Source organism: Nocardioides sp. Z22_16 (assembly GCF_058134365.1).
The window spans coordinates 337,377-449,080 of sequence record NZ_JBYTTI010000005.1 but is presented as its reverse complement, the minus strand read 5'-3'; the positions used below and the strand labels follow the sequence as shown (position 1 = coordinate 449,080).

At 72.5% G+C, this 111,704-nt stretch carries 114 protein-coding genes and 2 tRNA genes (2 of these 116 cut by a window edge); 89 read left to right on the top strand and 27 right to left on the bottom strand.

The window, feature by feature from the left end:
• Positions 1-240, top strand: partial view of an ECF transporter S component gene (locus AC3X7R_RS17335; protein ID WP_489966927.1) — the end only. It extends 615 nt beyond the left edge of the window; only the last 240 of its 855 coding nucleotides appear in the window; its start codon lies beyond the left edge, outside the window; it ends in the stop codon at positions 238-240.
• On the opposite strand, the gene AC3X7R_RS17330 is transcribed toward AC3X7R_RS17335, so the two are convergent.
• The 3 genes from AC3X7R_RS17330 to AC3X7R_RS17320 all read right to left on the bottom strand — a co-directional run bounded on the left by AC3X7R_RS17330 (position 224) and on the right by AC3X7R_RS17320 (position 2,978).
• Entirely contained in the window at positions 224-1,426 is a 1,203-nt protein-coding gene (locus tag AC3X7R_RS17330; RefSeq protein WP_489966926.1) for a PQQ-dependent sugar dehydrogenase, read from the bottom strand. The two genes, AC3X7R_RS17335 and AC3X7R_RS17330, sit on opposite strands and share 17 nt — an antisense overlap.
• Positions 1,427-1,506: 80 nt before the next feature.
• On the bottom strand, positions 1,507-2,367 hold the full coding sequence (locus AC3X7R_RS17325) for an EamA family transporter (RefSeq protein ID WP_489966925.1): 861 nt from the start codon (positions 2,365-2,367) through the stop codon (positions 1,507-1,509).
• Positions 2,364-2,978: a PadR family transcriptional regulator gene (locus tag AC3X7R_RS17320; RefSeq protein ID WP_489966924.1), complete on the bottom strand. Its 615-nt coding sequence runs from the start codon at positions 2,976-2,978 to the stop codon at positions 2,364-2,366. The genes AC3X7R_RS17325 and AC3X7R_RS17320 overlap by 4 nt, the downstream gene beginning before the upstream one ends.
• A 79-nt stretch (positions 2,979-3,057) precedes the next feature.
• Here AC3X7R_RS17320 and AC3X7R_RS17315 point away from each other — a divergent pair, with 79 nt between their 5' ends.
• From AC3X7R_RS17315 to AC3X7R_RS17305, 3 genes are read left to right on the top strand one after another with little or no spacing between them, the layout of a single operon-like run.
• A complete protein-coding gene (locus AC3X7R_RS17315) occupies positions 3,058-4,050 on the top strand; it encodes an ATP-binding cassette domain-containing protein (RefSeq protein WP_489966923.1) in 993 nt (330 codons plus the stop codon).
• Positions 4,047-4,901: an ABC transporter permease gene (locus AC3X7R_RS17310; RefSeq protein ID WP_489966922.1), complete on the top strand. Its 855-nt coding sequence runs from the start codon at positions 4,047-4,049 to the stop codon at positions 4,899-4,901. Before AC3X7R_RS17315 ends, AC3X7R_RS17310 begins: the two co-directional genes overlap by 4 nt.
• A gap of 30 nt (positions 4,902-4,931) precedes the next feature.
• Positions 4,932-6,035: a WD40/YVTN/BNR-like repeat-containing protein gene (locus AC3X7R_RS17305; protein ID WP_489966921.1), complete on the top strand. Its 1,104-nt coding sequence runs from the start codon at positions 4,932-4,934 to the stop codon at positions 6,033-6,035.
• A 37-nt stretch (positions 6,036-6,072) separates the two neighbouring features.
• Here AC3X7R_RS17305 and AC3X7R_RS17300 read toward each other — a convergent pair whose 3' ends face one another.
• Complete coding sequence (locus tag AC3X7R_RS17300) at positions 6,073-6,294, bottom strand: PLDc N-terminal domain-containing protein (protein ID WP_489966920.1); 222 nt, start codon at positions 6,292-6,294, stop codon at positions 6,073-6,075.
• A gap of 111 nt (positions 6,295-6,405) precedes the next feature.
• Here AC3X7R_RS17300 and ilvD point away from each other — a divergent pair, with 111 nt between their 5' ends.
• Entirely contained in the window at positions 6,406-8,097 is a 1,692-nt protein-coding gene (ilvD, locus tag AC3X7R_RS17295; RefSeq protein WP_489966919.1) for a dihydroxy-acid dehydratase, read from the top strand.
• A gap of 13 nt (positions 8,098-8,110) precedes the next feature.
• Positions 8,111-8,671 carry a pyridoxamine 5'-phosphate oxidase family protein gene (locus tag AC3X7R_RS17290; RefSeq protein WP_489966918.1) on the top strand — a complete coding sequence of 187 codons (561 nt, stop codon included), beginning with the start codon at positions 8,111-8,113 and terminating at the stop codon, positions 8,669-8,671.
• Positions 8,672-8,687: 16 nt separating this feature from the next.
• Here the strand turns inward: AC3X7R_RS17290 and AC3X7R_RS17285 are convergent, their stop codons facing one another.
• Positions 8,688-9,434 carry a hypothetical protein gene (locus AC3X7R_RS17285; protein WP_489966917.1) on the bottom strand — a complete coding sequence of 249 codons (747 nt, stop codon included), beginning with the start codon at positions 9,432-9,434 and terminating at the stop codon, positions 8,688-8,690.
• 161 nt (positions 9,435-9,595) lie between these two features.
• On the opposite strand from AC3X7R_RS17285, the gene AC3X7R_RS17280 reads away from it, so the two are divergent.
• The 4 genes from AC3X7R_RS17280 to AC3X7R_RS17265 are packed head-to-tail and all read left to right on the top strand — an operon-like array spanning position 9,596 to position 13,800.
• Positions 9,596-10,588 (top strand): hypothetical protein, encoded by a 993-nt coding sequence (locus tag AC3X7R_RS17280; RefSeq protein WP_489966916.1) that lies wholly within the window; start codon positions 9,596-9,598, stop codon positions 10,586-10,588.
• Positions 10,589-10,603: 15 nt separating this feature from the next.
• Positions 10,604-11,497 carry an amidohydrolase family protein gene (locus tag AC3X7R_RS17275; RefSeq protein ID WP_489966915.1) on the top strand — a complete coding sequence of 298 codons (894 nt, stop codon included), beginning with the start codon at positions 10,604-10,606 and terminating at the stop codon, positions 11,495-11,497.
• Positions 11,498-11,520: 23 nt separating this feature from the next.
• Positions 11,521-12,738, top strand: coding sequence for a kynureninase (locus tag AC3X7R_RS17270; RefSeq protein WP_489966914.1), 1,218 nt, complete (start codon positions 11,521-11,523; stop codon positions 12,736-12,738).
• Positions 12,739-12,780: 42 nt separating this feature from the next.
• Complete coding sequence (locus AC3X7R_RS17265) at positions 12,781-13,800, top strand: S66 family peptidase (RefSeq protein ID WP_489966913.1); 1,020 nt, start codon at positions 12,781-12,783, stop codon at positions 13,798-13,800.
• Positions 13,801-13,834: 34 nt separating this feature from the next.
• Here AC3X7R_RS17265 and AC3X7R_RS17260 read toward each other — a convergent pair whose 3' ends face one another.
• Positions 13,835-14,305 (bottom strand): DUF6973 domain-containing protein, encoded by a 471-nt coding sequence (locus tag AC3X7R_RS17260; protein WP_489966912.1) that lies wholly within the window; start codon positions 14,303-14,305, stop codon positions 13,835-13,837.
• 26 nt (positions 14,306-14,331) lie between these two features.
• Here AC3X7R_RS17260 and AC3X7R_RS17255 point away from each other — a divergent pair, with 26 nt between their 5' ends.
• From AC3X7R_RS17255 to ilvC, 4 genes are all read left to right on the top strand, one after another.
• Positions 14,332-14,748 (top strand): VOC family protein, encoded by a 417-nt coding sequence (locus AC3X7R_RS17255; RefSeq protein WP_489966911.1) that lies wholly within the window; start codon positions 14,332-14,334, stop codon positions 14,746-14,748.
• 245 nt (positions 14,749-14,993) lie between these two features.
• The gene (locus AC3X7R_RS17250) at positions 14,994-16,748 is read left to right on the top strand and encodes an acetolactate synthase large subunit (RefSeq protein ID WP_489966910.1); all 1,755 of its coding nucleotides are present in this window, start codon (positions 14,994-14,996) and stop codon (positions 16,746-16,748) included.
• Positions 16,745-17,287 carry an acetolactate synthase small subunit gene (gene ilvN, locus AC3X7R_RS17245; RefSeq protein ID WP_489966909.1) on the top strand — a complete coding sequence of 181 codons (543 nt, stop codon included), beginning with the start codon at positions 16,745-16,747 and terminating at the stop codon, positions 17,285-17,287. Before AC3X7R_RS17250 ends, ilvN begins: the two co-directional genes overlap by 4 nt.
• A gap of 61 nt (positions 17,288-17,348) precedes the next feature.
• Positions 17,349-18,374: a ketol-acid reductoisomerase gene (gene ilvC / locus AC3X7R_RS17240; RefSeq protein ID WP_489966908.1), complete on the top strand. Its 1,026-nt coding sequence runs from the start codon at positions 17,349-17,351 to the stop codon at positions 18,372-18,374.
• Between the two features lie 98 nt (positions 18,375-18,472).
• On the opposite strand, the gene AC3X7R_RS17235 is transcribed toward ilvC, so the two are convergent.
• Positions 18,473-19,315 carry an ABC-2 transporter permease gene (locus tag AC3X7R_RS17235; protein WP_489966907.1) on the bottom strand — a complete coding sequence of 281 codons (843 nt, stop codon included), beginning with the start codon at positions 19,313-19,315 and terminating at the stop codon, positions 18,473-18,475.
• On the bottom strand, positions 19,312-20,232 hold the full coding sequence (locus AC3X7R_RS17230) for an ABC transporter ATP-binding protein (protein ID WP_489966906.1): 921 nt from the start codon (positions 20,230-20,232) through the stop codon (positions 19,312-19,314). Before AC3X7R_RS17230 ends, AC3X7R_RS17235 begins: the two co-directional genes overlap by 4 nt.
• Before the next feature lie 112 nt (positions 20,233-20,344).
• Between AC3X7R_RS17230 and AC3X7R_RS17225 the strand changes: the two genes are divergently transcribed.
• The 3 genes from AC3X7R_RS17225 to yczE all read left to right on the top strand — a co-directional run bounded on the left by AC3X7R_RS17225 (position 20,345) and on the right by yczE (position 23,567).
• Positions 20,345-21,055, top strand: a complete 711-nt coding sequence (locus tag AC3X7R_RS17225; RefSeq protein ID WP_489966905.1) for a DsbA family oxidoreductase — start codon at positions 20,345-20,347, stop codon at positions 21,053-21,055.
• 180 nt (positions 21,056-21,235) lie between these two features.
• Positions 21,236-22,825: a phosphoglycerate dehydrogenase gene (serA, locus tag AC3X7R_RS17220; RefSeq protein WP_489966904.1), complete on the top strand. Its 1,590-nt coding sequence runs from the start codon at positions 21,236-21,238 to the stop codon at positions 22,823-22,825.
• Positions 22,826-22,850: 25 nt separating this feature from the next.
• Positions 22,851-23,567: a membrane protein YczE gene (gene yczE, locus AC3X7R_RS17215; protein WP_489966903.1), complete on the top strand. Its 717-nt coding sequence runs from the start codon at positions 22,851-22,853 to the stop codon at positions 23,565-23,567.
• Here yczE and AC3X7R_RS17210 read toward each other — a convergent pair.
• The gene (locus AC3X7R_RS17210) at positions 23,541-24,107 is read right to left on the bottom strand and encodes an O-methyltransferase (protein ID WP_489966902.1); all 567 of its coding nucleotides are present in this window, start codon (positions 24,105-24,107) and stop codon (positions 23,541-23,543) included. The genes yczE and AC3X7R_RS17210 overlap by 27 nt on opposite strands.
• Before the next feature lie 371 nt (positions 24,108-24,478).
• Between AC3X7R_RS17210 and AC3X7R_RS17205 the strand changes: the two genes are divergently transcribed.
• The 7 genes from AC3X7R_RS17205 (at position 24,479) to AC3X7R_RS17175 (ending at position 33,767) form a co-directional block, all read left to right on the top strand.
• Positions 24,479-24,607, top strand: coding sequence for a hypothetical protein (locus AC3X7R_RS17205; protein ID WP_489966901.1), 129 nt, complete (start codon positions 24,479-24,481; stop codon positions 24,605-24,607).
• Positions 24,608-24,616: 9 nt separating this feature from the next.
• Positions 24,617-25,675, top strand: coding sequence for a 3-isopropylmalate dehydrogenase (locus tag AC3X7R_RS17200; protein ID WP_489966900.1), 1,059 nt, complete (start codon positions 24,617-24,619; stop codon positions 25,673-25,675).
• 95 nt (positions 25,676-25,770) lie between these two features.
• Positions 25,771-26,844, top strand: coding sequence for a branched-chain amino acid aminotransferase (locus AC3X7R_RS17195; RefSeq protein ID WP_489966899.1), 1,074 nt, complete (start codon positions 25,771-25,773; stop codon positions 26,842-26,844).
• Positions 26,845-26,902: 58 nt separating this feature from the next.
• A complete protein-coding gene (locus AC3X7R_RS17190) occupies positions 26,903-28,594 on the top strand; it encodes a serine/threonine-protein kinase (RefSeq protein WP_489966898.1) in 1,692 nt (563 codons plus the stop codon).
• A gap of 149 nt (positions 28,595-28,743) precedes the next feature.
• Positions 28,744-30,339: a citramalate synthase gene (cimA, locus tag AC3X7R_RS17185; RefSeq protein WP_489966897.1), complete on the top strand. Its 1,596-nt coding sequence runs from the start codon at positions 28,744-28,746 to the stop codon at positions 30,337-30,339.
• 61 nt (positions 30,340-30,400) lie between these two features.
• On the top strand, positions 30,401-32,392 hold the full coding sequence (locus AC3X7R_RS17180) for a vWA domain-containing protein (RefSeq protein WP_489966896.1): 1,992 nt from the start codon (positions 30,401-30,403) through the stop codon (positions 32,390-32,392).
• On the top strand, positions 32,385-33,767 hold the full coding sequence (locus AC3X7R_RS17175; RefSeq protein WP_489966895.1) for an amidase: 1,383 nt from the start codon (positions 32,385-32,387) through the stop codon (positions 33,765-33,767). The genes AC3X7R_RS17180 and AC3X7R_RS17175 overlap by 8 nt, the downstream gene beginning before the upstream one ends.
• 27 nt (positions 33,768-33,794) lie before the next feature.
• Here the strand turns inward: AC3X7R_RS17175 and AC3X7R_RS17170 are convergent, their stop codons facing one another.
• The 4 genes from AC3X7R_RS17170 to AC3X7R_RS17155 are packed head-to-tail and all read right to left on the bottom strand — an operon-like array spanning position 33,795 to position 36,379.
• Complete coding sequence (locus AC3X7R_RS17170) at positions 33,795-34,427, bottom strand: sulfotransferase family 2 domain-containing protein (RefSeq protein WP_489966894.1); 633 nt, start codon at positions 34,425-34,427, stop codon at positions 33,795-33,797.
• Between the two features lie 46 nt (positions 34,428-34,473).
• Positions 34,474-35,085, bottom strand: a complete 612-nt coding sequence (locus AC3X7R_RS17165; RefSeq protein ID WP_489966893.1) for an energy-coupling factor transporter transmembrane component T family protein — start codon at positions 35,083-35,085, stop codon at positions 34,474-34,476.
• The gene (locus AC3X7R_RS17160) at positions 35,082-35,771 is read right to left on the bottom strand and encodes an energy-coupling factor ABC transporter ATP-binding protein (protein ID WP_489966892.1); all 690 of its coding nucleotides are present in this window, start codon (positions 35,769-35,771) and stop codon (positions 35,082-35,084) included. Before AC3X7R_RS17160 ends, AC3X7R_RS17165 begins: the two co-directional genes overlap by 4 nt.
• Entirely contained in the window at positions 35,768-36,379 is a 612-nt protein-coding gene (locus tag AC3X7R_RS17155) for a biotin transporter BioY (RefSeq protein ID WP_489966891.1), read from the bottom strand. The genes AC3X7R_RS17160 and AC3X7R_RS17155 overlap by 4 nt, the downstream gene beginning before the upstream one ends.
• Positions 36,380-36,536: 157 nt before the next feature.
• Between AC3X7R_RS17155 and AC3X7R_RS17150 the strand changes: the two genes are divergently transcribed.
• Complete coding sequence (locus AC3X7R_RS17150) at positions 36,537-37,106, top strand: TetR/AcrR family transcriptional regulator C-terminal domain-containing protein (RefSeq protein ID WP_489966890.1); 570 nt, start codon at positions 36,537-36,539, stop codon at positions 37,104-37,106.
• Between the two features lie 18 nt (positions 37,107-37,124).
• Here AC3X7R_RS17150 and AC3X7R_RS17145 read toward each other — a convergent pair whose 3' ends face one another.
• Positions 37,125-37,727: a pentapeptide repeat-containing protein gene (locus AC3X7R_RS17145; protein WP_489966889.1), complete on the bottom strand. Its 603-nt coding sequence runs from the start codon at positions 37,725-37,727 to the stop codon at positions 37,125-37,127.
• Between the two features lie 61 nt (positions 37,728-37,788).
• Between AC3X7R_RS17145 and AC3X7R_RS17140 the strand changes: the two genes are divergently transcribed.
• Positions 37,789-38,439: a sulfotransferase family 2 domain-containing protein gene (locus AC3X7R_RS17140; RefSeq protein ID WP_489966888.1), complete on the top strand. Its 651-nt coding sequence runs from the start codon at positions 37,789-37,791 to the stop codon at positions 38,437-38,439.
• Here AC3X7R_RS17140 and AC3X7R_RS17135 read toward each other — a convergent pair.
• Both AC3X7R_RS17135 and AC3X7R_RS17130 read right to left on the bottom strand, forming a co-directional pair.
• Entirely contained in the window at positions 38,427-38,978 is a 552-nt protein-coding gene (locus tag AC3X7R_RS17135) for a 2'-5' RNA ligase family protein (protein ID WP_489966887.1), read from the bottom strand. The genes AC3X7R_RS17140 and AC3X7R_RS17135 overlap by 13 nt on opposite strands.
• Positions 38,975-39,880, bottom strand: coding sequence for a 3-methyladenine DNA glycosylase (locus AC3X7R_RS17130; RefSeq protein WP_489966886.1), 906 nt, complete (start codon positions 39,878-39,880; stop codon positions 38,975-38,977). Before AC3X7R_RS17130 ends, AC3X7R_RS17135 begins: the two co-directional genes overlap by 4 nt.
• Before the next feature lie 30 nt (positions 39,881-39,910).
• On the opposite strand from AC3X7R_RS17130, the gene AC3X7R_RS17125 reads away from it, so the two are divergent.
• The 8 genes from AC3X7R_RS17125 (at position 39,911) to AC3X7R_RS17090 (ending at position 46,171) form a co-directional block, all read left to right on the top strand.
• On the top strand, positions 39,911-40,720 hold the full coding sequence (locus AC3X7R_RS17125; protein ID WP_489966885.1) for a fumarylacetoacetate hydrolase family protein: 810 nt from the start codon (positions 39,911-39,913) through the stop codon (positions 40,718-40,720).
• A complete protein-coding gene (gene gltX / locus AC3X7R_RS17120) occupies positions 40,717-42,186 on the top strand; it encodes a glutamate--tRNA ligase (protein ID WP_489966884.1) in 1,470 nt (489 codons plus the stop codon). Before AC3X7R_RS17125 ends, gltX begins: the two co-directional genes overlap by 4 nt.
• A gap of 4 nt (positions 42,187-42,190) precedes the next feature.
• Positions 42,191-43,207, top strand: coding sequence for a CPBP family intramembrane glutamic endopeptidase (locus AC3X7R_RS17115; RefSeq protein WP_489966883.1), 1,017 nt, complete (start codon positions 42,191-42,193; stop codon positions 43,205-43,207).
• A gap of 23 nt (positions 43,208-43,230) precedes the next feature.
• Positions 43,231-43,302, top strand: a tRNA-Gln gene (locus AC3X7R_RS17110).
• A gap of 98 nt (positions 43,303-43,400) precedes the next feature.
• Positions 43,401-43,473: transfer RNA gene (locus AC3X7R_RS17105), tRNA-Glu, on the top strand.
• Positions 43,474-43,616: 143 nt separating this feature from the next.
• The gene (locus AC3X7R_RS17100) at positions 43,617-44,123 is read left to right on the top strand and encodes a GNAT family N-acetyltransferase (RefSeq protein WP_489966882.1); all 507 of its coding nucleotides are present in this window, start codon (positions 43,617-43,619) and stop codon (positions 44,121-44,123) included.
• A 75-nt stretch (positions 44,124-44,198) separates the two neighbouring features.
• Positions 44,199-45,701, top strand: coding sequence for an AlkA N-terminal domain-containing protein (locus tag AC3X7R_RS17095; protein ID WP_489966881.1), 1,503 nt, complete (start codon positions 44,199-44,201; stop codon positions 45,699-45,701).
• On the top strand, positions 45,689-46,171 hold the full coding sequence (locus tag AC3X7R_RS17090; protein WP_489966880.1) for a methylated-DNA--[protein]-cysteine S-methyltransferase: 483 nt from the start codon (positions 45,689-45,691) through the stop codon (positions 46,169-46,171). Before AC3X7R_RS17095 ends, AC3X7R_RS17090 begins: the two co-directional genes overlap by 13 nt.
• Positions 46,172-46,241: 70 nt before the next feature.
• Here the strand turns inward: AC3X7R_RS17090 and AC3X7R_RS17085 are convergent, their stop codons facing one another.
• Positions 46,242-46,964: an IclR family transcriptional regulator gene (locus AC3X7R_RS17085; RefSeq protein WP_101524018.1), complete on the bottom strand. Its 723-nt coding sequence runs from the start codon at positions 46,962-46,964 to the stop codon at positions 46,242-46,244.
• A gap of 105 nt (positions 46,965-47,069) precedes the next feature.
• Between AC3X7R_RS17085 and leuC the strand changes: the two genes are divergently transcribed.
• The 3 genes from leuC (at position 47,070) to AC3X7R_RS17070 (ending at position 49,910) form a co-directional block, all read left to right on the top strand.
• Positions 47,070-48,497: a 3-isopropylmalate dehydratase large subunit gene (leuC, locus tag AC3X7R_RS17080; protein ID WP_489966879.1), complete on the top strand. Its 1,428-nt coding sequence runs from the start codon at positions 47,070-47,072 to the stop codon at positions 48,495-48,497.
• Position 48,498: 1 nt separating this feature from the next.
• A complete protein-coding gene (gene leuD, locus AC3X7R_RS17075; protein ID WP_489966878.1) occupies positions 48,499-49,098 on the top strand; it encodes a 3-isopropylmalate dehydratase small subunit in 600 nt (199 codons plus the stop codon).
• A 116-nt stretch (positions 49,099-49,214) separates the two neighbouring features.
• A complete protein-coding gene (locus AC3X7R_RS17070; RefSeq protein ID WP_489966877.1) occupies positions 49,215-49,910 on the top strand; it encodes an HU family DNA-binding protein in 696 nt (231 codons plus the stop codon).
• A 78-nt stretch (positions 49,911-49,988) separates the two neighbouring features.
• Here AC3X7R_RS17070 and cofC read toward each other — a convergent pair whose 3' ends face one another.
• Positions 49,989-50,627 carry a 2-phospho-L-lactate guanylyltransferase gene (cofC, locus tag AC3X7R_RS17065; protein WP_489966876.1) on the bottom strand — a complete coding sequence of 213 codons (639 nt, stop codon included), beginning with the start codon at positions 50,625-50,627 and terminating at the stop codon, positions 49,989-49,991.
• A 122-nt stretch (positions 50,628-50,749) separates the two neighbouring features.
• On the opposite strand from cofC, the gene AC3X7R_RS17060 reads away from it, so the two are divergent.
• On the top strand, positions 50,750-51,544 hold the full coding sequence (locus tag AC3X7R_RS17060; RefSeq protein ID WP_489966875.1) for a lysophospholipid acyltransferase family protein: 795 nt from the start codon (positions 50,750-50,752) through the stop codon (positions 51,542-51,544).
• On the top strand, positions 51,541-52,542 hold the full coding sequence (locus AC3X7R_RS17055) for an NAD(P)H-dependent glycerol-3-phosphate dehydrogenase (protein ID WP_489966874.1): 1,002 nt from the start codon (positions 51,541-51,543) through the stop codon (positions 52,540-52,542). Before AC3X7R_RS17060 ends, AC3X7R_RS17055 begins: the two co-directional genes overlap by 4 nt.
• Positions 52,543-52,597: 55 nt before the next feature.
• Here AC3X7R_RS17055 and AC3X7R_RS17050 read toward each other — a convergent pair whose 3' ends face one another.
• Complete coding sequence (locus AC3X7R_RS17050; RefSeq protein WP_489966873.1) at positions 52,598-53,722, bottom strand: trans-sulfuration enzyme family protein; 1,125 nt, start codon at positions 53,720-53,722, stop codon at positions 52,598-52,600.
• A gap of 33 nt (positions 53,723-53,755) precedes the next feature.
• On the opposite strand from AC3X7R_RS17050, the gene AC3X7R_RS17045 reads away from it, so the two are divergent.
• A complete protein-coding gene (locus AC3X7R_RS17045; RefSeq protein WP_489966872.1) occupies positions 53,756-54,880 on the top strand; it encodes a D-alanine--D-alanine ligase family protein in 1,125 nt (374 codons plus the stop codon).
• A gap of 9 nt (positions 54,881-54,889) precedes the next feature.
• Here the strand turns inward: AC3X7R_RS17045 and AC3X7R_RS17040 are convergent, their stop codons facing one another.
• Positions 54,890-55,357, bottom strand: coding sequence for a DUF3515 domain-containing protein (locus AC3X7R_RS17040; RefSeq protein WP_489966871.1), 468 nt, complete (start codon positions 55,355-55,357; stop codon positions 54,890-54,892).
• An 83-nt stretch (positions 55,358-55,440) separates the two neighbouring features.
• Positions 55,441-55,677 carry an Lrp/AsnC ligand binding domain-containing protein gene (locus AC3X7R_RS17035; protein WP_489966870.1) on the bottom strand — a complete coding sequence of 79 codons (237 nt, stop codon included), beginning with the start codon at positions 55,675-55,677 and terminating at the stop codon, positions 55,441-55,443.
• A 121-nt stretch (positions 55,678-55,798) separates the two neighbouring features.
• On the opposite strand from AC3X7R_RS17035, the gene AC3X7R_RS17030 reads away from it, so the two are divergent.
• The 17 genes from AC3X7R_RS17030 (at position 55,799) to AC3X7R_RS16950 (ending at position 75,025) form a co-directional block, all read left to right on the top strand.
• On the top strand, positions 55,799-56,749 hold the full coding sequence (locus tag AC3X7R_RS17030) for a thiamine-phosphate kinase (RefSeq protein ID WP_489966869.1): 951 nt from the start codon (positions 55,799-55,801) through the stop codon (positions 56,747-56,749).
• Positions 56,750-56,869: 120 nt separating this feature from the next.
• On the top strand, positions 56,870-57,055 hold the full coding sequence (rpmB, locus tag AC3X7R_RS17025) for a 50S ribosomal protein L28 (protein WP_056602600.1): 186 nt from the start codon (positions 56,870-56,872) through the stop codon (positions 57,053-57,055).
• Positions 57,056-57,191: 136 nt separating this feature from the next.
• On the top strand, positions 57,192-58,844 hold the full coding sequence (locus AC3X7R_RS17020) for a DAK2 domain-containing protein (protein ID WP_489966868.1): 1,653 nt from the start codon (positions 57,192-57,194) through the stop codon (positions 58,842-58,844).
• 4 nt (positions 58,845-58,848) lie between these two features.
• Positions 58,849-61,110 (top strand): ATP-dependent DNA helicase RecG, encoded by a 2,262-nt coding sequence (locus tag AC3X7R_RS17015; protein WP_489966867.1) that lies wholly within the window; start codon positions 58,849-58,851, stop codon positions 61,108-61,110.
• Positions 61,107-61,721 (top strand): 16S rRNA (guanine(966)-N(2))-methyltransferase RsmD, encoded by a 615-nt coding sequence (rsmD, locus tag AC3X7R_RS17010; RefSeq protein WP_489966866.1) that lies wholly within the window; start codon positions 61,107-61,109, stop codon positions 61,719-61,721. The genes AC3X7R_RS17015 and rsmD overlap by 4 nt, the downstream gene beginning before the upstream one ends.
• Positions 61,721-62,215, top strand: coding sequence for a pantetheine-phosphate adenylyltransferase (gene coaD, locus AC3X7R_RS17005; protein ID WP_489966865.1), 495 nt, complete (start codon positions 61,721-61,723; stop codon positions 62,213-62,215). Before rsmD ends, coaD begins: the two co-directional genes overlap by 1 nt.
• Before the next feature lie 105 nt (positions 62,216-62,320).
• Positions 62,321-62,845, top strand: coding sequence for a YceD family protein (locus AC3X7R_RS17000; protein ID WP_489966864.1), 525 nt, complete (start codon positions 62,321-62,323; stop codon positions 62,843-62,845).
• Positions 62,846-62,909: 64 nt separating this feature from the next.
• Positions 62,910-63,095 (top strand): 50S ribosomal protein L32, encoded by a 186-nt coding sequence (gene rpmF, locus AC3X7R_RS16995; RefSeq protein ID WP_489966863.1) that lies wholly within the window; start codon positions 62,910-62,912, stop codon positions 63,093-63,095.
• Positions 63,050-63,820: a ribonuclease III gene (gene rnc / locus AC3X7R_RS16990; protein WP_489966862.1), complete on the top strand. Its 771-nt coding sequence runs from the start codon at positions 63,050-63,052 to the stop codon at positions 63,818-63,820. Before rpmF ends, rnc begins: the two co-directional genes overlap by 46 nt.
• Positions 63,821-63,823: 3 nt before the next feature.
• A complete protein-coding gene (gene mutM, locus AC3X7R_RS16985; protein WP_489966861.1) occupies positions 63,824-64,678 on the top strand; it encodes a bifunctional DNA-formamidopyrimidine glycosylase/DNA-(apurinic or apyrimidinic site) lyase in 855 nt (284 codons plus the stop codon).
• Between the two features lie 101 nt (positions 64,679-64,779).
• Positions 64,780-64,983 carry a hypothetical protein gene (locus AC3X7R_RS16980; protein ID WP_489966860.1) on the top strand — a complete coding sequence of 68 codons (204 nt, stop codon included), beginning with the start codon at positions 64,780-64,782 and terminating at the stop codon, positions 64,981-64,983.
• Complete coding sequence (locus AC3X7R_RS16975; protein WP_489967095.1) at positions 64,980-66,272, top strand: MFS transporter; 1,293 nt, start codon at positions 64,980-64,982, stop codon at positions 66,270-66,272. The genes AC3X7R_RS16980 and AC3X7R_RS16975 overlap by 4 nt, the downstream gene beginning before the upstream one ends.
• A 34-nt stretch (positions 66,273-66,306) precedes the next feature.
• Positions 66,307-69,858, top strand: coding sequence for a chromosome segregation protein SMC (gene smc, locus AC3X7R_RS16970; protein WP_489966859.1), 3,552 nt, complete (start codon positions 66,307-66,309; stop codon positions 69,856-69,858).
• On the top strand, positions 69,855-70,313 hold the full coding sequence (locus AC3X7R_RS16965) for an acyl-CoA thioesterase (RefSeq protein WP_489966858.1): 459 nt from the start codon (positions 69,855-69,857) through the stop codon (positions 70,311-70,313). The genes smc and AC3X7R_RS16965 overlap by 4 nt, the downstream gene beginning before the upstream one ends.
• Positions 70,314-70,425: 112 nt before the next feature.
• Complete coding sequence (locus AC3X7R_RS16960) at positions 70,426-70,620, top strand: hypothetical protein (RefSeq protein WP_489966857.1); 195 nt, start codon at positions 70,426-70,428, stop codon at positions 70,618-70,620.
• Positions 70,621-70,646: 26 nt separating this feature from the next.
• Complete coding sequence (gene ftsY / locus AC3X7R_RS16955; protein ID WP_489966856.1) at positions 70,647-71,813, top strand: signal recognition particle-docking protein FtsY; 1,167 nt, start codon at positions 70,647-70,649, stop codon at positions 71,811-71,813.
• 32 nt (positions 71,814-71,845) lie between these two features.
• Complete coding sequence (locus AC3X7R_RS16950; protein WP_489966855.1) at positions 71,846-75,025, top strand: glycosyltransferase; 3,180 nt, start codon at positions 71,846-71,848, stop codon at positions 75,023-75,025.
• On the opposite strand, the gene AC3X7R_RS16945 is transcribed toward AC3X7R_RS16950, so the two are convergent.
• Complete coding sequence (locus tag AC3X7R_RS16945) at positions 75,026-76,021, bottom strand: glycosyltransferase family 2 protein (RefSeq protein ID WP_489966854.1); 996 nt, start codon at positions 76,019-76,021, stop codon at positions 75,026-75,028.
• A 159-nt stretch (positions 76,022-76,180) separates the two neighbouring features.
• On the opposite strand from AC3X7R_RS16945, the gene AC3X7R_RS16940 reads away from it, so the two are divergent.
• The 5 genes from AC3X7R_RS16940 to AC3X7R_RS16920 all read left to right on the top strand — a co-directional run bounded on the left by AC3X7R_RS16940 (position 76,181) and on the right by AC3X7R_RS16920 (position 82,264).
• The gene (locus AC3X7R_RS16940) at positions 76,181-77,521 is read left to right on the top strand and encodes an ammonium transporter (RefSeq protein ID WP_489966853.1); all 1,341 of its coding nucleotides are present in this window, start codon (positions 76,181-76,183) and stop codon (positions 77,519-77,521) included.
• Positions 77,518-77,856 carry a P-II family nitrogen regulator gene (locus AC3X7R_RS16935; protein WP_489966852.1) on the top strand — a complete coding sequence of 113 codons (339 nt, stop codon included), beginning with the start codon at positions 77,518-77,520 and terminating at the stop codon, positions 77,854-77,856. The genes AC3X7R_RS16940 and AC3X7R_RS16935 overlap by 4 nt, the downstream gene beginning before the upstream one ends.
• Positions 77,857-77,950: 94 nt before the next feature.
• A complete protein-coding gene (locus tag AC3X7R_RS16930) occupies positions 77,951-80,173 on the top strand; it encodes a [protein-PII] uridylyltransferase (RefSeq protein WP_489966851.1) in 2,223 nt (740 codons plus the stop codon).
• A 136-nt stretch (positions 80,174-80,309) separates the two neighbouring features.
• Positions 80,310-81,872 carry a signal recognition particle protein gene (gene ffh / locus AC3X7R_RS16925; protein WP_489966850.1) on the top strand — a complete coding sequence of 521 codons (1,563 nt, stop codon included), beginning with the start codon at positions 80,310-80,312 and terminating at the stop codon, positions 81,870-81,872.
• A gap of 20 nt (positions 81,873-81,892) precedes the next feature.
• A complete protein-coding gene (locus AC3X7R_RS16920; protein ID WP_489966849.1) occupies positions 81,893-82,264 on the top strand; it encodes a hypothetical protein in 372 nt (123 codons plus the stop codon).
• Here the strand turns inward: AC3X7R_RS16920 and AC3X7R_RS16915 are convergent.
• A complete protein-coding gene (locus AC3X7R_RS16915; RefSeq protein ID WP_489966848.1) occupies positions 82,259-82,798 on the bottom strand; it encodes a GtrA family protein in 540 nt (179 codons plus the stop codon). The two genes, AC3X7R_RS16920 and AC3X7R_RS16915, sit on opposite strands and share 6 nt — an antisense overlap.
• A 49-nt stretch (positions 82,799-82,847) precedes the next feature.
• On the opposite strand from AC3X7R_RS16915, the gene AC3X7R_RS16910 reads away from it, so the two are divergent.
• The 13 genes from AC3X7R_RS16910 (at position 82,848) to AC3X7R_RS16850 (ending at position 93,288) form a co-directional block, all read left to right on the top strand.
• Complete coding sequence (locus AC3X7R_RS16910; protein ID WP_489966847.1) at positions 82,848-83,921, top strand: amidohydrolase family protein; 1,074 nt, start codon at positions 82,848-82,850, stop codon at positions 83,919-83,921.
• A 206-nt stretch (positions 83,922-84,127) separates the two neighbouring features.
• Positions 84,128-84,646 (top strand): 30S ribosomal protein S16, encoded by a 519-nt coding sequence (rpsP, locus tag AC3X7R_RS16905; protein ID WP_489966846.1) that lies wholly within the window; start codon positions 84,128-84,130, stop codon positions 84,644-84,646.
• Between the two features lie 2 nt (positions 84,647-84,648).
• Positions 84,649-84,891 (top strand): RNA-binding protein, encoded by a 243-nt coding sequence (locus AC3X7R_RS16900; protein ID WP_489966845.1) that lies wholly within the window; start codon positions 84,649-84,651, stop codon positions 84,889-84,891.
• Positions 84,892-84,974: 83 nt separating this feature from the next.
• A complete protein-coding gene (gene rimM, locus AC3X7R_RS16895) occupies positions 84,975-85,523 on the top strand; it encodes a ribosome maturation factor RimM (protein ID WP_489966844.1) in 549 nt (182 codons plus the stop codon).
• A gap of 3 nt (positions 85,524-85,526) precedes the next feature.
• A complete protein-coding gene (gene trmD / locus AC3X7R_RS16890) occupies positions 85,527-86,684 on the top strand; it encodes a tRNA (guanosine(37)-N1)-methyltransferase TrmD (RefSeq protein ID WP_489966843.1) in 1,158 nt (385 codons plus the stop codon).
• 184 nt (positions 86,685-86,868) lie between these two features.
• On the top strand, positions 86,869-87,219 hold the full coding sequence (gene rplS, locus AC3X7R_RS16885) for a 50S ribosomal protein L19 (protein WP_489966842.1): 351 nt from the start codon (positions 86,869-86,871) through the stop codon (positions 87,217-87,219).
• Between the two features lie 36 nt (positions 87,220-87,255).
• Positions 87,256-88,047 carry a signal peptidase I gene (lepB, locus tag AC3X7R_RS16880; RefSeq protein ID WP_489966841.1) on the top strand — a complete coding sequence of 264 codons (792 nt, stop codon included), beginning with the start codon at positions 87,256-87,258 and terminating at the stop codon, positions 88,045-88,047.
• Positions 88,044-88,796 carry a ribonuclease HII gene (locus AC3X7R_RS16875; RefSeq protein WP_489966840.1) on the top strand — a complete coding sequence of 251 codons (753 nt, stop codon included), beginning with the start codon at positions 88,044-88,046 and terminating at the stop codon, positions 88,794-88,796. The genes lepB and AC3X7R_RS16875 overlap by 4 nt, the downstream gene beginning before the upstream one ends.
• Positions 88,793-89,101, top strand: coding sequence for a DUF2469 domain-containing protein (locus AC3X7R_RS16870; RefSeq protein ID WP_489966839.1), 309 nt, complete (start codon positions 88,793-88,795; stop codon positions 89,099-89,101). The genes AC3X7R_RS16875 and AC3X7R_RS16870 overlap by 4 nt, the downstream gene beginning before the upstream one ends.
• A gap of 122 nt (positions 89,102-89,223) precedes the next feature.
• Positions 89,224-89,601, top strand: coding sequence for a YraN family protein (locus AC3X7R_RS16865; RefSeq protein WP_489966838.1), 378 nt, complete (start codon positions 89,224-89,226; stop codon positions 89,599-89,601).
• Positions 89,601-91,181: a YifB family Mg chelatase-like AAA ATPase gene (locus AC3X7R_RS16860; protein WP_489966837.1), complete on the top strand. Its 1,581-nt coding sequence runs from the start codon at positions 89,601-89,603 to the stop codon at positions 91,179-91,181. Before AC3X7R_RS16865 ends, AC3X7R_RS16860 begins: the two co-directional genes overlap by 1 nt.
• Complete coding sequence (gene dprA, locus AC3X7R_RS16855) at positions 91,178-92,314, top strand: DNA-processing protein DprA (protein WP_489966836.1); 1,137 nt, start codon at positions 91,178-91,180, stop codon at positions 92,312-92,314. The genes AC3X7R_RS16860 and dprA overlap by 4 nt, the downstream gene beginning before the upstream one ends.
• Positions 92,315-92,349: 35 nt before the next feature.
• Positions 92,350-93,288, top strand: coding sequence for a tyrosine recombinase XerC (locus tag AC3X7R_RS16850; RefSeq protein WP_489966835.1), 939 nt, complete (start codon positions 92,350-92,352; stop codon positions 93,286-93,288).
• Here AC3X7R_RS16850 and AC3X7R_RS16845 read toward each other — a convergent pair.
• Positions 93,261-93,830 (bottom strand): murein hydrolase activator EnvC family protein, encoded by a 570-nt coding sequence (locus tag AC3X7R_RS16845; RefSeq protein WP_489966834.1) that lies wholly within the window; start codon positions 93,828-93,830, stop codon positions 93,261-93,263. The genes AC3X7R_RS16850 and AC3X7R_RS16845 overlap by 28 nt on opposite strands.
• 386 nt (positions 93,831-94,216) lie before the next feature.
• Here AC3X7R_RS16845 and rpsB point away from each other — a divergent pair, with 386 nt between their 5' ends.
• The 7 genes from rpsB (at position 94,217) to rlmN (ending at position 100,072) form a co-directional block, all read left to right on the top strand.
• Positions 94,217-95,224: a 30S ribosomal protein S2 gene (gene rpsB, locus AC3X7R_RS16840; protein WP_489966833.1), complete on the top strand. Its 1,008-nt coding sequence runs from the start codon at positions 94,217-94,219 to the stop codon at positions 95,222-95,224.
• Between the two features lie 49 nt (positions 95,225-95,273).
• Positions 95,274-96,089, top strand: a complete 816-nt coding sequence (tsf, locus tag AC3X7R_RS16835) for a translation elongation factor Ts (RefSeq protein WP_489966832.1) — start codon at positions 95,274-95,276, stop codon at positions 96,087-96,089.
• 119 nt (positions 96,090-96,208) lie between these two features.
• The gene (pyrH, locus tag AC3X7R_RS16830) at positions 96,209-96,925 is read left to right on the top strand and encodes a UMP kinase (protein ID WP_489966831.1); all 717 of its coding nucleotides are present in this window, start codon (positions 96,209-96,211) and stop codon (positions 96,923-96,925) included.
• Positions 96,926-96,989: 64 nt separating this feature from the next.
• Positions 96,990-97,544 carry a ribosome recycling factor gene (gene frr / locus AC3X7R_RS16825; RefSeq protein ID WP_489967094.1) on the top strand — a complete coding sequence of 185 codons (555 nt, stop codon included), beginning with the start codon at positions 96,990-96,992 and terminating at the stop codon, positions 97,542-97,544.
• A 9-nt stretch (positions 97,545-97,553) separates the two neighbouring features.
• A complete protein-coding gene (locus AC3X7R_RS16820) occupies positions 97,554-98,429 on the top strand; it encodes a phosphatidate cytidylyltransferase (RefSeq protein WP_489966830.1) in 876 nt (291 codons plus the stop codon).
• Positions 98,430-98,532: 103 nt separating this feature from the next.
• Complete coding sequence (locus tag AC3X7R_RS16815; protein WP_489966829.1) at positions 98,533-98,910, top strand: hypothetical protein; 378 nt, start codon at positions 98,533-98,535, stop codon at positions 98,908-98,910.
• A gap of 37 nt (positions 98,911-98,947) precedes the next feature.
• The gene (rlmN, locus tag AC3X7R_RS16810) at positions 98,948-100,072 is read left to right on the top strand and encodes a dual-specificity RNA methyltransferase RlmN (RefSeq protein ID WP_489966828.1); all 1,125 of its coding nucleotides are present in this window, start codon (positions 98,948-98,950) and stop codon (positions 100,070-100,072) included.
• 40 nt (positions 100,073-100,112) lie between these two features.
• Here rlmN and AC3X7R_RS16805 read toward each other — a convergent pair whose 3' ends face one another.
• A complete protein-coding gene (locus tag AC3X7R_RS16805) occupies positions 100,113-100,976 on the bottom strand; it encodes a serine protein kinase RIO (RefSeq protein WP_489966827.1) in 864 nt (287 codons plus the stop codon).
• 165 nt (positions 100,977-101,141) lie between these two features.
• On the opposite strand from AC3X7R_RS16805, the gene AC3X7R_RS16800 reads away from it, so the two are divergent.
• From AC3X7R_RS16800 to AC3X7R_RS16770, 7 genes are all read left to right on the top strand, one after another.
• A complete protein-coding gene (locus tag AC3X7R_RS16800) occupies positions 101,142-102,581 on the top strand; it encodes a M1 family metallopeptidase (RefSeq protein ID WP_489966826.1) in 1,440 nt (479 codons plus the stop codon).
• A 1-nt stretch (position 102,582) separates the two neighbouring features.
• A complete protein-coding gene (locus tag AC3X7R_RS16795; protein WP_489966825.1) occupies positions 102,583-104,466 on the top strand; it encodes a propionyl-CoA synthetase in 1,884 nt (627 codons plus the stop codon).
• 19 nt (positions 104,467-104,485) lie between these two features.
• Positions 104,486-105,592, top strand: a complete 1,107-nt coding sequence (gene dxr, locus AC3X7R_RS16790; protein WP_489966824.1) for a 1-deoxy-D-xylulose-5-phosphate reductoisomerase — start codon at positions 104,486-104,488, stop codon at positions 105,590-105,592.
• Complete coding sequence (locus AC3X7R_RS16785; RefSeq protein WP_489966823.1) at positions 105,589-106,938, top strand: M50 family metallopeptidase; 1,350 nt, start codon at positions 105,589-105,591, stop codon at positions 106,936-106,938. The genes dxr and AC3X7R_RS16785 overlap by 4 nt, the downstream gene beginning before the upstream one ends.
• Before the next feature lie 48 nt (positions 106,939-106,986).
• Complete coding sequence (ispG, locus tag AC3X7R_RS16780; protein WP_489966822.1) at positions 106,987-108,138, top strand: flavodoxin-dependent (E)-4-hydroxy-3-methylbut-2-enyl-diphosphate synthase; 1,152 nt, start codon at positions 106,987-106,989, stop codon at positions 108,136-108,138.
• Positions 108,139-108,187: 49 nt separating this feature from the next.
• Positions 108,188-109,027, top strand: a complete 840-nt coding sequence (locus AC3X7R_RS16775; protein ID WP_489966821.1) for a GNAT family N-acetyltransferase — start codon at positions 108,188-108,190, stop codon at positions 109,025-109,027.
• Between the two features lie 139 nt (positions 109,028-109,166).
• Positions 109,167-110,936 (top strand): proline--tRNA ligase, encoded by a 1,770-nt coding sequence (locus AC3X7R_RS16770; RefSeq protein WP_489966820.1) that lies wholly within the window; start codon positions 109,167-109,169, stop codon positions 110,934-110,936.
• 290 nt (positions 110,937-111,226) lie between these two features.
• On the opposite strand, the gene AC3X7R_RS16765 is transcribed toward AC3X7R_RS16770, so the two are convergent.
• A complete protein-coding gene (locus AC3X7R_RS16765; RefSeq protein WP_489966819.1) occupies positions 111,227-111,649 on the bottom strand; it encodes a DUF4439 domain-containing protein in 423 nt (140 codons plus the stop codon).
• Positions 111,646-111,704, bottom strand: the 3' portion of a protein-coding gene (locus tag AC3X7R_RS16760) for a hypothetical protein (protein WP_489966818.1). 493 nt of this gene lie beyond the right edge of the window; the window shows 59 of its 552 coding nt (coding positions 494-552); its start codon lies off the right edge, out of view — the gene reads right to left on this strand; its stop codon occupies positions 111,646-111,648. Before AC3X7R_RS16760 ends, AC3X7R_RS16765 begins: the two co-directional genes overlap by 4 nt.

The window sequence follows — 111,704 nt, the reverse complement described above, 5'->3', positions numbered from 1 at the left end:
CTCGGCATCGAGGTCCCCGGCCACGAGGCGACCGAGCTCTCCTACGCGACCGGGGCTCCGTTGACGGAGAACCTGCAGCGGTTCGGCCTCTACACCCTGGTGACCTCGACCGGCGGCTGGGACACCGGGAGGGCGCTCACCAACGCGGTGGCGCTGGTGGTGCTCGGCCCGTCCGTCCTGGCGACCCTGCGGCGGGTCGCCCGGCGCGCGGTGGTGGTCCGGGTCAGCGCGACAGCGTGACCCGGAGGATCCGGTCGTCCTGGGCGGCCGGGGTGCCGCGGCCGTCCCGGTTCGAGGTGGTCATCCAGAGGCTGCCGTCGGGGGCGGTGACCACGGTGCGCACCCGCCCGTAGTCGCCGACGAAGTGGGCGCGCGGCTTCCCCGTCCCGCCCTCGGTCACCGGGATCTGCCACAGCCTGGCGCCGCGCAGGGCGCCGAGCCACAGGGAGCCCTCGGCGAACGCCAGCCCGGAGGGGGAGGCCTCGTCGGTGGACCACACGGCCAGCGGGTCGGTGAGCCCCTCGGCGTCGGCGCCGGGGTTGTCGGCGCTGCGTCCCTCGATCCTCGGCCAGCCGTAGTTGTCGTCCGGCTCGATCCGGTTGAGCTCGTCCCAGGTGCTCGCGCCGAACTCGCTGGCCCACATCGTCTCGCGGTCGTCCCAGGCGATCCCCTGGACGTTGCGGTGGCCCAGGGTCCAGACCGGCGACGTCGGGTCCGGGTTGCCTGGTGCCGGGTCTCCCGCGGGGGTGATCCGCAGGATCTTGCCGGCCAGCGACTCCGGGTCCTGGGCCAGCTCGGCCTCGCCGATCTCGCCGGTCGAGGCGTAGAGGTGGCCGTCCGGGCCGAAGGCGAGCCGCCCTCCGTCGTGGATCGCACCGGTGGGGATGCCGGTCAGCACCGGCTCGGTCGTGCCGAGCCTCCCGTCGCGGAAGGTGCTCCGCACGATCCGGTTGTCGTCGGCGGTGCTCACGTAGAGGAAGACGGTGTCGTCGTCCTCGAACTCCGGGGAGGCGGCGATCCCGAGGAGGCCCCCCTCCGAACCGGCGGTCGCCTCGGTGATCGTGCCCGCCTCGCGGCTCCGCCACCCGTTCGGCTCCTCGCTCAGGTGGAGCACCCGGGCGGTGTCGCGCTCGGTCACCAGGGCCGACCCGTCGGGGAGGAAGGTGATGCCCCACGGCACCTCGAGACCTTCCGCGACGGTGCCGGTGACCTCCGGCGTCGCCCGTCCGGCGCTGCTGGTGGTCGGCTCCGACGGCTCCGACGGCTCCGGGGAGGGTGATCCCGTGGTCGCGGCGGGCGGCGACGGCGAGGGGGCGGCGTCGGGGGTGCCGGCGTCGTCGCTGCCGCACCCGGCCAGCGCGAGCACCGCGACGAGGCAGGCGGCCACGGCTGCGCGCGGGGCGGTGGCAGGGGCGGTGACGTGCATGCGTCCTCCTCAGCGGGCGGAACGCCAGGGTACTGAGCGGGGCGAGCTCGGCGGATCACCCGCGGGTCGACGAGTGCCCGTCACGGGTGCTGCACCGGCTCGACGTCCACCCTCGGCGCGACCTGGGCGGACCTGGTCGCCCCCGCGCTGGCGGCCACCACGCAGAGGATGGCGAGCCACTGCAGGAGGGTCAGGCGCTCGCCGAGGACGAGGAGCGCGGCCAGCGCGGCGGCGGCGGGCTCGACGCTCATCAGGATGCCGAACAGCGAGGGGCGCATCGTGCGCAGGGCGATCAGCTCCAGGCTGTAGGGGATCACCGAGCTCAGCAGACCGATGAGGGCGCCCAGCGCGACCACCCGCGGGTCGAGGAGTCCGGAGAGGTCGACGGCCAGGGCGAACGGGCTCAGCAGCAGGGCCGCCCCCGCGCTCGCCACCGAGAGCCCGTCGAGCCCCTGCCAGCGCCGGCCGGTCTGGGCGCTGAGCAGGATGTAGGTGGCCCAGCAGGCGCCGGCCAGCAGCGCGAAGGCGACACCGAGAGGGTCCAGGTCGGAGCGCTCCCACCCCAGGGCCGCCACGCCCAGGGCGGCCAGCGCCACCCAGGCGAGGTCGCGGACGCGGCGGGATCCCAGCAGCGCGACGCTGAGCGGCCCGATCAGCTCGATGGTCACCGCCACGCCCAGCGGCAGCCGGGCGAAGGACTGGTAGAACGCCCAGTTCATCAGCGCCAGCGTGAGCGCGAAGCCGGCCACCACCTGCCAGTCCTGCCGGGTGCGACCGCGGAGCCGGGGCCGCGCGATCAGCAGGAGCATCACGGCGCTGCTGGCCAGGCGCAGCCACACCAGGGCGGTGGGGTCCACCCGGTCGAAGAGCTCCTTGGCCACCGCCGCGCCGAGCTGCACCGAGGCGATCCCGCCCAGCACCAGCCAGACTGCGCGCCTCAACGCCGGCCCTGCTCGCCCGAGGGCAGCTCGAGCACGTCCCCCCGGCATGCCGCCTCGTCCGGCGACGGGGCAGGAGCGGCGAGCCCGTGCTCGCGCCGCAGGCGGTCGAGGGTGCGACGGGCGATCGCCAGCTCGCTCTCGAAGTGCGAGAGTCCCCACTCGGCGACGAGTGCCGGGTTGTGGAAGACCGCTCCCACCTCGTCGCTGCCCACCAGCGAGCGCCGTACCTCCTGGAGATCGGCCCGGGCCTCCTGCACCTGGACGACGTACTCCTCCAGCATCGCCACCAGGGTCGCCGGCTCGGTGAGGTGCCCGATCATCAGGCGCAGCGCCTGGGGGTGCTTGAAGATGGGCATCCCCACCGGCGCCTCGCGCATCCACCGCTCCATCGCACGACGGCCCTCGTCGGTGACGGCGTAGGTGGAGCCCCGCCCCTCGCCGGACTTGCGGACCAGTCCGGCCTCGGTGAGCCGGGCCAGCTCGGAATAGACCTGGCTCATCGCCGGGGAGGTCCAGTAGAACCTCATGGTGCTGTCGGCGCGCTGCTTGAGCTCGTAGCCGGTGAGCTCGTCCCCGAACGTCAGCAGCCCGAGCAGTGCATAGGAAGTCACTGGAAAAAGGTCTTGCGCTGGAGGCATGAGGTGAGCGTACTCTTCCTAATTGGAATAACTCGAGGGTGAGGGGCGGAACGTGAGCGAGAAGGCGATCGAGGCGATCGACCTGGTCAAGCACTTCGACGAGACCGTAGCCGTGGACGGCGTGAGCTTCTCCGTCCCGACCGGAAGCGTCCTGGGGCTTCTGGGTCCCAACGGGGCGGGGAAGACGACCACGGTCCGGATGATGACGACCCTGACGAGGCCGACCAGTGGCACCGCCCGGGTGGCCGGCCACGACGTGGTGAGCGACCCGGCCGCGGTCCGTCGCTCGATGGGGCTGACCGGGCAGTCGGCGACCGTCGACGAGCTGCTGACCGGGCGGGAGAACCTGCGCCTGGTGGGCCAGCTCTACGGTCTGGACCGCAGGACCGTCAAACGCATCTCCGACGACCTCCTGGAGCGGTTCTCCCTGTCGGAGGCGGGCAACAGGGTGGTGAAGACCTACTCGGGCGGCATGCGGCGCCGGCTCGACCTGGCGGTGAGCCTCGTCGCCACGCCTCCGGTGCTCTTCCTCGACGAGCCGACCACCGGGCTGGACCCGCGGAGCCGGGTCGAGCTGTGGGACGTGCTCCGGGAGCTGGTGAGCGACGGCACGACGCTGCTGCTCACCACGCAGTACCTGGAGGAGGCCGACCAGCTGGCCGACAACATCGTGGTCATCGACCGTGGCGGGATCATCGCCGAGGGCACGCCGCTGCAGCTCAAGGACGCCTCGGGCAAGGCGGCCCTGGTGGTCACCGTCTCGGGCTCGGCAGACCTCGCCCGGGCGGCGGCGCTGATGCGTCGCGTGGTCAACGAGGTGCACCTGGACGAGCCCGCCCGTCGGCTCACCGCCCCCGCCCAGGGGCTGGGTGACATCACCGCGGTGGCGGAGATCTTCGCCAGCAGTGGGATCGAGCTCGACGACCTGGGGCTGCAGCGTCCCAGTCTGGACGACGTCTTCCTCCACCTGACCGGTAGACGGGCCGAGGAGCAGGACGACGAGGGCGCCGACAGCGCCTCCCACCTGGAAGGGGCACCCGCATGACCACCGAGACGGTCCGGCCCGTGCGCGGCGCGCTGGAGCGCCCGCGCATCCGGCAGACCAACCTGCTCCAGCAGTCGCTGGCGATCACCCGCCGCAACCTGATCCACATCAAGCGCATGCCCGAGATGCTGATGGACGTCACCGTGCAGCCGGTGATGTTCGTCCTGCTCTTCGCCTACGTCTTCGGCGGGGCGATCGCGGTGCAGGGGGCGGCGTCCGGCTACCGCGAGTGGCTGCTCGGCGGGATCATGGCGCAGACCATCGCGTTCGCCTCGTTCATCGTCGCGGTCGGCCTGACTGCGGACATCGACAAGGGCATCGTCGACCGGATGCGGTCCCTGCCGATCCACCCCTCGGCGGTACTGGTCGGGCGCAGCTTCTCCAGCCTCATCCACTCCGGCATCGGCATCGCGGTGATGTCGCTGACCGGCCTCATCGTGGGCTGGCGGATCCGCGGCTCGTTCCTGGACGCGGTCCTGGCCTACGCCCTGCTGCTGCTGTGGGGCTTCGCGATGATCTGGCTCGGCATCCTGGTCGGCTCCGCGATGCGCTCCGTGGAGGCGGTCAACGGGGTCATGTTCACCACGATGTTCCCGATCACCTTCCTCTCCAACGCCTTCGCGCCGACCGAGCCCATGGGCGACGTCCTGCGGACCATCGCGGAGTGGAACCCCATCTCGTCGCTGGTGCAGGCGGTGCGCGAGCTGTGGGGCAACGCCGGACCGGCACCCGCCGAGGCGGCGCTGCCACTGCAGCACCCGGTGCTGGCGACGCTGCTGTGGACGCTGGCGATGACAGCCGTCCTCGCGCCGCTCTCGCTGCGTGCCTTCCGGCGCCGCACCCAGGACTGACGGCACGCACGCACGAGGATGGGAGAGGACATGGCGGGGACGAGGACGCTGCTCCTGGTGGGCACGCGCAAGGGGCTGTGGATCGGCAGCTCCGACGAGGAGCGGCGCGACTGGGCATGGACGGGGCCGCACTTCCAGATGGAGGAGGTCTACTCGGTGATGCTCGACGCCCGGGGCGAGGTGCCACGGGTGCTGGCGGGCTGCTCGTCGAGCTGGTTCGGACCCCAGGTGCGGTGGAGCGAGGACCTGGGTGAGACCTGGCAGGAGACCCCCAACGGCGCCATCCGCTTCCCGGAGGAGACCGGGGCCGCCCTCGCGCGGGTCTGGCAGCTGGTGCCCGGGGTCGAGGACGGCGTGGTGTGGGCCGGCACCGAGCCGGGGGCGATCTTCCGCTCCGAGGACAGAGGCGAGCACTTCGAGCTGGTGCGCGGACTCTGGGACCACCCGCACCGGCCCGAGTGGGACGAGGGCTTCGGGGGACAGGCGTTCCACACCATCCTCCCGCACCCCGCGGACCCTGCCTCGGTGCTGGCCGCCCTCTCCACCGGCGGCGCCTACCGGACGTCGGACGGCGGCGCGACCTGGCAGCCGGTGAACAAGGGGATCAAGGCCGAGTTCATGCCGGGGGAGCGGTACTACCCCGAGTTCGGTCAGTGCGTGCACAAGGTGGCCCGCGACCCGGTCGACCCCGACCGCCTCTTCCTGCAGAACCACGGTGGCGTCTACCGGTCGGACGACGGAGGCGACAGCTGGCAGGACATCGCCGCGGGACTCCCCTCGGAGTTCGGCTTCGCCATGGTCACCCACCCCAGGAAGCCGTCGACGGCCTTCACCTTCCCGATCGCGGACGCCAGTGCCCGCTGGCCGGTGGACGGCAAGGCGCGGGTCTGCCGGACCGACGACGGCGGCGGCACCTGGCAGGAGCTGGGGGAGGGCAACCTCCCGGACGCGTACTACGCCGCGGTCATGCGGGACGCGATGTGCGCCGACACCCTCGACCCCGTCGGCCTCTACTTCGGTGGCCGCAACGGCGCCGTCTGGGCCTCGGCCGACGAGGGCCAGACGTGGGCGGAGGTCCACAAGGACCTGCCCGACGTGCTGGTGGTGCGGGCCGCGGTGCTGCCTCCGGGCTGATGGACCCTCGGGCGCCGCGGCGCCGTGGGGGAGAGGCTCAGGCCCGTGCGCGTCGGGCGATCGCCAGGTAGGCGAGCGGGCCGACCGGCTGCACGAGGAGTGCGGGGAACCAGAGGGCCTTCGGGCCGCGGAGATCGGCGCCCGACCGTCCCTTCAGGTCCCGCAGCGCCCAGAGGGTCAGGGCCACCTCGGCCGTGCCCACGAGGGCGACCATGGTCTGCTGCGACGGGCTGAGGCCGGACCAGGACTTCTTCGTCATGCGGCCACCCTAGTCGCGGGCCGTGACCGGTACGGGACGCGGGCGCGGGCGGCGGAGCGCGCGCCTGAGACTGCCGCCGGGCCGAGTGGCGTCGAGTCGTAGCCTTGCGTCATGACCGCGCCCGACCAGAGCCAGCAGCCCGACATCAAGCCCCGCTCGCGCGACGTCACCGACGGCTTGGAGCGCGCCGCAGCCCGGGGCATGCTCCGGGCGGTCGGGATGGGCGACGACGACTTCGCCAAGCCGCAGATCGGGGTGGCGAGCAGCTGGAACGAGATCACCCCCTGCAACCTCTCCCTCGACCGGCTGGCCAAGGCGGTCAAGAACGGGGTGCACGCAGCGGGCGGCTTCCCGTTGGAGTTCGGCACCATCTCCGTCTCCGACGGCATCTCGATGGGTCACGAGGGCATGCACTTCTCCCTGGTCAGCCGCGAGGTCATCGCCGACTCGGTGGAGACGGTGATGATGGCCGAGCGGCTCGACGGGTCGGTGCTGCTCGCCGGCTGCGACAAGTCGCTGCCGGGCATGCTGATGGCTGCGGCGCGGCTCGACCTCGCGAGCGTCTTCCTCTACGCGGGCTCCACGATGCCCGGCCAGGTCGACGGCAACGACGTGACCATCATCGACGCCTTCGAGGCCGTCGGCGCCTGCCTGGCCGGCAAGATCACCCGCGACGAGGTCGACCGGATCGAGCGGGCCATCTGTCCCGGCGAGGGCGCCTGCGGTGGCATGTACACCGCCAACACCATGGCGAGCGTCGCCGAGGCGCTGGGCATGAGCCTCCCCGGCAGCGCCGCGCCGCCGGCCGTCGACCGACGGCGTGACGGCTTCGCCCACCGGTCCGGCCAGGCCGTGGTGGAGATGCTGCGCCACGGCATCACCGCGCGCCAGATCATGACCAAGCCCGCCTTCGAGAACGCGATCGCGGTCGTGATGGCGCTGGGCGGCTCGACCAACGCGGTGCTCCACCTGCTCGCGATCGCCCGCGAGGCCGACGTCGACCTGACCCTCGACGACTTCAACCGGATCGGCTCCAAGGTCCCGCACATCGGCGACCTCAAGCCGTTCGGCCGCTTCGTGATGACCGACGTCGACAAGATCGGCGGCATCCCGGTCGTGATGAAGGCGCTGCTCGACGCCGGCCTGATGCACGGCGACACCCTGACCGTCACCGGTCGCACGATGGCCGAGAACCTGGAGGCGCTGGCGCCCCAGGCGCTGGACGGCGAGGTGCTGCGGGCGTTCGAGAGGCCGATGCACGCCACCGGCGGCATCACGGTCCTCAAGGGCTCGCTCGCCCCCGAGGGCGCGGTGGTCAAGAGTGCGGGCTTCGACGACACCACCTTCACCGGCACCGCTCGGGTCTTCGACGGCGAGCGGGCCGCGCTCGACGCGCTGGCCGAGGGCCGGATCCGGCCGCGCGACGTCGTGGTGATCCGCTACGAGGGACCCAAGGGCGGCCCCGGCATGCGGGAGATGCTGGCCATCACCGGAGCGATCAAGGGCGCCGGGCTGGGCAAGGACGTCCTGCTCATCACCGACGGCCGCTTCTCCGGCGGCACGACCGGTCTCTGCGTCGGTCACATCGCCCCCGAGGCGGCGGACGGCGGCCCGATCGCCTTCGTCCGCGACGGCGACCCGATCACCCTCGACGTGGCCAACGCGCTGCTCGAGGTGGAGATCGACGACCTCGAGGCCCGCAAGGTCGGCTGGGAGCCCAACCCCCCGAAGTACACCCGCGGCGTGCTCGGCAAGTACGCCAAGGTCGTGCAGTCGGCCGCGCACGGCGCGGTCACCAGCTGAGGAGGCGACCGGCGTGGGCAAGGTCTACCCCGGGATCGACGGGCGCCTGCGGGCGTTCGTCGAGGCCCAGCCGGTCTTCTTCGTGGCCACCGCTCCCTCGGGGGACGCCGGGCACGTCAACGTCTCGCCGAAGGGCCTGGCCGGCACGTTCGCGGTCGTCGACGAGCACACCGTCGCCTACCTGGACCTGACCGCGAGCGGCGCGGAGACCATCGCCCACGTCCGCCAGAACGGACGGATCACCCTGATGTTCTGCTCGTTCGAGCGGGCACCCAACGTGGTCCGGCTGCACGGCCGGGGCCGGGTCGTCAGCTCCTACGACGCCGACTTCGCGGCGTGGGCGGCGCGTTTCGACCCGAACCCGCACGCGCGGGCGGTGATCGTGGTGGACGTCGAGCGGGTCAGCGACTCCTGCGGCTACGCACTGCCGCTGATGAGCCTGGACGAGGAGCGGGACCTCCTCACCCCGAACATGGACCGCCGCGGGGCGGAGGGGGTCGTCGCCTACCGGCGAGGCAAGAACACCGTCAGCATCGACGGTCTCCCTGCCTTCGACGACGACCCCGCGCCGTAGGGAGCTGTGCCCGGGATCAGCGGAGCTTGGCGGCCTTCGAGGTGGCACCGGGGATCGGCAGCCCGGCACCGAACGAGAAGACACCGCCGCCGGCGAACGCCACCCTGACCTTCGAGCCACGCTTGGCCTTCAGCTTGAAGGTTGCGGTGCCGTCCGCGCCGGTGGTCGCCGACTTGACGTTCTTCCACTTCTTGCCGGCCTGGCGCTGGAGGGTCACCTTGCCGCCGCTCACCGGGCTCCACTCGCCACCGGCGCTGGCCGAGACCGCGGTGGTGACGGCGGACTTGCCCTTCTTGGCCTTCTTCACCTTGATCGTGGCCCGGGTGGTGACCTCCTGGACGAGGTCGAAGCCGAAGCCGGTCACGGGGAGGTACCCGCTGATGCTGCCGTCGGTGTCGACGGCGCGCACCTCGGCGGTGACGGTGTAGCGCCCGGTCGGGATCCCGATGTCGCAGAACTGGAAGGTGGCGGTGCCCGTGAGCGGGTCGCCGAGGACGCTGTCGACCAGCTTGTAGGCGCCTCGGCCGCCCTGGGGGTCGGTGGCCGTGATGCCCAGTGACCACGACTTGTTGGTCGCGGGCACCGTGACCGTGTAGGGGATCTGGTAGTCCACGCACTGGCCCTTGGGCATCACCGCGATCTGGTCGCCGGTGATGGTCGCGACCGGGTCGACGGCCGCGGAGGCCGGGGCGGCGGGGCTGACCAGGGTGCCGAGCAGGGCGGTGGCGGCGGTCAGCGCCGCGAGCCGGGCGATCTTCTTCACGTGGAGGTCTCCAAGTTCTGTGTGACCCCGGGCGGTGACACCGCACCGTGGGCGTGGCGCGGGGTCTGGACAGCGCCCCCGCACCCGACAAGGTGCCAGAGCGCGGCACGTCGTCGCTGTCTGTCCCACCTCCTGGTCGGAGACCCCGCTACGTTCGCCCCATGAGCCGCTATGTTCGCCCCATGATCTGGGGGAGACGTACGACGGGGTCCGTGCTCGCGCTCGCGCTGTCGGGAGGTCTGCTCGCGCTCCTGCCCGCCGGGCTCTCGGCTGCCTCGGGGGAGCCGGCCGATCCTGTCGTGGGGGCGACCGGGGTGTCCCAGGCGGCGGCGACCCAGGCAGCGGACGAGCGGGCGCACCGGGCCGTGGCGTCGCTGCCGGGGGGCGGCAGGAAGATCTTCTCGCGCAACCGCTTCCTGGTCGCCTACTACGGCACGGCCGGCACCGGCGTCCTCGGGGTGCTGGGGGAGACGGAGCCCGACACCGCGCACCGGCGCCTGGTGCGCGCCGCCCGCCCGTTCAAGCTCAAGGGCGAGCGGGTGCAGCCCGTCTACGAGCTGATCGTGACGGTGGCCGACGCGGTCCCCGGCTCCGACGGCGACTACAACCACGACATCCCCCACGAGCGGGTCCAGACCTACATCGACGCCGCCGAGCGGAACAAGGCGCTGCTCGTCCTCGACATCCAGCCCGGACAGGCCGACTTCCTCACGGTGGCGAAGCGGTGGCAGTGGGCGCTCGAGCACCCCTGGGTCGGTCTCGCGCTCGACCCCGAGTGGCGGATGGAGGCGGGACAGGTGCCCGGCCAGGTCATCGGCTCGGTCCGCGCCAAGGAGGTCAACGAGGTCTCCGCCTGGCTCGACACCCTCGCGGCCGAGAACGGGCTGCCGCAGAAGGTCTTCATGCTCCACCAGTTCCGCGACTCGATGGTCTCGCGGATCAAGAAGGTCCGGGACCGCCCCCACCTGGCCCTCGTGCAGCACATCGACGGGTTCGGCACCCCGGCGCAGAAGCTGGCGACCTACCGCGCGGTGGCCCGGCCCCAGCAGTTCCAGATGGGCTTCAAGCTCTTCTACGACGAGGACGTGCCGCGGATGAAGGCGCGCGCCGTCCGCCGGATCCGTCCCGAGGTCCGGTTCGTCAGCTTCCAGTAGGAGTACGGTGCCCGGATGAGCACGGCGCGACTGCGCGGCACCGACCTGAGCGGGACGGTCCACCCCGTCCTGCGCGACCACCACGTGCACCTCGGGCTGCTCGAGCCCTCCGGCCTGGAGCCGGGGGCGATCGGCGCCGTGGTCGACCTGGGCTGGTCCCCGCAGATCGTCGCCCTGGCCCGGGCCTGCCCGGTGCGGGTGCACCACGCGGGCCAGTTCCTCGCCGCGCCCGACGGCTACCCCAGCGACCGGCCCTGGGCGCCCCGGGGCAGCGTCCGCGTCGTGGCCCACCCCCGCGAGGCCGGGGCCGCGGTCGCGGAGCAGCGGGCGCTGGGCGCCAGTGTGCTCAAGGTGACGCTCAACCGGCTCGCCGGGCCCGTGCTCGACCTGGCCACCTGCGAGGCGGTGGTGGCGGCGGCGGGTGAGACGCCGGTGGTCGCCCACGTCGAGGGTCCCGGGATGGTCGAGCTGGCCCTGGCGGCTGGGATCGACGTGCTGGCGCACACCCCGTGGACCGAGCTGCTGGACCCCGCCGTGGTCGAGGAGTGCGTGGCGGCCGACATGGCCTGGATCAGCACCCTCGACATCCACGGGCGCGGGAGCCCCACCGCGGAGCAGCGCACCGCGTGCGCCAACCTGGCGGCCTTCCACGCCGCGGGTGGACGGGTCCTCTACGGCACCGACCTCGGCAACGGACCGCTTCCGGTGGGCCTCAACCTGCGCGAGGTGGCGCTGCTGCGCGAGGTCGGCCTCGACGACGAGGCGCTGCTCGCCGCCCTGACCGACGGGTGGCCCGGCCCCCTCGGTCGCGACCTGGTCACCTTCCTCCCAGGCTCCCCGGGCGACGACCTCCTCACCCGGCTGCCGGGGGCGCTCGCCGTACCCTCCTCGGAGACCGAGTCGCTCTGACGCCCGTCCCCAGGAGCCCCGCCGTGCCCGACCTCGACCCGCGCCCGCGGGACGCCGCCGACCCCCTCGCCGCGCTCCGGTCCCGCTTCGTGGGGGCCGGGTCCCCGCTGGTCTACTTCGACGGCAACTCCCTCGGGCGACCCCTGGAGGCGACCGCCGACCGCCTGGCCGCCTTCGTCCGCGAGGAGTGGGGTGGCCGCCTCATCCGGGGCTGGGACGAGGGCTGGCTGGCGCTCCCCACCGAGCTGGGGGACCGCCTCGGCAGGGTCGTGCTCGGTGCGGCGCCGGGGCAGATCGCGGTGGGCGACTCCACGACCGTCTGGCTCTACAAGCTGCTCCGCGCCGCCGTGGACGCCCAGCTGCGCCGTGACCCGGCCCGCACCGAGATCGTGGTGGACAGCGACAACTTTCCCACCGACCGCTACGTAGCCGAGGGGATCGCTGCCGAGCGCGGCTGCACGGTGCGCTGGGTCGAGGTCGACCCCTCCGCCGGGGTCACCGCCGAGCTGCTCGGGGCGGCGTTGGGGGAGCGGACCAACACGGTGGTCCTCAGTCACGTGGCCTACCGCTCCGCGCACCTGGCTGACGTCGAGCAGCTGACGCGCCGGGTCCACGCCGTCGGCGCCTTGGTGCTCGTCGACCTCTGCCACTCGGCGGGGGCGGTGCCGGTGGAGCTCGACGCCTGGCAGGTGGACCTGGCCGTGGGGTGCACCTACAAGTACCTCGACGGGGGGCCGGGGTCGCCGGCCTTCGGCTACGTCGCAGCTCGCCACCACGGCGCGCTCCGCCAGCCGATCCAGGGGTGGATGGGTCACGCCGACCCGTTCGCGATGGGACCGGGCTACCGCCCGGCCGAGGGGATCCGCGGCTTCGTCTCCGGCACCCCGCCCATCCTCGGGATGCTGGCGGTCCAGGACATGGTCGACCTGCTCGAGGAGACCGGGATCGAGGCGGTCCGGCGCAAGTCGGTGGCCCTGACCGAGTACGCCGTGGCGCTGGCCGACGCGTGGCTGGACCCGCTCGGCGTCCGGCTGGGCTCGCCCCGCGACCCCGGACAGCGCGGCGGGCACGTCACGCTGCTGCACCCCGCCATGCGCGAGGTCACGGCACGGCTGTGGCAGCAGGACGTGCTCCCCGACTACCGCGACCCCGATGGGCTGCGGATCGGGCTCTCCCCGCTCTCCACCAGCTTCGAGGAGGTCCACCGCGGGATCGCCGAGGTGCGCTCCCTCCTGGGCTGAACCCGTTTGCGGGACTGCCGCGCCGACCGCTTGGATGGGGCGATGATCCGCTTCCCCGCCCCGCTCCGCCCCGGTGACCGCATCGGCGTCACCAGTCCCTCCAGCGGGGTGCCGACCCCGTTGCGCCCGCGCCTGGATGTCGCGCTCGGCTGGCTCCGCGACCGCGGCTACGAGGTCGAGGTGGGGGCCTGCCTGGACGGGGACGCCGGTCACGTGAGCGCCCGGGTGGAGAGGCGCGCCGACGAGCTCAACCGGATGCTGCTTGACCCGGCGATCAGGGCGATCGTGCCGCCGTGGGGCGGCGAGACCGCGATCGACCTCGTCGACCGGCTCGACTGGACCGCGCTCGCCGACGCCGAGCCGACCTGGGTGGTCGGCTTCAGCGACATCTCCACCCTCCTGGTGCCGCTCACCACCCGCCTCGGCTGGGCGACCCTGCACGGGTCGAACCTGATGGACACCCCCTACGAGCCGCCGGCCGGGCTCGCGCACTGGACCGCGCTGGCCTCGGCCACCGGCCCGGTGACCCAGCGGGCGTCCGGGATCTACCGGACCGCCGGCTTCGACGACTGGGAGGCCGACCCCACGCCCACGGCGTACCAGCTCGACGGGGCCGGGACCTGGGAGGTCGTCGGCGGGGGCGGGCTCGACGTCACCGGGCGCTTGATCGGCGGCTGCATCGAGACCGTCGCCAACCTGGCCGGGACGCCGTACGGCGACGTGGCCGACTTCGCCCGGCAGCACGCCGACGAGGGACTGGTCGTCTACGTCGAGGCCTCCGACGACCCGGCGCTGGAGATCTGCCGCAACCTGCACGGGCTGCGCCTCGCCGGCTGGTTCGACCACGCCAACGCGATCCTGGTCGGGCGGACCGGGGCGCCGGCCTCCGGCGACTTCACCCAGCGTGACGCCGTCCTCGATGCCCTGGGCGGGCTCGACCTGCCGATCGTGCTCGACGTGGAGTGCGGCCACGTGCCGCCGTACCTCCCGCTGGTCAACGGGGCGCTCGCCCACGTCACCCTGGCGGGGGAGCAGCGCGAGATCACCCAGGAGCTGGCCTGAGGCCTCGCCGTCGGTCTCGGCCGTCGGGTCGTGCCTAGCGGCGGGCGTCCCGCGGGTCGCTCCCGTCGCTGAGCGGCTGGGCGACGAGCTCGCGTCGCCGCCACTTCCGCTCGGCCACCTCCACCAGCGCGGTGAGGGTGGCCAGGCGGCCGCCGACGAGCTCCTGGGCGCGGGAGCTCCCGTAGTCGCGCCCGGCCCGGTTGTTGGCCTCGTCGACATCGGAGTCCGCGGGGTCGGCCGACCCGTGCTCCTGCGCGTCGCCGACCGCGCGGGCGAGGGGCTCGCCGTGGCGGGCGGCCAGGTAGGCCTGCCAGCTGAAGTGGCGGACGGCGTTCTGCCGGCGCCACCCGGCCCCCCGGGTGGCGAGGAGGAAGGCGAGCAGGGAGGCCACCACCACGTCGAGGGCGGCCGCGGGACCCGCTCCCGCGGAGCGGGCCGTCCGCCAGAGCCGCGGCACCCCGGTGGCGAGGAGTCGCAGGGCGTTGCGGAGCTGGGGCAGCGGCATGCGCCGAGTCTGGCAGAGTGGCTCCGGTGGACCAGCGCCTCAGCTTCGTCACCCTCGCCGTCGCCGATGTCTCGGCGAGCCGGCGCTTCTACGCCGACGGGCTCGGCTGGGAGGCCGCCGTCGACGTGCCGGGGGAGGTGGTGATGTTCACGGTGGCCGACAAGGTCGTCCTCTCCCTGTGGGCCGCCGCCGCCTTCGAGGCGGAGACCGGGTCGAGACCGGCCACCGGGGTGGTGCCCCCGATCACGCTGGCGCACAACGTGGCGACCCGGGCCGGGGTGGACCGGGTGCTGGAGCAGGCGAGGGCCGCCGGCGCGTCGCTGGTGGCCGAGGCCCAGGAGCGGGAGTGGGGTGGCTACTCCGGCTACTTCGCCGACCCCGACGGGTTCCGCTGGGAGGTCGCGTTCAACCCCGGGCCCCTCGGCCTCGCGGTCCTCCCCTGACGGCTGCGGCCATATCCTGGGACGCGCGTACCAAATAGTGGGACGCGTGGCAGACTGGCTTGACGCCGGTCGCCGGCGACGGAGACGGTGGTGCCATGCGCACCGAGAACCTTCTTGTACGCACGCGACGCGTGGACTGAGTCTGACCCCTCAGCACACGCGTCACCCCTCGTCGCCGACAATCGGCCGAGGGGTTTTTTGTTTGGCCGAACCGGCAGTGCCAGCGCAGTGAGGAAGAGAATTCGATGAGTGAGCAGGACGGCAGGATCACCGGGGCGCAGAGCCTCGTGCGTTCGCTGGAGAACGCGGGTGTCACCGACATCTTCGGGATCCCGGGCGGCGCGATCCTCCCCGCCTACGACCCGTTGATGGACTCCACCCGGATCAGGCACATCCTGGTGCGCCACGAGCAGGGCGCCGGGCACGCCGCCCAGGGGTACGCCGCCGCCACCGGGCGCGTGGGCGTCTGCATGGCCACCTCCGGCCCGGGTGCCACCAACCTGGTCACCCCGATCGCCGACGCCCACATGGACTCGGTGCCGATGGTGGCGATCACCGGGCAGGTGGGCGCGTCGATGATCGGGACCGACGCCTTCCAGGAGGCCGACATCCGCGGCATCACGATGCCGATCACCAAGCACAACTTCCTGGTCACCGACCCCGCCGAGATCCCGCGGACCGTGGCCGAGGCGTTCCACATCGCCTCCACCGGGCGGCCCGGCCCGGTGCTGGTCGACGTGGCCAAGTCCGCGCTGCAGGCGATGACCGACTTCGTGTGGCCCACCGAGCTCCACCTGCCCGGCTACCGCCCCATCACCCGACCGCACAGCAAGCAGATCCGCGAGGCCGCCCGGTTGATCCTGGCGGCCAGCCGCCCGGTCCTCTACGTGGGCGGGGGCGTGATCCGCTCCGGCGCCCACCGGGAGCTGCGGCGCCTGGCCGAGTTCACCGGGATCCCGGTGGTCACCACCCTGATGGCCCGGGGGGCGTTCCCCGACAGCCACGCGCAGCACCTGGGCATGCCCGGGATGCACGGCACGGTCGCCGCGGTGGCCGGCCTCCAGCGCTCGGACCTGATCATCTCGCTCGGCGCCCGCTTCGACGACCGGGTGACCGGCAACCTCGACTCGTTCGCGCCGAACGCCCTGGTCGTGCACGCCGACATCGACCCGGCGGAGATCGGCAAGAACCGGCACGCCGACGTGCCCATCGTCGGGGACGCCAAGGAGGTCCTGGTCGACCTGCTGGCGCTGCTGCAGGCCGAGGCCGACGCGGGCACCACCGGCGACTACGAGCAGTGGGTCGACTTCCTGATCGGGGTGAAGAGGCGCTACCCGCTCGGCTACGACCGGCCGAGCGACGGCAGCCTCGCCCCGCAGTACGTGATCGAGCGGCTGGGCGCGATCGCCGGGCCGGAGGCGATCTACGCCTCCGGCGTCGGGCAGCACCAGATGTGGGCGGCCCAGTTCGTCTCCTACGAGAACCCCAACACCTGGATCAACTCCGGTGGCCTGGGCACGATGGGCTACTCGGTCCCGGCCGCGATGGGGGCCAAGGTCGGCATGCCCGACTCCACCGTCTGGGCTATCGACGGTGACGGCTGCTTCCAGATGACCAACCAGGAGCTGGCCACCTGCGCGATCAACGACATCCCGATCAAGGTCGCGGTGATCAACAACGAGTCGCTCGGGATGGTGCGCCAGTGGCAGACCCTCTTCTACAACGAGCGCTACTCCAACACCGATCTGCACTCCAAGCGGATCCCCGACTTCGTCAAGCTCGCCGAGGCCTACGGCTGCGTCGGCCTGGCGTGCGAGAGCGAGTCGGAGGTCGACGCGACGATCGAGAAGGCGATGGCGATCGACGACCGCCCCGTGGTGGTCGACTTCCGGGTCAACCGCGACGCCATGGTCTGGCCGATGGTCGCCTCCGGCACCAGCAACGACGACATCAAGTACGCCCGGGACATGGCTCCCCAGTTCGACGAGGATGACCTGTGAGCACGCACACCCTGTCCGTCCTGGTGGAGAACAAGCCCGGCGTGCTGACGCGCGTCGCCGGCCTCTTCAGCCGCCGCGGCTTCAACATCGACAGCCTCGCGGTGGGTCCCACCGAGCACCCCGAGATCTCCCGGATGACCATCGTGGTCAGCGTCGAGGGCCTGCCGCTCGAGCAGGTGACCAAGCAGCTCAACAAGCTGGTCGAGGTCATCAAGATCGTCGAGCTCGAGGGGCGCGCCTCGGTCCGCCGCGAGCTGCTCCTGGTCAAGGTCAAGGCCGACGCGGAGACCCGCGGCCAGGTGCTCGACGCCGTCCAGCTCTTCAAGGCCAAGGTCGTCGACGTCGCTCCCGACGCGGTGACCATCGAGGTCACCGGCAACTCCGAGAAGCTCGCCGACTTCCTCAGGATCATCGAGCCCTTCGGGATCCGCGAGCTGGTGCAGTCCGGCCTGGTCGCGATCGGCCGAGGCCCACGCTCCATCACCGAGCGCTCCTCGCGCCCGGCCACCGTCCCGGTCCCCGTCGCGAGCGTCGGCTGACCCGCAGCACCCGCTGTCCACCCCGTTCCAACGAATCACACCCCCCCAAAGGAGAGCCCCTGTGGCTGAGATGTTCTACGACGACGACGCCGACCTGTCCCTGATCCAGGGCAAGAACGTCGCGGTGATCGGCTACGGAAGCCAGGGCCACGCCCACGCGCTCAACCTGCGCGACTCGGGCGTCGACGTCCGCGTCGGCCTGCCCGAGGGGTCGAAGAGCCGAGCGAAGGCTGAGGACGAGGGCCTGCGGGTGCTGACTCCCGCCGAGGCCGTCGAGGAGGCCGACGTCATCGTCGTGCTCACCCCCGACCAGGTCCAGCGCCACGTCTACAAGGAGGCGATCGAGCCCAACCTCACCGCCGGCGACACCCTGGTCTTCGGCCACGGCTTCAACATCCGCTTCGGCTACATCACCCCGCCCGAGGGCGTCGACGTCGTGCTGGTCGCCCCCAAGGCCCCCGGCCACACGGTGCGCCGCGAGTACGTCGCCGGCCGCGGCATCCCGGACATCATCGCCGTCGAGCAGGACGCCTCGGGCACCGCCTGGGACCTGGCGAAGTCCTACGCCAAGGCCATCGGCGGCACCCGCGCCGGGGTCATCAAGACCACCTTCACCGAGGAGACCGAGACCGACCTCTTCGGCGAGCAGGCCGTGCTCTGCGGCGGCGTCTCCCACCTGGTGCAGGCGGGCTTCGAGACCCTCACCGAGGCGGGCTACCAGCCGGAGATCGCGTACTTCGAGGTGCTCCACGAGCTCAAGCTGATCGTCGACCTCATGTGGGAGGGCGGCATCGCCAAGCAGCGCTGGTCGATCTCCGACACCGCCGAGTACGGCGACTACGTCTCCGGGCCGCGGGTGATCACCCCGGCGGTCAAGGAGAGCATGAAGGCGATCCTGGCCGACATCCAGGACGGCAGCTTCGCCCAGCGCTTCATCGACGACCAGGACAACGGCGGCGTCGAGTTCCTCAAGCTCCGCGAGGAGGAGGCCGGGCACTCGATCGAGGCGACCGGCAAGCTGCTGCGCTCGCACTTCTCCTGGAAGCAGGAGGACAGCGACTACACCGAGGGCTCCGCCGCTCGCTGACCGCGGACCGCTCGGCACGAACGCAAGGGCCCGACCCGCCGTGACACCGGCGGGTCGGGCCCTGCTGCTGCTCGGCGGACCTGGCTCCTGCGCCGGGGTCACTTGACCTCGGCCCGCTGCACCCGCCACACCCCGAAGGCCAGCGGGACCACCAGCCACAGCAGGGCGGCGGTGCCGAGCTGTGCCCACTGCTCGCCGGTCGGTGCCCCGTCGTAGAGCGCCATGCTCGCGTAGTAGAGGTCGATCCAGGGCTGCGCGTCGGCGAACCACTCCTGGACCGTGCCGAGGGCGAAGAGGACGTTGGGGAGCGCCAGGGACCACACGAAGTACCCCACCAGGGCGGCTGCCGAGCTGCGCAGCACGACCCCGAGGGTGAACCCCATGAGCAGACCGATGACGTTGGCCGCGATGATCTGGAGCAGCTCGGTGACGCCGACGTCCCAGGTGGTCGGGGCGCCCGAGATCGCGGTGCCGACGACGTTGCCCACCGCGCCGACGCCGAGCGCGACGAGCATGGAGGCCACCCCCACGCCGACCGCCACGACGGCCTTGGCGAGCAGCACCCGGCCTCTCCTGGGGACCAGGGTGAACGTCGTCAGCGCGCTGCGCTGCGACCACTCCCCGGTCACTGCGAGGATCGCCATCACCGGCAGCATCACCGTCATCGGCATGCCGATGGCCGAGCCGTAGCTCTCGAAGGTCTGCGCCTCCTCCGGTGCGAAGAGGATCACCGCGCCGGTGGCCACCAGTGCCAGCAGGCCGGTGGCGGTGAGCAGCCAGAAGCCGGAGCGGGTGTCGAACATCTTGGTCAGCTCCACCCAGAGGATCCTCGACATCGGGATCGACGGGTGGGGCGAGTGGGTCGTGGGCGTGGCGCGGGGGGCGCCGGTGGCCTGGCCCCCGTGGGGCGTCGGGGTCGAGTGGTCGGTCAGGGTGCTCATGCTGCTGCTCCTGTGGTGGGGGCGACGACCTGGTCGCGTTGGGTCTCTGCGGTGAGCTGGAGGAACATCTCCTCCAGCCCGTGGCTGTCGGCGGTGCGCAGCTCCAGCAGGGGGACCCCTGCGGCGAGCGCGGCCTGGCCCACCTCCTCGGCACCGGCCTCGCAGGTCACCCGGCCGTCCGGCGCGACCGCGCAGGTCAGTCCGTCGGCCGCCAGCGCGGACCGGAGCGCCTCGGTGTCGCGTGCCCGGACCACGGTGCCGGCGGACTCCAGCAGCTGGGCCTTGCTGCCGCGGGCCACGATGCGCCCGTTGCCGATGACCACCAGGTCGTCGGCGATGACCTCGATCTCGTGGAGCAGGTGGGAGGAGAGGAGCACGGTGCCCCCGTCGTCGGCGTAGTCGCGCAGCAGGTCGCGCATCCAGCGGATGCCGGCCGGGTCCAGCCCGTTGGCCGGCTCGTCGAGGATCAGCACGCCGGGGGAGCCGATCAGGGCCAGTCCGATGCCGAGCCGCTGGCGCATGCCGAGCGAGTAGTGACGCACGCGGCGCTCGGCCTCGGTGGGGGTCAGCCCCACCACCTCGAGCATCTCCTCCACCCGGGTCCGGGGCAGTCCCATGGTCCGCTGGGCGATGGCGAGGATCTCGCGGCCGGTCCGGCCGGCGTGCTGTGCCGAGGCGTCGAGCAGCACGCCCACCTCGCGTCCGGGGTTGGGGAGGTCGACGAACCGGCGGCCGTTGACCAGCGCGGTCCCGTGGGTGGGCGGCGTGAGCCCGGTCATCATCCGCATGGTGGTGGACTTGCCGGCCCCGTTGGGTCCGAGGAAGCCGGTGACGCGCCCGGGGGCGGCCGTGAAGGTGACGTCGTCGACGGCCAGCTGGGCGCCGTACCTCTTGGTGAGGGAGTCGAGGGTGATCATGGGTCCCACCCTCCGGGCGGTGGAGGGCGCGGCGCATCGGTGAGACCCCTGAGCGTCCCCCCGGGCCACCCCCGACGGGAACAGGACCGGGGGGCCGGGGGTTGGCCCCGTCATGCGCATCGAGATCTGGAGCGACGTCGTCTGTCCGTGGTGCTACATCGGGAAGCGACGCCTGGAGACGGCCCTCGCCTCCTTCGACCACGCCGACGAGGTGGAGGTGGTGTGGCGCTCCTACCAGCTCGACCCCGCCGCACCCCGCGAGGGCGGTGAGCTGGCGATCGACTCCCTCGCCCGCAAGTACGGCCAGAGCCCCGAGGGTGCCCGGCAGATGATGGACCAGGTCGAGGCCGTGGCGGCCCAGGAGGGCCTCGTCTTCCGGCTGGGGGAGACGCCGCACGTCAACACCGTGGACGCGCACCGGGTCATCCACCTGGCGCTGGCCGAGGGTGGGCCCGCGCTGCAGGGTGCGGTCAAGGAGGCGCTGCTCGCGGCCTACTTCACCCAGGCGCGCCACGTGGGCGACCACGACGTGCTCCGCGACGTGGCGGTGGCCGCCGGTCTGCCGGCCGAGCGCGTGGCCGCTCTGCTGGCCTCCGACGAGCTCACCGCCGAGGTCCGGGCCGACGTCGAGCAGGCCCGGCGCTACGGCGCCACCGGCGTCCCCTTCTTCGTCGTCGACGGCAGGTACGGCGTCTCCGGGGCGCAGCCCGCCGACACGCTGATCCGGCTGCTCGACCAGGCCTGGCGTGAGTCGCACGCTGCACCGGTGCTCGTCGACGGCGGGGACGGGCCCGTCTGCGGACCGGACGGGTGCCCCGTCTGAGGCGTCCCACGGACAGTGCCGGAGAGCCCCCGAAGGCTGCCCGGCGAGGCTCCGCGGAGGTCCCCCGGAGGGCCTCGGACGCTCAGGTCCGCGGTGGGGGCACTGGGTTAGGCTGCCTCCGGCACAGCGTCGTGCACCGCGGCCCCAGGTCGCCCCGTCCCTCCTCCGCAAGGACCCGCTGTGACCCACCGACCCGTCGTCCTGATCGCCGAAGAGCTGAGCCCGGCCACCGTCGCCGAGCTCGGCCCGGACTTCGAGATCCGCAGCTGCTGCGGTGACGACCGGGCCCGGCTGCTGGCGGAGGTCCGGGCGGCCGACGCGCTGCTGGTCCGCTCCGCGACCCGGGTCGACGCGGAGCTGCTGGACGCGGCGGTCCGGCTCAAGGTGGTGGCGCGCGCGGGCGCGGGGCTCGACAACGTCGACGTGCGCGCCGCGACCCAGCACGGGGTGATGGTGGTCAACGCCCCGACCTCCAACATCGTCAGCGCGGCCGAGCTCGCCGTGGCGCTGATGCTGGCCGCGGCCCGTCACGTCAGCCAGGCGCACGCCGCCCTGCGGCGCGGGGAGTGGGAGCGGTCGAGGTTCACCGGGACCGAGCTCTTCGAGAAGACGCTGGGCATCGTGGGCCTGGGCCGGATCGGGGTGCTGGTGGCCCAGCGGCTGAGCGCCTTCGGCATGCGGGTCATCGCCTACGACCCCTATGTCCAGGCGGGCCGAGCCGCGCAGATGGGGGTGCGGCTGGTCGACCTCGACACCCTGCTCGCCGACTCCGACTTCATGTCGGTGCACCTGCCCAAGACCCCGGAGACCGTGGGCCTGATCGGGGCCGGCGAGCTGGCCCGGGCCAAGCCGGGCCTGGTGCTGGTCAACGCCGCGCGCGGAGGTGTCGTCGACGAGACCGCGCTCCACGACGCGCTCAAGACCGGCGTGATCGCGGCGGCCGGCCTCGACGTGTTCACCGTGGAGCCGAGCACCGGCTCGCCGCTGCTCGAGCTGGACAACGTGGTGGCGACCCCGCACCTCGGCGCCTCCACCCTCGAGGCCCAGGAGAAGGCGGGGATCTCGGTCGCCCGGTCGGTGCGCCTCGCGCTCGCCGGCGAGCTGGTCCCCGACGCGGTCAACGTCCAGGGTGGGGTGATCGCCGAGGACGTCCGCCCCGGCATCCCCCTGACCGAGAAGCTGGGGCGGGTCTTCACCGCCCTGGCCGGCGAGGTGGCGCAGCAGATCGACGTGGAGGTGCGCGGCGAGATCACGGAGTACGACGTCCGGGTGCTCGAGCTGGCCGCGCTCAAGGGGGCCTTCTCCGACATCGTCGAGGAGCAGGTCTCCTACGTGAACGCACCCCTGCTGGCCGCGGAGCGGGGCACGGAGGTGCGGCTCGTGGTCGAGCCGGAGAGTCCCGACCACCGCAGCCTGGTCACGGTGCGCGGCACGCTCGCCAACGGCTCGCAGGTCTCCGTCGCCGGCACCCTGGTCGGGATCGGGCAGCGGGAGCGGCTGGTGGAGGTGAACGGCTTCGCCGTCGATCTCGAGCCCACCGACCACCTGGCGTTCTTCGTCTACGAGGACCGCCCCGGCATGGTCGGGACGGTCGGCGGCATCCTGGGGGACGCCGGCGTCAACATCGCCGGCATGCAGGTCGCCCGGCGCGACAAGGGAGGCAGCGCCCTGGTCGCGCTCTCGGTCGACTCCGCGATCCCCGTCGAGGTGCTGGCCGAGATCAAGGCCGCCATCGACGCCCACTCGGTCCGCGCGGTCGACCTGGTCTGACACCGCCCTCTGGGAGGATGGGCCGGTGAACCGCCCCCGCAGCATCCTGTCCGCGCCCCGGCCCCCCAGGGTCGACCTGGCGGTGCTCGGACCGCTGGAACAGCTGAGGGCCGGCAGGCTCGGCCGCCGCGTGGTGCAGCTGGCGGTGGGGCTGGTGCTCTACGGCGCCTCGCTGGCGCTGATGGTGCGCGGTGCGCTCGGCCTGGCGCCGTGGGACGTGCTCCACTCCGGCCTGGTCCGCTACGTCCCGCTGACACTGGGGCAGATGGTGGTCGCGGTGAGCTTCCTCGTGCTCCTGCTCTGGATCCCCCTGCGGGAGCAGCCCGGCGTCGGCACCGTCGCCAACGCGTTCGTCGTGGGGCTGGCCGCAGACGCCACCTTGTCGGTGCTGGTCGAGCCCGAGGCGCCGGCCGCGCGGGTCGCCCTGATGGCGCTCGGGGTGCTGCTCAACGCGCTGGCCACCGCCCTCTACATCGGCGCCCAGCTCGGCCGCGGGCCGCGGGACGGGCTGATGACCGGCCTGGCCCGCCGGACGGGGGCCTCGATCCGGTTGGTGCGGACGGGGCTCGAGGTCGCGGTCGTGCTGGTCGGCGTGACGCTCGGCGGCGTCCTCGGGCTCGGGACGGTGCTCTACGCGCTGGGGATCGGACCGCTGACCCAGCTGGTGCTGCCCTGGGTCACGGTGCGGCTGCCGGACGCGCGGCCCGGCACCGGCTCAGCGTCGGGTGGCGATCAGCGCTGAGGCGTCCGGGGCGATCATGACCTCGACGGCGGTGAAGCGCTCGTCGGTGAGCCACTGCTCGCGCAGCGTGTCGACCCGGCCCAGGTAGATCGGCGGCCAGGACTCGCACGGGGTGAAGTCGTCCAGCACGACCAGGCCACCGGGCTCGACCAGGTCGGCCACCGCGTCGACCCGCACGCTCTCGGGGTCGCCGGAGTCGAGGAAGAGGAGCGAGAAGGGCCCCTTGCTGCTGAGCGTCGACCAGTCCGCCTGGAAGACCTCCACGGAGGGGTCGTCGGTGAAGATCGTGGCGGCCGCGGCGGCCAGCGAAGGGTTGAGCTCCGCGGTCAGGATGCGGGCATCGGTGCGCACGCCGGAGCGCAGCCAGGCGGTGCCCACCCCGCAGCCGGTGCCGAACTCGGCCATCACCCCGCCGCGGGTGGCGGCGAGGGTGGCCAGCAGGCGCCCGGTCTCGTTGCGGCAGAACGAGACGTATCCCGCCTTGCGGGAGACGTCGAAGGCACGCGCGACGATCTCGGGGAGTTCCGGGGGAGCGCTCATGATCCGAGTCTCTCATCCTGGGAAAGTCGTCTCGCAAATTGGACAGGTGGCGGAACGTGCTTCCGGCCGCCGGCGACGCGGCGTACTCTCGTCGCCATCATGCGGAGCGTCTTCGTACTCATCGACTGCCGCGGCGAGGCCTGACAGAGGGCCACCTCGCCGCGGTGTTCGGCGTTGACGTGGCCCTCGACCAGCAGCCCACCTGCGTCGCGGCGCTCCGCTTCTCCGGCCGACGTGATCCGCTCTCGGCGATGCCGACGGCTCCTCCTCCCACGTGATCCGTGGTCGAGCTCGGGACCCGTCCGCCGCGGCGCAGGGGTGCTGCCCCTCAGCACCCACCCCTGACCGTCCCGATCACCGAGGAGCACGCCATGTACGACATGTACCCGTCCGACTGGGGCCCGGCCCGTCACGACCCCGACAGCCCGCAGAGCCGCGAGGCCCTGCAGACCGCGCTTGACCTGCGAGACAACGGCGGCCAGCGCCCGGACGACAACTAACCTCACGCCATGACCCAGACCCCTGCAGACACACCGGTCACTCTCGCCGTCATCCCCGGCGACGGAATCGGTCCGGAGGTCACCGCCGAGGCACTCAAGGTGCTCGACGCGGTCTCCCCGGGAGCCTTCGCCACCACCCGCTACGACCTCGGCGCGGAGCGTTACCTCGCGACCGGCGAGGTGCTGCCCGACTCCGTCCTGGCCGAGATCCGCGAGCAGGACGCGATCCTGCTCGGCGCGGTCGGCGGCAAGCCCAACGACCCGGGCCTGCCTCCGGGGCTGCTGGAGCGTGGCCTGCTGCTGCGCCTGCGCTTCGAGCTCGACCACTACGTCAACCTGCGGCCCTCCCGGATCTTCCCGGGGGTCTCCTCGCCGCTGGCGGCGCCGGGCGAGGTCGACTTCGTGGTCGTGCGGGAGGGGACCGAGGGTCCCTACACGGGCAACGGCGGCGCCCTGCGCGTAGGCACCCCCGCCGAGGTGGCGACCGAGGTCAGCGTCAACACGGCGTTCGGCGTGGAGCGCGTGCTGCGCGACGCCTTCGCCCGGGCGCAGAGGCGGCCCCGCAAGAAGCTCACCCTGCTCCACAAGACCAACGTCCTCGTCCACGCCGGCTCGGTCTGGTGGCGCCTCTTCGAGGAGGTGGGCGCGGAGTTCCCCGACGTCACCCGGGACTACATGCACATCGACGCGGCGATGATCTTCATGACCACCGACCCGTCGCGCTTCGACGTGATCGTCACCGACAACCTCTTCGGCGACATCGTCACCGACCTCGCCGCCGCCATCACCGGCGGCATCGGTCTCGCGGCCTCGGGCAACGTGAACCCCGACCGGACCGCTCCGTCGATGTTCGAGCCCGTGCACGGCTCCGCGCCCGACATCGCCGGACAGCAGAAGGCCGACCCCACCGCGGCCATCCTCTCCGCCGCGCTGCTCCTGGACCACCTCGGTCACGCCGACGCGGCCGCCCGGGTGGAGAAGGCGGTCATCGACGACCTCACCGGTCGCTCCGCAGGTCAGGTACGCCGCACGTCGGAGGTGGGCGACGCGATCGCCGCCCGCCTGTGACGTGGCCCTCGCGCGGCATCCACCGGATGGCCGCAGAGACCCTTGCCGGGCAGCCGCGCCGACGGCTGCCCGGCCCGAGCAGATAGCCTGAGACCATGGAGATCAGCACCACCCTCTCGACCCGCCCCGTCGAGGACCAGCGGCTCTCGGAGGTGCTGGCGGACCCCGGGTTCGGCCAGCACTTCACCGACCACATGCTCACCGTGGAGTGGACGCCGGACCAGGGGTGGCACGACGCCCGGATCACCCCGTACGGACCGATCTCGCTCGACCCCGCGACGGCCGTCCTGCACTACGCGCAGGAGATCTTCGAGGGCATGAAGGCCTACCGCCACGACGACGGCAGCATCTGGACCTTCCGCCCGGAGGAGAACGCCAAGCGGATGGTGCGCTCCTCCCGGCGACTGGCGCTGCCGGAGCTGCCTCCGGCCGACTTCGTGCAGGCCGTCGACGCGCTGGTCGCCACCGACCAGCGCTGGGTGCCCGACAGCGACGGCGAGAAGAGCCTCTACCTGCGGCCGTTCATGTTCGCCTCGGAGAAGTTCCTCGGCGTCCGGCCCTCCCAGCACGTGACCTTCATGGTCATCGCCAGCCCCGCCGGCTCCTACTTCAAGGGCGGGATCAGGCCGGTGAGCCTCTGGCTCACCGAGGAGTACACCCGCGCCGCGCGCGGCGGCATGGGTGCTGCCAAGACGGGGGGCAACTACGCCTCGTCCCTGGTCGCCCAGCAGGAGGCGAGCCGGCACGACTGCGACCAGGTGGTCTTCCTCGACGCCCAGGAGCAGCGGTACGTCGAGGAGCTCGGCGGGATGAACCTGTACTTCGTCCACGCCGACGGCCGCATCGTCACCCCGGAGACCGGCACCATCCTGGAGGGGATCACCCGCGACTCGGTGATCGAGCTGGCGGGCAAGATGGGCCACGAGGTCACCGAGCGCCGGTTCGGCATCGACGAGTGGCGCGACGGCGTGGCCTCGGGCGACATCGTGGAGATCTTCGCCTGCGGGACCGCCGCGGTGATCACGCCGGTCGGCGAGCTCCGCTCCGCGCAGGGCGCCGTCCCGGCGCCGGCGAGCACCGAGCTCACGATGCGCATCCGCCAGGCCCTGGTCGACGTGCAGGGCGGGCGGGCCGAGGACACCTTCGGCTGGATGCACCGGGTCTGCTGAGCCACGACCCGGTCGTCACCTCCCGGGCTCCGGGCAGCCCGCTGGGTACGCTCGTCGGGTGACCGCCTCCCGACAGCACGAGCCCGAGGGGCTCCGCGTCGGCGAGTACCAGCTCTTCACCCGGCTGGGCGAGGGCGGGATGGGCGTCGTGCACCTCGCGGCGCGTCCCGGTGGCCCGCGGGTGGCGCTGAAGGTGCTGCGCCCCCAGGTGGTCGGTGACGACGAGGCACGCGCCCGGCTCGCCCGGGAGGTCGACACGCTCTCGCGGATCCGGAGCCCCCGGGTGGCCGAGATCCTCGACGCCGACCCGTGGGCGCCCGTGCCCTTCGTGGTCACCCGCTACGTGCCCGGCCTCTCGCTGCAGGACCACGTCCAGCAGGAGGGCCCCGTGCCGGGCGCCGACCTGGTCCACCTGGCCGCCGGTCTGGCCGAGGCGCTGGAGGCGGTGCACCGGGTGGGGGTCCTGCACCGAGACGTGAAGCCCTCCAACGTGCTGATGGAGGGACGCAACCCCGTCCTCATCGACTTCGGTCTGGCGCGGCTCGCCGACGACCCGCGACTGACCCGGGTGGGCTGGCTGCTCGGTACCCCGGGATACCTGGCGCCCGAGATCCTCTTCGGCCACGACGCGGTCCCGGCCTCCGACGTGCACTCCTGGGGAGCGACGGTCGCCTACGCCGGCACCGGCCGTCGTCCCTTCGGCTCCGGACCGGACGTCGCGGTGATGGACCGGGTCCGGCGTGGTGAGCACGACCTGCGGGGGCTCTCGGGCCTGGTCCGCGAGGTGGTGCTCGCCGCCCTCGACCCGGAGCCGACCGCGCGTCCCACCGTGGGCGAGCTGCGGGAGTGGCTCGGCCGCGGGGAGGTGCCCTGGCGGCCGAGGTCTCGGCCGGAGCCGCTCGACGACCCGCCCACGGTGCCGCTGCCCCTGCCCGCCTCCGCCACCCGTCGACTGACGCAGCCGCCGTGGCGGCCGCGAGCGGAGCACGAGGAACACCTGGAGCAGTGGGACGAGCCCCGGGCGCAGTGGGACGAGCCCCGGGCGCAGTGGGACGAGCAGCCGCGGTGGGAGCCGGAGGACCGGTGGGACGAGGACCACCGGGAGTGGGACGACTGGCACGACGCCGACGCCGACGCCGGCCCGGAGCCGGCCCAGGTGCCCGGGGGGGCGACGCCGCTGCTGGAGCGCCTGCGCCGCGCGGTGCTGCTGCTCGGCGCCGCCACGGCGGGCGCCGCGGCGTTCGCCTGGGCGCCGTACCTGGCCGCCGTGGCGCTGGTGGTCCTGGTGTGGCTGCTCCGGACCGGGTCCCGGGCCGGGTCGGCGGCCCGGGACCGGCGGCTGGCGCGCGGCAGCCGGTGGTACGACGGGGTGATGACCACGCTGGCGAGCCCCTACCACCTGCTCGCCTCGGTGCCGGGGACCCTGATCCTCGCCGGCTGGGCGACGGGCGTCGGCCTTGCCATGGCCCTGCTCTGCTTCGCCTTCGCCACCGGCGAGACCGCCTCCCTCGGCCTGGTGGGCGCGGGCTTCGTGATGGGGCTGTGGCTCGGACCGGGGAGCGGCCGGGTCCGCCGACCGGTGCGACGGGTCGTCCGGCCGCTCGCGGCCCGTCCGGTCGCCTGGTTGGTCGCCGCGGCGGTAGTGCTGGCCGTCGCCTCCGGGTTCGTCTCGCTGGCACAGGCGGAGACCCACTGGGACCCGGCCTCGGACGCCCCGTGGCGCGCGGTCCCGCTCTCCGGACTCTGGTGAGGGCCGCCGTCAGTCCGTGGCACGATGGCGCGCATGCATGAGCAGGGGATCATTCGCTAGCGCGTCGGGAGACCTCGACGCGCAACCTTCCGCACCGCGGGAGGTTTTTTTGTTGCCCCGACCCCGACCCCAACCCGAGAGATGACGAGATGGACCTGCAGGGCTCGTTCCACGTCTACGACACCACGCTGCGCGACGGCGCCCAGCAGGAGGGACTCAACCTCTCGGTCGCCGACAAGCTGACGATCGCCCGCCAGCTCGACGACCTCGGGGTCGGCTTCATCGAGGGCGGCTGGCCCGGTGCCAACCCCAAGGACACCGAGTTCTTCCGCCGCGCCGCGGTCGAGCTGGACCTGCACCACGCCAGGCTCACCGCCTTCGGCTCGACGCGCCGGGCGGGCGTCGCGGCCGCCGACGACCCGCAGGTCGCCGCCCTGCGTGACTCGGGCGCCTCCGTCATCACCCTGGTCGCCAAGTCCCACGACCGGCACGTCGAGCTGGCGCTGCGGACCACCCTGGCGGAGAACCTCGCGATGGTCCGCGACACCGTCGCGCACCTGCGCGCCGAGGGGCGGACGGTCTTCCTCGACGCCGAGCACTTCTTCGACGGCTACCGTGCCGACCGCGACTACGCCCTCGAGGTGCTGCGGACCGCCTTCGAGGCGGGCGCCGAGGTGGCCGCGCTGTGCGACACCAACGGCGGGATGCTGCCGCCGTGGGTCGCCGACGTGGTCCACGACGTGCTCGAGACGACCGGGGGCCGGGTCGGCATCCACTGCCACAACGACACCGGCTGTGCGGTGGCCAACACGCTCGCCGCGGTCGAGGCCGGGGCGACGCACGTCCAGGGGACCCTCAACGGCTACGGCGAGCGGACCGGCAACGCCGACCTGATCTCGGTGGTCGCCAACCTCGAGCTCAAGCTGGACCGGCGGGTGCTCCCCGCCGGCCTGCTGCGCGAGGCGACACGGATCGCCCACGCGGTGGCCGAGGTGACCAACTTCCCGCCCGCCAGCCGACAGCCCTACGTCGGCACGTCGGCGTTCGCCCACAAGGCAGGTCTCCACGCGTCGGCGATCAAGGTCGACCCGGACCTCTACCAGCACCTCGACCCGGTCGAGGTCGGCAACGACATGCGCCTGCTGGTCTCCGACATGGCCGGACGCGCCTCGATCCAGCTCAAGAGCCGCGAGCTCGGCTTCGACCTCGGCGACTCCGCGGGCGACCGCGCGGTGATCGCCCGGGTCACCGACCGGGTCAAGGAGATGGAGGGCCGGGGCTACACCTTCGAGGCGGCCGACGCCTCCTTCGAGCTGCTCCTGGTCGAGGCGGTCGAGGGGGGCCGGCCGGCCTACTTCGACGTGGAGTCGTGGCGGGTGATCACCGAGACGGCCGCCGCGGGGGAGGAGGCGGTCTCAGAGGCCACCGTCAAGCTGGTCTCCTCCGGCGTGCGCTACGTCGTCGCGGGGGAGGGGAACGGCCCGGTCAACGCCCTCGACGCAGCCCTGCGGCAGGCGATCTCCCAGGCCTACCCGGAGGTCGCGAAGTTCGAGCTCATCGACTACAAGGTGCGGATCCTGGACGCCGGCCACGGTACCGACGCGGTGACCCGGGTGCTGATCGAGACCTCGGACGGAGCCTCCTCCTGGGTGACCGTCGGGGTGGGCCACAACGTCGTCGAGGCCTCCTGGGAGGCGCTGGTCGACGGGCTCACCTACGGCCTGCGCCGCCACCACGTGGCGTGAGCCGGGCAAGGGGCACCGGCTGACAGGGTTGAGACGCCGCCGAGTGGGAAGCATGGGGCCCATGCGCCCTCGCCAGATGATCCCGCGGCTGCTGCCGCTCCTCCTCGTCCCCGTGCTCGCCAGCCTGATCGGCGTCGTTCTGCTGGGCCCGGCGGCTCCGGCCCGCGCCGGCGAGGAGCCCGAGGCGACCGAGTCGACCGAGGAGGGCCCCGGCCGGCTGGTGCTGGTGCTGGACTCCTCGGGGTCGATGGCGGGGCCTGCCGCGGGTGGCGGCACCAAGATCCAGGCGGCGAAGGACGCGCTGGGCCGCGTGGTCGAGGAGCTCCCCGACGACGCCGAGGTCGGGATCCGGGTCTTCGGCGCGAAGGTCTTCGACCGCAGCGAGCCGGGCGCCTGCACCGACACCCAGGCCGTCGTGCCCGTCGGCCCACTGGACCGCCAGGCCCTGACCGACGCGGTGGCGGCCTACGAGCCCTACGGGGAGACGCCCATCGGCCACGCGCTGCGCGAGGCGGGCAAGGACCTCGCGTCGGGGGCGGAGGAGTCGCGCACCATCGTGCTGCTCTCCGACGGGGAGCCGACGTGCCAGCCGGACCCCTGCAAGGTCGCCGCCCAGCTCGCCGAGAGCGGGATCGACCTGACGATCAACGTGGTCGGTCTCGATGTCTCCGGCAAGGCCCGCGAGTCGCTGCGCTGCATCGCCCGCGCCGGCAACGGCGACTACTACGACGCGTCGTCCGCCGAGGACCTCGCCAGCAGCCTGGTCAAGGTCAGCGTGCGCGAGCTGCGCGGCTTCCAGCTGAACGGCGAGCGGATCGAGGGCGGGACCACGGCGGAGACCGCGCTGCCCCTCGAGCCCGGTGCCTACCTCGACACCTCCCTCCCCGACGAGGCCGCGCGCTACTACCTGGTGGACAACCCGGCAGGGGGCGGGGTCTCGGTCTCGGCGCTGGTGCGTCCGCCGAAGGGGCAGGAGAGCTGGCACACCGTGGTGCACGTCAAGCTCACCACCCTGGACGGCGAGGCCTGCTCGCGGGGCTTCGCCCAGTCGTTCCAGATCCTGGGGATGACCCCGCTGGTCTCGACGGCGGCGGCATTCAACCAGTTCGGCCCCACCCGTTTCGCCGACGGCTGCGACAGCGACGACCAGCTGTTGGCCACCGTCATCAGCGAGGCGGGGGTCTCCGACTATCGCCTCCAGGTCAGCAACCACCCGCCGATCGCCGACACCGGGACGCTGCCCGGGCCCGTCGAGTCCGACGGGGACTGGGTCGGCAAGGTCGAGATCCCCACCTCGGGACCCGCGGAGCCGGTGATCGGCGGGGTCTCCTTCGACGACGCGCCGGAGCTGCAGCCCGGCACGACCTACACCGACACCGTGCGTCCCTCCGAGGTGCTGGTCTACAAGGTGCGCACCGGCTACGGCCAGGCGCTGCGGGTCAGCGCGCGCCTCGGCACCGACCCGAGGGCCGCGAGCCTGCTGGGGGCCCAGGGCCCGCACGTGGAGATGCTCTCCTACTCCGCCCTCGGCCAGGAGCAGAGCCGGGCCTGGGACTCCGACCGGGGCATCACCGGCCAAGGGTTCTACAACGGCGAGCAGCCGACTGTCGTCACCGCGGTCGTGCCGCCGGTGCGGGTGCGGAACGTGGAGTCGCCCCACCCCCACGTGCGGACCGTGGTCCAGGACGGCTACCAGTACGTGGCACTGGGCCTGGGACGCGAGAGCTCCGAGGAGGCGAACGGGTTCGCCGCCCCCGTGCGGCTGCGTGCCGAGCTGGTGGGGGAGGTCGAGGGCGAGCCCCAGTTCGAGGGCGAGGTCGAGGGCCCGGCGGCCGAGGAGGGCGAGCCGACCGACGAGCCGACCGAGGAGACCGCGGGGGCGGACCCCGCGCGGGAGGACGACGCCGCGGCCGAGGACGGCGACTCCGGGACGGTGCTCTGGTGGGTCGTGGGGGCGGTGGCGCTGGTGGCTCTGGTGGGTCTCGCCTTCGTGCTGGGCCGCCGGGGACGCAGGACCCCGGGGACGGACACGTCGGGTCGGTCCGTTGGCTGAGCTCCACGAGCTGACCGCGCTGGCCCAGGGTGCCGCCGTCCGCCGCGGGGAGGTCTCTCCCCTCGAGCTGGTCGAGCACTACCTGGCCCGCACCGACGACGTCGGCGCGTTCGTCACCCTGGTCCCGGAGCTGGCCCGCGAGCGGGCCGCGGCGCTGCCGCGCGAGGGCGCCTCGCCCCTGCACGGCGTCCCCACCGCCATCAAGGACCTGCATCCGACCGCGGGCGTGCGCACCACCTTCGGCTCCGCGGCGTACGCCGACCACGTGCCCGAGAGATCCGACTACCTGGTGGAGTCGGTCGAGGCCGCCGGGATGGTCTGGCTGGGCAAGACCAGCACCCCCGAGTTCGGGTCCCCTTGCTACACCGAGCCCGAGGGACTGCCGCCGGCCGTCACGCCGTGGGACCGCACCCGGATGGCGGGAGGGTCGTCGGGGGGAGCGGCGGCCGCGGTGGCTGCCGGCCTCGTCCCGGTGGCGCCCGGCTCGGACGGTGGAGGCTCCATCCGCATCCCCGCCTCGTGCTGCGGGCTCGTCGGGGTCAAGCCGTCCCGCGGACGGATCAGCGGCGGGCCGGGGTACGGCGACCCGGTGGGCCTGGCCACCGCCGGTCCGATCGCCCGTGACGTGCGGGACGCGGCGGCCCTGCTGGACGTCCTCGCCGGCCCGCGGACGGGTGACCCGTCCTGGGCGCCCGAGCCGTCCACCTCCTTCCTGGCGGCATGCGACCGCGAGCCGGGCAGGCTGCGGGTGGCGAGGTTCGTGGCGCCCGTGCTCACCGAGACCGTCGTGGACCCGGAGTGCGTCACCGCCTGGGAGGACGCCTCCGCACTCCTGGAGTCGCTGGGTCACCAGGTGGAGGACATCGAGGTACCGCTACCGCGCGAGGCGGTGCCGGTCTTCGAGACCTGCTGGTCGGTGCTGACCGCGCTCTCCCCGGCGCCGGGCCGCGAGCACCTGCTGCGTCCGCTGACTCGGTGGCTGACTGCGCGGGGGCACGAGGTGAGCGGTCCGCAGTTCGGGCTGGCCATCGGCGAGCTGCGCCGGCTCGCCGCCGGCGCGCTCTCGACGCTCGCCCCCTACAACCTGGTGCTGACCCCCACGCTGGCCGCGCCGCCGCTACCCGTCGGCGCCCTGCGCGACGACGCCGACCCCGCCGCGGACTTCGAGAACCAGATGCGCTTCACCCCCTGGACCTCGGTCTGGAACGTCACCGGGATGCCCGCGGTCTCGTTGCCCCTGCACTGGACCCCCGAGGGGCTCCCGGTGGGGGTGATGCTGGCCGCCCGCCCCGCCCAGGAGGAGCTGCTGCTCTCGGTCTCGGCCCAGATCGAGGCGGCCGCGCCGTGGGCGCACCGCAGGCCGCCCGGCTGGTGAAGGGGCCGGCCGGCGGCAGCGCAGGGGTCAGAACCGGTAGCCGAACGCCTCGATGTCGTCGGCGAAGGCCTCGGCGACCCGGTCCCGCATCTCGGCGCTGTACGCGCCGCGGTAGTCGGTCGGCGGGCCGGCGTTGCGTCGTTCGATCGCCCCCGCGGGCACCCGGACCCCGGCCCGCTCCAGGGCGGTGGTGAGGTCGTCGGCGAACGACTCGGTCCGGCCGATGAAGTCCGCCTCCCGGCCCGGTGCCCGGAGCCAGTCGATCTGGGGGGTGCCGAGGCGGGGGATCTCGCGGGTGCCACGGAGCACGAACGCCTCGAAGTCGGCGTACTCCTCGCCGACCTTGCGCCAGAAGCTGTTGGCCTCCAGCCGGTGGGCGACGAAGTCGTTGCCCTGGGCGGCGGAGGCGTTGCGCCGCAGCACCATGGCGTGCCAGGAGAGCAGCCGCGCCCACGGGTTGCGGACGAAGCCGAAGACGAAGTAGTCGGCGTAGTCCGGGTGCTCGCGCAGCGCCGCGCGGAGCTTGGCGTGCCGGGTCCCGGGCAGTCCCTGGACGCGCTCCGCGTCGGGCAGCAGCGACTCCAGCAGGGTGTCGGTGGAGAGCCCTCCGGTCTTCTGCACGTGCACGAAGAGGAGACGCTGCCGGTGGGAGACGATCACGCGGGCGAGGATAGTCGCCCTCCGCCGTCGCCCTCCGCCGTCGCCCTCAGTCGTCGCCCAGGCCGCGCGCGTGCAGCGCCTCGCCGGTCTGCCGGGCGTGCGCGACGGTGCGGATCACCATCGGGGTGAGCAGAGCGCGTGGACTGCGTCCCAGCCCGCGGGCCCGCGCGGCGTCCACCGTCTCGCTCGCGATCGCCAGGGTGAGGGGGACCGACCTGAGCACCAGGCTGAACGCCAGGGCGACGCGCTCGGGCACCAGACCCACCCGCCGCAGCGGGCCCAGGCCCCGGACGATCGCGTCCAGCATCGAGTCCACCGGCGTGGTGGCGGTGACCACCGTCGCCAGCAGGATCAGCGCCACCAGGTCGGTCACCTGCTCGGCCGCCAGCGCCCAGTTGCGCTGCAGCAGGTGGTAGAGACCGAGCAGCAGGCCGAGCAGCAGCAGCGACCTCAGCGCTCGCAGCGTGCCGGAGAGCCCCAGGCCGGACCAGGCGACCAGCCCGAGGGCGACGCCGAGCGCCGCCGCCCCGCTCGCCGGGCCGCGGAGCACGATGACCACGATGCTCGCCGCCATCATCCCCAGCAGCTTGGCGCCGGCCGGCAGCCGGTGCAGCGCGCTGTCGCCCGGGCGGTAGCCGTCCAGCAGGGGGTGGTTCACGCGGTCGCCCGGTAGTGGGCCACGGCCGCGTCGGCCGCGCCGTCGAAGACGACCTCGCCCTCGGAGACCACCAGGGCGCGGTCGCAGCGGGCGGCCAGGTCGAGGTCGTGGGTGACCAGCACCAGCTGCTGGGGCAGGCCGAGGAGCAGGTCGCCGATCATTCGGCTGTTGGCCAGGTCGAGCAGGGTGGTGGGCTCGTCGGCGACCAGCACGGCCGGGTCGGTGGCCAGGACCCCGGCGATCGCGAGGAGCTGACGCTGACCACCGGAGAGCGTGTGGACGCTGCGGTCGGCCAGCTCCTGGAGGCCGAACCGGGCGAGCACCGCGTGGGCGGCGGCCGCCCGTTCCCCCTGGTCCCGGTGGGTACGCCGCAGCGACAGCGCGACGTCCTCGACCACGGTCGGCATCACCAGCTGGGCCGAGGGGTCGGTGAAGACGAAGCCCACCCGGCGGCGGACCTCCTTGCCGTGCTTGGTCACGTCGAGGCCGTCGACCCGCACCCGTCCGGAGGCCGGCTCCACGAGGCCGTTGAGGAGCCGTGCGAGGGTCGACTTGCCCGAGCCGTTGGGACCGATCAGCGCGATCCGCGGCTCGGTGAGGGTCAGCGTCGTCTCCTGGAGGATGACCACGTCGCCGCTGGTCGTCGGTGCGGAGACGACGACCCGGTCGAGCTCGAGACTGGTCACGCCCTGATGGTCTCGTGCTCCGGCTGCGGCGCCCGGCGCGGGGTGTCGAGGAGGTCGGGGAAGGCGCGGTGCACCGAGGTGGCGACCAGCGCCATCACGACGTTCTTGACCACGTCGCCGGCCCAGAAGAACTTGTCGATGTCCCAGGCGCCCTCCCACGTGGTGGGCAGGCGCCAGACCAGGCCCGCCATGCCCCCGGTGTGGATGAGCAGCGCGCTGGAGAGGAGGCCGGCCGCGAAGACCAGCGGGACCGAGGTGGCGATCTTGTGGCGGGGGAGCCGTTCCACCAGGAAGCCGCAGAGGGCGGCGGCGAACGGGAAGGCGACCAGGTAGCCCATCGTCGGACCCTGGAAGACACCCAGCCCGGCCGCGCCGCCGGAGAAGACCGGGAGGCCCGCTGCCCCCACGGCCAGGTAGAGGGCCACGGCCAGGAAGCCGCGCCGGGCACCCAGCACGGCGCCGGCGAGCAGCACCCCGAAGGTCTGGAGGGTGATGGGCACCGGGAGGCCGATCTTGATCGGGGCGATGATCGCGCACGCGGCGATGAGCGCGGCGAACGCCGCGATCAGGGCGAGGTCGGTTCCGGTGCGGTGGGGGCGCAGGCTCACGGTCGGGTACTTTCGGCGAGTGCGTCCTCGAGCTGAACGCTGGTCAGGTGAACGGCGTTCAGGTTAGGGTCGGGCCCGCACGGCGTCAACCGGTGCCGTGATCGTCTCAGGGACGTGGCCGCCGCAGAGGGTGATCGCCTCAGGAAGGAGCGCCGGGGTGCGCTATCGCCGTGCCGACGTGGTGCAACGGGCCGTCGAGGTGCTCGACGAGTACGGCCTGGCCGATCTCACGATGCGACGGCTGGGCGCCGAGCTCGGGATCCAGCCGAGCGCGCTCTACCACCACTTCGCCAACAAGCAGACGCTCCTCGCGGCGGTCGCCGACGAGCTGCTGGCCCGCGGTCTCCGCCCGGTGCCGGACGGCCCGTGGGACGAGCGCGTCGCCACCGCCTGCCGGCAGCTGCGCGACGCGATGCTCGCCTGGCGTGACGGGGCCGAGGTGGTGGCCACCGTGCACGCCTTCGGGCTGGGCGCCGGCGCCGCGCAGTCCGCGGTCGAGGGGGCGCTCGCCGACAGCGGCCTGGACGCCGAGCTCCGCGCCACCGCGACCCGGACCCTGCTCCACATCGTCTTCGGCCACACCGCCGAGGAGCAGACCCGGCTCCAGGCCGGCAGTGCCGGCGCGATCGAGGCCGAGCCCGCTCAGAGCTCCGACTTCGACGCCGGGCTGGCGCTGGTCATCGACGGGATCCGGGTGCGTCTCGCCCGGGCGGCCGCCTCCGGCTGACCACGGGCGCCTCCCGGGTCAGGGGTCCAGCTGGACCAGGGCGCCGTTCAGCTCGGCGAGCAGCACCGCGCCGGCGAGGTCGAGCCGGGTGTCGCGCAGCTCCGCCGCCGCGAGGTCCACCCGGTCCAGGGAGGCGCCGACCAGGTCGGCTCCGGCGAGCTTGGCTGCGCGCAGGTCCGCCCCGTCCAGCACCGTTCCGCGCAGGGTCGCTCCGGTCAGGTCGGCCATCGCCAGGTCGGAGTCGCGCAGGTCGAGTCCCGAGAGGTCCAGCTTGCGCAGGTCGGCGCCACGCAGGGTGACACCGCGCCACTGGCCGCCGCGCACCTTCATCGGTCGCATCGTGCACCCGGAGAACGTCGTGCCGGAGACCTTGCACCCCTCGAGGGTGGCGTCGAAGAGGTTGCAGCCCCGCAGGGTGCAGACGACCAGGGCCGTGGAGACCAGGACGGCGGCGTTGAACCGGACCCCGTCGAAGACGCACTCCTCGAAGTAGGCGCCCGACATCCGTGCCTCGGTGAGGTCGACCCGGTTGAACGAGCAGCGGACGAACCTGGCGCCGTCGAGGTCCTCGCCGTACCAGTCCTCGTCGACGAAGCTGCGGCTCTCCTCGGTGCGTGGCATGGCGGCACGGTACCGGTCGGTCGTGGGGCCGAGGTCGCGCCGGGTGGCTAGAGTGACGGCCGTGATCGTCTCGCACCAGCACCGTTTCGTCTTCCTCAAGACGCGCAAGACCGCTGGCACCAGCGTCGAGATCGCGCTGTCCAAGATCTGTGGGCCCGAGGACATCATCACCCGGATCAGCCCCGACGACGAGGAGCTGCGCGCCGCCGCCGGAGGGCGCCCGGCCCAGAACTACGAGGCCCCGCCGCTGGTGCGCAAGGCGTTCAACCACATGCCGGCCCAGATGGTGCGCAAGGTCGTGGGCCCGGCGACCTGGGACGACTACTTCCGCTTCGCGATCGAGCGCAATCCGTGGGACACGGTGGTCTCCCTCTACTTCTGGAAGTTCCGCGAGCGCCCCGGGGCGCGGGTCGCGCCGCCCTTCTCGGAGTTCGTCGAGGAGGACTCCGTCGAGCAGCTCGCCGGCAACCAGCGCATCTACCGGATCCGCGGCGAGATCGCCGTCGACCGGGTGCTGCGCTACGAGCGGCTCGCCGATGAGCTGGCGGAGGTCTGGCAGCACCTCGGCCTGCCCGGCGAGCCCGACCTGCCGCGGGCCAAGGGATCGGCCCGTCCGGCGCGCGACTACCGCGAGTTCTACGACGACCGGTCGCGCGCGAAGGTCGCCAGGCTCTTCGCCTCCTCGATCGAGGAGTTCGGCTACGAGTTCTGACCCGGCTGGTCGCCGCCCAGGCGCCACCGGTGCAGCACCCGGCAGGCCCCCTGCTCGTACCAGACCAGGTCGAGGAGGTCGGCCCGGCTGCGCACGGGCAGCAACGGGCCCAGGGCCCGGCGCGTGGACTCCTCGCTGACCTGCTCGGAGAGGGCGTCCAGGGTCAGGTGCGGCACCGGGTCGGGGAACTGGCCGCCGTACGGCGGGCACTGCGGGAACGCCGCGACCAGACGGCTGGTCATGGCGCGGAACGGCTCCGCGGGCTCCGGGAGCAGGTGCACGATCCCGTTGGGGAAGGTGCCGGTGCGGGCCAGCAGGAAGTCGAAGGGCGGGGTGGTCGCCGCGACCGTCGCGACGGCCGCCAGGTCGTCGGGCCCTGGGGAGTCGAGGAAGGGGCCCAGTGCGGTCACGTGGGCATGACCGAAGCGCGGGTCCTCGGAGAGATAGGCGGGGTCGTAGTGGGCGGTGCGTGCGCGCACCCAGGACTCGAGGGCGGGCACGGGCACCTGGAGCACGCTGTGGCCGGGGAAGGTGCTCACCGCTGCTCGTCGGCAACGACCAGCAGCCGCTCGCACTCGGCGAGCAGCCTTTCGCGCAGCGGCGCGGCCCGCTCGGCGAAGCCGCGCTGGGCCGCGGCGTACTCCTGCTTCCCGGCGCTGGTCTCGACCCGGACCGGGACGAACGGCTGGCCGTCGACCTCGAGGCCGGTCAGGTCGTAGGGGGCGGCGCGCATGTCGAGGATGCGGACCTCGCGCGCCAGCTCGAAGCAGTCGGCGACCAGCTCCGAGGAGATCATCGGGGTCAGCCGGAAGGCGTGCTTGTAGAGGTCCATGGTGGCGTGCAGGCAGCCCGGCTGCTCGAAGTCGCTGCGGTCGTCCCGGCCGGGCCGCAGGGTGTTGAGCGGACGGGCCGGGGCGGTGAAGAAGCGGTAGGCGTCGAAGTGCGAGCACGCGACCCGGTGGGACTCCACGACCTCGTCGGTGCCGTCGGGCCCCAGGCGCAGGGGCCAGTCGGCGTGCCGGGTCTCGTCCTCGGCGAGCCGGTAGACCATCGCCCACTCGTGCAGGCCGAAGCAGCCGAAGGAGGCCGGCCTGCGTGCGGTCGCCGCCAGCAGGCGCCGCAGCGCCTCCAGCAGCGGCCGCTGGGAGGCGACGTACGCCGGAGCCACCGTGGCGGCGTCCCCGACCGGCTCGTAGCCCTTGAGCGCGGCGTACTCCGCGGCGCCGGCGAGGGCGACGCCGAAGCCGGGGTGCCAGCGGCGCAGCTGCGCGGGTCGCTGGGAGTAGTAGGTGAAGAGGAAGTCGTGGACCGGATGCCTGGCTCCCGTGCCACGGCGGGCCAGGTGCTCGGCCACGAAGGGCTCGACCCGTGCGGCGTGGTCGCTCGCCGCACGACGCCAGGTGGCCTCGTCGAGGAGCCGGGGGGAGAGAGCCGTGGGCACGGGCCAAGGGTAGGCGGATAGGCTCGGGGCGTGCGTATCGCCAGATTCACCACCGGGGAAGAGCCGATGTACGGCGTCGTGACGGGCGAGGTCGACGAGTTCGGCCAGCCCGACGAGGAGAGCGTGGTGGTGGCCCTGGCCGGCGACCCGCTCTACGTCGGGATCAAGCTGCTGCAGGTCGAGCACAAGCTGGCCGACGTCCGGCTCCTCGCGCCGGTGCTGCCCCGGAGCAAGGTGGTGGGCATCGGCCGCAACTACGCCGACCACGCCGCCGAGCTGGGCAACGAGGTGCCGGCGGAGCCGATGATGTTCATCAAGCCCAACACCTCCGTGGTCGGTCCCGGCGACCCGGTCTTCTACCCGCCGCAGACCTCCGACCTGCACTACGAGGGCGAGCTGGCGGTGGTGATCGGGCGGATCTGCCGTGACGTCCCGGCCGAGCAGGCCACCGACGTCATCCACGGCTACACGATCGGCAACGACGTCACCGCGCGCGACCTCCAGCGCAGGGACGGGCAGTTCACCCGGGCGAAGGGCTTCGACTCCTTCTGCCCGCTGGGGCCCTGGATCGAGACCGACCTGGACCCCCAGACCTTCGCCGACGGCGTGCGGATCCAGACCCACCTCAACGGCGACCTCGTCCAGGACGGCTCCACCGCCGACCTCATCTTCGACATCCCCACCCTCGTCGCTCACGTCTCGAGCGTGATGACGCTGCTGCCCGGCGACGTCATCCTCACCGGCACCCCCGCGGGCGTCGGACCCATGCAGGTCGGCGACGAGGTCGAGGTCTCGATCGCCGGCATCGGAACCCTCACGAACAAGGTGGCCAAGCGTTGAGCACCCAGAGCACCCCCGAACGGCCCGTCCGGGTCAGGATCGCGCCCAGCCCGACGGGGAGCCCCCACGTGGGGCTGGCCCGCACGGCCCTCTTCAACTGGGCGTTCGCCCGCCACCACGGCGGCACCTTCGTCTTCCGCATCGAGGACACCGACAAGGAGCGCAACAGCGTCGAGTCCTACGAGTCCCTGGTCGACCTGCTCCAGTGGCTGGGGCTGGACTGGGACGAGGGCCCGCTCAAGGGCGGTCCCTTCGGTCCCTACCGGCAGTCCGAGCGCGGCGAGTTCTACACCGACGTGCTCGCCCGCCTCAAGGAGAGCCGCTACACCTACGACTGCTACTGCACCGGCGACGAGCCCACCGCCCGGCGCAAGGCGGCCGGCTCGAAGGTGATGGGCTACGACGGCTTCTGCCGCGACCTCAGCGACGAGCAGGTGGCGGCCTTCCGGGCCGAGGGCCGTGAGCCCGTGGTGCGGTTCCGGATGCCCGACGGCGAGATCGGCTTCGACGACCTCGTCCGCGGCCGGATCACCTTCCAGACCGAGTTCGTCCCCGACTTCGCGCTCTGCCGGGCCAACGGCGACCCGCTCTACACCCTGGTCGCGCCGGTCGACGACGCCCTGATGGAGATCACCCACGTGCTGCGCGGCGAGGACCTGCTCTCCAGCACGCCCCGCCAGATCGCGCTCTTCGACGCCCTCAAGGCCGTCGGGGTGGCGAAGGAGACCCCGCGCTTCGGCCACCTCCCCTACGTGATGGGGGAGGGCAACAAGAAGCTCTCCAAGCGCGACCCCGAGGCCCACATGGGGCTCTACCGCGAGCAGGGGTTCCTGCCCGAGGGGCTGCTCAACTACCTGGCGCTGCTCGGCTGGGCGATCGCCCCGGACCGGGACGTCTTCACCCTCGAGGAGATGGTGGAGAAGTTCGACCTGGCCGACGTCAACCCCAACCCCGCGCGGTTCGACCTCAAGAAGGCGGAGGCGATCAACGCCGACCACATGCGGATGCTGCCGCTGGACGAGCTGACCCACCGGGTCATCCCGTTCCTCAAGGACGCGGGGGTGCTGAGCGACCCGGTCAGCGACGCCGACGCCGAGCTCCTCGAGCTGGCGATGCCGCTGGTGGCCGAGCGGATGAACAAGCTCACCGAGGCGGCCCCGATGCTCTCCTTCCTCTTCGTGCCCGAGGCCGAGTTCACCCGGTCCGAGGAGCTCGACGAGGCCGCGAAGGAGGTCGTCCAGGCGGCGTACGACGCGCTCACCGGCCTGACCACCTGGTCGACGGCGGAGATCGAGCAGGCGCTGCGCGCCAAGCTGGTCGAGGAGCGTGGCCTCAAGCCGCGCCTCGCCTTCGGCCCGGTCCGCATCGCGATCAGCGGTCGCAAGGTCTCGCCCCCGCTCTTCGAGTCGATGGAGCTGTTGGGCCGGGAGCGGAGCATCGCGCGGCTCCACGACGCGCTCGCCTGACCCCATGGCCGACCCCAGGGCCGACGTGAGGGCCGACGTGCGGGCCGGGGAGCCGCTCGGCTACCACCGGCTCCACCGAGCCGGGCCGCGGGGCGTCTGGCGGCCGTTGCTCGGCATCGTGGTGGTGGTGGTGGGAGCCTTCCTGCTGGCGCCGCTGGTCTGGCAGCTGCTCTTCGCCCTCGGGTTCGTCGCCGCCGGGCAGCCGCTCGCGGAGTCGCTCGACCAGCTCGTCGACACCCGCGACCCCACGCCGCTGACGCTCGCCTTCCTCAACGTCGTCCTGGCCAGCGCCATCGGGCTGGTCTGGGTGGTGAGCAGGCTCCTCCACAAGCTGCCGCTGCGCTGGGTCACCTCGGTGGGGCCGCGGATGCGGTGGCGCTACTTCACGGCGTGCCTCGGGCTCTCCGTGCTCGCCCTGATCGCCACGCTCGTCGTCTCGGCGCTGGTGCCGCAGGGGGCGGGGGAGCCGGTGGCGGTGGAGGTCAACGCCTTCACCTCCACGACCCGGGACTTCCTCCTCGTCGTGCTCTTGCTGACGCCGTGGCAGGCGGCGGGGGAGGAGTACCTCTTCCGCGGCTACCTGACCCAGGCGATCGGGGGGATGGTCGGCGGGGTCGTGGCCGCCAGGGTCCTGGCGGTGCTGGTGCCGGCCCTCCTCTTCGGCCTGGCCCACGGCGCCCAGGACCTCCCGGTCTTCGTCGACCGCTTCGCCTTCGGCGTCGTCGCCGGGGTCCTGGTCCTCGCGACCGGGGGGCTGGAGGCCGCGATCGCGATGCACGTGCTCAACAACTTCGTGGCCTTCGGCCTCGCCCTGGCCTTCACCGATCTCGGGGAGGCGCTCAATCCCACAGGGGGGAGCTGGTGGAGCCTGCCCGGCACGCTGACGCAGTCCCTGGTCTACCTCGGCCTCGCCTGGTGGACGGCCCGTCGGATGGGCCTGAGGAACACTGTCGAGGGGGCCGTTTTGGCCGCTCAGGAGGGCCCCGTGTATCGTTCTGGCTCGGCTCCCCCGGGGGCTTGAGGCGCCTCAGGGTGCCCCAGCAGTGGGATATGGTGTAATTGGCAGCACGACTGATTCTGGTTCAGTTAGTCAAGGTTCGAGTCCTTGTATCCCAGCGAAATCCCAGCACCATCCGGGATTTGTGTGAGAAGCGGCAGTTCGACTAAGGTTTCTCACCGTTGCCAGCAGAACATCGCAGGTGACACACGTGCAAGCCCCCGTTGTGTAGCGGCCTAGCACGCCGCCCTCTCACGGCGGTAGCGCCGGTTCGAATCCGGTCGGGGGTACAGCATCCGAAGGGGTCCTGAGCAGCAGAGATGCTGAGCGGGGCCCCTTCGGCATTTCCCTCCGTCTGGTCCGCTTGTTCACGTGCGCCGGTCCTCGGATGACCTGGGCGGACGAAACCTGCTCACCGTGGCAGACTCTCGCTGTGCTCGAGATCCGAGAGGCCCGACCGGAGGACGCGGGGAGGCTGCGGGAGATCGACCTGATCACCTGGAGTCCGGTGGGTTCCCCGATGCCCCGCAAGGCGCCCGAGGAGCCCTTCTTCGGCGAGGGGGTGGCCCCCTCCGACGTCCTCGTCGCCACCGACGACGGCACTGTCTGCGGCTTCGCGCAGCTCCAGCACCGGAGCTCACCGCCCTCGCACGCCCACGTGGTGCTCATCAACGGCCTGGCCGTCGACCCGCGTCACCAGGGCCGCGGCGTGGGTCGCCTCCTCCTCGCGGCCGCCTGGGACGAGGTGGCGAGGCGCGGTGCCCGGAAGCTGTCGTTGCGGGTGCTGTCGACCAACGCCTCCGCCCGGCGCCTCTACGAGTCGTGCGGCTTCGAGGTCGAAGGGGTGCTGCGCGGGGAGTACCTGCTCGAGGGGCAGCAGGTCGACGACGTCCTGATGGCACGCCAGCGAGTGCCTCCGGCCCCCCGCGACGACCGGTAGCGCGGCCACGGCACGCCGGACCGTGGTGTCCGATACCCGCCAGCCCCGTGCCCGGCGCCGGGGGAGGATGGGCCCATGACGACCACCTCCGCCCGGTTCGCAGGACTCGACCACGAGTCCTGCTACCGCGCCGTCCGGAGCAGGGACCGGCGCTTCGACGGGGTCTTCTACACCGCGGTCCGCACCACCGGCATCTACTGCCGGCCCTCCTGCCCCGCGCGCACGCCGGCGCCGGGCAACGTCACCTTCCACCCCACGGCGGCGGCCGCCCAGACGGCGGGCTACCGCGCCTGCAAGCGGTGCGTGCCCGACGCCACCCCCGGCTCCCCGGAGTGGGACGCGGCCGCGGACGTGGCGGGCCGGGCGATGCGACTGATCGCCGACGGGGTCGTCGACCGCGACGGCGTGGCGGGGCTCGCCACCCGGCTGGGCTACTCGACCCGGCACCTGGGCCGGGTGCTGGTCTCGGAGCTGGGGGCCGGCCCGCTGGCGCTCGCCCGGGCCCGCCGGGCGCAGACCGCACGGATCCTCATCGAGAGCACCGGCATGGGCCTGGCAGACGTGGCCTTCGCCGCGGGCTTCGCCAGCGTCCGGCAGTTCAACGAGACCGTCCGGGAGGTCTACGACGCGACCCCGTCCCAGCTGAGGCACCGCCCGGTGGCGGCCGGGGCCGCCCCGGGGACGATGCCGCTGCGGCTGGCAGTCCGGACGCCCTTCGATGCGTCGGCGCTCCTGGAGTTCCTGGCGCGACGGACCGTGGCGGGCGTCGAGGTCGTGACGGGGACGACGTACGCCCGCACACTGCGCCTGCCGCACGGCCACGGCTGGGTCTCGCTGGAGCTGGCCGACCACGAGGGCGCCGGCACCGCGTTCGTGCCGGCCACCTTCGTCCTGACCGACCTCCGTGACACCGGTGCCGCGGTCGAGCGGGTCCGGCGCCTGCTCGACGCGGACTGCGACCCGGTGGCGGTCTCGGAGGCGCTCTCCGGCGATCCGGTGCTGGGCCCGCTGGTCGACCGCCGTCCGGGGTTGCGGGTGCCCGGCCACGTGGACGGTCACGAGGTCGCCGTCCGGGCGGTCCTGGGCCAGCAGGTCACCGTGGCGGCCGCCCGCACCATGGCGGCGCGGCTCACCGAGGAGCTGGGGGAGGAGGTTGACACCACGGTGCCCGGCCTGACCCGGCTCTTCCCCACCGCGGAGGCGGTGGGCGCCCTCGACCCGACCACGCTGCCGATGCCGCGCGCGCGGGGGGCCGCGCTCGTCGGCCTGAGCGGGGCGCTGGCCCGGGGCCGGGTCCGTCTGGACCGGGGAGCGGACCGCGACGAGGTACGTGAGGCGCTGCTGAGCCTCTCGGGCATCGGGCCCTGGACGGCCGACTACCTCGGGATGCGGGCGCTCGGCCATCCCGACCTGTTCCTGCCCACCGACACCGGTACGAGACAGGCGCTGCGCGGTCTCGGCCAGGATCCTGGCCGGGCGCCCTCGCTGGGCGAGGCGTGGCGGCCGTGGCGCTCCTACGCGCAGCTTCACCTGTGGCAGAGCCTGGCGGACGAGGAGAGACGACGATGTGGACAGTGATGGACTCTCCGGTGGGGGAGCTGCGGATCACCGAGCACGACGGTGCGATCACCGCGATCGAGTTCGCGCCGTTCCGCCCGCCCGGCGACGGCGCGCCGCGCGGGGAGCGTGACGACGCCCGCCCCGTGCTGGTCGAGGCGGTGCGTCAGCTCCGGGCCTACTTCGCCCGGGAGCTGACCGACTTCGACCTGCCGCTGGCGCCGGCCGGCAGCGACTTCCAGCAGCGGGTCTGGAAGGAGCTGCGGACCATCGGCTACGGCGAGACGGCGTCGTACGGGCAGATCGCGGTGCGGCTCGGCGCCACGAACGCCGCGTCCCGGGCGGTGGGGCTGGCCAACGGGCGCAACCCGATACCCGTCGTCATCCCGTGCCACCGCGTCATCGGCGCCGACGGCACCCTGACCGGCTACGCCGGCGGCCTGGACCGCAAGCGGCTGCTGCTCGGCCTGGAGGCGGACGCGCTCTTCTGACCGCCCGCCGTGCCTCGCCGAGCCCGCCCGGCCGGGCGGGCCGGCGCAGACGCACCGGCCCCGAGCCAGCTCACTCAGCGGCGGCGCGGCGCAGCGACTCCGAGAGTCGCTCGGCGGCCGCCAGCACCGCGGGGGCGTGCATCCGGCCGGGCTGCCGGGAGAGCCGCTCGAGCGGTCCCGAGACGGAGACCGCGGCGATGATCTTGCCGCCCGGTGAGCGGACGGGCGCGGAGACCGACGCGACGCCCTGCTCACGCTCGCCGACGCTCTGGGCCCAGCCCCGGCGGCGGATGCCGGAGAGGGCGGTCGCCGAGTAGGCGGCGTTCTGCAGACCGCGGTGCATCCGCTCGGGGTCCTCCCAGGCCAGCAGCACCTGGGCGGCCGAGCCCGCCCGCATGGTGAGCTGGGAGCCGACGGGGATGGTGTCGCGCAGTCCGCTGGGGCGCTCGGCCGCCGCGACGCAGACCCGGTGCTCACCCTGCCGGCGCCACAGCTGGGCAGACTCCCCGGTGATGTCGCGGAGCCGGGCCAGCACCGGGCCGGCGGCGGCCAGCAGCCGGTCCTCACCCGCGGCCGCCGAGAGCTCGGCCAGCCGCGGGCCGAGCACGAAGCGGCCCTGCATGTCGCGTGCCACGAGCCGGTGGTGCTCGAGGGCCACGGCGAGGCGGTGGGCCGTCGGCCGGGCCAGGCCGGTGCCGGCGACCAGTCCTGCCAGGGTGGCGGGACCCGCCTCCAGGGCGGCGAGCACGAGAGCGGCCTTGTCGAGGACTCCGACCCCGCTTGAGTTGTCCATATGGCAATATTGCCGTCTCAGAAGTTGGGATGCAAGAGTAACGTCGCGACATGACCCAGATCGGGTATGCCCCTTCCGGCATGCCCTCACGAGAGGAGCAGGTCCATGGGGAAGACCCTGGCCGAGAAGGTGTGGGACGAGCACGTCGTCCGGAGTGCTGAGGGTGAGCCGGACCTGCTCTACATCGATCTGCACCTCATCCACGAGGTCACCAGCCCCCAGGCGTTCGACGGGCTCCGGCTCGCCGGGCGACCGGTGCGGCGCCCCGACCTGACCCTCGCCACCGAGGACCACAACGTCCCCACCCTCGACTGGGACAAGCCCATCGCCGACCCGGTGAGCCGTGTCCAGGTCGAGACCCTGCGCAAGAACGCCGCCGAGTTCGGCGTCCGGCTCCACCCCCTCGGCGACATCGAGCAGGGCATCGTCCACGTGGTCGGACCCCAGCTCGGGCTCACCCAGCCGGGGATGACGATCGTGTGCGGCGACAGCCACACCTCCACCCACGGCGCCTTCGGGGCGATCGCCTTCGGCATCGGCACCTCCGAGGTCGAGCACGTGCTGGCGACCCAGACGCTCATGCAGGCCAAGCCCAGGACGATGGCGGTCACCGTCAACGGAAGCCTGCCCCCCGGCGTCACCGCCAAGGACCTGGTCCTCACGCTGATCACCCACACCGGGACCGGCGGAGGACAGGGCTACATCGTGGAGTACCGCGGTCAGGCCATCGAGGAGCTCTCCATGGAGGGCCGGATGACGGTCTGCAACATGTCGATCGAGTGGGGCGCCAAGGCCGGGATGATCGCTCCCGACCAGACGACCTTCGACTACATCCAGGGCAAGCCGGAGGCGCCGAAGGGCGCCGACTGGGAGGCGGCCGTCGAGCACTGGCGGACGCTGGTGACCGACGACGACGCGGTCTTCGACGAGGAGATCGTGCTCGACGCCTCGACCATGACCCCGTTCGTCACCTGGGGCACCAACCCGGGCCAGGGCGTGCCGCTGGGTGGCAACGTCCCCAGCCCCGACGACTTCGAGGACGAGAACGACCGGCTCACGACGCAGAGGGCCCTGGAGTACATGGGTCTCGAGGCCGGCACCCCGATGCGCGAGGTGAAGGTCGACACCGTCTTCGTCGGTTCGTGCACCAACGGCCGGCTCGAGGACCTGCGGCTGGCCGCCTCGATCGTGGAGGGCCACACCGTCGCCGAGAACACCCGGATGCTCGTGGTTCCGGGCTCCGCGCGCGTCCGGCTCGAGGCCGAGGCGGAGGGGCTGGACAAGGTCTTCATCGCCGCCGGCGCCGAGTGGCGCGGCGCGGGGTGCTCGATGTGCCTGGGCATGAACCCCGACCAGCTCGCCCCCCAGGAGCGGAGCGCCTCGACGTCGAACCGCAACTTCGAGGGCCGCCAGGGCAAGGGCGGTCGCACCCACCTGGTCTCGGTGCCCGTGGCGGCCGCCACCGCGGTCCGCGGCACCCTGTCCTCCCCTGCCGACCTGGAGCTGGTCGGCGTCTCGAGCAAGGAGATCTGACGTGGAGCAGTTCACCACCCACACCGGGATCGGCGTCCCCCTGCGCCGCACCAACGTCGACACCGACCAGATCATCCCGGCGGTCTACCTCAAGCGCGTGACGCGCAGCGGCTTCGAGGACGGCCTCTTCGCGGCCTGGCGCAACGACCCGGAGTTCGTGCTCAACCGTGCGGCCTATGCCGGCGGCTCCGTGCTGGTCGCGGGCCCCGACTTCGGCACCGGCTCGTCGCGGGAGCACGCCGTGTGGGCGTTGCAGAACTACGGCTTCAAGGTCGTCATCTCCCCGCGCTTCGCCGACATCTTCCGTGGCAACTCGGGCAAGGCCGGGCTGCTCGCCGCACAGGTGGACGACAAGGTCGTCCAGCGCCTCTGGGAGTACCTGGAGGCAGACCCCGGTGCGCAGGTGACGGTCGACCTCGTCTCGCGCACCGTCCGGGCCGGCGAGGGCGAGGACGCGATCGTCGACAGCTTCGACATCGACGACTACACCAGGTGGCGGCTGCTCGAGGGGCTCGACGACGTGGGCATCACCCTGAGCCACGAGAGCGACATCACCGCCTTCGAGCAGAGCCGCCCGAGCTGGAAACCCGCCACCCTGTAGGGAAAAGTTCCCTCCAACACGGCTGCGGTGATTGTGGCGCCCGCCACAAGTACTTAGCGTGACGTGCAGATAGTCGAGCACGGGCTCGGCCGCACAGTTCGTTGGAAGGGAAGCTAGTGAACAAGTCACAGCTCATCGACACGCTGGCAGTTCGTTTCGAAGGGAACCGCAAGGCCGCGGCGCACGCGCTCGAGTCCGTCCTGGACACCATCACCCGGGAGGTCGCCCGGGGCGAGAAGGTCGCGATCACAGGTTTCGGCTCCTTCGAGAAGCGTGTCCGCAACGCCCGGTGGGTCCGCAACCCGCAGACCGGTGAGCGGATGAAGTCGAAGAAGACCTCGGTCCCCGCCTTCAAGGCGGGCCAGGACCTGAAGAACATCGTCTCCGGGGCCAAGAAGCTCCCGAAGCTCACGGTCGCCAAGGCCACCGCCCCCGCGAAGAAGGCCGCCTCGATGGCCGGCGCGGCCACCAAGACGGTCACCCCGGCCAAGAAGACGACCACCGCCACCAAGAAGACGGCGACCAAGTCCGCGGCCGCGAAGTCGGCCGCCAAGAAGGCACCCGCGAAGAAGGCGCCCGCGAAGAAGGCCACCAAGAAGGCCAGCGCGAGCACCGCCACGGCGACGAAGAGCACGGCCACCACGAGCACGGCCAAGAAGACGGCGACCACCAAGAGCGCTGCCTCGAAGAGCACGGCCTCGAAGAGCACGGCGAAGAAGACCGCCGCCAAGTCGGCGCCCGCCAAGAAGACCAGCGCCAGCAGTGCCGCGACCAAGAAGGCCACGGCCAAGAAGACGGCCAAGAAGAGCTGACCTCGGATCCAGCACGAGGACCCGTCCGGCACGCCGGGCGGGTCCTCGTGCGTCGCAGGCCGGTGGTCGTGTGCCGGGTCAGCGCCCGCCGGGCGTCATGAGCGCCGCCGTGTGGCGGCCGACTCCGGCACGCAGCGCCCGGGCGAGGTCGTCCGGGTCGTCCACGTCCAGGCGCACCCGCAAGGGCGCGTCGCCGAGCCGGCGTCCCCCGAGCGCCTCGTGGGCCGCGGCCGAGCCCGGCCCGAAGCGGGGCTCGAAGACGGCGTGCGGCGCGGTGTAGAGGGTCGTGCCCGTCGCGGTGGCGTCCGGGACGAAGGCCGGGTCCTCCGGCGCCTCGCGGAGCACGGCTGCCAGCACCTGCTCGAGGTCGTCGGGGCGCAGTGAGGGCAGGTCGGCGCAGAGAGCGACCGGGCGAGTCCCGGGCCAGCGGCGGGCAGCCTCGGCGGCGGCCTGGCGCAACGTGGTGTTGAGGTCCCCGGTCACGGCGTCCGGGATCACCGCGCAGCCGGTTCCGCGGAGCGTGCGCGCCAGTCGGTGGTCGTCGGTGATGGCGAGCACCGCCGTCACCGAGGGGCACGCGAGTGCGGCGGCCACCGTGTCGCGGGCGAAGGCCTCCGCGAGCGCCTGCCGTCGACCGTGGTCCAGCCCGGTGAGCCGGGACTTCCCGTGGGCCGGCGGCTTCGCCGGCACCAGGACGGAGAAGGTCTGCTGGCACACGCTCACGATCCTGTCACCCAGCGGGGGCACGGTCTGGCCCCGGGTAGGCAGTAACCTCTGTCACACAACATGCGAGCAGGTGCGTGCGGGTCGGTGCGCAGTCGAGAGGAGGTCGGTCGTCGGTGCCCCTGGGCAAGTTCACGAGGCGGCACGGCTGGGGCTTCCTGGCCGGGAACATGATCCTCCGCCCCTCGCTGGGTGCCACCACCACCCACCGCTGGATCGGCGGCGACAACATCCCCCGCGAGGGCGGGTGCATCCTGGTCTTCAACCATCTCTCGCACGTCGACCCCCTGGTGACCGCGCACTTCGTCTACGACCACGGGAGACTCCCGCGCTACCTCGCCAAGGCCGCGCTCTTCCGCAGCAACCGTTTCGTGGTCGGGGTGCTGCGCTCCACGGGGCAGATCCCGGTGGAGCGGCTGACCGCCGGGGCGATCGGGGCCTACGACGCGGCGGTCGCCGCGGTCCAGGCCGGGGAGTGCCTGGTGATCTACCCCGAGGGAACGCTGACCCGCGACCCGGACCTCTGGCCCATGCGCGGCAAGTCCGGCGCCGCCCGGATCGCCCTGGCCACCGGCGCCCCGGTCGTCCCCGTGGCGCACTGGGGGGCTCACGAGCTGCTGCCGCCGTACTCGAGAAGGCCGAAGCTACTGCCCCGCACCCGCACGACCGTCCGGGCGGGGAGCCCCGTCCCGCTGGACGACCTCCGAGGACTGCAGGACGACCCGTCGGTGGTGCAGCGGGCCACGGACAGGATCATGGCCGCCCTGGTCGCCGAGCTCGAGCAGATCCGCGGTGAGAAGGCGCCCGAGGAGCGGTTCGACCCTCGCCGCGCGGGCGTCCGGCTGGTAGGCAATCCTCACCAGCGCGCTCCCCGCAACAAGCCCCCCCGCAGCAGGAAGAGGACGAGATGACCAAGGTGGCAGTGCTCAGTGCCGGCTCGTGGGGCACCGCCTTCGCCCTCGTGCTCGCCGATGCGGGCAACGACGTGGTGCTCTGGGCCCGGCGGGAGGCGCTGGCGACCACGATCAGCTCCACCCACGAGAACCCCGACTACCTTCCGGGGATCCAGCTCCCCGCCTCCGTCACCGCCACGTGTGACGCCGCGCAGGCGCTGGCCGGAGCCGAGGTGGTCGTCTTCGCCACCCCCTCGCAGACCTTCCGGGAGAACCTCTCCGTGTGGGCTCCGCTGATCGAGGACGACGCGGTGCTGGTGAGCCTGATGAAGGGGGTCGAGCTGGGCACCCTCAAGCGGATGAGCGAGGTCATCGCCGAGGTGACCGGTGCCGGTCCCGAGCGGATCGCGGTGATCAGCGGGCCCAACCTGGCCAAGGAGATCGCCAAGCGCGAGCCCGCCGCCTCCGTCGTGGCCTGTGCCGACGAGGCCGTCGCGCGTCGCCTGCAGAAGATGTGTCACTCGCCGGCGTTCCGTCCCTACACCTCCACCGACGTGCTGGGCTGCGAGCTGGGTGGCGCCTACAAGAACGTCGTGGGTCTCGCGGTGGGGATGGCGGTGGGTCTGGGCTTCGGTGACAACACCACCGCGTCGGTGATCACCCGCGGCCTCGCCGAGACGGCCCGCCTGGCGGTGGCGCTCGGCGCCAACCCGATGACCCTGATGGGACTGGCCGGGCTCGGCGACCTGGTGGCGACCTGCTCCTCGCCCCTCTCACGCAACCGCAGCTTCGGTGAGCGGCTCGGCCAGGGCATGACCACCGAGGAGATCTATGCCTCGACCTCCCAGGTGGCCGAGGGAGCGAAGTCGTGCGCGTCCCTGCGCGCGCTGGCCGAGGCCCACGGCGTGGACGCCCCCATCGCGGCCCACGTCGACGACGTCGTCGCGGGCCGGGCGACCGCCTACGACATGATGAACGCCTTCATCGCCCGCGACACCAAGGCCGAGACCGACTGAGCCCCGTCGGGGCTCGGGTGGGAGCCCGTGCCCCCCGTGTCTCCGTGCTCCGGCCTCAGTCGCGGTCGGGCAGGACCAGGTCGTCCAGGGCGCCGCGCAGGTCGTCCCAGAGGTCCTCGACGTCCTCGATGCCCACCGAGAGCCGGACCAGCCCGTCAGGGATCGTCGCCGGCTCCGACCTCCAGCGCCGGCGCCGCTCGAACGTGGACTCCACGCCGCCCAGCGAGGTGGCGTGCACCCACAGGGAGGTCTTGCGGGTCAGCAGGTCGGCGGCCATCGCGCCTTCGGCGAGCACGATCGAGACGATCCCGCCGAAGCCGGGGTACCGGACCTCCCCGACGGCCGGGTGCTCGCGGAGCCGGCGTACCAGCTCCGTCGCGTTGGCCTGGGCGCGCTCGACCCGGAGGTGGAGGGTGCGCAGGCCCCGGAGAGTGAGCCAGGCCTCCAGGGTGCCCGGCACCGCGCCCACCAGGTCGCGCCGCCCCTTGAGCACCTTGAAGAGCTCCCCGTCCCGGGTGCAGATCGCTCCCATCAGGACGTCGCTGTGCCCGGAGAGGTACTTGGTGGCCGAGTGGACCACGAGGTCCACGTCGTCCTCCAGGGGGCGCTGGAGGAGCGGAGTGGCGAAGGTGTTGTCGACGACGACGTAGGCGCCGGCCGCATGGGCGGCTGCCCGGATGGTCGGGATGTCCGCGACCTCGAGCGCCGGGTTCGTCGGGGACTCCAGCCAGACCAGGGCGGCGCCCTCGCACGCGGCCACCATGGCGTCGGTGTCGGTGACGTCGACCAGCTCGGTGCGCAGGCGTCCGCGCGCCTCCAGGTCGGCGAGCTGCATGACCGTGCCGTTGTAGGCGTGGCGCGGTGCGACCACCTTGCCCCCGTTGCCGACCAGGTCGAGCACGGTGGCGACCGCGGCGAGGCCGGAGCCGAAGGTGAGGCAGCGGCCACCCTCCAGCGCCCCCAGCGCCTCCTCGAGCGCCAGCCAGGTCGGGTTGCCGTAGCGGCCGTACTCCAGGTCCCCGCCGGCGACGTAGGTGGAGGCCATGGTGAGGGGGGTGTTGAGCGGGGCGTCCGGCTCGTGCGGCGGGCGCCCGACCGTCACGGCCAGGGTGCCCGGACGCAGCGCCGGGGCGGCGGGAGTGGGGGTGGTCTCGGGGCTGCCGGTGGCGTCGGTGGGCATGGTGGCGACTCTAGAACGCTAGGGTCTTGGCCGATGAACTCGCCCGCCAGCCCCAAGCCCCGTGTCGCCGTCGTCTTCGGCGGGCGCTCCTCCGAGCACGCCATCTCGTGCGTGACCGCGGGCGCCGTGCTCGACGCCCTGGACCGTGACAAGTACGACGTGGTGCCGGTGGGCATCGCCCCCGACGGGCGCTGGGTGCTGGAGAGCGAGGACACCGAGCGGCTGCGGCTCACCTCCGCCGAGCGGCTGCCCCAGGTCGACGGCGACCGGGCCGGGGTCCAGCTGCTGCGCGCGGAGTCGCACACCGACCTGCTCGTCACCGAGCCGTCGCAGCCGCCCCGGGCGCTGGGGCAGGTCGACGTCGTCTTCCCGGTCCTCCACGGCCCGTGGGGCGAGGACGGCACCATCCAGGGCATGTTCGAGATGGCCGGGGTGCGCTACGTCGGCGCCGGCGTCCTGGCCTCGGCGGTGAGCATGGACAAGGCCTACATGAAGGTCGTCCTGCAGGCCGCCGGGCTTCCGGTCATGCCCGGAGTGGTGATCACCCGGCGGCGCTGGCAGCAGGATCCGCAGGCGTGCCGGGACGAGGTGGCCGAGCTGGGCTACCCGGTCTTCTGCAAGCCGGCCCGGGGCGGCTCCAGCATCGGCATCAGCAAGGTGCACGACGCCTCCGAGCTCGACGCTGCGCTCGCCGAGGCACAGCGCCACGACCCGAAGGTCGTCGTCGAGACCGCCGCGGAGGGGGCCCGCGAGGTGGAGTGCGGGGTGCTGGAGGCCCTCGACGGGACCGTCGAGACCTCGCTGCCCGCGGAGATCCGCATCGGGGGCGAGCACGAGTTCTACGACTTCGCCGCCAAGTACCTGCCCGCCGAGCACACCGAGCTGGACATCCCGGCCGACCTGCCCGACGAGGTGGCGACCCGGATGCGCGCGCTCTCGGTCCGGGCCTTCGAGGCCGTGGGCGGCGAGGGCCTGGCGCGCGTCGACTTCTTCGTGATGCCCGACGGGTCGTTGGTGGTCAACGAGCTCAACACGATGCCCGGCTTCACGCCCACCTCGATGTACCCGCAGATGTGGCGGGCCTCCGGCGTCGGCTACCGCGAGCTGGTGGACCGTCTGGTCCAGCTGGCGCTGCGCCGGGAGACCGGCCTGCGCTGAGGCTCCCGCTCAGTGGCAGGGGAGGGTCTCGACCAGGTGCTCGGCCACGAGCGGCCCCAGGGTCGCCAGCGCCGAGTCCGCCCCGCTGTCGCGGAGCTCGGGCGGCACCTCGAGCCGGACCCGAGGGGTGTGGCTCATGGCCGTGATCTCGATCGGACCGCGGAGGTCGCGCAGCTGCGACTCCGGCATGAACCAGCCGGCCCCGCCGATCGGGTTGCAGGAGGCGAACTGGTCGTACTCCTCGGGGATGTCGGCACCGCACTGCAGGACGACGGGCGGGTCCCCCCAGGCCGCGGCCGGGGCGTCCGCCGGCTCCACGTCCCGGCGCTCCTGCCCGAAGAGGGTCTCCGGCAGGTCCTCGATGAGGGCCTCGCAGCGCGCCGCCTCGTCGGGCGGCAAGGCGGGCGTCTCCACCTCGACGGCGTCGCCGCAGCCCGTCAGCGTGAGGAGGGCGAGGAGCAGCACCGAGCCCGCCACTCCCACCCTGGGCGCGACGACGCCCCGCGGTCCTGAGGACCCGGGGCGTCGAGGTGTCGTGGAGGGCACGTCGGTGCGTGTCCTCAGATGTGCACGACCGGGCAGGTGAGGGTGCGGGTGATCCCGTCGAGACTCTGCACCTTGGAGACGACGAGCTTGCCGAGCTCGTCCACGTTGCGCGCCTCGGCACGCACGATCACGTCGTAGGGGCCGGTGACGTCCTCGGCGAGCGTGACGCCGTTGACCTGGGCGATCGCGGCGGCCACCTCGGCAGCCTTGCCGACGTCGGTCTGGATCAGGATGTAGGCCTGGACGACCATCAGGGCTCCTCGGGTGCGGTCTTCGTGGGCGATGTCCTGCGTCAACCTACAGGTCGGCCCGGCCACGCCGGAAGGTCGGGCGATGCCGGTCGGAGCAGCCGTGATCTGGTGGGATGGCTCCATGCCACTTCCCCCGGACGCGACCCTGGCGGACGTCGGCGAGTTCGGCCTCGTCGCCGAGCTCGTCTCCCTCTTCGAGCAGGGTGACCACGTGCTGGTCGGCCCGGGCGACGACGCGGCCGTGCTGCGGATCCGGCAGGGTCACGTGGTCGTCTCCACCGACCTGGTGGTCGAGGGCCGTCACTTCCGCCGCGACTGGGCCGATGCCGAGGACGTGGGCCGCCGGGCAGCCGCGCAGAACCTCTCCGACGTCAACGCCATGGGCGGGCGCGCCCACTCCCTGACCGTCGGCCTCGCCGCGCCGGCCGACCTGCCCGCCGCCTGGGCGCTGGAGTTCGCCCGGGGCTTCGCTGCGGAATGCGCCGCCGTCGGCGCCAGCGTGGTCGGCGGGGACCTGACGCGGGCCGAGCAGGTCGTCGTCGCGGTCACCGTCATCGGCGCCTGCGCGCAGGCACCCGTGCTCCGCTCGGGAGCGGTCGCGGGGGAGGTGGTGGCGCTGCGCGGCCGGCAGGGCTGGGCGGCCGCCGGGCTGGCGGTGCTCGGGCGCGGGTTCCGCTCGCCCCGGGTGCTGGTGGAGGCCTACCGGCGTCCGGAGCCGCCGTACGACGCCGGCCCGGAGGCCGCCCGCGCCGGCGCCACCGCGATGATCGACGTCTCCGACGGCCTCGTTGCCGACGCCGCCCACCTGGCCAGCGCCTCGGGCGTGCGCCTTGACCTCCACCGGGACGCCTTCGAGGTGCCCGAGCCGCTCCGCGCGGTCGGCTCGGCGCTGGGGGCCGACCCGATGGCCTTCATCCTCGGGGGCGGCGACGACCACCCCCTGCTCGCCACCTTCCCCGACGAGTCCTCGGTGCCGGCGGGGTGGCAGGTGGTGGGCGCGGTCCTGGAGGGTGAGGGCGTCACGGTCGACGGGGCACCGCACGAGGGCGACGCCGGCTGGGTGCACTTCTGAGGCTCGATTTCTCCGGCCGGGGGATGGTCGGATACTCTTGTGCGGTTGCTCGCCGATCTGTTCCATCCGGGTCGTTGCGGGCATGTCGACGAAACCAAAACGAACTGATCGGAGTGCACGGTGGCTGCCGTCTGCGACATCTGCGCCAAGAAGCCGGGCTTCGGCAACAACCGTCCGTGGTCGCGCAAGATCACGAAGCGCCGCTTCAACCCCAACATCCAGCGCGTCCGCGCCACGGTGAACGGGACCCCCAAGCGTCTCAACGTCTGCACGGGCTGCTTGAAGGCCGGCAAGGTCTCCCGCTGACCTGACAGCGTCCAGTCGGCCCCGCGAGGAGAATGCTCGCGGGGCCTTCTGCGTCTCCGGCCACGGGCCCACTAACCTGTGGGACGCAGCCCGGACGGCGCCAGCCTGCCGACGGTCACCAGGGAGGGGCGAGGGCATGGAGCAGGTTCCCCACGGGATCGCACTCGACACCATCCTGCGGTTCGTGGACGTCGGGACCGACGCCCTCAGCGCGGCCCGCGAGGAGATCGACGCGCTCAACGTCTACCCGGTCCCGGACGGCGACACCGGGACCAACATGTTCCTCACCTTCTCCGCGGCCCGCGACGCCATCCGGGAGCGGGCCGGCACCGGCGCCGGGGTCCCGGAGTGCCTGGCCGTCCTCCGCCGTGCCGCGCTGATGGGAGCCCGCGGGAACTCGGGGGTGATTCTGAGCCAGATGCTGGGCGCGGTCGCCTCGCGGATCGAGCAGGCCGACCCCGCGGAGCCCTACGCCCGGGTGATGGCCGACGCGCTCAGGGTGGCCACCGACGCCAGCTACGCCGCCGTCGGCGACCCGGTGGAGGGGACCATCCTCACCGTGGCGCGGGCCGCCAGCGACGCCGCCCAGCAGGTCGCCGACGCCGACGTCGACGGCACGCTGCGAGCCAGCCACGTCTTCGCGGCCGCGGCCGCCGCGGCACGCGAGGCGCTCGCCCGCACCCCCGAGCAGCTCCAGGTGCTGGCCGACGCGGGGGTCGTCGACGCGGGCGGGCGGGGGCTCAGCGTCGTCCTGGACGCCGCCGAACGCGTCCTCACCGGCCGCGTGCCGGCGGAGGTGCGCACGAGGGTGCCCCGGATCCCGGTGCGGCTCCCCGCGGGTGACCTGACGGCGGAGGGACCCTCCTACGAGGTGATGTACCTGCTGGAGGCCACGGAGCACGAAATCGGGGCCCTGCGCGCCGACCTCGGCCGGCTGGGTGACTCCCTGGTGGTGGTCGGGGGAGAGGGGCTGTGGAACGTCCACGTCCACGTCGACGACGTCGGGGCGGCGATCGAGGCGGGGATGGCCGCGGGCCGTCCGTACCGGATCCGGGTGACCCACTTCGCCGAGCAGATCGCCCAGCAGGCCGCCCGGGTCGAGGTGGGGACGGGCTCGCGCCAGGGCCGGCGCATCGTCGCGGTGGCGGCGGGCGCCGGGCTCGGCAAGCTCTTCGAGGAGGCCGGGGCGGTCGTCGTCCCGGCCGGCCCTGGCCGGCGCCCCTCGACCGGGCTCGTCCTGGAGGCGATCGAGGAGTGCGGTGCCGCGGAGGTCGTGGTGCTGCCCAACGACCCCGACTCGGTGCGGGTCGCGGAGATCGCGGCCCGCACCGCCGAGGAGTCCGGGCACGTCCGGGTGGCGGTCATCCCCACCCACGCCCAGGTCCAGGGGCTCGCCGCCCTGGCGGTGCACGAGCCGGGTCGCTCCTTCGACCAGGACGTGCTGGAGATGACGGCCACCGCCCGGCACGCCCGTCACGGCGCCGTGACCGTGGCCGCCAAGCAGGCGATGACGATGGCCGGCCCGTGCGAGCCCGGTGACGTGCTCGGAGTGATCGAGGGCGACTTCGCCGTCGTCGGCAGCGACCTCGACGAGGTCGCGGCCGGGGTGCTGGACCGGCTGATGGGGGCCGGTGGCGAGCTGGTCACGATCGTCGCCGGCGCCGACCACGGCTCCCCGGAGCTGGCGGCCAGGTGCGCCGAGCTCGTCGAGACCCAGCACCCGCACGTCGACGTCGTGGTCTACGAGGGCGGTCAGGAGCGGTACCCCCTCCTGATCTCGGTGGAGTAGCGAGATGGTCGCGATCACTCCCGACTCGCCCGTTGCCAGCGTCTTCGGCCGGGCGGTCAAGAAGCGGAAGGCGGTCGAGGAGGGCCTCGGGCTGCGGAGCGTGGGGGACCTGCTCGGGTACTTCCCCCGTCGCTACGTCGCCACCACCGAGCTCACCGAGGTCGACCGACCGCGCGAGGGGGAGATGCTCAGCGTCGTCGGCCGGGTCCGCAGCAGCCAGGTGAAGTCGTTCACCAACCGGCGGACCAACCGGCTCAGTCACCGGCTCGAGGTGCGCGTCGAGACCGCGGGGCCCGAGTTCACCCTCACCTTCTTCATGCCCCACAAGGGCATGGCCGAGAGCGAGTGCCGGCGGATGGCCCCCGGCTCGCGCGGCATGTTCACCGGGAAGGTGCAGCTCTTCAACCGCACCTGGCAGCTGGCCTCACCCCACTCGGTGATGTTCACCTCCGCCGGCGAGGCGCCGGGCGAGGAGGTCGACCCCACCGCGGCCGACGCGGCGCTGGCCGCGAGCCTCAAGGGGCTGCTGCCGATCTACCCCGTGACGGCCGGGCTCTACTCGTGGGACCTGCAGAAGATCGTCCAGGTCGCCCTCGAGCTGGTCACCGGCGTCGAGGAGGTCCTGCCCCCGTTCCTCCTCGAGCGGCACGGGCTGCTCGACGTGATGACGGCGCTGCGCTGGATCCACGGGCCCGACGACCAACGGCAGCTGGGTGCCGCCCGCAAGCGCTTCCGGTTCCAGGAGGCACTGGTCCTGCAGCTGGTGCTGGCCCGTCGGCGGGCCGCCCTGCGTGCCCGGGGAGCCCAGGGGCGCGACGGCGGCGAGGGACGGCTCCTGGCCGCCTTCGACGCCCGTCTGCCGTTCGAGCTGACCGCCGGCCAGCGCGAGATCGGCGACCTGCTCGCCGCGGAGCTCGCGCGCCCGCACCCGATGAACCGCCTGCTCCAGGGCGAGGTCGGCTCGGGAAAGACGCTGGTGGCGCTGCGCGCGATGCTGCGGGTCGTCGACTCCGGGGGTCAGGCTGCCCTGCTCGCCCCGACCGAGGTGCTCGCCCAGCAGCACTACCGCAGCATCCTCGCGCTGATGGGCGACCTGGCCGCGGGAGGGATGCTCGGCGGCGCCGAGGAGGCCACCGGCGTGGCCCTGCTGACCGGCTCGATGCCCAAGGCGCAGCGCGCCGAGGCCATGCTCCGGATCGCCAGCGGCGAGGCCGGTCTGGTGATCGGCACCCATGCCCTGCTCGAGGAGCGCGTCTCCTTCGCCGACCTCGGCCTGGTGGTGGTCGACGAGCAGCACAGGTTCGGGGTCGAGCAGCGGGCGGCGCTCACCGACAAGGCGCGCACGCCGCCGCACGTGCTGGTGATGACGGCCACGCCCATCCCGCGGACGGTCGCGATGACCGTCTTCGGCGACCTCGAGACCTCGGTGCTGCGCGAGCTCCCGGCCGGCCGGGCGCCGATCCAGACCAACGTGGTGCCGCTGGCCGACCAGCCGCACTGGATGGACCGCGTCTGGCAGCGGGTCGCCGAGGAGGTGGCCAAGGGCCACCAGGTCTACGTGGTCTGTCCCCGGATCAGCGGCGACGAGCCCGAACAGGGCGAGAGCGACCAGCGCGAGGTCGACGAGGACGGTCACGACACCACCCCGCGCAAGCCGCTCGCCGCGGTGGAGGAGGTCGCCGAGCAGCTGGCCGCCGGCCCGCTGGCGCACGTGCGGGTCGGGCGCCTGCACGGCCGGATGCCGGCCGAGGAGAAGGAGGCCGCCATGCGCTCCTTCGCCGCCGGCGACATCGACGTCCTCGTCTCCACCACCGTGATCGAGGTGGGCGTCGACGTGGCCAACGCGACCACGATGGTGCTCCTCGACGCGGAGCGGTTCGGTGTCTCCCAGCTCCACCAGCTGCGGGGGCGCGTCGGTCGTGGTGGGCTGCCGGGCCTCTGTCTCCTGGTCTCCGGAGCCGAGGCCGGCAGCGAGGCGCGGGGCCGGCTGGACGCGGTGGCCGGCACCACGGACGGCTTCGAGCTGAGCCGGATCGACCTCGAGCAGCGGCGGGAGGGAGACGTGCTGGGCAAGAGCCAGAGCGGCTTCCGCTCGAGCCTGGAGAACCTGCGCGTGCTGCGGGACGAGAAGACGATCGTGGCCGCCCGCGAGGCCGCGGAGCGGCTGCTGGAGGAGGACCCCGAGCTCGACGGCGCCCCGCTCCTGGCGCGCGCGGTCCGCGAGATCGAGGAGTCCGTCAAGTCCGACTTCATGGAGAAGGCATGACCAGGATCATCGCGGGCGAGGCGAAGGGACGCCGTCTCGCGACCCCCTCCGGGGACGCCACCCGGCCCACCAGCGACCGGGTCCGCGAGGCGCTCTTCTCGGCGCTCGAGGCCTGGTGCGGATCCTGGCAGGGACTCCGGGTGCTCGACCTCTACGCGGGCTCGGGGGCGGTCGGACTGGAGGCCTGGTCCCGGGGGGCCGCCTCGGTCACCCTGGTGGAGCACGACCGGCGGACGGCGGCCCTGGTGAGCGCCAACGCCAGGACCATCGGCGCGGGCACCGGGGAGAGGGGGGTGGAGGTCGTGGCCGCCACGGTCGCCACCACCCTGCGCCGACCCCCCGCGGCGCCGTACGACGTGGTCTTCAGCGATCCGCCCTACCCGCTGGAGAGCGCCAGGGTCGAGGAGGACCTCGCGCTGCTCGTCGCCGGCGGGTGGCTCGCCGAGGACGCGCTGGTGGTGGTGGAACGCTCCTCGCGTGGCCCCGCACTCCAGTGGCCCCCGGGGCTGGAGGGCGAACGGCAGCGTCGCTACGGGGAGACGGTGCTTTGGTACGGTCACGCCGTCGGACCCGCTCCCGGGGCCGACCAGGGCCAGCAGGAGGAGAACTAGTGCGCCGCGCCGTCTGTCCGGGGTCGTTCGACCCGGTCCACCTCGGGCACCTCGACGTCGTCGGACGGGCCTCACGGCTCTTCGACGAGGTGGTCGTCGCGGTGGGGGTCAACGCCTCGAAGAGCCGGCTCTTCACCGCGGAGGAGCGGATGGAGATGCTGACCGAGGCGTGCGCGGTCTTCGGGAACGTCCGGGTGGCCGGCTTCACCGGTCTGCTCACCGAGTTCTGCACCGCGCAGGACGCCGTCGCGATCGTCAAGGGGCTGCGTGGCGCGAGCGACTTCGACTACGAGCTGCAGATGGCGCAGATGAACGCCGGCCTGGCCCCGGTCGAGACCGTCTTCGTCACGACCAGCCCCCAGTACTCCTTCCTTGCCTCGAGCCTGGTCAAGGAGGTGGCCAGCCTCGGCGGCGACGTCTCGGCTCTGGTGCCCGCCTTCGTGCTGGAGCGGTTGACCGCCCGGCTCGCGGAGCGCGCCTCCGCGGCCTCCTGACCCGTTTTGCCGCCTGCCCGGGCGGCCGGTTAGACTCACCAAGTTCTGCCTTGCCCCAGCACTGAAAGTGGACCACTGAACAGCTTGGACCCGAGAGCGCCGCTCGTGCTCGATACTCGCGAGCTCGGCCGCCGCCCGGGGTCCCAGCGTGAGGTGGTCCGTTCGGTGCCGGCACCGGCAGAGCTTGGCATCGAAGTCCTTCGTGTCCCCGAGGGGTCGCCGGTCGAGCTCGACCTGCGCCTCGAGGCGGTCATGGAGGGTGTGCTGGTCACCGGTGCGGCGCGAGCCGCTCTGGAAGGCGAATGCGTGCGGTGCCTGGAGAGGATCGACGACGAGATCGCGGTCAACTTCCAGGAGCTGTTCGTGTACGACGACGTCCGGCACGACCACTCCGACGAGGAGCTGGACGACGAGGCCAGCAAGCTCGAGGGCGACCTGCTCGACCTCGAGCCCCTGCTGCGGGATGCGGTGGTGCTCGCACTGCCGTTCCAGCCGCTGTGCCAGGACGACTGTCCCGGTCTGTGCGTCGAGTGCGGCGCGCGGCTCGCGGACGACCCGGACCACGGGCACGAGGAAGCGGTCGACCCGCGCTGGGCGGGCCTCGCGGCCCTGAAGCAGGATGAGGACTGAGAAGGTCGGGACCCCGACCGGACGAGAGCACGAGGCCGTCAGGCCCTGGCACAAGGAGATCACAGTGGCTGTCCCCAAGCGGAAGATGTCGCGCAGCAACACGCGCCACCGTCGCTCGCAGTGGAAGGCTGTCGCCCCGACGCTGGTGACCTGCGCCAACCCGGCCTGCGACGCCAAGCACCTGCCGCACCGCGCCTGTGGCGAGTGCGGTCAGTACGGCGCTCGCGCCGCCCGCCGCCAGGTCCTCTGACCCAGGCCCGGCAACTGAGCACGGAGCAGCTACGGGCAGCACTCGGCGATCCGATCCTGGATCCCGAGCTGCTGGACCGTGCGCTGACGCACCGCTCGTACGCGTACGAGAACGGCGGACTGCCGACCAACGAGCGCCTGGAGTTCCTGGGTGACTCGGTGCTCGGCGTCGTGGTCACCGAGACCCTCTACCTGACCCACCCCGACCTCTCCGAGGGCCGCCTGGCCAAGCTGAGGGCGGCCGTGGTCAACGCCCGGGCGCTCGCCGACGTCGCGCGCACCATCGGGCTGGGGGAGCACATCAAGCTCGGCCGGGGCGAGGAGACGACCGGCGGCCGGGAGAAGGCCTCGATCCTCTCCGACACCGTCGAGGCGGTGATCGGTGCCATCCACCTCTCCGGCGGGCTGGCGGTGGCGGCCGAGGTCGTCCATCGGCTCTTCGACCCGCTGATGGAGGCGGCCGCCGCGATGGGTGCCGGCCTGGACTGGAAGACCTCCCTGCAGGAGCTGGCCGCTGAGCACCAGCTCGGTGTGCCCGACTACGTCATCCAGGACGACGGGCCCGACCACGCGAAGACGTTCACCGCCCAGGTCCGCGTCGGCGACTCCCTCTACGGCCACGGTGCCGGCCGGTCGAAGAAGGAGGCCGAGCAGGCGGCCGCCCAGACCGCCTACGGCGAGATCGTGGAGGCTCGTCGGGTCGACGGGATCCCGAGCGGGTCCTGAGCAGTGCCGGAGCTCCCTGAGGTCGAGGTCGTCCGCCGGGGCCTCGAGCGCCACGTCACCGGACGCCGGGTGCTCGCGGTCGAGGTCCTCCACCCCAGGGCCGTGCGGCGCGACCCCCTCGGGGCCGAGGCCTTCGCGGGGGCGATCGTCGGACGCACCGTCACGGGCGTCCGCCGCCGCGGGAAGTACTTCTGGCTCGTCCTCGACGACGGCGACGCCCTCCTCGGGCATCTCGGCATGAGCGGCCAGATGCTGGTGCAGTCCCCGGACGCGCCGGCCGAACGCCACCTGCGGGTGCGCTTCGCGCTGACCGGCGACCTGGAGCTTAGGTTCGTCGACCAGCGGATGTTCGGCGGGCTGATGCTCTCGGCCGGCGGCGCCGACCTGCCGAGGGAGATCGCCCACATCGGGCGGGACCCCCTCGATCCCGACTTCGACCTCGAGGCGGTGGCCCGCCGGATCCGGCAGCGCCCCAGCGCCGTCAAGCGCCAGCTGCTCGACCAGGGGCTGGTCTCGGGGATCGGCAACATCTATGCGGACGAGGCGCTGTGGCGGGCCCGGGTGCACGGGGAGCGTCCCGGAGACCGGCTGGCGCGACGCCAGGTGGTCGAGCTGCTGGGTCACGCGACCGGGGTCATGGAGGCAGCGCTCGACCAGGGCGGCACGTCGTTCGACGCCCTGTATGTCAACGTCAACGGCGAGTCCGGCTACTTCGACCGGAGCCTGCACGCCTACGGACGGGAGGGGGAGCCCTGCGACCGCTGCGGGACCCCGATCCGGCGTGTGGCCTTCATGAACCGCTCCTCCTACTTCTGCCCGGCCTGCCAGCCCGCGCCGCGACGTCGTACCGCCCGGTAACTTGAGACGTGTGCGGAGTTGACCCCGGCCCCGGCCGGTGGGACTCTTGACAGAGGCTGTAAAAGCCTCGCTGACTCGCACGGACTCTTGAAAGGTTCACGATGGCCAAGGCGCTCCTGGGACATCTCGGCATCGACCAGCGCGGCAGCGCGCAGCTCTCCTTGGAGAACGCCCGGCTGCGCACGCGGGTGGCTGACCTGGAGTCGCTCGTGCGGCGCCTCCAGCTGGAGAACGACCGCCTGACCGACCTGCAGGCCGCGGCGCTCCTGGACGACCAGTCGCTCCAGGAGATGCTGCCCGCCTGAGCCGGCGGCGCTCCCGGCTGGGCGAGACGCTCGCGCCCTCCCGGCTGGGAGTCGACTACCGGCGCCTGCTGACGTCGGTCTGGACGACCAACATCGGCGACGGCATCGCCCTGGCCGCAGGGCCGCTGCTCGTCGCCTCCCAGACCGACGACGCGCGCCTCGTGGCGCTGGCCGCCGCTCTCCAGCGGGTGCCCTGGCTGCTCCTCGGCCTCTTCGCCGGCGCCGTGGCGGACCGACTCGACCGGCGTCGGGTGGTGGTGGTCGCCAACCTGGCGAGGGCCGGCGTCCTGGTCGTCCTCTGTGCGGCCGTCACCACCGACCGGGTGGGGATCGCCCTGGTGCTGGCGACGATGTTCGCCCTCGGGGTCGCCGAGGTCTTCTCGGACTCCGCCACCTCCACCCTGACGCCCATGGTGGTCGCCAAGGCGGACCTGGGGGTGGCCAACTCCCGCCTGCAGGCCGGCTACCTGGTCGGCAACCAGCTGACCGGACCACCCGTCGGGGCCTTCCTCTTCGCCACCGGGATGGCGTGGCCCTTCATGGTCCAGGCGACCACCGTCCTCCTGGGCGCCGTGCTGGTCTCCCGGATCGCGGCGGCGCGCGGATCGGTGCGGCAGGAGAGCGGAACCCGGGTGCGACACGACATCGTCGAGGGGATGCGCTGGATCCGCCGCCACCCCGCGATGCGGACGCTCGCGCTGGTGATCTGCGCGTTCAACGTCACCTGGGGCGCCGCCTGGTCGGTGCTCGTCCTGTGGTCGATCGACCGGGTGGGGATGGGGGAGGTGGGCTACGGCCTGCTCACCACCGCCGCGGCGGTCGGCGGACTGGTCGGGACGGCGACGTACGGCTGGCTGGAGAGCCGCACCACTCCGGCCACCCTGATGCGCGGCTGCCTGCTGCTGGAGGTCGCGATGCACCTGGGGCTGGCGCTCACCACGACGGGATGGCTCGCCCTGCTCATCATGCTGGGGTTCGGGGCGTACTCGTTCGTCTGGTACAACGTCTCGGTCTCGGTGCGTCAGCGGGCCGTGCCGACCGAGCTCCAGGGCCGGGTCGGATCGGTGTACCTGGTGGCGGTCTTCGGGGGCATGGTCCTCGGGCAGCTGCTCGGCGGGGCGATCGCCCAGCAGTGGGGGCTCGCCGCCCCCTTCTGGTTCGCCTTCGTCGGGTCGGCCCTCACCCTCGCCCTGGTCTGGCGCCAGCTCGGGCACGTCGCGCTCGCCGGCGCCTCGCTCGGGGGCCCGCGCGCGGGTCGCCCTGCCGAGCCTCCCCCGGAGGTAGTGTGACCCGCGGCCACGCAACCGCGATGAGGAGTCCTGGGTGTACCTGAAGAGCCTGACCCTGAAGGGCTTCAAGTCCTTCGCGTCGGCCACGACGCTCCAGCTCGAGCCAGGCATCACCTGCATCGTCGGACCCAACGGGTCGGGGAAGTCCAACGTCGTCGACGCACTCGCCTGGGTGATGGGCGAGCAGGGGGCCAAGTCGCTGCGCGGCGGCAAGATGGAGGACGTCATCTTCGCCGGCACCTCGGGACGCCCGCCCCTGGGCCGCGCCGAGGTCGCCCTGACCATCGACAACTCCGACGGCGCGCTCCCCATCGACTACGCCGAGGTCACGATCAGCCGGACGATGTTCCGCAACGGTGGCTCGGAGTACGCGATCAACGGCAGCTCCTGCCGTCTCCTCGACGTGCAGGACCTCCTCTCCGACTCCGGCATCGGCCGGGAGATGCACGTGATCGTCGGGCAGGGCCAGCTCGACTCGATCCTGCACGCGACTCCGGAGGACCGTCGCGGGTTCATCGAGGAGGCCGCGGGCGTCCTCAAGCACCGCAAGCGCAAGGAGAAGGCGCTCCGCAAGCTCGACTCCACCGACGGCAACCTCACCAGGCTCAACGACCTCCTCACCGAGATCCGTCGCCAGCTCAAGCCCCTCGGGCGTCAGGCCGAGGTGGCACGCCGGGCCGCGACGGTCCAGGCGGAGGTCCGCGATGCCCGGGCGCGGATGGCGGCCGACGACCTCGTCACCGCCCGCGAGGCGCTCGAGCAGGAGCTGGCGGACGAGTCGGTCCTGGTGGAGCGGCGCGAGGCCGTGGAGGCCGAGCTCACCGCGGCGCGCGAGGTGGAGGCCCGCCTCGAGGCCGCGCTGCGCGAGGACCTGCCGGCGCTGGCTGCGGCCCAGGAGGCGTGGTTCGCCCTCTCGGGCCTGCGCGAGCGCCTGCGCGGCACACAGTCGCTGGCTGCCGAGCGGGTGCGCAACGCCCGCGGCTCCTCCGAGGAGAGCCACCCGGGCGGCCGCGACCCCGACGAGCTCGAGGCCCAGGCGGCCAAGGTGCGGGTCCAGGAGGAGCGCACCGCCGCCGAGGTGGAGGAGCTGCGTGGCGCGCTCGAGCGGGCGGTCCTCGCCCGTCGCGAGGCGGAGGACGCCGCCGCCGAGGAGGAGAGGCGCATCGCCGGACTGGTCCGCGCAGCCGCGGACCGTCGCGAAGGGCTGGCTCGCCTGCAGGGTCAGGTCAACGCGCTGAAGTCGCGCGCGGCCGCGGCCGACGAGGAGCTCGGACGCCTGGAGTCCGCGCGCCAGGAGGCGTTGGCCCGAGCCGAGCGGGCCCAGCACGACTTCACCGCCCTGGAGACGAGGGTGGCCGGCCTGGACGCCGGCGAGGAGGGGCTCGATGCCGAGCACGAGGCGTCGGTCGACCAGCTCGACGACGTCGAGGAACGGCTGGCCAGAGCCCGCGAGTCGCTCCAGGCCGCCGACCGCGACCGTGCCGGGCTGCTGGCTCGCAAGGACGCGCTGGAGATCGGGCTCAGCCGCAAGGACGGCGCCGGGGCGCTGCTGGCGGCCGCCGACGAGGTCTCCGGGCTGCTCGGCTCGGTGGCGGCGCTGCTCCAGGTCCGGCAGGGGTACGAGGCGGCAGTCGCCGGTGCCCTGGGTGCCGCCGCGGACGCGGTCGTGGTGCGGGGGAGCGCTGCCGCGCTGGCCGCGCTGACGCACCTCAAGGAGCACGACCTCGGACGCGCGGCCCTGGTGGTGGCCGGGGGATCGGCGCGCGACGGGGACAGGCCGACGCTCCCGGCGGGGGCCACGTACGCCCTCGACGTGGTGGAGTGCCCGGCGGAGCTGGCCCCGGCCGTCGCGGAGCTGCTCTCGCAGGTGGTGGTGGTCGACGATCTCGGCGCCGCGCGCGACCTCCTGGGGACCCACCCCCACCTCACGGCGGTCACCAGGGCCGGTGACGCCCTGGGGGCCCACTTCGCGGTGGGCGGCTCGACCAGCCAGCCCAGCCTGCTCGAGGTCCAGGCGGCCTACGACGAGGCGGTCGCCCAGCTGGGGCAGGTCACCGCGGCGAGCGAGCGGCTGGGGTTCGAGATCTCCGGCCTCGAGGGCGAGCGGCTCGAGGCGCTCAAGCGGGTCGACGTGGCCCTGGCGCGCCTCCACGAGTCCGACGCCACCCTCGCGGCCGTGGCCGAGGAGCTCGGCCAGTACGGCTCCCAGGCCCGGGCGGCCCGTGGGGAGGCCGAGCGGCTCGAGCGGGCCATCGCCTCCGCGACCCAGGCGCGGGAGAAGGACCTGGCCGGCCTGGCCGACCTGCAGTCCCGGCTCGACCAGGCCCAGCAGGCCCCGGAGGAGGAGCCCGACGCCACCCAGCGCGAGGCCCTCAAGGAGGCGGCGCGGACGGCGCGGCAGGAGGAGATGGACGCCCGGCTGGCGCTGCGCACCGCCGAGGAGCGGGCCCGTGCCATCCACGGACGTGCCGACTCGCTGCTGCGGGCAGCGGCGGGGGAGCGCGAGTCCCGGGCCCGGGCGCAGGCCCGCAGGGAGCGCCTGCTCCGCGAGGGCCGGGCGGCGGAGGCGGTGGGGGCGGCCGTCGCCGTGGTGCTCCATGCCCTGGAGGGCGCGGTCAACCGCGCCGCGCACGAGCGCGGCGAGGTCGAGCGCTCCCGGCACGGGCGCGAGCAGGAGCTGCTGACCGTCCGCGCCCGGATGCGCGACCTGGGGCGCGAGCACGACGAGCTGGTCTCCTCGGTGCACCGCGACGAGATGGCCCGGGCCCAGCAGCGGATGCGCATCGAGCAGCTCGAGGAGCGTGCCCTCGAGGAGCTGGGGCTGGACCCCGACGCCCTGGTGGCGGAGTACGGCCCGCAGAACCCGGTGCCGTTCTTCGGGGAGGTGCCGGAGGGCGAGGAGGCGCCCGACCCGGTGCCCTTCGTCCGTGAGGAGCAGCAGAAGCGGCTCCGTGCCGCCGAGCGGCAGCTCAGCATGCTGGGCCGGGTGAACCCGTTGGCGCTCGAGGAGTTCTCCGCGATGGAGGAGCGGCACCGCTTCCTCACCGAGCAGCTCGAGGACCTCAAGCGGACCCGCAAGGACCTCTTGGACATCGTCCACGAGGTCGACCAGCGCGTCGAGCAGGTCTTCACCGAAGCGTACGCCGACGTGGAGAAGGCGTTCGACTCGACCTTCGCCCGGCTCTTCCCCGGAGGGGAGGGCCGACTCGTCCTCACCGACCCCGCGAACATGCTGACCACCGGGATCGAGGTCGAGGCGAGGCCGCCGGGCAAGAAGGTCAAGCGGCTCTCGCTGCTCTCCGGCGGGGAGCGGTCGCTGGTCGCGGTGGCGTTCCTGGTCGCCCTCTTCAAGGCCCGGCCGTCCCCGTTCTACATCCTCGACGAGGTCGAGGCCGCGCTGGACGACACCAACCTCGGTCGGCTGCTGGAGATCTACGAGGAGCTGCGCGAGAACTCCCAGCTCCTGGTGATCACCCACCAGAAGCGCACGATGGAGGTCGGGGACGCCCTCTACGGGGTGACCATGCGCGGCGACGGGGTCTCCGCCGTGATCAGCCAGCGGCTGCGCGAGAGTGAGCCGGCATGAGCCCCTCCAGACCCACCCGCGCCGACTACGTCGCCTGGCGGACCGTGACCACCCGGTGGCGCGACGACGACGCCTACGGGCACCTCAACAACGCCACGTACTACGAGCTCTTCGACACCGCCGTCAACGCCCACCTCTTCGAGGCGACCGGGACCAACGTGCGGTTGCTGCCCCGGATCGGCATCGTGGCCGAGACCGGCTGCCGCTACTACCGCGAGCTGGGCTTCCCCGAGCCGATCGAGACAGGTCTGGTCGTCGACCGGATCGGCACCTCCTCGGTCGTCTACCGGATCGGCCTCTTCCAGGGTGAGGACGACCGGGCGGCGGCCGAGGGGCGGTTCGTGCACGTCTACGTGGACAACACCCGGGGCCCGGGGGACCGGCCGGTGGTGCCGATCCCCGAGGTGGTCCGGGACGCCGTGCTGCCGTTGCTGCGCGACCCCGCGGCCCCGTGACTCGAGCAGCTCGCCGGGCGCTGTGGCGCACGCGACACGCGGTGGTCCCCGCCCTGGTGTCCTATCGTGCGAAGGTGGGGGATCTCGGAACCGGACCACAGGAGCAAGTCACATGCTGACCATCGTCGTCGTCATGGTGCTCACCCTGCTGGTGGCCGCCGTCGTGCTGGCCTACGTGGCGTTCCCGCACCGGGGGCAGGACCTGCCGGTGCTGCCGCAGGCCGGTCGCGCGGTCCGGAAGGGGCTGGAGGCACTGCCCGTCATCGAGGAGGACCCCGAGGTGCCGCGCAGCCCGTCACGACGTTGACGTGGTCGGTCTGATTGGATTGGGGCATGGGTGAACTGCTCTATCTGATCATCGGCATCGCTGTCCTCAGCGTGCTGGCCGTCGCGGGTCTGCTGGCCAGCGGCCGTCGCTCCCCGAAGGTGCCCCCGGGCGCGGGGACCGACGTCCTCACCCGACCCGGGACCACGACGGCACCGGAGGCCCCTCCCACCCCCGCCGAGGCGGGGGCCGACGTCGGGGTGGTCGCTGCGCCCGACGTCGCGGAGGTCGAGACCGCCCCGGCGGTGGAGCGGCCGGAGGGGGTCTCCTCCCGGCTCGTCCGCCTGCGTCAGCGGCTCTCGGGCTCGCAGGGAGGGCTGGGTCGCGGTCTGCTCGCGCTCCTCTCCCGTGACCGCCTCGACGAGGACACCTGGGAGTCGATCGAGGACACGCTGCTCACCGCCGACATCGGGGTCCGGCCCACCCAGGAGCTGGTCGAGAGGCTGCGCGCCCGGATGCGGGTGGAGGGGGGCAAGGCACCCGACGTGCGCGCGGTGCTGCGCGAGGAGCTGCTCACCCTGGTCGACCCGGGTCTGGACCGGCGCCTCCAGGTCAGTGGCGCCGACGGCAAGCCGGGCGTCGTCCTGGTGGTGGGAGTCAACGGTGCCGGCAAGACGACCACCGTGGGCAAGATCGGGCGGATCCTGGTCGCCCAGGACCGCAAGGTCGTGATGGGTGCGGCCGACACGTTCCGCGCCGCGGCCGTCGAGCAGCTCGCCACCTGGGGCGAGCGGGTCGGGGTCGAGGTCGTCCGCGGACCCGAGGGGAGCGACCCGGCCAGCGTCGCCTTCGAGGCCGTCAAGGTCGGGGCCGAGAGCGGGGCGGAGACCGTCCTGGTCGACACGGCGGGCCGCCTGCAGAACAAGGCCGGCCTGATGGACGAGCTGGGCAAGGTCAAGCGGGTGATCGAGAAGCAGGCGCCGGTGACCGAGGTGCTCCTCGTGCTCGACGCGACCACCGGCCAGAACGGGATGATCCAGGCCCGCGTCTTCTCCGAGGTGGTCGACGTGACCGGCATCGTGCTCACGAAGCTGGACGGCTCGGCCAAGGGGGGTATCGTCGTAGCGGTCCAGCGTGAGCTCGGCGTTCCGGTCAAGCTGGTCGGACTCGGCGAGGGAGCTGACGACCTGGCGCCGTTCGACGCCGAGGCGTTCGTCGACGCGCTGCTCGGCTGAGCCGAACCAGACCGACCAGGAGGCCGCCCGACGTGGACCGACCCAGCATCACCCGGGTTCGACGCGTCCTCGGACGGGTCGTCGAGGGACGGGCCTCCGCCCCGGCGGGTGTCGGTCAGCTCGGGGCCGACGCGTCCCTGCTGATGGGCTCCCCGCTCTTCGACGAGGAGTGGTACTCGCTGGTCACCGGCGAGGAGGGCTCACGGCTGGAGCTGATCCGGCACTACCTGCGGACCCCGGTCGCCCGTCGTCCCTCACCCAACCGGCTCTTCGACCGGCAGTGGTTCGCCGAGCACCACCCCGCCGACCTCGGCGACCGCGACGTCTTCCTCGTCTACCTGCGCCGCCGCGCCTGGCGTGCCTCGACCCACCCACTCTTCGACACCCGGCGCTACCTGCGACGTACCCCGGGTGCCAGCGCCCACCCGCACGGGCCGATCGGCCACTACCAGGAGTTCGGGGCCGCCGCCGGGGCGGCGGCCAACCAGTGGCTCCTCGGGGAGGACGACGAGAGGCACCCGGATCTCCTCGCGTGGATCGCCCAGCGCCGCTCCGAGTGGACCCGGCGTCGCAGCGCCGCGCCGAGCTCCGCCGCCGTCCGCGAGGACCTGCGCCGTGGCCAGCAGGTGCTGGCCAGCTACGACCACGTCGCGCCGGAGCCGGCCTCCGACGGACCGCTGGTCTCGGTCCTCCTGGCCCCGGGCCGCGACAGCGGGCACCTGGCGACCTCGCTGCGGTCGCTGCGCGCCCAGGTCCTCGCCTCCTGGGAGGTGCTCGTGCTCGACGAGGGGGTGCTGCCCCAGCTCGAGGAGGTGCTCACGGCCGAGCTGCCCGACGGCCGCTGGTCGACGGTCCAGGTGCAGGACGCGGGGCGCGCCGCGGCCCTCAACACGGCACTCGCCCTCGCCCGGGGCGACTGGGTCGCCTTCCTCGAGGCCGGTGACACCTGGTCTCCGGACCGCCTCCGCCTGATGGCGGCGGTCGGGCAGGTGGAGGACGAGCCGGCCCTCGTCGACGTCCTGCGCCGGGTGCGTCGCGACGGCTCCTCGGCACTGGTCGGGGGAGGGCTGGCCCGCGGGCCGCTCGCGCAGCGTGTCACGGTCGACCTCGCGAGACTCGTCGTCCGGCGGGAGGTGCTCGCGAGCCTGGGCGGGTTCGACGAGGAGCTCCCGGGCGCCTGGGTCTTCGAGCTCGCGACCAGGCTCGCCCCCCGGTGCGGCCTGCACCCGGTGCCGCTGCAGGGAGTGACCCGGCACGCGAAGTGGGCCTCGGAGGCCCGGAAGCGTCCGGCGGGGGACCGCCCGGTGCTCGAGCACGCCACCGTGAAGTCCTGGGCCGACGTCGTGCTCAACCGCTCCCTCATCGACTGGGACGAGGCCGCCCGCACCCCCCGGGACCCCGGGCTGGTCTCGGTCGTGATCCCCACCTACGCGGACTGGGAGATGACCCGCGCCGCGGTGGAGAGCGTGATGTCCGCCGCGGCGGACAGCGCCCTACGTGTCGAGTGCCTGGTGGTCGACAACGGGTGCGACGCGGACGCCTCGGTCGTGCTGGACTCGCTGCCGGCGAGGTTCGACCAGGTCCGGGTGCTCCACCTGCCCACCAACCACGGGTTCGCGCTCGGCAACAACCTGGCCCTGCCGCACGTCGGTGGCGCCTGTGTGGTCTTCCTCAACAACGACACCACCGTCGAGGCCGGGTGGCTCGAGCCGCTCGTCGACGCGCTGGCCGACCCGGAGGTGCTGGCGGCCCAGTCCCTGCTCCTCTATCCCACGGGTGTCGTCCAGTCCGCCGGGGTCGCCTTCCCGGTCACCGGCGGGCTGCCGCACGCCTTCCTCCAGGGCTTCCCGGTCGAGGACGCCACCGGGGTCGAGGAGCTCTCCTTCCACGCCCTCACCGGCGCCGCCCTGGCGCTGCGCACCGAGGACGCGGTGGCGCTCCAGGGGTTCGACCCGGTCTTCCGCAACGGGATGGAGGACATCGACCTGTGCCTGCGGCTGGCCGCCCGCCGCAGCGGACGCTTCACCGTGCGCCCCGACTCGCGGGTCACCCACCACGAGTCCCAGACCCCGGGGCGGTTCGACGCCTTCGACACCAACCGCACCCTCTTCCTGCAGCGGTGGGAGCACGACCTGCCGGGCGACGACGAGGAGCTGTGGGCGACGAGAGGCTTCCGCGTCGTGGACCGGGCCGTCGCCTTCCGGCACCGCAAGCAGCGCCGGCTCGGTGTCCCCGAGCCGGTCCTGGTCCGCGCGCCGCGTCCCCGGATCTCCGAGTCGCCTCCCCGGCTCCGGTGGGCCATCAAGAACCCCGCCCCGTTCGGCCCGGAGGCCGAGCGCTGGGGTGACACCCACTTCGCTCGCGCCCTGGCCGCAGCCCTGCGCGAGCTCGGCCAGGAGGTGGTGATCGACCACCGTCCGGAGCACGAGCGCTACACCGGCCGCTTCGACGACGTCTCGCTCGTGCTGCGGGGGCTGGCTCCGTTCCGCCCCTCCCTCGAGCACGTGACCATCGGATGGGTGATCTCGCACCCGGAGATGCTGCCCACGGCGGAGGCGGTCTCCTACGACCGTCTGCTGGCGGCCTCGGTGACCTGGGCCGAGCGACGGTCCCGGGACTGGGGGATCCGGGTCGAGCCGATGCTGCAGGCCACCGACCACCGGCTCTTCCACCCCGACCTGGCGGTGCCGGACACCGGCCACCCGGTGCTCTTCGTCGGGGGCTCCCGCAAGGAGTACCGCCCCATCGTCCGCGCCGCGGTCGAGCAGCGGCTGCCGCTGTCGATCTACGGGAGCCAGTGGCGCCCCTTCGTGGCTGGGCGCCTCATCAAGGACACCTACCTGCCCAACTCCCGGCTCGGGGCCGCCTACCGGTCGGCCGGGGTCGTCCTCAACGACCACTGGGAGGACATGCGGCTCGACGGCTTCCTGTCCAACCGTCTCTTCGACGCGGCCGCCAGCGGCGCCCGCGTGATCACCGACGACGTGGTCGGGCTCGACGACCTCTTCGGGCGCTCCGTCCAGGTGATGACCTCACCCGCGCAGCTGGTGGCGCTCAGCTCCTCCAGCCGGCCCGACGAGGTCTTCGGCTCCGACCAGGAGCGCCGCGAGGTCGCGGCCCGGATCCGGCGCGAGCACTCCTTCCGCGCCCGGGCCGCACGGCTCGTCGAGATCGCCGTGGAGGCGCGGCGCGAGCGAGGCTTCGACCGCTGATCAGGCGGTGCGGGTGGCCCGTCCGTCGGCGGAGTCACGAGCCACCTCGAGGTGGCGACGCAGGGCGGTGTCGCCGAGCCCGTCGGGGACCGGGGAGCTCGCATCCGACTCCAGGACGGCGGCGAGGAGGTCGGGACGCAGGGCCGACGAGACCAGGGCACGGAGATGGTCGAGGAGCCACGGGTCGTGGCGGAACTCGCCGGTGGGCTCACCGAGGGCGAGCTCGTCCGGGTCGGGGCTGCGGGCCAGGTAGGACTCCTCGAGTGTGCCCTCCTTCCACCGTCGGTAGTCGGCCATCCCGTGGTGGTTGGGACTCGGCTTGAGGTCCGGCGAGGCCTCGTAGCCCCGGCCGGCGTTGACCACCTTGCGCTCGAACTGGGTCCAGGAGCGCCACGGCAGGTGCAGCACCTCCATGGAGACCTCGGGATCGGGCTGGCCGTTGCTGGGCATCGAGGTGAAGTGGTTGCCCTGCTGGATCACGATGTCCGACTCGCCCCGGTGCACTGCGTTGGGAGTGGGCTGGGCGTGCAGCCCCACCGCGCGCAGCGTCTCGTTGCTGCGCTGGTCGCGCCAGACCAGCCGGGAGAGACCGCTGCCCGACCAGCCCGCCGGGCCGATCAGGTTGACCACCGGCACGGTGAAGGCGTTGAGGTGGAGCGGGGTCCGCTCGAGCGCCTCGCGGACGCTGAGGTGGCGGTCCACCGGGACCAGGAACTCGTCGGCGTCGAGGTTGAGCACCCAGTCCGCCCGGTACTGCGTGCGGGCCCGGCGGGCCATCCGGGTCACCACGTCGCGCTGCTGCTTGCGGTGCTCGGGGTCGTTGTGGAGCTCGACCAGCCCCGTCTCCGCGTAGGCCTCCAGCACCTCGCGCGTCCCGTCCACCGAGGCGTTGTCGGTGACGATGAGCCGGTCCAGCCCCTGCGCCAGGTGGTGCTCGACCATGGCCGCGACGATGTCGACCTCGTCGCGCACCATCAGCGTCCCGATGATCCTCACAACCCCGCACCCTAGTTCACCGCGCCAGCGGCGGCGGTGTTCACATGGCTGTAACACCAGGGCCTCAGACGTTGCATGGACGCAACATGCTTCGGCACACCTGGAAATCTCCTGGCCCGAGGGTTGCTGGCATCACACCCCGAGGCAACTGGAGGTCCAATGGACTACGGCTACCACGCCTGGATGCTGATGTCGGCATCACTGGTCCTGATGATGACGACGCCAGCGCTGGCGCTCTTCTACGGCGGCATGAGCCGCTCCAAGTCCGTGCTCAACATGATGATGATGTCGTTCTCGGCGATGGGCGTCATCGGCGTCGTCTACGTGCTCTGGGGCTGGTCGATGTCCTACGGGTCGCAGGACGTGGCGATGCTCTTCTCCAACCCCTTCGAGCTCTTCGGGCTCAAGGACGTGGGCGGGCAGGACTACATCTTCGTCGGCTTCCAGCTGACGTTCGCGGTCATCACCGCGGCCCTGATCAGCGGGGCGGTCGCCGACCGGCTCAAGTTCTCGGCCTGGATGCTCTTCCTGCCCCTGTGGGCGACGCTCTCCTACTTCCCCCTGGCCCACATGGTCTGGGGCGGTGGGTTCCTGAGCGGCGCCACGAACGGCCTCGCTGACCTCATCTTCTCCGGTGCCGACGGCGCCGAGGTCGCGCCGATCGACTACGCGGGTGGCACCGTGGTCCACATCAACGCCGGTGTCGCCGGCCTGGTGCTGGTCCTGCTGCTGGGCAAGCGGCTCGGCTTCGGCAAGGAGCCGATCAAGCCGCACAACCTGCCGCTGACCATGATCGGCGCGGGCCTGCTCTGGTTCGGCTGGTTCGGCTTCAACGTGGGCTCGGTCGTCTTCAGCGGCGAGAGCCCCGAGGCGGACGCGGAGCAGTTCCTCAGCGAGACCAGCCTGGTCTGGCTCAACACGACCATGGCCGCCGCGGCCGCGATCCTGGGCTGGCTCGTGATCGAGAAGATCCGCGACGGCAAGGCCACCTCCCTGGGTGCTGCCTCGGGTGTCGTCGCCGGTCTGGTCGCCATCACCCCGGCCTGTGGCTCGCTCTCCCCGGTCGGCGCGATCATCCTGGGCCTGGTCGCCGGTGCCCTCTGCGCCCTGGCCGTGGGCCTGAAGTACAAGCTCGGCTACGACGACGCGCTCGACGTGGTCGGCGTTCACCTGGTCGGTGGCCTGGTCGGCACCGTCGGGATCGGGTTCCTGGCCACCAGCGGCGGCCTGTTCTACGGTGACGGGGTCAAGCTGCTCGTCATCCAGGTCGTGGTCGCGCTCTTCGCCATGATCTGGTCGGCGGTCGCGACCCTGGTCGTGGCCCTCGCGGTCAAGGCGGTCATCGGGCTCCGGGTGGACGAGGAGGTCGAGGTCGAGGGCCTCGACTTCGTCGAGCACGGCGAGTCCGGCTACGACTTCGGTGGTGCCGGCGGCACCCGCCGTGGGGTCATCGGTGGCACTGCCACCTCGGAGCAGGTCAAGGAAGGAGCCACCGCATGAAGCTGGTCACCGCGGTCATCAAGCCGCACAAGTGGGAGGACGTCCGTGAGGCCCTGGAGACCTTCGGGGTCGCCGGGATGACGGTCTCCGAGGTCAGCGGCTACGGCCGGCAGAAGGGTCACACCGAGGTCTACCGGGGGGCGGAGTACGACATCGCCCTGGTGCCCAAGATCCGGATCGAGATCGTGATCGACGACGCCGACGCCGAGGACGTGGTCGGCATCGTGGTCAAGACCGCGCAGACGGGCCGGATCGGGGACGGCAAGGTCTGGGTCAGCCCGGTCGACACCGTGGTCCGTGTCCGGACCGGCGACAAGGACGAAGCCGCCCTCTGAGCCGAGGTCCCACCCCAGAGATCGAGGAGGCCCGTCCCGGGCGGCGCACGCCGTCCGGGACGGGCCTCGCCCATGTCCGGAGCAGGAGGCCCCGATGACCCAGGTCGAACGAAGTGAGCGCACCGCGCGCGCAGACACGCTCTGCCGCGAGGCCTACCAGGCAGCCGGGGGGCCGGAGTCCGGCTTCTCGCTGGTGGCGGTCGGTGGCTACGGTCGTGGCGAGCTGGCGCCGTACTCCGACCTCGACGTCGTGCTGGTGCACGAGGACGGCCTGGACCCCGCGGCGTTGGCGTCCGCCCTCTGGTACCCCCTGTGGGACTCGGGCGCCCGTCTGGACCACTCGGTCCGCTCCTCCAGCGAGATGGTCCAGACCGCCGCGGCGGACCTGAAGGTGGCCCTCGGACTCCTCGACCTGCGGCACCTCGCGGGGGATCCCAGCCTCACCCTGCGACTGCGCACGACGATGCTGGCGCAGTGGCGGCGCTCGGCCCGCGAGCGGCTCCCGGAGCTGGCGGCGATGGTCCGCCGCCGCCACGAGCTGGTCGGGGAGCTCGCCCACGTCTCCGTCCCCGACCTGAAGGAGGCGGCTGGTGGGCTGCGGGACGCCTGCATCCTGCGGGCACTGGTGGCGACCTGGCTGGTGGACGTGCCGCACGTCGAGCTGGAGCGGGGGCGGCAGGCGCTGCTGGACGTGCGCGACCACCTGCACGCCACGACGGGCCGTCCCGTGGACCGGGTGGGGCCCGAGAGCTGGCCGGAGATCGCCACGGGGCTCGGACTCTCCGACTCCGACGCCGCGCAACGGCACGTGCGCCGGCACGGTCGTCGCATCGCCCACCTCTCCCGCCTGACCTGGCGACGGGTCGAGGCCGTCCTGGCCCGGCCCAGGGCGACCGGGGGCAGGCGGCCGCGGCTCCAGCCGTTGGCCCCGGGAGTGGCCGAGGCGGCCGGCGAGGTCGTGCTCGACGGGCGCGTGGAGCCGTCGTCGGACGCCCTGCTCCTGCTGCGGGCGGCGACCGAGGCGGCCGAGCGTGACCTGGTCCTCGCCCCCGCCACCGTCGCCCGCCTGGTCGCGGAGTCCCCGGGGCTCTCCGAGCCCTGGCCCGAGGAGGCGCGCCACCTGATGGTCCGGCTGCTGGCCTCCGGGCCAGGACTCCTGGGGGTGTGGGAGACGCTCGAGGAGACGGGGGGACTGGACGGCGTCCTGCCGGAGTGGGAGCGGATCCGTCTCCTGCCCCACGCCTCGGTGGTCCACCGCTTCACCGTGGACCGCCACGTGGTCGAGACCTGCGTCGAGGCGTCCCGGCTGATCCGACGGGTCCCGCGGCCCGACCTGCTGATGGTCGCCGCCCTGCTCCATGACATCGGCAAGGGCGGTCTGGTCGAGCACAGCGTGGCCGGGGAGCCCCTGGCCCGGGCGGTGGCGGGTCGGATGGGGTTCTCTCCCGCCGACGTCCAGGTGATCGGGACCATGGTGCGCTGGCACCTGCTGCTGCCGAGCGTGGCCACCACCCGCGACGTCGACGACCCGACGACGGTCGCAGAGGTGACGGAGCGGATCCCCGACCAGCTGACCCTCCAGCTGCTCGCCGCGCTGACGGAGGCCGACGCGCTCGCCGCCTCGGAGAAGGCCTGGTCGAGCTGGCGTGCGGGGCTGGTGGGCGCCCTGGTGCGCCGGGCCGGCGCGGCGCTCGCCGAGGGGGGCGACGAGCCGGCGCTCCTGGACCCGGCGGACCGCGAGCTGCCGGTCCCGGCGTCCCTGGCGGAGGGCTCGGTACCCGTCTCGATCACCGTGCAGGACAGCGACGACGGCTCGCGGGTCACCGTGATGGCTCCGGACCGGGTCGGGCTGCTGGCGGACGTGGCCGCGACCCTGGCCCTGCACCGGGCCCCGGTCCGGGGGGCCCGGGCGTGGTCGCAGGGCGAGATGGCCGTCTCGCAGTGGGAGATCTCGGACACCGGCCTGGAGACCGCCGTGCTGCGCCAGCGGTTCGAGGCGATCGCGGAGGGACGCATCGAGCCCTCGACGCGACTGCGTCCGATCGAGACCCGCGGACTGGATCCGTCGGTCGCCGTGCGGCCGGAGGCCTCCAGGCGGGCCACCGTGCTGGAGGTGCGCGCAGCCGACCGTCCCGGCCTGCTCCACCGCGTGCTCTCCGCGGTGGCCGCGCTGGGCATGACGGTGAGGTCGGCCCACGTGGACACCCTGGGACCGCAGGCGGTCGACGTCTTCTACCTCCAGGAGATCGGGGGAGGGGCGCTGGCCGACGACCGGGCGGCCTCGGCGGCCCACGCGGTGAGGGACGCCCTGACCTGACCGCGCCCGGTACGCCCGCCCGGCCCGGCCGGTTAGTCTTGGGGGCAGCCATCGCGGCACCACCGCCCCACCCAGCTCCCCACCCAGCTCTGCAACCAGCCCCGCGACCAGGGGCCCATCGACGCAAGGACCGCACGTGTTCGCCACACTCTCCGACCGGCTCGCCGAGACCTTCAAGAACCTCCGTGGCAAGGGGAGGCTCTCCGAGGCCGACATCGACGCCACCGCCCGGGAGATCCGGATCGCGCTCCTGGAGGCCGACGTCGCGCTCCCGGTGGTCAAGGAGTTCGTCGGGGCGGTGAAGGAGCGCGCCCGCGGCGAGGAGGTCAGCCAGGCGCTCAACCCCGCCCAGCAGATCATCAAGATCGTCAACGAGGAGCTCGTCAACATCCTCGGCGGCGAGACCCGTCGCCTCCGGTTCGCCAAGACCGGCCCGACGGTGATCATGCTCGCCGGTCTCCAGGGTGCCGGCAAGACCACGCTCGCCGCCAAGCTCGCCCTGTGGCTCAAGGAGCAGAACCGCACGCCGCTCCTGGTCGCCGCGGACCTCCAGCGGCCCAACGCGGTCAACCAGCTCCAGGTCAACGGCGAGCGGGTCGGCGTCCCCGTCTTCGCCCCCGAGCCGGGCAACGGTGTCGGCGACCCCGTGCGGGTGGCCCGGGCCGCGCTCGAGGAGGCGAAGCGAACCCTGCACGACGTGGTCATCATCGACACCGCCGGCCGCCTCGGCGTCGACGCCGAGCTGATGAAGCAGGCCGCCGACATCCGTGACGCCGTGGACCCCGACGAGGTCCTCTTCGTCGTCGACGCCATGATCGGCCAGGACGCGGTCAGCACCGCTCAGGCGTTCCTCGACGGCGTCGGCTACGACGGCGTCGTGCTCACCAAGCTGGACGGCGACGCGCGCGGTGGAGCCGCGCTCTCCATCGCCTCGCTCACCGGCAAGCCGGTCATGTTCGCCTCCGCCGGCGAGAAGATGACCGACTTCGACCTCTTCCACCCCGACCGGATGGCGTCGCGGATCCTCGACATGGGGGACATGCTCACCCTGATCGAGCAGGCCGAGAAGGCCTTCGACCAGGAGCAGTCCCTCCAGGCCGCCGAGAAGCTCCTCCAGGGCAAGGGGGACTTCACCCTCGACGACTTCATGCAGCAGATGCAGCAGCTGCGCAAGCTCGGCTCGATGACCAAGATCATGGGGATGCTGCCCGGGATGGGGCAGTACCGCGAGCAGCTGGAGAACTTCGACGAGCGGGAGCTGGACCGCATCCAGGCCATCATCTCCTCGATGACTCCGGCCGAGCGGGCGAACCCCAAGATCATCGACGGGTCACGCCGGGCGCGCATCTCCAAGGGCTCGGGCACCACGGTCGCCGACGTCAACCAGCTCGTGGACCGGTTCTTCGAGGCGCGCAAGATGATGCAGCAGATGGCCAAGGGCGGGATGCCCGGGATCCCGGGCATGCCCGGCATGCCCGGCATGGGCGGCGGCAAGCGCGGCAAGCAGCCGAAGAAGGCGAAGGGGAAGTCGAAGCGGGTCTCCGGGAACCCCGCCAAGGCAGCGGCGCAGAAGGCCGCCGGCGGGAAGCAGCCGGGGGCCGCGGCCAACCCCTTCGGCGCGGGCGCGGAGGAGATCGACTACGAGAAGGCGGCCGCCGCGCTGGAGCTGCCCAAGGACTTCTCGAAGTTCCTCAAGTGAGCTGACGGGTCGGACGCGCGGTGGACCGCACCCTGCTGGTGATCGACGCGGCGAACGTGGTCGGCTCCCGGCCGGACGGCTGGTGGAAGGACCGGGGCGGCGCGGCGCGTCGACTGCACGAGGCCCTGCTCGTCGCCGACCTGCCGCACGACGAGATCGCCCTGGTGGTCGAGGGGGCGGCCAAGGGAGGCGTCAGGCCGGGACGGGACGTGCACGTGACGACCGTGCACGCCCCCAAGGACGGGGACTCCGCGATCGTGGCGCAGGTGCGGACCGCCCGGGAGGCCGGACGCCGCGTCACGGTGGTCACCGCCGACCGGTTCCTCCGCGCCCGCGTCGAGGGGCTCGGCGCCCTGACGTTGGGTCCGGCCTGGCTCTGGGACCGGCTATGAGTGGTCGGCCGGCCGGTGGCCGCGGACCGCGGCGAACGTCCACAGCTTGTTGAGCACGAACGACAGCGGGGTGACCACCAGGATCACGATGAGCTGGCCCCAGTAGAGGCGTGTCCTGAAGCCCGTCGAGTCGTCCAGCACGTCGGTGGGCAGCGCCAGCGCGGAGCCGGGGTGCATCAGCGACGTCAACAGCATCAGCCCCAGGGCCTGTCCCAGGAGGCCCACCGCCAGGAACGGCCAGTACTCGTCCCACCAGCGGGCGTGCGCGGTCGAGCGGAAGGTCCACGTCCGGTTGAGCTGGAAGTTCCACACGTTGGCGACCAGGAACGCCACGGTGGAGAAGACGTGGTACCACCGGACGTTGAAATCGGTCAGGGGCAGACCCACGACCGCGGCGTCCGGATGGGAGCCCAGCCGGTTCACCAGCACCAGGGTGGCCAGGTTCACCACGACGCCGGAGGCACCGACCAGACCGAACCTGAGGAACAGGCCGAGGTTGCGGAGGCCCCGGGCCGCATGTCCTTCCACACTCACCCGAGGACAGTAGCGGCCACGGGGAGGAGCGGTGTCATACGGTCGCTCCATGAGAGCGTCGAGGTTTTCGGGTCCGGTCCTGCCCACGGGGGAGGCCACGCAGCTGTGGGTGGTCGACGGCCGCGTCACCCTCGAGCCGCAGCCGGGCGCCGAGACGGTGGCGTCGGGATGGATCGTTCCCGGGCTGGTGGATGCCCACAACCACCTCGGTCTCGACGACCCCGGCGCGATCAGCGACGAGGAGACCGAGCGCCAGGCGCTGGCCGACCGGGACGCCGGCGCGCTCCTGCTGCGTGACTGCGGCTCGCCGAGCGACACCCGCTGGGTCCAGGAGCGCGAGGACCTGCCCCGCCTGATCCGCGCCGGGCGGCACATCGCGCGGACCCGCCGCTACCTCCGCAACTTCGGGCACGAGGTGGAGCCCGAGGAGCTGTCGGCCTACGTCGCCCAGGAGGCACGGGCCGGGGACGGCTGGGTCAAGCTGGTGGGGGACTGGATCTCGCGCGAGGACGGCGACCTGGCGCCGTCCTTCCCGCCCGCCGCCTTCGCGGCGGCGATCGCGGTGGCCCACGAGCACGGGGCGAAGGTGACGGCCCACTGCTTCGGCACCGAGGTGCTCCAGGGGCTGCTCGACGCGGGCATCGACTGCATCGAGCACGGCACCGGCCTCTCGGTGGACCAGGTCGAGCAGATGGCCGCGGCCGGGGTCGCCCTGGTGCCGACGGTGATGCAGACCTCGAAGTTCCCCCAGTTCGCCGCCGGCGGGCGCGAGCGGTTCCCGGCGTACTCCCAGACCATGGACGAGCTCTACGCGCGGCGCCGGGAGGTCCTGATGGCGGCCCACGAGGCGGGCGTGCAGATGTACGTCGGCAGCGACGGTGGGGGCCCGAGCAGGCACGGCCACCTGGCGGGCGAGGTGCTGGCGATGGCGAAGATGGGACTGCCCCCCGACGAGGTGCTGGCCGCGGTCTCCTGGAAGGGGCGCGAGTGGCTGGGGTGGAACGGGCAGCTCACCGAGGGAGCCCCGGCCGACTTCGTGGTCTACGACCGGGACCCGCGCGTGGACCTGTCGGTCCTCTACGAGCCGGCTCGCGTCGTGCTGCGGGGGCGGGTCGTGGCCTGAGTCGCCCGCGCTGGGGAGGCGACGAGGCACGGCAGGCGGACGCGATTGGTGGGACCGGGCAGACGTCTGGCAGAATATTTCCTCGTGTCCTGTCCGTACGGACCCTCTCATCCGGACGCGGCAGTGCCCTCCGAGTGATCCGACCCGGTCCCCACCTGGTTGCGGCTCGCTCACCAACCTCAACTTCGCAAGGAGACACCACAAACGTGGCCGTCAAGATCCGTTTGAAGCGCCTGGGCAAGATCCGGGTGCCGCAGTACCGCATCGTCGTCGTCGACTCGCGCAAGAAGCGGGACGGGCGCGTCATCGAGGAGATCGGCAAGTACCACCCCAAGGAGGACCCGTCGTACATCGACGTCGTCTCCGACCGGGCCCAGTACTGGCTCGGTGTCGGCGCGCAGCCGACCGAGGCCGTCGAGGCGATCCTCAAGATCACCGGCGACTGGCAGAAGTTCAAGGGTCTCCCCGGCGCCGAGGGCACCCTGCGGGTGGCCGAGCCCAAGCGGGACAAGCTCGAGATCTTCAACGAGGCCCTCAAGGACGCCGCCAGCGAGCCCAAGGCCGGTGCGGTGACCAAGAAGTCCTCCAAGAAGGACGACAAGAAGGCCGAGGAGAAGGTCGAGGAGAAGGCCGTGCCGGCCGACCAGACCCCCGAGGTCGCTGCCGAGGTCGCTGAGGCGGCTGAGGAGATCACCGCCGAGGACGCCGGCAAGAGCGAGGCCTGAGCATGCTGGCCGATGCCTTGGAGCACCTCGTCCGCGGGGTGGTGGACAACCCTGACGACGTGTCGGTCCGGGACAAGGAGCTGCGCCGCGGCTCGATCCTCGAGGTCCGGGTGCACCCCGACGACCTCGGCAAGGTCATCGGTCGCAACGGGCGTACCGCCACCGCTTTCCGCACCGTGATCTCGGCCCTCGCGGGCCGTGGCGGTGCGCGGATCGACTTCGTGGACGTCGACCGCAGGCGCTGAGCAGCACCCCACGTCGTGGGCGTCACCCGTCAGGGTGGCGCCCACGATGCATTTCCCGCCGTGCCGCCCTCTACCCTGAGCGCGTGGAGAGCATCGACGTGGTGGTGGGTCGGATCGGGAAGCCGCACGGCCTTCGGGGTGAGGTGACCGTGGACGTCCGTACCGACGAGCCGGAGCGCCGGTTCGAGGTCGGCGCCAGGCTCCGGGCGGAGCCGCCGAAGGGCTCGGCCAGCTCCCTGGGCCAGCTCACGGTCAGGTCGAGCCGCTGGCACCAGGGGGTGCTGCTGCTCGGCTTCGAGGAGCTGGGCGACCGCAACGCGGCCGAGGCCGCCCGGGGGATCGTCATGCACGCCGACCTGCCGGTGCACGCCACCCCGGAGGACCCCGACGAGTTCTACGAGCACCAGCTGGTCGGCCTGCAGGTGGTCGACGAGGAGGGTGAGCGGATCGGCACCGTGCGCGGCCTGGTCGCGGGTGCCGCCCAGGACCTTCTCCAGGTGACGGCCCACGACGGCCGCGAGACGCTGGTGCCGTTCGTGCGGGCCCTGGTGCCGGAGATCGACGTCGAGGCGGGACGAGTGGTCGTCGCGGACCGCCCGGGCCTGGTCAGTCCCTTCCCCGACGAGGCGTGAGTCGTGCGGATCGACATCGTCAGCATCTTCCCGGAGTACCTGGCGCCCCTCGAGCTCAGCCTGGCCGGCAGGGCGCGGGACAGCGGCCTGCTCCAGGTGAGCGTCCACGACCTCAGGCACTGGACCCGGGACCGGCACCGGACGGTCGACGACACCCCGTACGGCGGCGGCGCCGGCATGGTGATGAAGCCCGAGCCCTGGGGGGAGGCGCTGGACGAGCTGCTCGCCGAAAGCCCGCGGCCCACGGTGGTCTTCCCGACCCCCAGCGGCACGCCGTTCACCCAGGCCCAGGCACGGGAGCTGTCCGGGCATCAACACCTGGTCTTCGCCTGCGGACGCTACGAAGGCATCGACCAGCGGGTCATCGACCACGCCCGTGAGGTCGCCCAGGTGCGCGAGGTCTCCCTGGGCGACTACGTGCTCAACGGCGGGGAGGTGGCGGCCCTGGCCGTCACCGAGGCCGTGGTCCGGCTGCTGCCGGGCTTCATGGGCAACCCGGAGTCGCTGGCGGAGGAGTCGCACGAGGACGGACTGCTCGAGTACCCCGTCTACACCAAGCCCGCCACGTGGCGGGGGCACGAGGTGCCGCCCGTGCTGCTCTCGGGCAACCATGCCGCGATCAGCCGCTGGCGTCTCGACCAGGCCCGTCAGCGGACCGCCGAGCGCCGACCCGACCTGCTCGCACCCGCCAGCCTGCCCGGTGCCGGGCAGGTCGCCCCGGCCACCCCCGCGGACGCGGGTGAGGTGCTGACCCTGCAGCTCGCCTGCGCCGCCGGCGTCCAGCGTGATTCCCCCGGGGTGACCGTCGATGCCCTCCGTGAGGGGGCCGACGACGTCCGCCGCTGGCTGGGGGAGTGGACGGTGCTGACGTCGCGTCGGGAGGGCAGGCTGGTCGCGGCGGTCCGCGGCCGACTCCACGGCGGGGCCTGGGAGGTCGACCGCCTCATGGTCGTCCCCGACCTCGAGGGACAGGGGATCGGGCGGGCCATGCTGGAGACCGCCGAGGCCCTGGCGCCCCGGGAGGCGACCTCCTACGTGCTGCACGTGGTCGGGAGGAGCGAGCGGACCCTGCGGTTCTGCAAGCGCGCCGGCTACCGGCCGAGTCCCGGCGGCTCTCCCGAGCCGGGTGTGACGACGCTGACCAAGCGGATTTCACGCTGAACCACCGCGTCTGGCAGAATTCCTCCTTGGTCCACACCGACCGAGGATTGCCCCGGAGCATGCACGCGGGGGATCTGCGCCGGACGCCTGCCACAGGGGGTGCCGGTGCGCCGGTCGAGACGTGGGGGCCGTCCGTGCACGATGACATCCGCGGCTGACCTGTGGCGATCGCGAGGAGAACAGCATGACCAACCTCATTGCCGAGCTCGGCAACGCCATCAAGCGCGACGACGTTCCCGCCTTCCGCGCCGGCGACACCATCAAGGTCCACGTCAAGGTCACCGAGGGCAACCGCTCGCGCGTCCAGGTCTTCCAGGGCGTCGTGATCCGCGTCCACGGCTCGGGCGTCGGCCGCACCTTCACGGTGCGCAAGGTCTCCTTCGGCGTGGGCGTCGAGCGGACCTTCCCCCTCAACTCCCCGATCTTCGAGAAGATCGAGATCGTGACCCGCGGTGACGTGCGTCGCGCCAAGCTCTACTACCTGCGCAACCTGCGCGGCAAGAAGGCGAAGATCAAGGAGCGCCGCGAGGCCTGAGCTTCGTCCTGACCGAGCACTGGTTAGTCTCTGGTCGTGACTCACGAAGACCGCGATCCCTTCTCCACCGACGACGACGTGGAGGAAGGATCGCGGTCTTCTGTGTCTCAGGCCGGCCGCAAGCACATGCCGCTGTGGCAGGAGACCGCGCTGCTGCTCGGGGTGGCCCTGGTGCTGGCGGTGATCGTCAAGACCTTCTTCGTCCAGGCGTTCTACATCCCGTCGGAGTCGATGGAGCCCGGGCTGGTGGAGAACGACCGGATCCTGGTCCAGAAGGTCTCGTACTGGGGGGACGGCGAGCCGCAGCGGGGCGACGTGGTGGTCTTCAAGGACCCCGGTGGCTGGCTCAACGGAAGCACCCTGGAGGAGCCGGACAACCCTCTGGTGAAGGCGATGACCAAGATCGGGCTCTATCCGTCGGGCGGTCACCTGGTCAAGCGCGTGATCGGGGTCGCGGGCGACGTGATCGAGTGCTGTGACGCGGAGGGGCGGATCACCGTGAACGGCGAGCCCCTCGCCGAGGACGACTACGTCAAGGACGACCCGGGGACACAGTGCAACGGGCCGATGATCGGCTCCTGCGACTGGAAGGCGGGCCCGGTGCCGGAGGGGCACGTCTTCGTGATGGGCGACAACCGCGGCCACAGTGCCGACTCCACCTCCAAGATGTGCCTGCCCGACGAGACCGACTGCGTCCCGGGTCGCGAGTTCGTCGACGTCGACCAGGTGGTGGGGAAGGTCTTCCTGGTGCTCTGGCCCACGGACAACTTCCGGTGGGTCCAGCGTCCCGGCACCTTCGACGACGTGGCGGCAGCCGGATCCGGATGAGCCGGTCCACTGCCTTGCCCCGTGGGGTCACCGTGCGGCGGGACGCCGGCCTCTACGGGTACGAGCGCGCGTTGGGCCGGGTCGGTCTGACGCCGGTCGCCGGCGTCGACGAGGCGGGCCGGGGAGCCTGCGCCGGACCCCTGGTCGCGGCCGCCTGCATCCTCCCCGAGGGCAGGCGGGGCGTGGTCCCCGGACTGGCCGACTCCAAGCTGCTCACCGAGCGCGCTCGCGAGGCCTGCTACGCCGAGATCACCCGACGGGCGCTCTCGTGGTCGGTGGTGGTCGTCAGCAACGAGGAGTGCGACCGCCTCGGGATGCACGTGGCCAACGTCGAGGCGCTGCGTCGGGCCGTCGCGCTGCTGGACCGTCGCCCGGCCTACGTGCTCACCGACGGGTTCCCGGTCGACGGGCTCGAGGTCCCGGGCCTGGCGGTGTGGAAGGGGGACCGGGTCGCCGCCTGCATCGCGGCCGCGTCGGTGCTGGCGAAGGTGACCCGCGACCGCCTGATGCGGGAGATCGACCGGACGTGGCCGCACTACGACTTCAAGACCCACAAGGGCTACATCACCCAGGTGCACAGTGCGGCGCTGACCGAGCACGGGCCCTGTCCCGCCCACCGGCGGCGCTTCGTCAACGTCCGGCGGGCGGCCGGCCTGGAAGGTCCCGGCGAACCGCCGCCGCAATCGCCGTCAGCCCCACCTGCGACGGATAGTGTCGAGGTCCGCCCGAACCCACAGGAGAGTCGATGAGTGCCGAGGATCTCGAGAAGTACGAGACCGAGATGGAGCTCACCCTCTATCGGGAGTACCGCGACGTCGTGTCGATCTTCAAGTACGTCGTCGAGACCGACCGTCGCTTCTACCTGTGCAACCAGGTCGACGTGAAGGCGCGGACCGAGAACGGCGACGTCTTCTTCGAGCTCTCGATGAGCGACGCCTGGGTGTGGGACATGTACCGGCCGGCCCGGTTCGCCAAGAACGTCAAGGTGCTCACCTTCAAGGACGTCAATGTCGAGGAGCTGAGCCACCAGGAGATGGACCTGCCGAAGCCCTGACCCGGTGACGGGCCGCTGGCCCTCCACAGGGCGTCGTCGCCGCCGGTTCCGCACAGCGTCCTGCCGCAGCCTCGTCGCGCCAGGGCGCGCGGGCGGCACGCTCTCCGCATGGAGACGACGACATGACGGCCAGCGGCCCCCGGACGGGACGCAACCACGCACTGGGCGCCTACGGCGAGGAGATGGCGGCGCGCCACCTCGTCGACAAGGGGATGGTGGTCCTCGACCGCAACTGGCACGGCGAGGCCGGCGAGATCGACCTGGTGCTCAGGGACGGCCGCACGCTGGTGGTGTGCGAGGTCAAGACGAGGTCGAGCGACGCCTTCGGCACGCCCCACGAGGCGGTGACCGAGGCGAAGCTGAGGCGCCTCCAGCGCCTCGCCGGGCAGTGGCTGCACGCCCACGACGTGCATCCCGAGGGGGTCCGCATCGACCTCGTCGCCGTCCTGCGCCCCCGCCGAGGGGCAGCGATCGTCGACCACGTCCGTGGCGTGTGCTGATGGTGGCCACCGCGCACACCTTCGTCCTGGAGGGGGCGGTCGGGCACCTCATCGAGGTCCAGGTCGACATCTCCCCGGGCGTGGTCGGAGCCACCATCGTGGGTCGTCCGGACGCGTCCCTCCTCGAGGCGCGCGACCGCGTGCGGATGGCGATCACCCACGACGCGCCGCAGTGGCCCTCCACGCGGCGGGTGACGATCCTGCTCGCCCCGGCCGACCTGCCCAAGCGCGGCACGCACTTCGACCTCGCGATCGCCCTGGGGGTCAAGGCGGCAGACGGGGACGTGCCCCCCGAGGGGCTGGCCGGCACGGTCTTCATCGGCGAGCTGGGCCTCGACGGACGCCTCCGGCCGGTGGCCGGTGTCCTCCCCATGGTGATGGCGGCGGCGCAGCGCGGCTTCCGCAGGGTCTTCGTGCCCGAGCCGCAGGCGCGCGAGGCGGCGATGGTCCCGGACGTGGAGGTCTTCGGGGTGCGGTCCCTGGGCCAGGTGGTGGCCCAGCTCCGCGGTGACCTCGTGCCGGTGGCCGAGCCGGTCACGGAGCCGTCGGGCAGCCAGCTGCTCAGCTGGCGGGGGGAGGACCGCACCGACGAGCTCGACATGGCTGACCTCCTCGGCATGGAGGACGCGAAGTTCTCCGTGGAGGTGGCCGCGGCCGGCGGGCACCACCTGCTCCTCTCCGGGCCCAAGGGTGCGGGCAAGACGAGCCTGGCCGAGAGGATCCCCGGGATCCTCCCCGACCTCACGCGTGAGGAGGCGCTGGAGGTCACCGCGGTGCGGTCCCTGTCGGGGCCGCTGGCGCCCGTGCAGGAGCTCCTCGTCCGGCCGCCGTTCCGCGCACCGCACCACGACGCCTCGAAGGCGAGCATCCTGGGTGGCGGGAGCGGTCGGGTCAGGCCGGGGGAGCTGAGCCGCGCCCACTGCGGCATCCTCTTCCTCGACGAGTTCCCGCTCTTCCGCGCCGACGTCATCGACGGCCTGCGCCAGCCCCTGGAGAGCGGCGAGATCCGAGTGGTGCGGGGGGAGGAGGCCGCGGTCTTCCCCGCCCGCGGCATGGTGGTGCTGGCGGCCAACCCGTGCCCCTGCGGCGAGTACCACCCGACCGCGGGCGAGAACCGGTGCGAGTGCCAGGAGGTCGTGCGACGCGACTACCGGCGCAAGGTCTCGGGCCCGATCACCGATCGGATCGACATCTCGCGACACGTGCCACCGGTGCGCGCGCACGGGGGCGACCGTTTCGAGCTCCGGGAGAGCTCCGCCCTCATCCGCGGGAGGGTCTCGACCGCCCGCGAGCGTCAGGCCGATCGCTATGCCGGCCGGGGGTGGCGGCTCAACGGGCAGGTGCCCGGTCACGTCCTGCGTGAAGAGTGGCCGTTGCCGGACGCCGGGCAGCGGCTGCTCGACGACTTCCTCCTCGCCGGGCGGCTCACCCGGCGGGGAGCCACCCGGGTGCATCGGATGGCCTGGTCGGTGGCCGACCTGCGAGGCAGGCCTGCTCCGTGCGAGGAGGACGTCGACACCGCCCTGCGTCTGCGGACCGGAGACCCCCTCAAGGCCGCCAGCATGGTGGCGGCGCGGTGAGCGCACCCGAGCCGGAGCGGCTGGCGCGGGTCGCGCTGAGTCGTCTCGGCGAGCCGGGGGACCCCCGGCTCGCGGGCCTGGTCGGCGAGCTCGGTGCCGTCCAGGTCAGGGACCTCCTTCTGGCCCAGCGTCCTCTCGAGGGAGTGGGTGTCGACGTGGCGGCCAGGCTGGCGTCCCTGGCCCCCGAGGCCGAGCTGGAGCGCGCCGAGCGGCGAGGGCTGCGGTTCGTGGTTCCCGGGGATGCCGAGTGGCCCGCCGGACTCGACGGGCTCGCCACAGCGGGGACGGTCCACGGTCGCGGCGGGGTGCCGCTGGGGCTGTGGGTGCGCAGCCGGGCACGTCTCGACGAGCTGGGGGACGGCGTCGCCGTCGTCGGGTCGCGCAGCTCGACAGGCTACGGGGAGCTGGCGGCCAGGGAGCTCTCCGCGATCACGGCACGGGCCGGCTTCTGCGTGGTCTCCGGAGCCGCCTTCGGGATCGATCAGGCCGCCCATCGCGGGGCGCTCTCGGTGAGGGCCGCCACCATCGCGGTGCTGGCCTGCGGGGTGGACCGCGCCTACCCGGCCGCGCACCGCGAGCTCCTCGACCACATCGCCGAGGTCGGTGCCGTCGTCTCCGACACCGCGCCGGGGTGCGCTCCCATGCGGACGCGCTTCCTGGCCCGCAACCGGATCATCGCAGCCCTGGGCCGCGGGACGGTCGTGGTCGAGGCCGCCGTCCGGAGCGGAGCGCTGAGCACGGCGGCCTGGACCGAGCGGTTGAACCGGCCACTGATGGGTGTGCCCGGTCCGATCACCGCCGCCGAGTCGCAGGGGGTCCACGAGAGGATCAGGTCGGGTGCCGCGGTGCTGGTGACGGGCGGGCACGACGTCCTGGAGATCCTGGGCGGGTCGGGGGAGCACCTGGTCGAGGTGCCCCGCGCGGCCCCGCGTCCTCGCGACCGGCTGACCGCGCGGCACCGCCAGGTGCTCGACGCCGTCCCGGTCGCGCACCCGGCCGGGACGGACTCGATCGCCCGCACGGCGGGGATCGGCGTGCGCGAGGTCTACCGGGCGCTGATGACGCTGGAGGAGAGGGGGATGGTCCATCGCCGGCCCAGCGGGTGGATGCTCAGCGTGGACGCGCGAGCCTGACGCGTCGCGGGGCCCCCGCCTCCTAGGATCGGGCCATGAGCGAGCAGGTCGAGGGTCCCGACCTGCCCGAGGACTGGGCGCGGACGCTCGCCGCCTACGAACGGCACCTGGTCTCCGAGCGCGATCTCTCGGTCCACACGGTGAAGGCCTACCTCCACGACATCGCCGGGATGCTCGAGCACGCGCGGCGCCTCGGCGTCGGCGAGCTGGACGAGATCGACCTGCGGACGCTCCGCAGCTGGTTGGCCAAGCAGCAGACCCTGGGGATGTCGCGGCGGACGGTGGCTCGGCGGGCGAGCGCGGTGAGGGTCTTCACCGCCTGGCTCTCGCGCACCGGGCGGGCGTCGTCCGACGCCGGTGCCTCCCTGCTGTCGCCGAAGCTGGACCGCAGCCTGCCGTCGGTGCTGCGGGCCGACGAGGCGGCCGACCTGATGACGGTCGCGGCGCGGCGGGCCGACGACCGGAGCCCCCTCGGACTGCGCGACGCGGCGATGCTCGAGGTGCTCTACGCGACCGGCATCCGGGTGGGGGAGCTGGTGGGGCTCGACGTCGACGACGTGGACCCGGAGCGGCGTGTGCTCAAGGTGCTGGGCAAGGGACGCAAGGAGCGGGTCGTCCCCTACGGACAGCCCGCCGACCAGGCGCTGGCCGACTGGACCGGCGCGGGGCGCCCCGCGCTGGTCTGCGCCGACTCCGGTCCGGCGCTCTTCCTCGGGGCACGCGGCCGACGCATCGACCAGCGGGTCGTCCGCACCGCGGTGCACGACCACCTGCGGGCCGTGCCGGGGGCACCGGACATGGGCCCGCACGGGCTGCGGCACACGGTCGCGACGCATCTGCTCGAGGGTGGTGCGGACCTGCGCTCCGTCCAGGAGCTCCTGGGGCACGCGTCCCTCTCCACCACCCAGCTCTACACCCACGTCACGACCGACAGGCTCAGGAAGGCCTACCGCCAGGCCCACCCGCGGGCCTGAGCCACCGGGCCCCAGCGCGTGGGCACGCGGGGAGCGAGGGGAAGCAGCCGGACCCGTACCGCCGCGCCCACCAGCGTGAGGGGATCGAGGTAGGTGGAGCCCCGGCGCAGCCCCCAGTGCAGGCAGGCGGCGGGGTAGCAGTGCGAGAACGGGAGCGACAGGAGCCCCAGTCGCTCCCCGCCCTCCACCCGGGCGCCCACCTCGACGAGGGGGACCACCGGCTCGTAGGTCGTCCGTGTCGGACCGTGGCTCACGACCACCACCGGTTTCCCGGCGACCCGGCCGGCGAAGGTGACGCGCCCGGGGAGGGCGGAGAGGACCCCCTGCCCCGGGCGTCCCGCGAGATCGACTCCCCGGTGGCCCGACAACCAGCGCTGCTGCGGCGGGTCGAAGCGCTGCACGACCACGGGCACAGGTGCGAGCGGCCAGGTCCCCCGCGCGGACTCGGGTGGCTCGGCTCCGGGGGCGAGGGTGCCGAGCACGAGAGCGGCGCCGGCTGCGGCGCTGACGGCGGTTGCGACTGCGGTGCTCACCAGGGGCATGCGCCGATCCTGGGACCTGCCTCCGCCGGGTGCCCGGGAACCGGCCCCGGGCTGTGGAGGAGAGGGTCGGGGCCGCGCCCTGTGGAGGTGCGCCGGCTGCGATTGGCCCGGGAGCCTCCGGGTGAACTATTCTCGTACCAGCAGCCCTCATGGGCTGACTTCGCACGCTCGCAGACCGCGACGGGGTCGTCTTCTTCTGAGGCCCCGCCCGCCCGCGGGCGCCGATCCTCGGTCCCACCTCGCGAGAGGTGGGTGGGATCGCGCGTGAGCGTCAGGGCCTCCGGCACCCGTCGGCGGCAGTGAACTGAAAACCTAGCGCAGGGCCCGGCCACGTCTCCCACAGGAGGCGAAGCGACAGGGTGCCTGCACCGACACAGGAGAACACCATGGCAGTCGTGACCATGCGCCAGCTGCTCGAGAGCGGCGTCCACTTCGGGCACCAGACCCGTCGCTGGAACCCCAAGATGAAGCGCTTCATCATGACCGAGCGCAACGGCATCTACATCATCGACCTGCAGCAGTCGCTGGCCTACATCGACCGCTCCTACGCCTTCATCAAGGAGACGGTCGCCAAGGGCGGCACGATCATGTTCGTGGGCACCAAGAAGCAGGCCCAGGAGGCGATCGCCGAGCAGGCGACCCGCGTCGGCATGCCCTACGTCAACCAGCGCTGGCTCGGCGGGATGCTCACCAACTTCCAGACCGTGCACCAGCGGATCAACCGCCTCAAGGAGCTCGACGAGGTCGACTTCGACGACGTCGCCGGCAGCAGCCGCACCAAGAAGGAGCTGCTGCAGATGCGTCGCGAGCGCGACAAGCTCAACAAGTCGCTCGGCGGCATCCGCGAGATGACCCGGACCCCCTCCGCGGTGTGGATCGTCGACACCAACAAGGAGCACCTCGCCGTCGAGGAGGCGCGCAAGCTGCGCATCCCGATCGTCGGCATCCTCGACTCCAACTGTGACCCCGACGTCGTCGACTTCCCGATCCCGGGCAACGACGACGCCATCCGCGCGGTGGGCCTGCTCACCCGCGTTGTCGCGGACGCCGTGGCGGAGGGCCTCATCGCCCGCTCGGGCGCCAAGACCGGAGCCGGCTCCGGCGACAGCGTCGCCGCGGGCGAGCCGCTCGCCGAGTGGGAGCGCGAGCTGCTCTCCGGTGACGCCGAGAAGGCCGCCGTCGAGGCGACCGGTGGCGACGCGTCCAGCGACGACACCCCCGCCTCCGAGGCGACCGGCGCCGCGGGCGAGGCCCCTGCCGCCAACGAGGCGACTGCGGCCGCTGTCGCCGAGCAGGCCACCGACGCCGCCGAGGCTCCGGCCACCGACGCCGCCGAGGCTCCGGCCGCCGAGGCTGCCGCGCCCGCCGACGAGGCGCCCGCCGAGAAGGCCTGACCCTCTCGCTCCCGCAGCGAGACCACACCGAATTCGAGGAAGAAGGAACATGGCTAACTTCTCCGCAGCCGACGTCAAGAAGCTCCGCGAGCTGACCTCCGCCGGCATGATGGACTGCAAGAAGGCGCTCACCGAGACCGACGGCGACTTCGAAAAGGCCGTCGAGCTGCTCCGCGTCAAGGGCGCCGCGAAGGCGGCCAACCGTGCCGCCGAGCGCGAGGCCTCCGCGGGCCTGGTCGCCCACTCGGGCGGCTCCCTGCTCGAGCTCAAGTCCGAGACCGACTTCGTCGCCAAGAACGACGACTTCGTCGCGACCGCCCAGAAGATCGCCGACGCCGCCGACGCGGCCAAGGCGGGCGACGCGGAGGCCCTCAAGGCCGTGTCGCTGGGCGACAAGACCGTGGGCGAGGTCGTCGAGGGTCTCGCCATCACGATCGGCGAGAAGATCGAGCTCGGCCAGGTGACCCACTTCGACGGCAAGGTGGTGGCCTACATGCACAAGCGTGCCGCCGACCTGCCGCCCGCCGTGGGCGTCCTGGTGGAGTACACCGGCGACGACGAGGCGGCCGCTCGCGGAGCCGCGATGCAGATCGCGGCCATGCGCCCGCAGTACCTCACCCGCGAGGACGTCCCCGCGGACGTCGTGGCCAAGGAGCGCGAGATCGCCGAGGCCACCTCGCGCGAGGAGGGCAAGCCCGAGCAGGCGATCGCCAAGATCACCGAGGGCCGGCTCAACGGCTTCTTCAAGGACGTCGTCCTGCTGGAGCAGCCGTCGGTCACCGAGAACAAGAAGACCGTGAAGGCCGTCCTCGACGCCGCGGGCGTGACGATCACGCGCTTCGCGCGGTTCGAGGTCGGCGCCTGACCCGATAGGGTTTCGGCTAGCAGCAACAACGAGGAGGCCGGTTCGGTGGATCGACACATGACCATCGGACCGGCCTTCGCGTGTCCCCGTTCGACCTCGCCCCGGCGAAAGGATCTCGCGTGACGGCGTACTCCCGTGTCCTGCTCAAGCTCTCCGGAGAGGTCTTCGGTGGCGGACGCATCGGTGTCGACCCCGACGTCGTCTCCAAGGTCGCCCGTCAGATCGCCGCGGTGGTCCGCTCCGGCGTGGGGGTCAGCATCGTGGTCGGCGGAGGCAACTTCTTCCGCGGCGCCGAGATGCAGCAGCGGGGGATGGACCGCGCCCGCGCCGACTACATGGGCATGCTCGGCACGGTGATGAACTGCCTGGCCCTCCAGGACTTCCTGGAGAAGGAGGGCATCGAGACCCGGGTGCAGACCGCGATCACCATGGGGCAGGTCGCCGAGCCCTACATCCCGCGGCGCGCCATCCGGCACCTCGAGAAGGGCCGCGTGGTCATCTTCGGCGCCGGTGCCGGGATGCCCTTCTTCTCCACCGACACCGTCGCCGCCCAGCGCGCGCTGGAGACGAGGTGCGAGGTGGTCCTGATGGCCAAGCAGGGGGTGGACGGCGTCTACACCGCCGACCCGCGCACGGACCCGACGGCCACCAAGCTCGACACCCTCACCTTCTCCGACGCACTGCAGCGCGGCCTCAAGGTGGCCGACGCCACCGCCTTCGCACTCTGCATGGAGAACAACATGCCCCTGATCGTCTTCGGGATGGAGGACGAGGGAGCCATCCTGCGCATCGTGCAGGGTGAGAAGATCGGCACCCTGGTCAGCCGGGAAGCCTGAGCCCCGCCGACCGTCATCGAGACGCCAGTCCGACCGTTTCACCGAGAGTAGGTATGCAGACGTGATCAGCGACATCCTCCGCGAGGCGGAGCAGAAGATGGACAAGTCGGTCGAGTCGACCCGCGAGGAGTTCGCGACGATCCGGGCGGGCCGCGCCAACCCGAGCATGTTCAGCAAGATCGTCGTCGACTACTACGGGTCGCCCACGCCGTTGCAGAGCCTGGCGACCTTCACCTCCCAGGACGCCCGGGTCATCCTCATCGCGCCCTTCGACCAAGGGGCCATGGACGCCATCGAGCGGGCGGTGCGTGACTCCGACCTCGGCGTCAACCCCTCGAACGACGGTCGGGTGCTGCGGTGCGCGTTCCCCGAGCTCACCGAGGAGCGGCGCAAGGAGTACATCAAGCTCGCCAAGGGCAAGGCCGAGGACGGCCGGGTCTCCGTGCGCAACGTCCGGCGGGCCGCCAAGCAGTCCCTGGAGAAGCTGGAGAAGGACGGCGAGGTCGGCAAGGACGACGTGGCCGGGGCCGAGAAGCGCCTCGACGCGCTCACCAAGACTCACACCGACCACATCGACGAGATGCTGAAGAAGAAGGAGTCCGAGCTGCTCGAGGTCTGAGCGCCACCCATGACCACCTCCACGACCCCGGCGGAACAGCCGAAGAAGGACCACGGCAGGGCCGGGCGCAACCTCCCGGCGGCCGTGGCGTCCGCTGTCGTCCTCCTCTCCCTGGTTGCGGGGACGCTGTACTTCTGGAAGACGGCCTTCGTCCTGGTCGTCGCCGTCGCCGTGGTGATCGGGGTGTGGGAGCTGCGCCGGGGCTTCCTGGCGAAGCAGATCGACCTCCCCGAGCAGCCCCTGATGCTCGGGGGCGTGGTGATGGTCCTGGTCGCCTACTTCTGGGGGGCCCCCGCCCTGGTCACCGCGACGGCCGTGACCGCCCTGGTGATCATGCTGTGGCTGCTGCGCCGCGGCGTCGAGGGCTACGTGCGCAACGCGACCGCGTCGGTCTTCGTCCTGGTCTACCTGCCCTTCCTGGCCTCCTTCGTGGGGCTCATGCTGTCCGAGGGCGGGACCGTGGACTTCGTCCGCTGGGACGACGGGGTGAAGGGGATCGTCGTCTTCATCCTCGTCACGGTGGCCTCCGACACCGGGGGGTACGCCGCCGGCGTGCTGTTCGGCAAGCACCCGATGGCGCCGGTCATCTCGCCCAAGAAGTCCTGGGAGGGGTTCGCCGGCTCCGCGGCTGCCTGCGTCGCCGCCGGCTGGTACCTGGTGACGTACTTCCTGGAGGGCGACTGGTGGGTCGGGGTGGTGCTGGGGCTGATCACGGTCGTCATGGCCACGCTGGGCGACCTGGTCGAGTCGGTGATCAAGCGCGACCTCGGGATCAAGGACATGTCCCACGTGATCCCCGGCCACGGTGGACTGATGGACCGGCTGGACTCGCTGCTGGCGACGATCGCGCCGACCTGGCTGCTCCTCCACTACCTGGTCTTCTGACCGCGCTGCCTGCTCCAGCCGTTCTGACCGACCCCGGGGCATCGGTGCGTCCCCGGCTTGTCGAGGCGCCGTTCGGGGGTCCTCCGCCCTAGGATGAGCGACCATGACCACTGAGCAGGCCCACCAGCACTCCGGGGAGCAGACGGGTCCGCCCACGACGCGGGCCGGCTCGCCGCTCGAGTGGTGGAACCGCAGCCACCCCACGTTCGCGGCGCTGACCGGCTTCTTCACGGGCATGCTCTTCGTCACCGCCGTCCCCGGGGGTTTCGCCGCGGCGCTGCGCCTCTTCTTCCCCTACGAGACGGCCGAGAAGTACTTCCCGCTGGTCCTCCTCTTCCTGCTGGTCCCCGCCGGGCTGCTCGTGCGGCGCCGGACCCGCCGGTTCGCCCAGTTCATGTTCGTGGGCATGGTGCTGACCGCGCTGGTCGTCCTGGGCGTCGCCTCGCTGGTCCTCTACTTCATGGTGCAGGCCGACTCCTGATTGGGGGAGGGGCCCACGGAGTGGGAGAATCGTGGAGATGTCCCAGACACCCCCGCTCCTGCCCCTCGTCTTCGACGAGCCCCGTGGTCGCAAGAAGCCGCCGCGGCACCTCGCCGACCTCGACCTCGACGAGCGCAAGGAGCTGCTGACCTCCCTGGGCCTGCCCGGCTTCCGGGCCAAGCAGCTCTCCACCCACTACTTCGGGCGGCTGGCCGACGACCCCGCCGAGATGACGGACCTGCCCGCCACCCAGCGTGACGAGCTCGTCTCCGCTCTGCTGCCGAACCTGATGACCCCGCTCCGCACCCTCGAGGCCGATCGGGGCACCACCCGCAAGACCCTGTGGAAGCTCTTCGACGGGGCTCTGGTGGAGTCGGTGCTGATGCGCTACCCCGACCGGGCCACGGTCTGTGTCTCCAGCCAGGCTGGCTGTGGGATGGCGTGCCCGTTCTGCGCCACCGGCCAAGGCGGACTGCAACGCAACATGTCCACCGCCGAGATCGTCGAGCAGGTGGTGGCGGCGGCCCGCAGCATGCACCGCGGCGAGGTCCCCGGAGGTCCCGGTCGCGTCTCCAACGTGGTCTTCATGGGGATGGGCGAGCCGTTGGCCAACTACAAGGCGGTGATCGGCGCCGTCCGCCGGCTGACCGACCCCACCCCCGCGGGGCTGGGGATGAGCGCCCGGGGTGTCACCGTCTCCACCGTCGGGCTGGTGCCGCGGATCAACCAGCTCGCCGAGGAGGGGATCCCGGTCACCCTCGCGCTCTCGCTCCATGCGCCCGACGACGAGCTGCGCAACGAGCTGGTCCCGATCAACACCCGGTTCTCGGTGGCCGAGACGGTCGAGGCCGCGTGGAACTACGCACGCACCACCAAGCGTCGGGTCTCCATCGAGTACGCGATGATGCGGGGCATCAACGACCAGGGTGAGCGCGCCGACCTGCTCGGGGACGTGCTCAACTCCTACGGCGACTGGGGCTGGGTCCACGTCAACCTCATCCCGCTCAACCCCACGCCCGGATCGAAGTGGACGGCCTCGGACCCTCGCGACGAGCGCGAGTTCGTCCGCCGCCTGGAGGCGAAGGGCATCCCGACCACCGTGCGCGACACCCGGGGCCGGGAGATCGACGGGGCCTGCGGGCAGCTCGCCGCCTCCGAGTGAGGCGCGGCCGAGGGGAGTGCGGAGTCCCCGGGCATCCTCCTCAGAACGCCTGACCCATCAGGTCGGCGAAGAGATCGTGCTCGTCGGCCGGGAGGCCCCGGGAGCGGAACCACCGGCAGAGGTTGGCGCAGTCGCGCAGCAGGAAGTCCGGGCCCTGGGCGTTGCCCACCAGGTCCACGACCTGGGGCAGGTCGATCACCACCAGGCGCTCACCGGCCGCCAGGATGTTGTAGGCCGAGAGGTCGCCGTGGACCAGGCCCACCCGGACCATGGTGCCCAGGGCCTCGTGGAGCTGCTCGAACCAGTGGTGGAGCAGCGCCGTCTCCGGCCTGGTCTGGGCCAGACGGGGAGCTGTCGACCCGTCCACCTCGATCCACTCCATCAGGATCTCGGTCCCGTCGACCTGCACCGGGTAGGGGACCGGCAGGCCGGCCTCCCAGCACCGCGTGAGGGCGGCCCACTCCGCGAGCGCCCACTCGCCGGCGGCGACGGTGCGTCCCCAGGTGGACCCGCGCTTCAGGGCACGCTGGTCGCGTGAGCGCCGCACCGAGCGGCCCTCGGTGTAGACCGCCGCGCGGTGGAAGGACCGGTGGTGGACGTCGCGGTAGCGCTTGGCCGCCATCACCACACCGGTCCCCGGGTGGTGGGGGTCCGCGCGCTCCAGCAGGTGGACGTCCGCCTCCTTGCCGGTCTTGAGGACGCCCAGGTCGGTGTCGAGGGCCCCTTGCGAGGTCACCACCCAGTCGGGCCGCGGCTCAGGGCCGCGCATCAGGGGCTCCACCTCCAACCAGGTGGACCAGCGGCGGGTCGGGTCGTCGAGCTCGTCGTAGGCGCGGAAGTCGAAGACGAAGTCGGGGTGGAGCGAGGAGGGTTCAGGGGTGGACGCGTGCGGGTCCGAGGGCATGGGCGGGTCTCCAGCGGTGAGTGAGGTGGTCTGCGGACAGGCAGAGGACAGTCGTGGACATGTCGCGCCTCCTCACTTCTCGCTGGGCGCACGTCGCCCGGACGTGACCATGCTCGGTGGTGGCGTACCGGCTGGGCAACTTCTTTTCGCGGTACGTTGACCGACATGACTCGGGCACCCCGAACCTGCCGGGCGCGTGCGCTTGCGGCCACCTTGACGACGACCCTCGCCCTCTGCCTCGCCGCGGCCCCCTCGGCGGGAGCCGCACAGCAGGCCGCGGTCCCAGGCCCCGGAGGACCGGGGATCGGGGACCCCTACTTCCCGCTCGACGGCAACGGCGGGATCGACGTCCAGCACTACGACGTCGCGGTCGGCTACGACTTCGAGGAGGGCAGGCTGCGCGGGCGCGCCACCGTGACCCTGGTGCCCACCGCCGAGCTGTCCTCGTTCAACCTCGACCTCCTCCTCCCCGTCTCCCGGGTGACCGTGGACGGCGCGAGGGCCCGCCACCGGCAGACGGACGGGCACGAGCTGGTGGTTCGCCCGGCGACGGCGCTGCAGCCGGGCGTCCCGGTCGCCGTGGTGGTCAGGTACGCCGGCCGACCGGGACGCGAGCGCTACGCCGGGGAGTCCAACTGGCTGGCCGACCGCCACGAGGTGGTCACCATGAACCAGCCGCACATGGCGCCGTGGTGGTTCCCGGCCAACGACCACCCGACCGACAAGGCGACCTTCGCCCTGGCCGTGCGGGTCCCGAAGGGCAAGAAGGTCGTGGCCAACGGTGACCTCGTCTCCCGCCGCACCAAGGGCGCGACCACCACCTGGCGCTGGCGGACCGACGAGCCGATGGCCTCCTACCTCGCGTTCTTCGCCGCGGGGCGCTTCGACGTCGAGCGGGGCGTGACCGACGGGCTCCCGTGGACCCTCGCCGTCTCCTCGCGCCTGCCCGCGCCGACGCGGCGGTCGTCCATGCGGGTGCTACGACGGACGCCCGGACTGGTCGCGCAGCTCGAGCGCGACCTCGGCGACTACCCGTTCTCCAGCACCGGCGGGATCGTCACCTCCCTCGACCCCGGCTTCGCGCTGGAGAACCAGACCCGGCCGACCTACCCGGCGCTGGGTCGCGGCATGGACTGGCTGCTGGTCCACGAGCTGGCCCACCAGTGGTTCGGTGACAGCGTCTCGATCTCCGGCTGGCGCGACATCTGGCTCAACGAGGGAGCGGCCACCTTCATGGAGCGTCGCCACGCCGAGCTGACCGACGGCAGCGACTCCCAGGAGTGGCTCACCCGCCTCCACGGCTCGATGCCGTCCTCGTTCTGGCGGCTGCGCATCGCCGATCCCGGCCGCGGCAGGATCTTCGACGAGCCCGTCTACACGCGCGGGGCGATGACGTTCCAGGCGCTTCGGCACCGGATCGGCGAGGAGCGCTTCTGGCTCCTGCTGCGCACGTGGCTGGAGACCCGCAAGGACGGTCACGGGAGCTCGGAGGAGTTCGAGGCCCTGGCGTCCGAGCTGAGCGGCGAGGACCTCACCGACTTCTTCCGGGTGTGGCTGCGCGAGCCCACCCGCCCGGAGGCCACCGTGGCGAACGGACTCGTCTGAGATGGGCTACCGCGAGGAGCACGCCGAGTCGATCGCCGACCCCGAGGCCTACTGGGGGAGGCAGGCCGCCCTGGTCGACTGGTTCACCAAGCCCCACCGGGTGCTGGACGGCGACGACCCTCCGCACTACCGGTGGTTCCCGGGCGCGACGCTCAACACCTGCTTCAACGCGCTGGACCGGCACGTGGTCCGCGGCGGGGCCGACCGGGTCGCCCTCATCTACGACTCGCCGGTGACGGGGACGAAGCGGCAGCTGACCTACGCGGAGCTGCTCAGCGAGGTCGCCGCCTTCGGCGGAGTGCTCCGGCACCTCGGGGTCGGCGCGGGGGACCGGGTGGTGATCTACATGCCGATGATCCCGGAGGCGGTGGTCGCCATGCTCGCCTGCGCCCGGATCGGGGCGGTGCACTCGGTGGTCTTCGGGGGTTTCGCGCCCCACGAGCTGGCCGTGCGGATCGACGACGCCGCCCCGTCGGTGGTGGTGACTGCCAGCTGCGGGATCGAGCCGAGCCGCGTGGTCGAGTACAAGCCCCTGCTGGACCGGGCGCTCGAGCTCGCCGACCACGCCCCGGATGCTGTGGTCGTCAAGCAGCGCCCCCAGGTGGCGGCCTCGCTGACCGAGGGCCGCGACCTGGACTGGGACGTCGCGATGCGGGCCGGCCGGACGGAGCCGGCCGAGTGCGTGGAGGTGGCCGCCACCGACCCGCTCTACATCCTCTACACCTCCGGGACCACGGGACGTCCCAAGGGGATCGTCCGGGACCACGGCGGTCACGCCGTCGCGATGGCCTGGTCGCTGAAGAACGTCTACGGCGTCGGGGAGGGCGACGTGTGGTGGGCCGCCTCCGATGTCGGCTGGGTGGTCGGCCACTCCTACATCGTCTACGCGCCGCTGATCGCGGGAGCCACCACGGTGCTCTACGAGGGCAAGCCCGTCGGCACGCCGGACGCCGGGGCCTTCTGGCGGGTGGTCCGCGAGCACGGCGTCACAGCGCTGCTCACCGCGCCCACGGCGATCCGGGCGATCCGGAAGGAGGACCCGGACGGCACCTTCCTCGCCGCAGGTGCCCTCCCCACGCTCGAGACGCTCTTCCTCGCCGGCGAGCGGCTCGATCCCGAGACCTGGCAGTGGGCGACCGAGCGGCTGGGGGTGCCGGTGGTCGACAACTGGTGGCAGACCGAGACCGGGTGGCCCATCGCGGCGAACCTGCGAGGTCTGGAGCCGATGCCCATCAAGCCGGGGTCGCCCTCGGTCCCGGTGCCCGGCTTCGACGTGCAGGTGCTCGGGCCCGACGGGGTCCCGGTGCCCGCCGGGGCGGAGGGGGCGATCTGTCTGCGGCTGCCCCTGCCGCCCGGGACCCTCCCGACCCTGTGGCAGGACGACGAGCGCTACGTCTCCTCCTACCTGTCGGCCTTCGCGGGGTACTACCTCTCGGGCGACGGGGGCTACCTGGACGAGGACGGCTACCTCTTCGTCATGGGACGCACCGACGACGTGATCAACGTGGCCGGGCACCGGCTCTCCACCGGCGCCATGGAGGAGGTGATCTCCCGCCACCCGGCGGTCGCGGAGTGTGCGGTGATCGGCGTCGCGGACCAGCTCAAGGGCCAGCTGCCGCGCGGGTTCGTGGTGCTGAAGGCCGGCGTGGAGGCCGACCCCGACGAGATCCGCGACGAGCTGGTCGCCCTGGTGCGCAGCGAGATCGGCGCCGTGGCCGCCTTCAAGGAGGTCACGGTGGTGGGCGGGCTCCCCAAGACCCGGAGCGGGAAGATCCTGCGCCGGACGATGCGGGAGATCGCGGACGGCAAGGAGACCCCGGTGCCGTCGACCATCGAGGACGAGAGCGTGCTGGAGACCCTGCGGCCGGTGCTGCGTCGTCCGTAGCCCCTGCGAGACTGTGCGGGTGAACCAGCGCGACGTCGTCATCCTCGGCAGCACCGGGTCGATCGGGACCCAGGCCCTCGACCTGGTGCGGGCCCATCCCGACCGCTTCCGGGTGGTCGGCCTGACCGCGGGCGGCAGTCGGCCCGACCTGTTCGCCCAGCAGGTCGCCGAGTTCGCCCCCGCGTTCTCCGGGATGGGGGAGGAGGCCTGCGTCGAGGCGGCCTCGACGGCCTGCGACGTCGTCCTCAACGCGATGACCGGGGCGGTGGGGCTGCGCCCCACGCTGGCGGCCCTGGAGACAGGCAGCACGCTCGCGCTGGCCAACAAGGAGTCGCTCATCATCGGGGGGCCGCTGGTGCGGGACCTGGCCCGCCCCGGGCAGATCGTGCCGGTGGACTCCGAGCACAGCGCCATCGCCCAGAGCCTGCGGGCCGGGAGCGCGCAGGAGGTGCGCCGGCTGGTGCTGACCGCCTCCGGCGGACCGTTCCGTGGCCGTGACCGGGCCGAGCTGGAGGAGGTCACGCCCGACCAGGCGCTGGCCCACCCCAACTTCGCGATGGGTCGGGTCATCACCACCAACTCCGCCACCCTGGTCAACAAGGGGCTGGAGGTGATCGAGGCGCACCTGCTCTTCGACGTCCCCTTCGACCGGATCGACGTGGTCGTCCACCCGCAGCAGCTGATCCACTCGATGGTCGAGTTCGTGGACGGGGCCGTGGTCGCCCAGCTGGGGCTGCCGACCATGCTGGTGCCGATCGCGCTGGGCATGGGATGGCCCGACCGGGTGCCGGACGCGGAGACCCCCATCGACTGGACCCGGGCCGCCGACTGGCGCTTCGAGCCCCTGGACGACGACGTCTTCCCCGCCGTGCGGCTGGCCCGCCGCGCGGGCGAGGCGGGCGGCACGGCCCCCGCGGTCTACAACGCCGCCAACGAGGAGTGCGTCGAGGCGTTCCACGCGCGGGCGCTCCGGTTCCCCCAGATCGTGGAGACGATCGAGCACGTCCTTGACCAGCACGGCGTACCCTCGAAGGAGAACCTGACCGTGGACGACGTCCTCGCCGCCGACACCTGGGCGCGCGAGGAGGCCCGCCGCCTGATCCGAGGGGACCATACCGCTCCATGACCGCGCTGCTCTACACCCTGGGCGTCGTGCTCTTCGTGCTGGCCATCCTGCTCTCGATCGGCCTGCACGAGCTCGGGCACATGATTCCGGCCAAGAGGTTCGGGGCCAAGGTCACGCAGTACTTCATCGGCTTCGGCCCGACCGTGTGGAGCAAGACGGTCGGCGAGACCGAGTACGGCGTCAAGGCGATCCCGCTCGGCGGCTACGTGAAGATCGTCGGCATGCTGCCCCCGGGCGCGGCCGAGCTCGCCGAGCCGGCAGGCTTCGACGACAACGGCGAGCCGGTCTTCCGGGTGCGCCGGTCCAACACCGGCCTCTTTACCCAGCTGATCTCCGACGCGCGGACCGCCGAGTGGGAGCTGGTCGAGCCGGGTGACGAGGACCGCCTCTTCTACCGGTTGCCGGCGTGGAAGAAGGTCGTCGTGATGGCGGGCGGGCCGACGGTCAACATCCTGATCGCCCTGGCCATCTTCGCCCCGCTCTTCGCCACCTACGGCAACCCGAACGACCCGAGGATCCTGCCGCAGGTCGCCGACGTCTCGGCCTGCGTGGTGCCGGCCGCGGAGGACCAGCGGGTCTGCCGCGAGGACGACCCGGTCGCCCCCGCCTTCGCCGCCGGTCTCGAGCCGGGTGACGAGTTCGTCAGCTTCAACGGCGTGCCGATCACCGACTGGGAGGTCCTCCAGGACCAGATCCGCGGCAACGACGACGGGCGGGCCGAGATCGTCATCCGCCGCGACGGCGAGGAGAAGACGGTCGTCACCAACACGATGGTGACCGCGCGTCCCACCTCGAACGACGACGAGACCCTGGTGGAGGTGGGCTTCCTGGGCGTCACCCCCGTCACCGAGCTGGCCACCGGCGGGCTGGGCTACACCCTGGGCCGGATGGGCCACATGACCGTCGACACCGTGGAGGCGATGGCCCAGCTGCCGGTGAAGGTCTGGGGCGTCGCGAAGGCGATCGTCGGTCTCGAGGAGCGCGATCGCGAGGGTCCGGTCTCGATCGTCGGCGGCGGCCGCCTGGCCGGTGAAGCGGTCTCGCACGACCTCGTGCCGTCCACGGACAAGGTCGCGTTCATGCTGATGCTGATCGCGGGCTTCAACTTCTTCATCGGGATGTTCAACTTCATCCCCCTCCTGCCGCTGGACGGGGGCCACATCGCGGGCGCCGTCTACGAGGGCGTGCGGCGCAGGATCGCGCGGCTGCGGCGCCGTCCCGATCCCGGCCACGTCGACGTGGCCAGGATGCTTCCCGTCGCCTACGTGGTCGGCCTCGCCCTGCTCGGCATGGGGGTCGTCCTCATCGTCGGGGACATCGTCGTCCCGCTCAGCCTCACCGGGTGAGCGCGGGCGGCCACGAGCCGTCGGGCCCTGCCCAGTAGCCTTGACCGCATGACTGCCATCGGCCTGGGCATGCCCGCGCTACCTCCCCCGGTCCTCGCCCCGCGTCGCCCGACGCGTCAGATCAAGGTCGGATCCGTGGGGGTGGGCAGCGACCACCAGATCTCGGTGCAGTCGATGACGACCACGCTCACCTCCGACGTCAACAGCACCCTCCAGCAGATCGCCGAGCTCACCGCGGCGGGCTGCGACATCGTCCGCGTCGCCTGCCCGAGCCAGGACGACGCCGACGCGCTGCCGCAGATCGCCCAGCACTCGCAGATCCCGGTCATCGCCGACATCCACTTCCAGCCGAAGTACGTCTACGCCGCGATCGAGGCGGGGTGCGCGGCGGTCCGGGTCAACCCGGGCAACATCCGGCAGTTCGACGACCAGGTCAAGGAGATCGCCCGGGTCGCCAAGGACCACGGCACCTCGATCCGGATCGGGGTCAACGCCGGGTCGCTCGACAAGCGGCTGCTGGAGAAGTACGGCAAGGCGACCCCGGAGGCGCTGGTCGAGTCGGCCGTCTGGGAGGCGAGCCTCTTCGAGGAGCACGACTTCCACGACTTCAAGATCTCGGTCAAGCACAACGACCCCGTGGTGATGGTCCGGGCCTACGAGCTGCTCGCCGAGGCGGGGGACTGGCCCCTGCACCTGGGCGTGACCGAGGCGGGTCCGGCCTTCCAGGGCACGATCAAGTCGGCGACCGCGTTCGGCGCTCTGCTCAGCCGTGGCATCGGGGACACCATCAGGGTCTCCCTCTCCGCGCCTCCGGTCGAGGAGGTCAAGGTGGGCCTGCAGATCCTGCAGTCCCTCAACCTGCGCGAGCGCAGGCTCGAGATCGTCTCCTGCCCCAGCTGTGGTCGGGCCCAGGTGGACGTCTACACCCTCGCCGAGCAGGTCACCGCCGGACTCGACGGCCTCGAGGTGCCCCTGCGGGTCGCGGTCATGGGCTGCGTCGTCAACGGGCCGGGCGAGGCTCGGGAGGCGGACCTGGGGGTCGCCTCCGGCAACGGCAAGGGCCAGATCTTCGTCAAGGGCGAGGTCATCAAGACCGTGCCGGAGTCGCAGATCGTGGAGACCCTCATCGAGGAGGCCCTGCGCATCGCCGAGGGGATGGAGCCCGTCGAGGGCGCCGGGGCCTCCGTCTCGGTCTCCTGAGGTCTCCGGGGACGAGGCTCGACGCGCGACGGCGAGTAAGGTCGCGGCCGTGACGAGTGACGAGATCCAGGTCCTGGGGGTGCTGGACCTCCAGGAGTTCCTGGAGCTGACCGCCCGGGACCCGGTGGTCAACGTCTTCGTCGACCACCGCGCCCGGACCACCCGGCTCGATCCCCGGTGGCTGGGGGGCGAGGTGTGGGGCCGGTTCGTGCACGGCGAGATGGTCGCCGCCTGCCACGTCGGGGCCAACCTCGTCCCGGTGGAGTGCGACGCGGAGTCCGCGGCCCTCTTCGCCGCTCGAGCCGCCCGCGGCGTCCGGCGTTCGAGCACCCTGGTCGGTCCCGAGCCCGCCGTGACCGCGCTCTGGCACGGACTCGACGGCGCCTGGGGCGAGCCCCGCGAGGAGCGGTGGCACCAGCCCCACCTCGAGATCGGCGGACCCCCGACCGCCGAGCCCGACCCCGCCGTGCGGGCCACGACCGCGGCCGACCTCGACGTGCTCTATCCCGCCTGCGTGTCGATGTACACCGAGGAGGTGGGGGTCTCCCCGGAAGCCGGGGGAGGGGGCGACCTCTACCGGGCGCGGATCCAGCAGCTGGTCTCCCGGGGGTGGTCCTTCGCGCGGATCGAGGACGGACGGGTGCTCTTCAAGGCGGAGGTCGCCTGCGCGAGCCCCTTCGCGGCCCAGGTCCAGGGGGTCTACGTCCCCCCGGACCTGCGCGGCCGAGGACTCGCCACGCACGGGATGGCGGCCGTGGTCGAGCACGTGCGTCGCGAGATCGCGCCGGTGGTCTCCCTCTACCTCAACGACTGGAACACCGGCGCGCGGAAGGCCTACGAGCGCGCCGGCTTCACCGAGTCCGCGCGGCTCGCCACCATCATGTTCTGAGCCCCGTCCTGAGCCCTGGCCTGAACAGACCGTGAGGGCGTCCCCGGGATCATGGCGGTCAGCTGCTGGGAGGACGCACCTCACGGGTGGGGGGTGCACCGGTTCGTCGGCTCCGACGGCCGCCAGTAGCCTTGCGCCCATGATCATGCGGATGTCCCAGCTCTTCGTGCGCACGCTTCGCGACGACCCGGCGGAGGCGGAGGTGCCCAGCCACCGGCTGCTGGTCCGGGCCGGCTACATCCGCCGGGTGGCCCCGGGCATGTACACCTGGCTGCCCCTGGGCCTGAAGGTGCTGCGTCGCATCGAGGACATCATCCGCGAGGAGATGGACGGCATCGGCGCCCAGGAGGTGCTCTTCCCCGCGCTGCTGCCGAAGGAGCCCTATGAGGCGACCGGCCGGTGGACCGAGTACGGCGACAACCTGTTCCGGCTCACCGACCGCAAGGGAGGGGACTACCTGCTCGGCCCCACCCACGAGGAGATGTTCACGCTCCTGGTCAAGGACCTCTACTCCTCCTACAAGGACCTGCCGCTCGCCCTCTACCAGATCCAGACGAAGTACCGGGACGAGGCGCGGCCCCGGGCCGGACTGCTGCGGGGCCGCGAGTTCGTGATGAAGGACTCCTACTCCTTCGACGTGGACGACGCCGGCCTGGAGGCCTCCTACCTGCGGCACCGCGACGCCTACATCCGGATCTTCGACCGGCTCGGGTTCGACTACGTGATCGTGAAGGCCACCTCCGGCGCCATGGGTGGCTCGCGCTCGGAGGAGTTCCTGGCCCGGACGGACGTCGGCGAGGACACCTACGTGCGCTGCACCTCCTGCGACTACGCAGCCAACGTCGAGGCCGTCACGGTCCGGGCGCCCGAGCCCCAGCCCTTCGACGACGCCCCGCCCGCGCACGTGGAGCAGACCCCGGGGACGCCGACCATCGAGACGCTGGTCGACCATCTCAACGAGCGGTTCCCCCGCGACGACCGCCCCTGGCGCGCCGGCGACACCCTCAAGAACGTCCTGGTGGTCCTCAAGCATCCCGACGGCACCCGGGAGCCGCTGGCGATCGGTCTCCCGGGCGACCGTGAGGTCGACCAGAAGCGTCTCGAGGGTCAGCTGGAACCGATCGAGGTCGAGGCGATGGACGAGGCGGAGCTGCGCAAGCACCCCGCACTCGTCCGGGGCTACATCGGTCCCGCCGCCTTGGGGGAGGAGTCGACCTCCGGCATCCGCTACCTGGTCGACCCCCGCGTGGTGGAGGGCACCCGCTGGGTGACCGGCGCGGACGTGGACGGGCGGCACGTGCTCGACCTCGTCGTGGGGCGTGACTTCACCCCCGACGGCACCATCGAGGCCGCCGAGGTGCGCGACGGCGATGCGTGCCCGAGCTGCGACCAGGGGACGCTGGAGTCCGCCCGCGGCGTGGAGATGGGCCACATCTTCCAGCTGGGCCGCAAGTATGCGGAGGCCCTCGACCTCAAGGTGCTGGACGAGAACGGCAAGCTGGTCACGGTGACCATGGGCTCCTACGGGATCGGGCCCTCGCGGGCCGTGGCCGCGATCGCGGAGAACACCCTGGACGAGATCGGGCTGTGCTGGCCGCGCGAGGTCGCTCCCGCGGCGGTGCACGTGGTGGCCGCCGGCAAGGACGCAACGCTCTTCGAGGCCGCCGAGCGGCTCGCCGGCGAGCTCTCGCGTGCGGGGCTGGACGTCCTCTACGACGACCGCACCGGCAAGATCAGCCCCGGGGTGAAGTTCAAGGACGCCGAGCTCATCGGCGTCCCCCTCATCGTCACCGTCGGCCGTGGGCTGGTGGACGGGCTGGTCGAGGTGAAGGACCGCCGGACGGGGGAGCGGCAGGAGATCCCGGTCGCGGAGGCGGCGGGTCACCTGAGCGCCCTCGTGCGCGACTGAGCCTCGTCGACGTGGGACGGGTGTTGCGGATTTACGCACTGCATGATCATGCAAGCCGGATGCCATTCCGTTTCCCACGCCTCTGTTGCAGACTCATGCCAGTGGTACACGATCCTCGACCCAGGCTCTGACCACGACCGGGCTGTTGCTGACCAGCCCGACCGGCCCGCGGACTCGACGTGCTGGGGGAGATCTCGGGACTCCCCCAGGATGACGAGACCGCGGGCCGCCCCCATTTCTGGCCCGAGGGTCCGGCAGGGACGGCGGCAGCGGGGGAGGTCCGGCTGAGCTCAGAGCTCGGGAGCTCCGGGGAAGGGCTCCGGTGCCCCGCCCCAGGCCAGCACCGCCTCGGCGGACTCCACCAGGGCGTCCACCGCCCAGCTGCGCAGGCGGCCCGACGACCCGCCGACCAGCCCGGCGTACACGGCCAGGCACCGCTGCTCGACCAGGCGTCCCCCGGCCCTCAGGAGGTCCCGGGAGCCGACGGCGGGCAGCTCGTACGCCGCGGCGGCCGCGACCGGCGTGGCCTCCCGGGCCCTGAGCTGCTCCACCAGCCAGTCGCGGCGCGCCAGGTGCCGGGCATGACGCTCGGCGGCGAGGGAGGCCGACGCGGGGTCGTCCGCCCGGGCGGCCTGAGCGGCCAGCGTCCCCAGCACGTGGACCGCGGCGTGCTCGGCCGTCAGGACGGTCTGCAGCGAGTCGACCGAGCTCATCGCGGCGGCTCCGTGGGCAGCACCGTGAGCTGTTGGACCAGTCCGGCGCCCATGC

Bases quoted from the DNA above. Each gene is read 5' to 3' on its own strand.
- AC3X7R_RS17045 (WP_489966872.1), top strand. From the start codon at position 53,756: ATGAACTCGCCCGCCAGCCCCAAGCCCCGTGTCGCCGTCGTCTTCGGC.
- AC3X7R_RS17035 (WP_489966870.1), bottom strand. From the start codon at position 55,677: ATGGTCGTCCAGGCCTACATCCTGATCCAGACCGACGTCGGCAAGGCT.
- ilvD (WP_489966919.1), top strand. From the start codon at position 6,406: ATGACCGCGCCCGACCAGAGCCAGCAGCCCGACATCAAGCCCCGCTCG.
- AC3X7R_RS16815 (WP_489966829.1), top strand. From the start codon at position 98,533: ATGACCACTGAGCAGGCCCACCAGCACTCCGGGGAGCAGACGGGTCCG.
- cimA (WP_489966897.1), top strand. From the start codon at position 28,744: ATGGACCTGCAGGGCTCGTTCCACGTCTACGACACCACGCTGCGCGAC.
- AC3X7R_RS17330 (WP_489966926.1), bottom strand. From the start codon at position 1,426: ATGCACGTCACCGCCCCTGCCACCGCCCCGCGCGCAGCCGTGGCCGCC.
- ftsY (WP_489966856.1), top strand. From the start codon at position 70,647: ATGGGTGAACTGCTCTATCTGATCATCGGCATCGCTGTCCTCAGCGTG.
- AC3X7R_RS17180 (WP_489966896.1), top strand. From the start codon at position 30,401: ATGCGCCCTCGCCAGATGATCCCGCGGCTGCTGCCGCTCCTCCTCGTC.
- AC3X7R_RS16875 (WP_489966840.1), top strand. From the start codon at position 88,044: ATGAGCCGGTCCACTGCCTTGCCCCGTGGGGTCACCGTGCGGCGGGAC.
- AC3X7R_RS17090 (WP_489966880.1), top strand. From the start codon at position 45,689: ATGTGGACAGTGATGGACTCTCCGGTGGGGGAGCTGCGGATCACCGAG.
- AC3X7R_RS16965 (WP_489966858.1), top strand. From the start codon at position 69,855: ATGAGCCCCTCCAGACCCACCCGCGCCGACTACGTCGCCTGGCGGACC.
- AC3X7R_RS16870 (WP_489966839.1), top strand. From the start codon at position 88,793: ATGAGTGCCGAGGATCTCGAGAAGTACGAGACCGAGATGGAGCTCACC.
- AC3X7R_RS16795 (WP_489966825.1), top strand. From the start codon at position 102,583: ATGGGCTACCGCGAGGAGCACGCCGAGTCGATCGCCGACCCCGAGGCC.
- AC3X7R_RS16935 (WP_489966852.1), top strand. From the start codon at position 77,518: ATGAAGCTGGTCACCGCGGTCATCAAGCCGCACAAGTGGGAGGACGTC.
- AC3X7R_RS16900 (WP_489966845.1), top strand. From the start codon at position 84,649: ATGCTGGCCGATGCCTTGGAGCACCTCGTCCGCGGGGTGGTGGACAAC.
- AC3X7R_RS17030 (WP_489966869.1), top strand. From the start codon at position 55,799: ATGCCACTTCCCCCGGACGCGACCCTGGCGGACGTCGGCGAGTTCGGC.
- AC3X7R_RS17055 (WP_489966874.1), top strand. From the start codon at position 51,541: ATGACCAAGGTGGCAGTGCTCAGTGCCGGCTCGTGGGGCACCGCCTTC.
- rsmD (WP_489966866.1), top strand. From the start codon at position 61,107: ATGACCAGGATCATCGCGGGCGAGGCGAAGGGACGCCGTCTCGCGACC.
- AC3X7R_RS17085 (WP_101524018.1), bottom strand. From the start codon at position 46,964: ATGGACAACTCAAGCGGGGTCGGAGTCCTCGACAAGGCCGCTCTCGTG.
- AC3X7R_RS16940 (WP_489966853.1), top strand. From the start codon at position 76,181: ATGGACTACGGCTACCACGCCTGGATGCTGATGTCGGCATCACTGGTC.
- AC3X7R_RS16805 (WP_489966827.1), bottom strand. From the start codon at position 100,976: ATGCCCTCGGACCCGCACGCGTCCACCCCTGAACCCTCCTCGCTCCAC.
- AC3X7R_RS16910 (WP_489966847.1), top strand. From the start codon at position 82,848: ATGAGAGCGTCGAGGTTTTCGGGTCCGGTCCTGCCCACGGGGGAGGCC.
- AC3X7R_RS17230 (WP_489966906.1), bottom strand. From the start codon at position 20,232: ATGATCACCCTCGACTCCCTCACCAAGAGGTACGGCGCCCAGCTGGCC.
- AC3X7R_RS17260 (WP_489966912.1), bottom strand. From the start codon at position 14,305: ATGCCGCTGCCCCAGCTCCGCAACGCCCTGCGACTCCTCGCCACCGGG.
- AC3X7R_RS17275 (WP_489966915.1), top strand. From the start codon at position 10,604: ATGAGCACGGCGCGACTGCGCGGCACCGACCTGAGCGGGACGGTCCAC.
- rplS (WP_489966842.1), top strand. From the start codon at position 86,869: ATGACCAACCTCATTGCCGAGCTCGGCAACGCCATCAAGCGCGACGAC.
- leuC (WP_489966879.1), top strand. From the start codon at position 47,070: ATGGGGAAGACCCTGGCCGAGAAGGTGTGGGACGAGCACGTCGTCCGG.
- AC3X7R_RS16785 (WP_489966823.1), top strand. From the start codon at position 105,589: ATGACCGCGCTGCTCTACACCCTGGGCGTCGTGCTCTTCGTGCTGGCC.
- AC3X7R_RS17280 (WP_489966916.1), top strand. From the start codon at position 9,596: ATGAGCCGCTATGTTCGCCCCATGATCTGGGGGAGACGTACGACGGGG.
- AC3X7R_RS16980 (WP_489966860.1), top strand. From the start codon at position 64,780: ATGGCCAAGGCGCTCCTGGGACATCTCGGCATCGACCAGCGCGGCAGC.
- AC3X7R_RS17310 (WP_489966922.1), top strand. From the start codon at position 4,047: ATGACCACCGAGACGGTCCGGCCCGTGCGCGGCGCGCTGGAGCGCCCG.
- AC3X7R_RS17200 (WP_489966900.1), top strand. From the start codon at position 24,617: ATGACCCAGACCCCTGCAGACACACCGGTCACTCTCGCCGTCATCCCC.
- AC3X7R_RS16930 (WP_489966851.1), top strand. From the start codon at position 77,951: ATGACCCAGGTCGAACGAAGTGAGCGCACCGCGCGCGCAGACACGCTC.
- AC3X7R_RS16850 (WP_489966835.1), top strand. From the start codon at position 92,350: ATGAGCGAGCAGGTCGAGGGTCCCGACCTGCCCGAGGACTGGGCGCGG.
- AC3X7R_RS17015 (WP_489966867.1), top strand. From the start codon at position 58,849: ATGGTCGCGATCACTCCCGACTCGCCCGTTGCCAGCGTCTTCGGCCGG.
- AC3X7R_RS17115 (WP_489966883.1), top strand. From the start codon at position 42,191: ATGGCCGACCCCAGGGCCGACGTGAGGGCCGACGTGCGGGCCGGGGAG.
- AC3X7R_RS17195 (WP_489966899.1), top strand. From the start codon at position 25,771: ATGGAGATCAGCACCACCCTCTCGACCCGCCCCGTCGAGGACCAGCGG.
- AC3X7R_RS16820 (WP_489966830.1), top strand. From the start codon at position 97,554: ATGACCACCTCCACGACCCCGGCGGAACAGCCGAAGAAGGACCACGGC.
- AC3X7R_RS17225 (WP_489966905.1), top strand. From the start codon at position 20,345: ATGCGCATCGAGATCTGGAGCGACGTCGTCTGTCCGTGGTGCTACATC.
- AC3X7R_RS17210 (WP_489966902.1), bottom strand. From the start codon at position 24,107: ATGAGCGCTCCCCCGGAACTCCCCGAGATCGTCGCGCGTGCCTTCGAC.
- AC3X7R_RS16770 (WP_489966820.1), top strand. From the start codon at position 109,167: ATGATCATGCGGATGTCCCAGCTCTTCGTGCGCACGCTTCGCGACGAC.
- AC3X7R_RS17205 (WP_489966901.1), top strand. From the start codon at position 24,479: ATGTACGACATGTACCCGTCCGACTGGGGCCCGGCCCGTCACGACCCC.
- AC3X7R_RS16865 (WP_489966838.1), top strand. From the start codon at position 89,224: ATGACGGCCAGCGGCCCCCGGACGGGACGCAACCACGCACTGGGCGCC.
- AC3X7R_RS17020 (WP_489966868.1), top strand. From the start codon at position 57,192: ATGGAGCAGGTTCCCCACGGGATCGCACTCGACACCATCCTGCGGTTC.
- AC3X7R_RS17145 (WP_489966889.1), bottom strand. From the start codon at position 37,727: ATGCCACGCACCGAGGAGAGCCGCAGCTTCGTCGACGAGGACTGGTAC.
- AC3X7R_RS16765 (WP_489966819.1), bottom strand. From the start codon at position 111,649: ATGAGCTCGGTCGACTCGCTGCAGACCGTCCTGACGGCCGAGCACGCC.
- AC3X7R_RS17235 (WP_489966907.1), bottom strand. From the start codon at position 19,315: ATGAGCACCCTGACCGACCACTCGACCCCGACGCCCCACGGGGGCCAG.
- AC3X7R_RS17300 (WP_489966920.1), bottom strand. From the start codon at position 6,294: ATGACGAAGAAGTCCTGGTCCGGCCTCAGCCCGTCGCAGCAGACCATG.
- AC3X7R_RS16860 (WP_489966837.1), top strand. From the start codon at position 89,601: ATGGTGGCCACCGCGCACACCTTCGTCCTGGAGGGGGCGGTCGGGCAC.
- AC3X7R_RS17095 (WP_489966881.1), top strand. From the start codon at position 44,199: ATGACGACCACCTCCGCCCGGTTCGCAGGACTCGACCACGAGTCCTGC.
- ispG (WP_489966822.1), top strand. From the start codon at position 106,987: ATGACTGCCATCGGCCTGGGCATGCCCGCGCTACCTCCCCCGGTCCTC.
- AC3X7R_RS17265 (WP_489966913.1), top strand. From the start codon at position 12,781: ATGATCCGCTTCCCCGCCCCGCTCCGCCCCGGTGACCGCATCGGCGTC.
- AC3X7R_RS17250 (WP_489966910.1), top strand. From the start codon at position 14,994: ATGAGTGAGCAGGACGGCAGGATCACCGGGGCGCAGAGCCTCGTGCGT.
- AC3X7R_RS17050 (WP_489966873.1), bottom strand. From the start codon at position 53,722: ATGCCCACCGACGCCACCGGCAGCCCCGAGACCACCCCCACTCCCGCC.
- AC3X7R_RS16960 (WP_489966857.1), top strand. From the start codon at position 70,426: ATGCTGACCATCGTCGTCGTCATGGTGCTCACCCTGCTGGTGGCCGCC.
- AC3X7R_RS16800 (WP_489966826.1), top strand. From the start codon at position 101,142: ATGACTCGGGCACCCCGAACCTGCCGGGCGCGTGCGCTTGCGGCCACC.
- tsf (WP_489966832.1), top strand. From the start codon at position 95,274: ATGGCTAACTTCTCCGCAGCCGACGTCAAGAAGCTCCGCGAGCTGACC.
- AC3X7R_RS17305 (WP_489966921.1), top strand. From the start codon at position 4,932: ATGGCGGGGACGAGGACGCTGCTCCTGGTGGGCACGCGCAAGGGGCTG.
- rlmN (WP_489966828.1), top strand. From the start codon at position 98,948: ATGTCCCAGACACCCCCGCTCCTGCCCCTCGTCTTCGACGAGCCCCGT.
- AC3X7R_RS16845 (WP_489966834.1), bottom strand. From the start codon at position 93,830: ATGCCCCTGGTGAGCACCGCAGTCGCAACCGCCGTCAGCGCCGCAGCC.
- rpsB (WP_489966833.1), top strand. From the start codon at position 94,217: ATGGCAGTCGTGACCATGCGCCAGCTGCTCGAGAGCGGCGTCCACTTC.